Origin of the sequence: Nocardia salmonicida (genome assembly GCF_036142455.1) — a bacterium.
GTDB lineage: Bacteria > Actinomycetota > Actinomycetes > Mycobacteriales > Mycobacteriaceae > Nocardia > Nocardia salmonicida.
Map to the genome: position 1 here is coordinate 1 of NZ_CP108014.1, position 113,507 is coordinate 113,507.

Consider the following 113,507-nt stretch of genomic DNA (forward strand, 5'->3'; position numbering starts at 1 on the left):
CTTTATTCGAGTCAGAGCGACACGGACACCGACTCAGCCACTGGCTGGGACACGAGGTAGGACGTTGAGCGCCTGACTGATCATGTGTTCAGGGTTACATCAACCGGATTTGCTTCCGGTGAATGCCTTGAGCTAAGTTTGAACCCTTGCCTCACCGAAACCCCGACGACATGTTGTGGGTAGAAGTGTGTGCGTGTGTTCTTTGAGAACTCAATAGTGTGTCGATGAATGTCAGTGCCAATAGTTATTATTGGTTCCAATCTTTCATGTACCCCCCGGTCGTGGGAGGTTGGACATTGAACAACAGCGAATCTTTTTGCTGGTGTTCGCATTTGCTAGGTTTTCGGACTCTAGTTAGATAATTTTGATTCGCTCTCCTTTGGGAGGGTTGTTTCGAGAGTCTTCAACGGAGAGTTTGATTCTGGCTCAGGACGAACGCTAGCGGCGTGCTTAACACATGCAAGTCGAGCGGTAAGGCCCTTCGGGGTACACGAGCGGCGAACGGGTGAGTAACACGTGGGTGATCTGCCTTGCACTTCGGGATAAGCCTGGGAAACCGGGTCTAATACCGGATATGACCACTGAATGCATGTTCGGTGGTGGAAAGATTTATCGGTGCGAGATGGGCCCGCGGCCTATCAGCTTGTTGGTGAGGTAACGGCTCACCAAGGCGACGACGGGTAGCCGACCTGAGAGGGTGACCGGCCACACTGGGACTGAGACACGGCCCAGACTCCTACGGGAGGCAGCAGTGGGGAATATTGCACAATGGGCGAAAGCCTGATGCAGCGACGCCGCGTGCGGGATGACGGCCTTCGGGTTGTAAACCGCTTTTGACAGGGACGAAGCGCAAGTGACTGTACCTGTAGAATAAGGACCGGCCAACTACGTGCCAGCAGCCGCGGTAATACGTAGGGTCCGAGCGTTGTCCGGAATTACTGGGCGTAAAGAGCTTGTAGGCGGTTCGTCGCGTCGTTTGTGAAAACTTGGGGCTCAACCTTAAGCTTGCAGGCGATACGGGCGGACTAGAGTACTTCAGGGGAGACTGGAATTCCTGGTGTAGCGGTGAAATGCGCAGATATCAGGAGGAACACCGGTGGCGAAGGCGGGTCTCTGGGAAGTAACTGACGCTGAGAAGCGAAAGCATGGGTAGCAAACAGGATTAGATACCCTGGTAGTCCATGCCGTAAACGGTGGGTACTAGGTGTGGGGCTCCTTCCACGGACTCCGTGCCGTAGCTAACGCATTAAGTACCCCGCCTGGGGAGTACGGCCGCAAGGCTAAAACTCAAAGAAATTGACGGGGGCCCGCACAAGCGGCGGAGCATGTGGATTAATTCGATGCAACGCGAAGAACCTTACCTGGGTTTGACATACACCGGAAACCTGCAGAGATGTAGGCCCCCTTGTGGTCGGTGTACAGGTGGTGCATGGCTGTCGTCAGCTCGTGTCGTGAGATGTTGGGTTAAGTCCCGCAACGAGCGCAACCCTTATCTTATGTTGCCAGCGCGTAATGGCGGGGACTCGTGAGAGACTGCCGGGGTCAACTCGGAGGAAGGTGGGGACGACGTCAAGTCATCATGCCCCTTATGTCCAGGGCTTCACACATGCTACAATGGCCGGTACAGAGGGCTGCGATACCGCGAGGTGGAGCGAATCCCTTAAAGCCGGTCTCAGTTCGGATCGGGGTCTGCAACTCGACCCCGTGAAGTTGGAGTCGCTAGTAATCGCAGATCAGCAACGCTGCGGTGAATACGTTCCCGGGCCTTGTACACACCGCCCGTCACGTCATGAAAGTCGGTAACACCCGAAGCCGGTGGCCTAACCCCTTGTGGGAGGGAGCCGTCGAAGGTGGGATCGGCGATTGGGACGAAGTCGTAACAAGGTAGCCGTACCGGAAGGTGCGGCTGGATCACCTCCTTTCTAAGGAGCAATTCTCCAGTGAGTGTCTCGAAGAGTCGAGATCGCTGCTGGCAGAGACAGTTTCGGACCCATTCGTGGTCCGGCTGGAGCTCATGGGTGGAACGCTGACAACTTTCATCGCATACGGTCGAAGCAATGTCTTCGACCGCGATGGGTATACCGACACACTATTGGGTCCTGAAAGAACACGCGAGTGTTTTTTCTGGCAAAACAAACGATCCGATGAGATCTTCCTCGAAACCGCCGGCGGGTAATTCTGCTGAGTAGGTCTGGGTATGAGGTCACAACGGGTGTGTTGTTTGAGAACTGCACAGTGGACGCGAGCATCTTTGTTAGTAAGTGTTTAAGAGCGTACGGTGGATGCCTTGGCACCAGGAGCCGATGAAGGACGTAGGAGGCTGCGATAAGCCTCGGGGAGCTGTCAACCGAGCTGAGATCCGAGGATTTCCGAATGGGGAAACCCAGCACGAGTGATGTCGTGTTACCCGCATCTGAATATATAGGGTGTGTGGAGGGAACGTGGGGAAGTGAAACATCTCAGTACCCACAGGAAGAGAAAACAACAGTGATTCCGTGAGTAGTGGCGAGCGAAAGCGGATGAGGCTAAACCAGTTAGATGTGATAGACGGCAGTTGTTGTCTAGCTGGGGTAGTGGGAACATTCTTCTCAACTCTGCCGAGTTGAGCAACAGTAAGAAACCAAGTGGTTAGTTGAAGTGGTCTGGAACGGCCTGCCATAGACGGTGATAGTCCGGTAAACGAAAACTTCTTGGCTGTTGTGGATGTCTCCCGAGTAGCAGCGGGCCCGTGAAATCTGCTGTGAATCTGCCGGGACCACCCGGTAAGCCTGAATACTCCCTGGTGACCGATAGCGGACTAGTACCGTGAGGGAAAGGTGAAAAGTACCCCGGGAGGGGAGTGAAATAGTACCTGAAACCGTGCGCTTACAATCCGTCAAAGCCTTCGCACTCTTGAGTGTGTGGGGTGATGGCGTGCCTTTTGAAGAATGAGCCTGCGAGTCATCGGTGTGTGGCGAGGTTAACCCGTCGAGGGGTAGCCGTAGCGAAAGCGAGTCTGAATAGGGCGAAACTTTAGTCGCACATTATGGACCCGAAGCGGAGTGATCTACCCATGGCCAGGGTGAAGCGACGGTAAGACGTCGTGGAGGCCCGAACCCACTTAGGTTGAAAACTGAGGGGATGAGCTGTGGGTAGGGGTGAAAGGCCAATCAAACTCCGTGATAGCTGGTTCTCCCCGAAATGCATTTAGGTGCAGCGTCACGTGTTTCACACCGGAGGTAGAGCTACTGGATGGCCTAGGGGGCCTACAAGCTTACCGAAGTCAGCCAAACTCCGAATGCCGGTGTGTGAGAGCGTGGCAGTGAGACTGCGGGGGATAAGCTTCGTAGTCGAGAGGGAAACAGCCCAGATCGCCGGCTAAGGCCCCTAAGCGTGTACTAAGTGGAAAAGGATGTGGGGTCGCTTAGACAACCAGGAGGTTGGCTTAGAAGCAGCCACCCTTGAAAGAGTGCGTAATAGCTCACTGGTCAAGTGATCCTGCGCCGACAATGTAGCGGGGCTCAAGTACACCGCCGAAGCCGCGGCATTCACACAATAGCCCGTCTCAACTGTAGTGGTTGGGGCCAGGTGTGTGGATGGGTAGGGGAGCGTCCTGTGGCCGTGGAAGCAGCAGTGTGAACTAGCTGTGGAGGCCACGGGAGTGAGAATGCAGGCATGAGTAGCGAAAGACGAGTGAGAAACTCGTCCGCCGAATGACCAAGGGTTCCTGGGCCAGGTTAATCCGCCCAGGGTGAGTCGGGACCTAAGGCGAGGCCGACAGGCGTAGTCGATGGACAACGGGTTGATATTCCCGTACCCGTGTATCCGCGCCCAATGCTGAATCAGTTGTGCTAAGTATCCAAATGTTGTTTTACTGAGCCTTCGGGCGAGGGGAGCAATTGCTGCATACGACCCTGGCTGTAGTAGGTAAGCGATGGGGTGACGCAGGAAGGTAGCTGGGCCAGGTGATGGAATACCTGGTGTAAGCCTGTAGGGCGAACGGTAGGCAAATCCGCCGTTCATATAGCCTGAGAGGTGATGCGTACCCGTTGAGGGGAATTCAGTGATCCTATGCTGCCGAGAAAAGCCTCTAGCGAGCTGGTACACGGCCCGTACCCCAAACCGACACAGGTGGTCAGGTAGAGAATACTAAGGCGATCGAGAGAACTGTGGTTAAGGAACTCGGCAAAATGCCCCCGTAACTTCGGGAGAAGGGGGACCACGCCCGGTGAAAACCCTTGCGGTTGGAGCTGGGTGGGGTCGCAGAGACCAGAGAGAAGCGACTGTTTACTAAAAACACAGGTCCGTGCGAAGTCGTAAGACGATGTATACGGACTGACGCCTGCCCGGTGCCGGAAGGTTAAGAGGACCGGTTAGCCTGTTATGGGCGAAGCTGAGAATTTAAGCCCCGGTAAACGGCGGTGGTAACTATAACCATCCTAAGGTAGCGAAATTCCTTGTCGGGTAAGTTCCGACCTGCACGAATGGCGTAACGACTTCTCTGCTGTCTCAACCACAGACTCGGCGAAATTGCATTACGAGTAAAGATGCTCGTTACGCGCGGCAGGACGAAAAGACCCCGGGACCTTCACTATAGCTTGGTATTGGTGTTCGGTACGGTTTGTGTAGGATAGGTGGGAGACTGTGAAGCTCGGACGCTAGTTCGGGTGGAGTCGTCGTTGAAATACCACTCTGATCGTATTGGACTTCTAACCTCGGACCATGATCTGGTTCAGGGACAGTGCCTGGTGGGTAGTTTAACTGGGGCGGTTGCCTCCCAAAATGTAACGGAGGCGCCCAAAGGTTCCCTCAGCCTGGTTGGCAATCAGGTGTTGAGTGCAAGTGCACAAGGGAGCTTGACTGTGAGACTGACAGGTCGAGCAGGGACGAAAGTCGGGACTAGTGATCCGGCACCGGCAAGTGGAAGCGGTGTCGCTCAACGGATAAAAGGTACCCCGGGGATAACAGGCTGATCTTCCCCAAGAGTCCATATCGACGGGATGGTTTGGCACCTCGATGTCGGCTCGTCGCATCCTGGGGCTGGAGTAGGTCCCAAGGGTTGGGCTGTTCGCCCATTAAAGCGGCACGCGAGCTGGGTTTAGAACGTCGTGAGACAGTTCGGTCTCTATCCGCCGCGCGCGTAAGAAACTTGAGGAAGGCTGTCCCTAGTACGAGAGGACCGGGACGGACGAACCTCTGGTGTGCCAGTTGTTCCGCCAGGAGCACTGCTGGTTGGCTACGTTCGGAAGGGATAACCGCTGAAAGCATCTAAGCGGGAAGCCTGTTCCAAGATGAGGTTTCTCTCCCACTTGATGGGTTAAGGCCCCCTACAGACCATGGGGTTGATAGGCCAGAATTGGAAGCCAGGTAACTGGTGTAGGTGACTGGTACTAATAGGCCGAGGGCTTACTTATGAAGGTGTTACGCGTCCACTGTGCGGTTTCTGAAACAACAGACACTGCAGCACACTCACACAGGACTCTTCTGAGTTGTTGTGTGGGGAGCGCTGTCTAGTTTCATAGAGTTACGGTAGTTATAGCGGTGGGGAAACGCCCGGTCCCATTCCGAACCCGGAAGCTAAGGCCACCTGCGCCGATGGTACTGCACTCGACAGGGTGTGGGAGAGTAGGACACTGCCGGAACATCATTGCGAAAGGCCCTCAACCATTGGTTGGGGGCCTTTTTGCGTTCCAGTATGACCCCTGCACCGGGCCGCGCAATCCGAATCATCAACATTTCAGAAAACCTCCATGCCTGAAGTCCCGGTGAGCGACGATGATGCGACGTCGCTTCGGGAGGTCACCATGGACTGGTTCAGCAATCATCGGACTCTGTGTCGTGGCGCGGCCGCGCTCGTGCTGCCCGCCGCGTTGATCGCGACGATCGTCGCCACCGCACCCTCCGGCGCCGCCGCGCCTGATCCGCTGACCGGTGTGGTCGATTCGATCGCCGGCATAGCGGGCATCGAGCTGCCTGCCACCTACGGGCCCGAGACGGCGATCGTGGTGCTCGGATACGGGCTGCTGCCCGACGGCACGATGCGGGCCGAATTGGGTAATCGCTTGCATGCGGCCCTGATTCAGGCCTACATGTCACCCGAGTCCCCGGTGATCGTCACCGGTGGAAACCCGCGCAACGGTGTCACCGAGGCTCAGGTGATGGCCGACTGGCTCAATGTTCGCGGCATCGCCGGGCACCGGCTGCACGCCGAGACCGAGGCAGGCACCACGGTGCAGAACGCGGAGTTCTCGGCGCGCATGATGGAAGCCCTCGGCGTGCACAAAGCCGTCCTCATCACCTCTGCCGACCACATGCGCCGAGCCCTGGACAATTTCCTGGCCGCCGGCATCCCGGTAGTCGCCACGATGACACCGGACGTAGCCCCCCTGTGGGCCCAGCCGTACGGCACAGAGAAGTAATGCATGTCCGGGTCCAGACGGTTTGTCGGGCCCAGCCGTACGGCACAGAGAAGTAATGCATGTCCGGGTCCAGACGGTTTGTCGGGCCCAGCCGTACGGCACGGAGAAGTAACGCATAGGGCACAGAGAGGTAGTAAGTGACCCCCGCTAACCGATAGCCGCGCCGATGTCGGTGACGCCGTTTACTATGCGACTGGCGTCATCGCGGGTTGCGATGGCGCTGTCGGTGTATGGCAGATAGGGGATTTCGATGGACAGGCCACTGTGGGCGCCGGAGGGTGTCGACATGCGGCATCCGAGCCCGGCTCGGATGTACGACGCCTTGCTCGGTGGTTCGCACAATTTCGCCGTCGACCGGGATGCCGCGGAGACAGCGATCAAGCTCGTCCCCGACCTGCCTCGGTTGGCGCTGAGTAATCGCGCGTTCCTGCGCCGTGCTGTCCGTTTCATGCTCGACTCGGGGATCCGGCAGTTCCTCGACATCGGGTCGGGTATCCCCACCGCGGGAAACGTGCACGAGATCGTGCACGAGCTCGACCCGGAGGCGCGGGTGCTCTACGTCGATATCGACCCGGTGGCGGTCGCCCATGCGCGAACCATCCTGCAGGGCAACGAACGTGCGGGCGCGATCGAAGCCGACTTGCGCAAGTCCGCCGACCTGGTCGACGCCGTGCGCGGGACCGGGCTCATCGACTTCGACGAGCCGGTGGGATTGCTGCTGATCGCGGTGTTGCATCTGGTGCCCGACGTCGACGATCCGGTCGGTAAGGTGACCGCGCTGCGGGAAGCTGTGGTACCGGGTAGTTTCATAGCCATTTCACATCTCACGTCCGAGCTTCGGCCTGATGACGCCGGTAAACTGGGTACGCACTCGGTGAACCAGTCCAAGGTCGGAATTCATTTCCGGTCCAAGGATCAGATCGTCGCACTGTTCGCGGGATGGGATTCGGTCGAGCCCGGCGTTGTCGAGCTGCCGCTGTGGCGGCCCGAGTCCGAGCGTGATCAGCACGAGAAGCCCGGCCGTTCACTAGGCCTGGGTGGAGTCGCGATCAAGAAGTAGACCGCCTGACATGGCGGTGCGATAGACGATGACAGGTGGATGAAGCAGTGGGGTCGTGGGAGCTGGCGCAGCGGTGGGCGGATGCCCTCGACGGCGTTGTAGCTCCAACCCTCAATCGCTCGCAGATCGAGGACATGCTGGCCGCCCTCTGTACCGGTCTGATCGACGCGGCGCGCGGCGGGGACGATCCCGATATCGCGCGCCGGGCCGCTCGGATGCTGGTCGCAGCCAACTACCGTGATCCGGCGGCGGTCAGCCGTTCGGTACCGGTGATGTGCGCCGATCTGGTCGAGATCGCCTCGGAGGGCCCCAGCGACCCCGCGCTGCCGCGGATTCGCGACCGGGCGATCCGGCTGGCCGCCGACTTCGCGGCAGGCTTCACCGCGGCGCTGCGGGCCGCCGCGCTGGCCGAGCAGGAGGCGACGCTGGCCGCCGTGCTCGCCGCGGCGCAGGAAGCCGAGAACCGCCGAGCGCTGTCGGAAGCCCGTTTCGAGGCGGTTTTCGACGGCGCTCTCGTCGGTATCGGCACCGTCGACATGTCCGGTCAGGTGGTGAACTGCAATGCCACCATGGCCCAGATGCTCGGCCGGACCCCGGAGACGATGCCGGGCCGGACCGTGGCCGATATCCTCGGCCCCCACAACCTGAACTTCGCGTTCGAACAACTCCAGCACATGGTCGCGGGCGAATCCGAGAGCTTCCGCACCGAGACCGAGCACCTGCACACCGACGGCCGGGTCACCGCGATCGACCTGTCGATGTCGGCGGTGCGCGGAACCGACGGCAGTATCGAGTTCCTGATCGGCGTCGCGGTCGATGTCACCGAGCGCAAGCAGCTCGCCGACCGCCTGTGGCACGACGCCAATCACGACGCGCTCACCGGCCTGCCGAACCGCCCGCACCTGTTCAACAGACTCGCCGACGCGACATCCCCGATCGGGGTCTGCTACCTCGATCTGGACGGCTTCAAGGAGATCAACGACCTGTGGGGCCACACGATCGGGGACCGTGTGCTGCAGGTCGTGGCCGACCGGTTGCGCGACGCGGTGCGCCCGGCCGACGCGTTCGCCGCCCGCATCGGCGGCGACGAGTTCCTCGTGCTGGTCGAGAACTGCTCCGGTGAAGCGCAATTGGCGAAGCTGGCCGACGAGCTGCTGACCGCCCTGACCGAGCCGCTGGCGGTGGACGGACACACGCTCGCCGTCGGCGCCAGTATCGGGGTCGCCTTCTTCGAGCAATTGCCCGGCGCCGTAGACGAATTGGTGCACGCGGCCGACGCGGCGATGTATCGCAACAAGAACGACGCGCGCCGCGATCCGGCCCGGTAGCGGCCGGGCCGGAATCGATCAGACCGTTTCGCGCCGGCGCTCCGCCGCCCGTGCGAGTGAGCGATCCCGCTGTTCCTCGAAGCGCGACACGTCCCCGCGCAGTCGCTCGAGGAATGCCGCCAGATCCTCGCGAGCCCGCTCGCCGCGCGCGCAGAAGTCGTTGCGCTCGAAGATTTCCCACTTACGCAACACCGGCATCAGGACTTCTTCCAGATGCTGGCGCAGGTCGTAGATACCGTGCTTGGCCATCAGCACGCCGTTGCGCCGCCACCCCGGCATGCCCGCGCCGGGCATCTGGAAGTTCTGCACGATGGTATTGATCGCCTCGATGGTCTGGTCGGGGGCCAGGTCGAGCGAGGCGGCGCACAGGTTGCGGTAGAAGATCATGTGCAGGTTCTCGTCGGCGGCGATGCGGGCGAGCATGCGGTCGGCGATCGGATCGTCGCAGACGCGACCGGTATTGCGGTGGCTGACCCTGGTGGCCAGTTCCTGGAAGGTCACATACGCGACGGAGAACAAGAATCCGGCACCGGTCGAGGTGTGGATGTCGAAGCCCGGCGCCTTGTCGTCCACGACGGCCATCGCCGAATATCCGTTGGTCATGTGGATCATTCGTGCCTGCTCGAGCGCGACCGGGTCGACCCCACGGGTCACCACGAGGTAGTCGCGCAGGACGATCCCGTGCCGGTTCTCCTCGGCGGTCCAGCGGCCTACCCAGGTGCCCCAGGCGCCGTCCTTGGAGAAGTTCTCGGCGATCTCACGGTGGTAGGAGGGCAGGTTGTCCTCGGTGAGCAGGTTGGTGACCATCGCCGCCTTGGCGAGTTCGCTGAGGGCGGATTGTTCTGGGTCCCAATCGATTCCGCCCATGGCCGCGAAGTTGCGGCCGTGGTCCCACGGCACATAATCGTGCGGGTGCCAGTCTTTGGCCATCGAAAGATGGCGGTTTACATTGCTCGCGGCGATGGGTTCCAGCTCGATCAGTAGTTCCAGTTGGGTCAGGTTCCTGGCCACGCTCGTTGCCCTTTCCGGTTAGTGAAAAGCGAGAGTTGCGTCGGTCCGGTAGTGTTGCCCGTCGTCACAATAGACCCGGCGCATCGCGCCTGGAAACGACACGGTGCTCTTCGGCACTGTTCGGAATTTGGGCGCGTCGCGTCGTGTGCATATACGCTCCACCAGTTCAGCTCCATCAGCGGTTCCCGTTCAGTCGTGGCATAGCTAGAGAGAGTGAGCGAAAAATTATGACGGACATCGTGGTCACGAGCCTGGCGGCGACCACGTCGATCGCGGGCGACGTCGACTCGACCTGGAAAGGTCTGCTCAACGGCGAGAGCGGAATCGACGTCTTGGAAGACTCCTTCATCGACGACTTCGAACTTCCGGTGCGGATCGGCGGCCACCTGAAAGTGTCGCCCACCCTCTCGCTCACCCGCGAAGAGGCGCGCAAACTGTCCTACGTCGAACAGATGGCGGTGGTCCTCGGCCGCGAGGTGTGGCGCAACGCGGGTAGTCCCGAAGTGGACCGCGACCGGCTCGGCGTCTCGATCGGCACCGGCCTCGGCGGCGCGGAATCGCTGATCTACGCCCGCGACCGGCTCCGCAACGGCGGCTACCGCAAGGTCTCCCCGCTTACCGTGCAGGCCATCATGCCCAACGGCCCCGCGGCCTGCGTCGGCATCGAATTGGGCGCGCGCGCAGGGGTTTCCACGCCCGTTTCGGCCTGCTCGTCGGGCTCGGAGGCCATCGCCAACGCGTGGCGGATGATCGTGATGGGCGATGCCGACATCGTGGTCACCGGTGGTGTCGAGGGTTCCATCCAGGCGGTGCCGATCGCGGCGTTCACGCAGATGCGGGCCATGAGCACCCGCAACGACGATCCCAAGGCGGCCTCGCGTCCCTTCGACGCGGACCGCGACGGGTTCGTCTTCGGCGAGGCCGGCGCGATGATGGTGATCGAGACCGAGGAACACGCCAAGGCGCGTGGCGCGACGATCCACGCGCGGCTACTCGGCGCGGGCGTCACCTCCGACGGATTCCACCTCGTGGCGCCGGATCCCGAGGGCACCGGCGCCGCGCGGGCGATGACGCGGGCGATGCAGACCGGCGGGATCAGCCGCACCGACGTCACTCACATCAATGCCCACGCCACCGCGACCCCGATCGGCGACACCGCCGAGGCCAATGCGATCGCCAAGGCCATCGGCTCGCACGCCTCGGTGTACGCGCCGAAATCGGCACTCGGGCATTCGATCGGCGCGGTCGGTGCGCTCGAATCGGTACTGACCGTGCTCAGCGTGCGCGACAGTATCGTTCCGCCGACCCTGAATCTGGACAATCAGGACCCCGCTATCGATTTGGACGTCGTATCGGGTCAGGCGCGGCGCGGTCGCATCGATTACGCGGTGAACAACTCCTTCGGTTTCGGCGGTCACAACGTGGCGATCTCGTTCGGGCGGTATTGACGATTCGCCTATCCGTGGCGGGTTCGGAGTCAATGTGCGTTGAAAAGGATTGGGAATGATCGGCGAGACTTTCGACGACTATGTAGACGAACTGGGGACTATCCGGATTCCCGGCGATCAGACCTTGATCGACTTCGTCGACAAACACAGCGAGGCCAACGGGGACGACCTGGCCTACCGCTTCATCGACTACTCAACCGAACGTGAGGGGGAATACCAGGAACTGACCTGGCGCGAATTCGGCGTGCGGCTGCGCGCGGTGGCCGCACGATTGCAGCAGGTGACAAAGCCCGGCGACCGGGTGGCGGTGCTGGCGCCCCAGGGACTGGACTACGTCGTCGCGCTGTTCGCGGCGGTGTACGCGGGGAATGTGGCTGTGCCACTGTTCGATCCGGAGGAGCAGGGACACAGCGACCGGCTGCACGCCGTCCTCGGCGACTGCGAACCCGCCGCGGTGCTCACCGTCGGCAGCGCGGCCGCGGGGGTGCGCAACTTCTTCCGTGAACAGCCCGCCGCGCAACGGCCGAGAATCATCGCGGTCGAGGCGATTCCCGACACCGTCGGCACACGGTGGCGCAGGCCCGACATCAATATCGACAGCGTGGCCTACCTGCAGTACACCTCGGGATCCACTCGGGTGCCCGCCGGTGTCGAGATCACCCACCGCTCGGTGGGGACCAACCTGCTGCAGATGATCGATGCCATCGGGATCACCGAGAACGCGCGCGGGGTCACCTGGCTGCCGCTGTTCCACGACATGGGGCTGCTCACGGTGATCCTGCCGACCATCGGCGGCAAGTTCATCACCATCATGTCGCCGAGCGCGTTCGTGCGCAGGCCCGCGCGCTGGATCAAGGAACTGGCCGCACAGGCCGACGGTGCCGAAATCTATTCGGCGGCACCGAACTTCGCCTTCGAACACGCGGCGATGCGCGGGTTGCCCAAGGGTGACGAGCGCCTCGACCTGTCGAATGTGATCGGCCTGATCAACGGCAGCGAGCCGGTGTCGGTGGCCTCGATGCGCAAGTTCAACGAGGCTTTCGCGCCGTACGGGCTGTCCAAGACCGCGATCAAGCCGTGCTACGGGATGGCCGAGGCAACGCTGTTCGTCTCGGCGACCAAGCGCGATGACGAGGCGCGCGTGGTCTACGTCGACCGTGGCCAGCTGAACGACGGCCTGATGGTGGAGTGCGACGAGCATGCCGCGAACGCGGTGGCGCAGGTGTCGTGCGGACACGTCGCGCGGTCGCAGTGGGCGGTGATCGTCGATCCCGGTACCGGGATCGAGCGCCGCGACGGCGAGGTCGGCGAGATCTGGTTGCACGGTGAGAATATGGGCATCGGGTACTGGGGGCGGCCGGCGGAGACCGAGGAAACCTTCCACAACCGGGTGACCGCGCGTATGCCGGTCGGTAGTCGCGCCGAGGGTGCGCCCGATGACGCGAAGTGGATGCGGACCGGCGATTACGGTGCCTATCACGGCGGCGAGCTGTTCATCACCGGGCGCGTGAAGGATTTGGTGATCGTCGACGGGCGTAACCACTATCCACAGGATCTCGAGTACTCGGCGCAGGAAGCCAGTACCGCCCTGCGGCCCGGTTTCATCGCGGCCTTCTCGGTGCAGGCGGGCCAACTGCCCGCGCCGGTGCTCGAGGCCGGGACCGTGTCCGATCCGGCGGCGGAGCAATTGGTGATCGTCGCCGAAAGAGGTACGGGCGCGGCGAAACTCGAGCCGGGACCGATCACGGACACGGTGCGTGCGGCCATCGCGCGCAGGCACGGGGTGATGGTGCGGGACCTGCTGCTGGTGCCCGCGGGGTCTATTCCGCGGACGTCGAGCGGCAAGATCGCCCGACGAGCCTGCAAGGCCGCGTATCTGGACGGCACGCTGCGCGGTGGATACCGGCAGCAGGCGTATCCGGACGCTCCGGAGGAGTGAGGACCGTTCGGCCACTGGATATTCCGGTGGCCGAACGTGTCACCGGGCAGCTCAGTTGACGCAGGGGATGGTGCTGTCGATAGTGGTGGACAGCGGTTTCCCCGCGTCGGGCAGTGGTGCCGATCCGGACGTCGTGGTGGTCGGGGGTGTGGTCGTCGACGTGGTCGGGCTCAGCTCGGTGGGCAGGGTGAAGTCGGCGCCGAGGGCGATCCGGACCCGTCCGTCCTCCACCGACGGCGACGCGGCCACCGGTAGTCCACCGAGGAGTTCCGCCACTGCGCGCGCGTCGTCTTCGGCGCCGAGGCCGTACGTGATGGTCGAATACTGACCGTCGCTCGAGTCACCGTTGCCGATCACGCCCGCACCGTAGCCGCGCGTTGTCAGCGCGGCCGAGAGCGCCGCGGCCTGACCGCTCGCCGAGCCCACATTGTGCACATCCACCACGCTCGTCGGAATCGGGGCCGTGGTAGAGGTTTTCGGGACTTCCTGGCCGAAAGCCGCCCGGACCTCCCGTTTGATCGCGGCCGGGTCGACGATGTTCACGTCCTGACCGTCGATCACGTCGTAGCGCAGCACCGGCAGCGTGTGGAACTCCACCGGCACCGACCCGGCGGCGCCGAGGTCGCGGGCGAAGTCGAACAGATTCCAGCCGTCGGAGAGCACCACATCGCGGTGCGCCACATCCATCAGCGCCGACAGCTTGCTCAGGTTGGTGAGCGTTCCGGAGTCTTTGAGCGACTTGGCGACCGAGGTGAGAAACGCCTGCTGGCGGTGGGTGCGATCGAGGTCGCCGTTGAGCAGGCCGTGGCGTTGGCGAACGAACGCGAGGGCCTGCGAACCGTTGAGATGCTGCCTGCCCGCGGGGAAGACCGCACCGGAGAACTCGCTGTCGTCGACGGCGTGGTTGAGGCAGACGTCGACGCCGTTCAGCGCGGTGGCCAGGTCGTAGAAGCCCGCCAGGGAGATCTCGGCGAAGCGGTCGATCGGCACGCCGACGAGATTGCGGACGGTGGTGACGATGGACGCGCGTCCGGCCTCACGGCCGCGGCGCTCCAGCACCACCGGATCCTTCTCGCCCTGCTCGATCAACTTCGCTTGCACCGCGGCCTTCTTCAGGCCGTATGCCTCTTTGATCTTGATCTGCTGGTACCCGGGAATGCCGGTCACCGGAACGTAGTCGTCACGCGGGATGGAGAAGGCAACGACCTTGCTCACGTCGGCCGGAATGTGCAGCAGGATCAGCGAATTCGCGTTGTAGCCGCCCTCGGTGCCGTCACCGGCGTGCAACTGGTCGAGAATCTCCTTCGGCAGGTCGTTGCCGTTGAGGTCTTTGCGGGTGTCCAAGCCGATCAGCAGGATGTTGACGGCGCCGCCGCCCGAACGCGGCGCGTCCTCACCGATCGCGGTGGAATGGGTGAAGCCGGAATCGAAGTCCTGCTTGGCCGACCAGGCGAGGCCGGTGCCCGCGAGTACCGCCAGCGCGGTCGTCGCCACGAGCATCCTGGCCATGATCAATCCGGCGCGGCGGGCGCGTCCACGCGGGGGCGCGCGGTGGTCGACGATGTGACTGCCGACGCGCTGTGGCCCCCGCCGTGTCGTTTCCCGGGGCGCCCCCACCGGAAATTCGTTGTCCCCGTTCACCGCAGTGCGCTACCTGCCTGCCACTGTTCCCACGGCACACTCCAGTCGCCGTTCTGCCACACCTCGAGCGGGGCGCCGCCGGTATTCCTGATGTCGACCACGTCGCCGGGTTGGGAGAAATCGTAAAACCAGCGCGCGTTCTCGCCGCTGAGATTGAGACAGCCATGTGAGACGTTGGTGTTGCCCTGCGCCCAGATCGTGTCGTCGAGTTGGTGCAGATAGATGCCGTCGGTGCTGATCCTGGTCGCCCAGCCGATGGATTCCTTGTAGCCGAGCCGCGAGTTCACCGGCAGGCCGTAGGTGGAGGAATCCATGATCACCGGGTTCGCCTTGTCCATCACGGTATACACCCCCGGCTGGGTCCAGAAGGTGATGGTCTTGCCCGCGACGGTCTGGCTGCCGCCCATGCCCAGTGAGGTCGGCATCGTCTTGATCAGTGTGCCGTTCTCGTACACCTGCACCTGCTTGTCGTTGTCGTCGACGATCGAGACGTGCGAGGGGCCGATGGTGAAGCTGGTCCTGGTGTCTTCCTGACCGTAGAGGCCGCCACCGAGGTCTTTGCCGTAGATGTCGGCGGCGAGCGTGACTTTCGTCCCCGGCGCGTAGTAGTTCGCGGGGCGCCAATGGGCGTTGCGATTGTCGAGCCAGTACCAGGAGCCGGCGACGGGCGGGTCTGTGGTAACCGACAGGTGCTTCTCGGCCGTCGCTCGATCCGGCATGTCTTCGTCGAAGTGCGCGACGACGACGGTGCCGACGCCGAAGGTACTCGACGGGGAGAGTGCCGTACCGCCGGTGGTTCGGAAATAGACCTTGGTCTGGTTGTTTGGCGCCAGGGTGGTGAACGACGAGGTGATCGGCCCGACCCGGCCGGTGACGGTGACCGCCTCGGCCGTGACCGTGTAGGTGTGGCCGTAGCCGAGCGGTTCCGACGGCTTCCACGCCGACTGGTCGGGGGTGAGAATGCCCTCGACCGTGCCGCCCTGCTCGTTGGTCATCGTGACCGCGGTGAGTTGCCCGTCGCCGGTGCTGACCCGGACCGGAGCGAGCGGATCGAACTCGGTCGCGCCGTCGACCGGTGCGACCGAGATCGCCGGTGCCGGTGGGGCGGCGGATTCGGGCTCGGAGTCGGTGGGCGAGCTACCGCAGGCCGCGACCAGCACCATGAGCGCGGCGGCGAGGCCTGCGCGAAAACGTCGTCCTGACATGCGCTCTCCTGTGCTCGGCGCCGCTCAGCTCCGCAGCTGACCTCGACCCCGGTCTCTCCTCACTGGGCGACCCGGCCGTGTGTGGGCGGCGGGCGTGAAGCGATAGCGCCAACCAGCGTAGCGCCGTTCACCGCGGGCGGGTCAGTCCTCGCTGGTGGCGCGTTCGCCGAGAAACCGGAGCAGGGCCGGATCGGTGGAGGTGAAGCGGTCTACTTCCTGTCCGCCGGTGCATTCGTAGAGGGCGATGGTCACCGCGTCCGGTCGGCGCCCGACGACCCGCCAGATCGCGCCGGAATCCTGCCAGCGGAGGAGGGTTTCGACAGGGTCGGCGCTCACCCGATCCACCGTAATGCGCCGCGGAGGCGGAAGGGTTGTCGCTCAGCTTCGTTCGCGGTAATTCGCGGCCACGAGCGCGAGACAACACGCGGCGATCGCGGCGGTGACCAGGTACATGGCCGGGTAGCCGAAACCGAGGCTGCTGTGCAGGGCCGACAGGACCGCGGGCACGCCGAAGCCGAGGTAGCTCACCGAGTAGAAGACGGCGTTCAGGCCGGCCAGATCGCCGGGGCCCGCGATGCGTTCGATCTGTTGCAGGCCGGCGACGAGGCCGATGCCATAGCCGCTGCCGAGCACGACGGCGGTCAGTAGCGTCACCCAGATGCTCAGGGTGGCCGCTGTCCACGCCGCCAGGACCATGCCCGTGGTGAGCAGCACCAGCGCGATCACCCCGGCGCGTGCGGTGCCGGGGCGGTCGATGCGTCGCGCCGCCGATTGGATGGTGAATCCGCAGCCGAGCGTCACCATGGTGACCAGGGCGGAGAAGGCGATCGGGGCCTGCTGCACGCGTGGCAACATCAGGGTCGGCAGGACGGCGTAGGCCGTGGCGTTCGCGGTGAACAACCACAGCGCGATCGGCACCGCCACGCGCAGGAATCGTCGGTGCCCGGCGGCGGGGATCTTCAGGTCGTCGAGCAGTCTGCCCGGGCTCGCTCGGCGGGTCACGGTTTCCGGTGTTCGAGCCACCCAGAACGCGGTCGCGACGCAGAGCACCGCATTGACGAGATAGGCGGTCGAATCCGGCAGTGGACCCCACTGCGCGAGGGTTCCCGCCACACCCGCGCCGAGGGCGAAGCCCGCGGTGAGGCTCATCGCGGATCGGCGGGCCCCTTTGCCTGTGGCGGCCGCGGCGAACGGCGGTTGCGACAGTTCCTTGAGCCAACTGCCACCGACCGCCATCGCCAGTCCGAGCGCGACGCCGCACAGCATCCGCCCGGCAGCCAGCATCGGCACCGAGGCCGCGCCCGCCGCGAGCAGCAGCGAACCGGCCGCGGCGATCAGCGGTGCGGGCAGCATCAGCGGGCGGCGGCCGAACCTGTCCGAGAGCGGGCCGCCGATGAGCAGGGCGGGCACGATGCCCAGGACGTAGTAGAACAGCAGCAGGTCGACCGCGGTCAGCGCGAGACCGTGGGCCTTGTACATCACCAGCAGCGGCGTGAACTCGTTGCCGCCCCACGCGATCGCCACCATGGCGGCGGACACGCCGAGCCAGGCGCGGCTGACGGAGACAGCACTGGGCCGCTCGGTGGTGAGAATCGCCATCACAGGCCCTTTCCGTACTCCCGCCACCCCTACATGGGCGAAATGGTGGCAACCGGTCTCATTTTAAGGGCGGCCGGTCACTGTATTACCGTCGGCCTGTGCGTGAGCTGCGGATGGGGTGTGCGATGTGGACCCACCCCCAGTGGCAGCAGCGGATGCCCGCGTCGGGGGAGCGGCTGCGCGCATACGCCGGGCATTGCGGTGCGGTCGAGGGCAACACCACGTTCTACGCGACGCCGTCCGCGTCCACCGTCGAGTCGTGGGCCAGGCAGACCGCACCCGATTTCCGGTTCGTGCTCAAACCGCCGAGGGCGGTGACGCACGAGCGCAGGCTCGTCGACGCCGGTGCCGAACTCGGCGCGTTTCTCGACGTGATGGCGCCGCTCGGGCCGCGGGTACACGCGCTGTGGATCCAATTGCCCGCGTCGTTCGGGCCGACCGATCTGGGCGCGCTCGCCCGCTTCCAGCGGGAGCTGCCCGGTGGGCTGCGGTGCGCTGTGGAGGTGCGTCATCCGGCGTTCTTCGACGACGAACGGGCCGCGGTGCAGCTGGAACGGGTGCTCGGACGGATCGGGGCCGAATGGGTGCCGTTCGATACGACGGTCCTGTTCGACGGTCCACCCGGCGACCCGTCGGAATACGAGGCGAGGGCGAAGAAGCCGCGGGTGCCGCGCCGGATGCGGGCGCTGACCGAGTTCCCGATCGTGCGATACCACGGCCGAGCCGACGCCGAACGCACCGTAGCGGGCTGGCAGCCGTGGATCGAGACCGTCGCCGAGTGGCTGCGCGAAGGTCGCTCGCCCACGGTCTTCGTGCACACCCCCGACAACGCCGCCGCCCGTGGATTGGCCCGCCGCTTCCACGACGAGGTCCGCGCGATCGTCCCCGAGTTGCCCGCACAACCCGTCCCCGAGCCCGATGAACCGATGACCCTCTTCTGAGGACGGGCCGGACAACGTGAGGTGACCTGCACCGATTTCGCGAACACTTGTCGTACCCCCGTGTAATGCTGTGCGACACCGCTGGGGAGTGGGTGGGCGAACTCGAAGGGGACGAGTATGTCGACGGATGGAGTGTTGTTGTCGCCCGCGCCGCACTGCGAGCCGCAGCTGGAGGGCGGGGCCGTGGTACATCGGTCAGCGGCTGTGAATGTTGTCGGGTCCCAACCAGTCAGGGGATCGATTCGGCGCAGGACGACCGGTGGCGCGCCGGCCGGTATCCGCAGGGCAGTGCGGGCGTCGTGCCCGCAGGCCGCGCCGCTCGCCGCCGGACCGTCCACGAGTGCGAAGCGATTCACCGAGCAGGTCTTGCGGCTCCTGCTCGAGGTCGTCGATCGGCGCAGATCGTCCACGCATCTACGCGCGTTCACCGACGCGAAGGCGCTGGCGGCCGTCAACACGATGCTCGCGCAGGATTCGGCTCCCGACCGAAATCTCGGGACCGCCACCTTGACTCGCTTCCACCTGACCCCGGTGGAGGGCGATGCCGCCGAAGTCTTCGCCACGTACCAACGCGGCCCTCGAACATTGGCGATCGCGGGTCGCATCGAATCTTCCAAGGACAGTTGGCGATTGGTCGCAGTGCGAATGTTCTGACTGGGCTACTCGGATCGTGGTTTGTTCCGGCTCGGTTGTGCCCCACCGCTTTCCGGGGTGTCGCCGTCGAGTCCGTCTGGCAGCCGCCGAGCGCCGCTGGCCACCTCGGCGATGAGATCGTCGTAGCCGCAGGACAATTCGTGCAGGCGTAGCTGCGCGGAATGGAGTTCGGCTTCGGCGCCGTAGGCCAGCGCGCGGTAGGTGAGCGCGGCGAAATGGGCCATGCGGTCGACGACGGCGCCGATGCTCTCGGTGTGCATCGGCGCCGACGTCGCCGGAGTGGGGGAGCGCAGGACGACCCAGCGGTCGATCTCGCAGACCAGACGCGCACGCGCCCAATCGATGTCGCTGGTATCACCGGGTATCTGTTGTTCGCGGCGTTCGTGGAGGGTGGCGAGTTCGTGTGCGGCGGCTAGGACTGGATCACCGACACCGGCGACCCCGCAGACCGCCTGCATCATCTGTGTTCGGTCCGGCAGTACCGGTTCCGGTCCGGGTCGTCCCGTCGAACCGCTGCCGTCCGTGTCCACTGTTGCCGCACCGTCCTCGCCGTCGGATCTGCACCGCTTGTCGAAGGACATTCGTCTCGGCGGGGAGGACGGATAGGTCACGAAATGACCCCTCAACAGCGAAAACCGGCCGCGAACAACGGTTCGCGGCCGGTCGGGATCATCTACCGAGCTGGCGTATCACAGGCTCCGGGCGATGATTTCCTTCATGATCTCGTTGGTGCCCGCGTAGATGAGCTGGACGCGGTTGTCGACCCACATGCGTGCGATCGGGTACTCGTTCATGTAGCCGTAGCCACCGAACAGCTGCAGACAGGTGTCGGCGATCTGCATCGCCTTGTCGGTGGTCCACCACTTCGCCATGGCGACGGTCGGGATGTCGAGCTCGCCGCGCAGGTGCTTCTCGACGCAGTCGTCGATGAACACGCGCGCGATCCGCGCCTCGGTGGCGACCTCGGCCAGCTTGAACTTGGTGTTCTGGAATCCGAACACCGCACGGCCGAACGCCTCGCGCTCCTTGGTGTAGCGCAGCGTGTGATCGAGGGCCACCTCCATGCCCGCGACCGCGCCCATCGACACGATCAGGCGCTCCTGGGGCAGCTGCTGCATCAGCTGGATGAAGCCCTGACCCTCCTGGGTGCCGAGCAGGTTGGTGACCGGGACGCGCACGTCCTCGAAGAACAGCTCGGAGGTGTCCTGGCCCTTCTGGCCGATCTTGTCGAGCACGCGGCCGCGACGGAAACCCTCGCGGTCGGCCTCGACCAGCACCAGCGAGACGCCTGCCGCGCCCTGGGTGGGGTCGGTCTTGGCGACCAGGATGATCAGGTCGGCCTGCGCGCCGTTGGTGATGAAGGTCTTGGAGCCGTTGATGACGTACTCGTCGCCGTCGCGGATCGCCTTGGCCTTGACCGCCTGCAGGTCGGATCCGGTGCCGGGTTCGGTCATCGCGATGGCGCCGACGACCTCGCCGCTGGCCATCTTGGGCAGCCAGTGCTTCTTCTGCTCCTCGGTGCCGTAGGCGAGGACGTAGTGGGCCACGATGCCGTTGTGCAGGCTGATGCCCCAGGAGGTGTCCACCGCGCGGGCCTGCTCCTCCATGAGCACGGCCTCGTGCGCGAAGGTGCCGCCACCGCCGCCGTACTCCTCGGGGATCGAGATGCACAGCAGGCCCACTTCGCCTGCCTTGTTCCACAGGTCGCGGTCGACGTGGTGCTGCTCGCGGTACTTGTCGATATTGGGGACCAGTTCCTTGGCCATGAACGCACGGGTCATGTCACGCAGGGCGTCCAGGTCCTCGTTCATCCAGCTGGACCGATTGGCGGCCATCGAGTCTCCTTGTTCGGCTCGGTACAGCACCGGTCCAGGCGTGACCGGTGGTTACGGACACCAGTGTGCCGCAGTATTGGCGTAGTGACAATAGTACCGCCGAAATGGCCTCTCACCAGCGGATCATGGGCAGCGGTGAGAGGGGATGGATGAGCGCGCGCCGTACCGTGAGCTCCACCAGCTTGAAGTGGAACCCGCTGTCGGGGTAGCGCCGCATCAGCGCGGAGTAGTCCGCGTAGGGCAGGCCGTAGCGGCGCGCGCCGAACGTCACGTCGATCAGATCGGCCCGCCGGAACAGCTCGACCGGGTCGGTGGCGTTGCCGGCCGAGCGCACGCGATGGTGGTCGCGGATCATCGCGGCGACCAGCTCGGCGATGTCCTCGCGGTTGTGCGCGATCAGCCAGTCGCCCGCCAGCGCGCACGACGGTTCGAGATAGTCGAACGTGGCGGCTGCCCAGATGCCGAGATCGTGGAAGGTCGCCGCGGTGCGGAACTCCTCGCGCGCGCTCGGCGGCGGCCCTGGCTCGCCGCTGCGGGCGAACAGCAGGTCGGCCGAGCGGAGTACCCGAAGTACGTGATGGAAGTAGGCCTTGCGGTCGGCGCCGAGCCGTGCGGTCCACGGTTCGAGCCGTTCGGCGATCGCTCGGTCGAGTTCGCTTGTGTGCTGGGTCAATTCGCTTCTCCGGAGTCGATCTCACGGGCGTGCACGAACCCCCCGGCACCCCACCCAACCCTAGGTGGCCGTGGTTCGGGACGTCCGAGGAAACAAAGTTTCACCCGGGCGGTCGACGATCCGAGCGCGCGTGGCCGCGACGGCACCGGGGCGCTGATCCGGTCGGGTCGGGTTGTCGGCGCGCGGTGTTCGGCAACGGTCGGGCACCGAACCGCTGGAAACTCCGGCTCCGGCGGCGGCGGGGGATTATCTTCGCAGATCCGGTCGCCGCCCGAAATTGTTGGGCGTGTCGCGCGCGGCGCGCCGTGTACGGGCAGCCGTGTGGGAGCATCGGTTTCGCGCTCGAGGGTATATCGACTAAGAATGGCCTGTGCCGTTCACACCTGTGGTCACCTGCCTGCCTTCGCGCGCCCGGGGCGGTGGTCTGGCATGACGATCGAGTCCGGTCTCGAGGACGACGTCAGCCAGCTCGCCCAGCGAGTCGAACGTGCCCGGGGTCGCCTCGCCTACCAATTCGATCCAGCTCTCACCGACGCGCTCTCCGAAGACGAGCTGCGCGCCGAACGTGAACTCGCCGAACGCATCCGTGAACAGGATCGCGAGCAGCGCTGGAAGCACACCCAGGCGATGGCGTCCGCATCGGACCGCAGCCGTCAGACCACCGAAGCGATCGAGAAGGCCGACATGCGAGATCTGCTGCTCGCCAGGAAGGCGATGGCGTCCCAGCGTCGCGAATCGAGCCCCCACGCGAAGCTCGCCTCGCTGTATCGGCACCGGTCGTGGTCGCTGAAGGCATTGGCCGGCGTGGTGGGCGCCGGCATGCTGTGGTCGGCGGTGAACGTGCAGCAGAACATCGCGCCCGGTGGGCCGAGTGATCCGCTGTTCTGGTTCAGCTACCTGCTCGAGGCGATGATCAGTGTGTGTCTGATCATCATCATGGTCGGCACGAACAAGGTCGCCGAGTGGGGTGTGATCGACAACCGGCGCCAGGTCGCCCTCGCCGAGCTTTCGCTGCTCGGCCTCACCGTCACCCTCAACACCTATCCCTACGTGCGTGACGGGCGGTGGTACGACGTGGCCGTGCACGCGGTGGCGCCGGTGATGATCGGTGTCGCGCTCCTGATCCACGACGCGGTCAGCGCCCGCTACGGCTTGGCCATCACTCGGGCGACCAGCCAGGTCAGGGACCTGCCCGACCCGGCCGACAACCTCCTCGGCCGCCAGGCCACCGAAGGCGTCCGCCTCACCTACACCCCGCCGATGACGGGTATGGCTCGGGCGGAAGCGGTCGCCGCCGCGGAAACGGCCGCCACCACCCCTGTCACCCGCGAACCCGCGTGGACGCCCACCGAGCCGATCACCAACGGCAACGGCCGCCCGCCGGAGAAGCGCAAGCGCTTCGGCATCGGCAAGCCGTCCTCCGCCGACAAGGCCACCGCCAAGAAATCCGCTCCCGCGCCCGTCGTGGCACCGGAGCCACCCAAGGAACCGGTCAAGCCGGAGCCGGCCACCGACTCGGTCCCCGCCGCCCGCAAGAGCGCGATCTCCGATATCGAGGCCCGCGTCGAAAAGGCGTTCGCCGAAGCCAATTTCGGCTACGAGGCGATCGAGCCGACCAGCATCTACGACACCGGCCAGTTCCGGATCGCGGAGAGCCTGGAACAGGAACTCAACGACATGCGTGAAGCCCGTCGCCAAGCCCGCAAGGAGCGCGCGAACTAGCAGACAAGACACAAAGGCCGATACCCGCGAGTGAGCGGGTATCGGCCTTTGCTGTGTTCGGGGTCAGCCGAAGATGCTGCCGCCGGTGCCTGCCTGCTGGCCGCCGCCGGTGCCGCCGATGAGACCGCCCGGAGGCAGTTCGGAGGGTTGGACGATGACGAAGCCGCGGCCGGAGAAGGCCAGGGTGCTCGCCTCGCCGGTGCTGCGGCCCATCAGACGGCCGAGGCCGAAGGAGTCGTTGCGCTTGATGCCGGTTTGGAGGCTGGACGACCACGCCACGGCGGCGTTGGGGTCGGCGTAGGTGGCCTGGTCGACGGTGAGGACGACGGGGCTGCCGTGGGTGGTGATGGCGATGCGGCCGCGCCCGGTGAAGACACAGTTGAACAGGCCCGAGTTGGAGGCGTAGCCCGCCGCGCCCTGGACCCGGCCGATGTCGTAGCGCAGCGTGGAGTCGAAGGCGAGCACGTTCGCGCCGTTGATGGTGAGGCCATCGGTGCCGTCGAGGTCGATGATGTGCACGTCGGCGGAACTGTTGGCCAGGAACAGATCGCCTCGGCCGCTCACCTTCATCAGCGGCACGCCCTCGCCGGTGAGGTGCTGACGGATGGCGCGGCCGATGCCGCCGGAGCCGAGCGCTTCGAATTTCAGGTCACCCTGGTAGGCCACCATCGATCCGGACCGCGCCATCACCTCCCCGTTCATGCCGACTTTCACCATCTTGCCGCCCTGCTTCTGGATACCGAGGCCGTTGACCTCGGCATGCGAGGGGTCGAACAGATCGCTGTGCACGGGCTGTGCTCCTTGCTGAGAAGAGAACGAGGGTTGCGGCTGGTGCGCGGGCGGCGGGGCGAACTGGCCCGGAGCGCCGTGACCGGGGTAGCCGGGTGGCTGACTCGGCGGTACCGGCGCACTCTGCGCGGCGGGAACTTCGGGCTCGTCGTCGAGATTGACGCCGAAAGCCGAAGCGATACCGGCCAATCCGTCGTCATAGCCCTGCCCGATCGCCCGAACCTTCCACGCCCCGTTGCGCCGGTAGATCTCCACGCACACCACACCGCTCTCGGTGGTGAGCCCCGAAATCGGGAAAGTCAGTGCGGTGGAGCCGGATTCGATGGTGGCGGTCAGGGCGCCGACCGAGGCGAAGGTCGTGGGCCCACGACCATCGAGACTCGCGGTGACCACCACCTTGTCCACATCGGCGGGCAATGCCGAGGTCTGCACGCCCACCACGTCGGGCCCACCATTGCCGTGCCGGTACACCACACCGGGTCCGGTGGGCTGATTGAAGAAGACGAAGTCGGCGTCGGAACGAACTCTGCCCGCGCTGTTCACCAGCAGCGCCGACACATCGACCGACGCCGAACTCGCCACAGTGATGGTCAATTGATCACCGGGCGCGGGCCGGTTCTCGCCGGGAGCGAGTACGGTCACGACACGATGCCCGAAGATCGGGTGGTTTGTCCGATTCCCATGAGATCCACGATCTCGATAGTGCCGTGTATGCCGCCGCTTCGCCAGCGTCGACGCGCAAGGGGCCGATGCGTAGTGGATTGCCGGATTCGCGCGCCCTGCCTGTCGCGATCCAGAGACCGGGTCGATCGTTACTGCTGCGAATGGCCGTCGGCGGCGATACGCTGCGGCCATGAGCTCCGCGGTCCATGGATTCACCGATGACGCACTCGGCACACACGACGCGGTCGGTGTCGCCGCGGCGTTGCGGGAGGGGGAGGTGAGTCGGGCGGAGGTGATCGACGCCGCGATCGCCAGGACCCGGCGGGTCGATCCGAGTCTGGACGCCGTGCAGATGACCTGTTTCGAGCGTGCGGCGTCGACCCCGGAAACCGCGGGTGTGTTCGCGGGCGTGCCCGCGTTCGTCAAGGACAACACCGATATCGCGGGCCTGCCGAGTTGCCACGGCTCGGCCGCGTTCACCCCGCACCCGGCCACGGTGACCAGCGGTCCCGGAGCGCAGTTCCTGCATTCGGGCGTGATCGTGCTCGGTAAGTCGACGCTGCCGGAGTTCGGCCTCACCGCGAGTACCGAGTTCACCCATCGCGCGCCGACCCGCAATCCGTGGAATCCGGAGTACTCGGCGGGTGCGTCCTCGGGCGGCTCGGCGGCGCTCGTCGCGGCGGGGGTGGTGCCGATCGCGCATGCCAACGACGGTGGCGGCTCTATCCGCATCCCCGCCGCGGCCAACGGTCTCGTCGGCCTGAAGACCACCCGCAATCGCCTGCTCGACCAGCCGGGCGCCCGCAAACTGCCGGTGCACCTGGTTGCCGAGGGCGTGCTCACCCGCTCGGTCCGCGACACCGCGCACTACCTGGCCGCCGTCGAACGATTCGACCCGACGTCGAACCTGACGCCGGTCGGGCTGGTCGAGGGGCCGAGTACGCGACGGTTGCGGATCGGTCTGATCACCGCCGATATCCTCGGCCGCCCGGTGCACGCCGACAACGGCGTCATCCTGGCATCCGCGGCCAAGGTGCTCGAAGGTCTCGGCCACGAGATCGTCGAGATGCGCCTCGACGTGGATCCGCGCTTCGTCGAGGACTTCAAGCAGTACTGGGCGGTGATGGCCGCGGCGATGGCGCTGTCGTTCCGGCTCGGGCATCGCGGGCACTTCGATCCGCGCAAGCTCGACCCGTTCACCACCGGTCTGATCGGGCTGGCCAAGCGCAATCCGCTCGGTGTGGTCGCGTCGACGTGGCGGTTGCGCGGGGGCGTCGCGGCCTACGACAAGCATTTCGCCGACATCGACGTGATGCTCACCCCGGTGCTGTCCCATCCCGCGCCGCGCATCGGCGAACTCGCACCCGGCCAGCCGTTCGACGCGCTGTTCACCAAACTCGCCGACTACGTGGGCTTCACCCCGCTCAACAATGTCGGTGGGGGACCTGGCATTTCGTTGCCGCACGGGCTACTGCCGAGCGGTCTGCCCGGCTCGATCCAGTTCGCCGCTCGTCGTGGCGACGAGCGGACCCTGCTGGACCTTGCTTACCAACTGGAGGCGGCGAGCCCGTTCCCACGGATCGTCGATCGGGCCGCCGCCGCGGGTGCCGCCTGATCAGTTGTTGCGTACCGCGACATTGATCGGGCGCAGCCGTCCCGGGCTGTCGGTGCCCGCGTCGAATGCCCAGTGCTCGCCGTCCCAGCCGGGGTAATCGGCACGCCAACGATCGACGAGACGCGCGTCCTCCAGCGAGGCGACGACACCGGCCGAGCCGGTGTACTGCAGCCGCTCGTATTTGTGCCGGGTGACAGTGTCGACGGTGGATGAAGCGGTGGCTAGGACTGACATTGACCCTCCGGGATCGGGGCGAACGATGACGTGACGAGTGCGCTACCCGAGCCGTCGGCCCGGGTGCTGCGGTGGCGCGTCACCGCTCGATCCGAGAGTATGCCGCTCGCCGTGACACCGCGCAGGTTTTGAAAATCCAGTTCTTCGGATTAATTGAGTACCCGATATGAAATCGTCGGGACGCGTCGATTGGTTACGGGGGTGGTGACTGTTCACCAGCTCGGGCGAACCCGTCCCGGGACGACGACACGGCGCAGTGCGGTGCCGACCTGGGTGAGAGTCGCGGCGCCGAGGGTGTCCGACCAGGTCTGGGTGAATTCGGCCAGCGCGGCGTCGGCGGCCCGGGTGCACGCCCAGCCGCGGTCGGTGAGGGTGATCAGGCGGGCGCGCGCGTCGCGTGGGTGTGGGTTGCGGTCGGCATAGCCCTTGCTGACCAATTCGTCGACCAGCTGGCTGGCCGCCTGTTTGGTGACGCCGAGGTGCTCGGCGATCTCGCCGACCGTCGCGCCGTCGGGCGCCATGCGTACGAAGGCGAAGCCGTGCGTCGGCCGGATATCGGTGAACCCCGCGGCGGTGACCCCGGCGTGCACCGCCTGGGTTATCTCGGCCGCTGCCGCGAGCAGCAGGAGGGGGAGGTCTGCGTTCGCGGGCACGACAGTCATTCTGGCACTTGACACAATGGTCAATCTACTTGACTATATAGACAAGTTACTTGACCTTATGGAGGTTCGAATGCCGGTAATCCGTTCCGCCGACGCGCAGGTGCACGAGGTGCACAACGCTCGGTTCACGTCTCTGGTCCGTCCCGGCACCGGCAGTGCCGAGCTGTGCGTCTGGCAGACCGAGGTCGCCGCCGATTCGGTCGGCGTGCCGCACCGCATCCTGGGGGAGGAGGCCTTCGTGCTGCTGTCGGGCGAGGTGACCATGACCATCGACGGTGAATCCGCGCCGATGAAACCAGGTGACGCGGCGGTCGCGCCCGCGGGCTCGATGATCGCCCTCGCGAACTCGACCGGCGAGCCGGCCACGCTGCTGGTGACTGTGCGCGTCGGCTTCGCGGCGGAACTCCCCGATGGCTCGACCTTCACCCCGCCCTGGGCATCCTGAGCCGTCTTCGCGACTGTTTCAAGACCAGAACTTGAAAGTTTGGCTACCCGAACAATATAATTCTGGAATGAGGGTTGGGTTCTACCGTTCGCCGGTGCGACGCCGGGTGCTCGCGGCATGTGTTCTGAGTGCCATGGCGTTCGCGCTCACCGCCTGCGGTGGGATCACTTCCGATGACGACGAGCGGAAGGTGGTCCTCACCACGTTCACGGTGCTCGCCGATATGGCCCGCAATGTGGCGGGCGAGCACCTGCGGGTGGAGTCGATCACCAAGGTCGGGGCCGAGATTCATGGTTACGAGCCGACCCCGGGCGACATCAAGAAGGCGGCCAAGGCCGACCTGATCCTGGACAACGGGCTCAATCTCGAGGCCTGGTTCAACCAGTTCGTCGCCGATCTCGAGGTGCCGCACGCGGTGGTCAGCGAGGGGGTGGCGCCGATGGACATCAGCGAGGACGCCTACCGGGGCAAGCCCAATCCGCACGCCTGGATGTCGCCGGTGAACGCGCAGATCTACGTGGACAACATGGTTCGCGCGTTCACCGATCTCGACCCCGAACACGCCGACGCCTACCGTGCCAACGGTGACGCCTACAAAACGCAGCTCGGCGCGGTGCGCGACGAGCTCGTCGCGGCGGTCAACACCCTGCCCGCCGATCAGCGCGCCCTGGTCACCTGCGAGGGCGCGTTCTCCTACCTCGCTCGTGACGCGGGGCTGACCGAGAAGTACATCTGGCCGGTCAACGCCGAACAGCAGGCCACCCCGCAGCAGATCGGCTCGACCATCGACTTCGTCCGCCAGCGCCGTGTGCCCGCGGTGTTCTGTGAATCGACCGTGTCCGACGCGCCGATGCAACGCGTGGTCGAAGCCTCCGGCTCGCGGTTCGGCGGCGTCCTCTACGTCGACTCGCTCTCCGAAGCCGACGGCCCGGTGCCGACCTATCTGCAGCTGATCCGCCACGACGCCGACACCATCGCGGCCGCACTCGCCGGAGCGTCCAAATGACCGCACCGGTTGTCGAAATCCAGGACGTAACAGTCCATTACGGTGATGTGCTCGCGCTCGACACTGTTGAACTCACCTTGAAATCGGGCCGGGTCTGCGGGCTGATCGGCATGAACGGCTCGGGTAAATCGACGCTGTTCAAGACCGTGATGGGTCTGGTGACGCCCGACCGAGGCCGGGTGCTGATCAACGGTCGCGCCCCGGCGGCCGCGCGCAAGGCGGGCAGTCTCGGATACGTGCCGCAGTCCGAGGACGTGGACTGGAGTTTTCCGCTGTCGGTGCGCGATGTGGTGATGACCGGGCGCTACGGGAAAATGGGGTTCACCCGCCGGGCGAGCAAGGCCGACCGCGCCGCCGTCGACGCGGCGCTGGCCCGCGTCGAGCTCACCGACCTGGCCGACCGGCAGATCGGTCAGCTCTCCGGTGGTCAGAAGAAGCGCACGTTCGTCGCCCGCGGCATCGCCCAGGAAGCCACGATCCTGCTGCTCGACGAGCCGTTCGCCGGTGTCGACAAGCGTTCCGAGGCGACCATCACCGCGCTGTTGCGTGAGCTGGCCGCGGACGGGGCCACGATTCTGGTCTCCACCCACGATCTGCACGCGTTGCCCCAATTGGCCGACGAGGCAGTGCTGTTGAACCGCCGGGTGCTCGAACACGGCGACCCCGATGTGGTGTTGCGTCCGGAGAACCTGGCCAAGGCCTTCGGCCTGGATGTGGACGGAGACCGATGAGCCTCGAGGAATTCTTCATCGACCCGCTGCGCTACGAATTCATGGTGCGCGCGCTGGCCACCACCGTCACGGCGGCGGTGGTGTGCGCGGTGCTGTCGTGCTGGTTGGTGCTGATCGGCTGGTCGCTGATGGGTGACGCGGTGTCGCACGCGGTGCTGCCCGGGGTGGTGCTGGCCTATATCGTCGGCTGGCCGTTCGCCGTCGGCGCGGTGATCTTCGGGTTCCTCGCTGTCGCGTTGATCGGGGTCGTTCGCGATACGAGTCGCGTGAAAGAAGACGCCGCGATCGGCATCGTGTTCACCACCTTGTTCGCGTTCGGCTTGGTGCTGGTGTCGGTGACGCCGAGTCAAACCGACTTGAACCACATCGTTTTCGGCAACCTGCTCGGCGTGAGCCGCGGTGAGATGGTCCAGATCATGATTCTGGCCGCCATCGTCCTGGTCGCCCTTGTCCTCAAACGGCGCGACTTCACCCTCTACGCCTTCGACGCCACCCACGCCCACGCCATCGGCCTCAACCCCCGCGTCCTCGGTACCGCTCTACTCGCCCTGTTGGCGCTGACCTCGGTGGTCGCGCTGCAGGCTGTCGGCGTGGTCCTGGTGGTGGCCATGCTGATCATCCCCGGCGCCACCGCCTACCTGCTCACCGACCGTTTCTCCCGCATGCTCGTGATCGCCCCCACCGTGTCGGTGCTGTGCGCGGTGACCGGCCTCTACATCAGCTACCACCTCGATACCGCTGCGGGCGGCATGGTCGTGGTGACCCAAGGCGTAGCGTTCACCTTCGTCTACCTCTTCGCACCCCGCCACGGCGTGATCGGCCGCCGGATCACCGCCTCGCGCGCCCGCAAGTCGGTGACCACCATCGGGGTGGTCGACTAGGGTCCCGACGGCATCCGATCGGTGTCGGTGTGTGCTGTCAGGATGTAGATCATGAAGGTCACCGGGGACGACGTCCGCGCCTACGTCCTGTCGCTACCTCAGACGACAGAGCAATTCGCCTGGGGCATGCCGATTTTCAAGGTCGCGGGCAAGCTGTTCCTCACCCTCCCCGAGGACGAGACCTCGATGGCGGTCCGCTGCCCGATCCTCGACCGCGACGAACTGGTCCTGGCCGAACCCGACAAATTCTGGATCGCCTCGCACGAGTCCGGTAACCCCTGGGTCCGCGTCCGCCTGGCCTCACTCGACGATCGCGAGGAACTGGAAGCCATAGTCACCGACTCCTGGCGCCAGGCCGCCCCACGGGCCTTGCTGGAGGCGGACCAGTGAGCGCGTGACAGTCCACCGGTCCGCGAGATCGACTACAGCACCGGCGTGATCGTGGCCTCGATCGTCTGGATGGAGTCCACCGGGATGACGAAGGTCTCGGTGATCTCCACGGTGGTCAGGCGGATGTCGCCCACTCCGGTGTCGAGGAGGTAGTGGGTGGTGACCGTGTCGCCGGATTCGGACATGGTGAGGTCGCGAATGCCTCGGATCACGCGGTACTGGAGGCCGTTCTCCAAGTCGGCGCTCAGCTGCGGGCCCGAGTAGCCGGTTTGGAAGCCGACCTCGACGCGGGTGGCGTCGGGGGCGAAGGGGACCGCGCTCGCGTCGTGGGAAACCAGGGCGTCGAGGTAGGCGCGGGCAATGGCCTGACGGGGTGAGTCGGCCGCATTCGGTTCTGCCGCAGCGGTTGCCGTGCCGAGTGCGAGGAAAACGGCGGCCAGAGCCGAAACGTGAGTGATTCTCATGTACAGATGCTGGCGGTCCGGACCGGTAAGTGCAACCGGGAGTGCGCGAGTAGTCGACGTGGCGGCCCGGTAGGGTCGGAACTCCTATGGCACTCAGCGCAACACTGCACAATTTCGCCGTTCAGCTCGCCGATGTGGACCGGGGGGTGTACGAGGATCTCGAATTGCGGGTGGCTCGGCATCCGTCGGAGACGCTGGAATACATGATCACGCGGATCCTCGCGTACTGCCTGCAGTACGAGGAGGGGATCGTCTTCAGCGACGGTGGGATCTCGGCGACCGATGAGCCCGCGGTGCAGGTTCGGGATATGACCGGGCAGACTACCGCGTGGATCGAAGTGGGCGCGCCCGACGCCGATCGTATTCATCGTGGAAGCAAACTCGCAGGTCGTGCGGTGGTTTATACCCATCGTGACCCGGCGAAGGTACTCGCGCAATACGCGGGCAAGAAGATCCACAACGCCGCGCGGATTCCGCTTGTCAGTTTCGATCGCGCGTTCATCGACGAGGCGGCGGCGCTGGTCGATCGTCGTAATACCGCCACCCTCTCGGTCACCGAGGGTGTGCTCTATCTGGACCTCAACGGCACCAGCTTGCGTACCGATGTCACCGAGCAGCCCCTCGGCTGACGCCGGTACGGGGTAGCTTGGCGGGCACCGGCGACGCTCGGCCCGAGCGCTTCGACTGTGCCGGTCTCGTCGTCGAGTGGAGGTCGCGGTGCCCGGTGTGATGAGTCGGTTCGTGATTCCGGGATTCCTGCGGGTCACCCGGCGCAACCGGAACTACATCGATGCCGAGATGGCCACGGCACACGTGCGTGAGCGCGGGCTGCGGCCCGTGGCCTACGGTCCGCCGCGCAAACTCCGTGGTGTGGAGATCTCGGTGGTGCACGAGGGCGGCTGGCCGATCTACACCTTGACCCCGTCGGACGGCATCTCGCGCGGCGGCCTCGTATACGCGCACGGCGGCGGCTGGGTGGGCGAAATCGCTTCGCAACATTGGCAACTCGCGGCCCGCATCGCCGCGCAGACACACCTCGTCGTGACGGTCCCGATCTATCCGCTGATCCCCTTCGGCACCGCGGCGCAGGTGATTCCCCGCTTCGCCGAACTGGTCACGGCGGCCGACAAGCGCTACGGCCCGACTTTCCTCGCGGGCGACTCCGCGGGCGGTCAGATCGCGCTGTCCACCGCGCTGCATCTGCGCGACGCGGGCCATACCGTTCCCCGCACGATTCTGATCTCGCCCGCCCTCGACCTCACCCTCGAAAATCCCGAGATCGACGAGGTGCTCCGGCGTGACCCGTGGCTCGGTCGCGACGGCGGTCTGGTGTTCGGCAGGTTGTGGAGCGGCGAACTATCGATGAAAGATCCCCTGGTCAGCCCGCTGTTCGGCGACCTCGTCGGGCTGGGTCCGCTCACCCTGTTCACCGGAACCGACGACATCCTGAACCCCGATGCCCGCCTGCTGGAGGCGAAGGCGCGCTCGGCGGGCGTCGACCTCGACTACCACGAAGAACCCGGACTCGTGCACGTCTACCCGCTCACGCCCAGCGCCGAAGGTGCGACGGCCCGCCGCCGGATCATCACCATCCTGCGCGCCGAACTGGATGCGGCGCACAGCATCTCGTGAGGGATCTCAACGCTCGGACAGGTGCACCTTGAACAGGATCGTCAGCTGAGTGACCGCCTGGTCGAACGGGTGTGACGACTTGAGCGCGCGGCTGTGCACGATCGTGCCCTCGATGGTGGTGAGCAGGAAACCGGCCAGCGACACCGCGGTGGAGCGTTCGATCCCGGTGGCCACGATCCCGTCGGCCAACCGGGCGGTCCATTCGGCGAAGGCTTGGCCCGCGATCGACTGGACGGCGGGGTCCAGCTCGTCGAGAGCGGCCGCCATCATGAACGAGCCCGCGGCGTAGTCGGACTTTTCCAGCGGAATTCGCCAGAAGGCGAGCAGGTCGGTGAGCCACTGCTGGGCCGAGGGCGCGGTCTGGAGGGCATCGGCCATCGAGCTCACGTGCGAGTACACCAGGCGGGCCACGATCCGTGCCGCTGTCTGCACCAATTCGCCCTTGCCGGAAGGGAAGTGCTGGTACAGCGAGTTGCGCGAGGTCCTGCTGCGCTCGAGCAGCTCACTGAGGGAGGACGCGTGCACACCGTGTTCCTGGACGGTGCTGATCGTGTGCTCGATCAGTCGGGCGCGTGGTCCGGCAGCCATCCGATCTTCTCCTACCCCTTGATTGAACCGATCGGTTCATGTTAGACCTATTTGTACGTGAACCGATCGGTTCATATGGAGAGGATGCCATGCCCACCCCCATTGCCACCGCGGTTCCGGTCACCCACGCGGGAATTCTCGGCCTCGGCGTGTACCGCCCGCGCCGTGTCGTGCCCAATGCCGAGATCGTCGATGCGATCGAGTCGTCGGACGAATGGATCAAGACCCGTTCCGGGATCGCCGCCCGGCATTGGGCCGAGCCCGACGAGACGATCGTCTCGATGAGCGTCGCGGCCGCGCGTGACGCGCTCGCGGCGGCGGGGGTGAGCGCCGAGCAGGTCGATGCGGTGGTGCTCGCGACGTCGTCGCAGATGGTGCTCGGCCCCTCGGCGGGCGCGGTGGTGGCGACCGAACTCGGCATGCACGACACCGCCGCCTTCGACATTTCCGCCGGCTGCGCCGGCTTCTGTTACGCGTTGGCCGATGCGGCGAATCTGGTGCGCTCTGGTCAGGCGCGGCAGGTGCTGGTGATCGGGGTGGAGCGGCTGTCGGATCTGCTCGACACCACCGATCGCGGGTGCGCGTTCATCTTCGCCGACGGCGCCGGTGCGGTCGTCGTCGGCGCGGCCGAACAGGAGGGGATCGGCCCGGTCGCGTGGGGTTCGGACGGCTCGCGGACCTCGGCGATCAAGCAGGACAAGGACTTTCTCGAGTATTTCGCCGAAGTCGCCGCGGCCGAGGCCAGCGGCGGTACTTCGCAACGTCCCTATATTCGGATGAACGGCACCGAGGTATTCCGATGGGCTGTCACGTTCTTGGAGAAAGCCTGTCGTGACGCGCTCGATCACGCGGGGCTCACGGCCGCCGACCTCGACGCTTTCGTCCCGCATCAGGCCAATATCCGCATCACCGACGCGCTGGTCCGCACCCTCGGCCTGCCCGAGAAAGTCGCCGTCGCTCGCGACATCATCGAAACCGGTAATACGAGCGCCGCGTCCATTCCGATGGCCATGGAACAACTCGTGCGCTCCGGCGCCGCCGACCCCGGCGACACGGCGCTACTGCTCGGCTTCGGCGCCGGTCTGGCGTACGCGGGCCAGGTCGTTCATCTGCCCCCGATCGCCTAGTTCACCAGCGCGCGCAGATATCGGCGACGGTAGAAGCGTTGCGCGACAAGAAGTATCGGAAAAGCGAAGCGCCATGGTCCGGTCGGTGCCGGTCTCGTCAGCGAGCGAAGGGTGAGCGAGACGGTGCCGGCTGAATCCCGATGCACGACAAAGGCCTCCTCGCCGCTGACCGGATGGCCGGGCAAGGTGCCGTAGGCGAAGCCGCACCGGTTCTCGGTATCGACCACCGCGACTACGCGAACCGGCTCGTGGACGGAGACAGGTCCCCAGCCCGCGCTGATCCGGTACTTCGCGTCCGTCGACACCGCGACATCGGGAGCGATGCGAAAGCCGCTGCGGCGCTTGATGCCCCACGTTATGACGGCCTCGGACGCGGCGGCCCACGTCGGCTCGCCGTAGCCGATCACCACCGTGGCGTCGAACCGGCGGAATCCGGAGAATTCGCCGGTCCAGATTTCGTCGGCCGGGCTGGTCGCGCCGGCCGGGGCGTAGGTGAGTTCCTCGTGCATGAGGTGACGATAGGTGCCGTCAGGTCGTCATGCGTTCGCCTTCTCGCGCAGCGACCGCTGGGTCACCGGGACCGCGTAGGCCGCGCCGTCGCGGATGCCGAATTCGAAGCGGCAGGGGAACAGTGAGGGTAGGCCGGTCGCGCGTAGGTCGAAGTTCGCGGCGAGGGTTTGCATGGCCCAGTTCTGTAGCGAATCCGGGAGCTGCAGGGTGGTGCCGTCGACGCAGCACACGTAGGCGTGGGTCTGTTCTCCGTCGACGGGCAATGGGTTGCGCAGACCGATCGCGCCGATTTCCAGAATTCGTCCGGCGTTGCGGGAAGTAGCGACGCTCGGCAAATCCAACTCGATGTCGTCCATGCGGAAAACCGTATCGCAGCAACTATTCAGGGAACACCGAAATCGCGTGGTCTTGACGAACTTCGCTGATGTCGCAAATGCGGGAAAGGGCGAGGTCGTCGCGGCGGAGCTCGGCGCGGTGCGCGCCGGGCCCTGCCGCCGCCGTGTCAGCCGATGGCGAAGCGCAGCAACGCCTGACGATCGCCCTGCTTGATCTTGCCCTTGCGGTCGAGGACCTCCAGCTGCCACACCGGACCGTTGCGGAAGGTCCGCGCGATCGCGTTGGCGTTCTCCGCGCCGAGCAGTGACGGCCAGATGTCGGCGACGGGCTGGGAATCGCCGCCGGTGGCGTCGTAGATCTTGAACGAGACGTTGTTGGCCTTCTCGAAAGAGCTGCCCTTCTTGAAGGCGACGGCGACGAAAACGATGGAGTCGATGGCGGGGGGAACATTGCTGAACGTGACGTGCACGGTCTCGTCGTCGCCCGTGGCCGCACCGGTCTGCTCGTCGCCGGTGTGCAGCACCGATCCGTTGGCGAGCGGGTCGAGCGAATCCAGACCGGCGAACCGCACCGGTTCACCACCTTGGAACAGCACGGCGATCAGATCCAGGTCGACACCGCGCTTGCGCCGGGCCATTCCGAGAATTCCACCGCTGGAACCCGCCGACGGATCCCAGCTCACCCCCACGCTCATCTTGGTGATACCGGCGAGATCGGCTGCGCCGTCTTCTTTCTTGAGAGTAATCACGATTTTCAGGCTACGGACTTCGGTCGTCACGTGCAGGGCCGCGAAATCGGTCAGCCGGAATGGGTCGCGAGGTAGACGAGGGCGGTCACCGCCAGGGCTAGCGCGCCGAGGATCCCGCCCGCGATCGTGTCGGCGCGGTTGGTGGCCACCCCGCTCTCGATCCGGTCCCAGCCGACGAACGCGGCGGCCACGGCCCCGATGCCGGCGGGGGCGGCGACGAACTCGCTGACCACGGGAATGAACGAGACCGCGCAGGCGATGATGCCGAGCACCAACGCCGCGAGGCCGGCGCCGTTGCGTGGCGGCGGCAGGGTCTCGGGACCGGGCATGGGATGAGCGTAGCCCTCGGTCACAGCTTCGTCATGGTTGGTCGCGCGGGGGTCGGGTACTCCATGGAAATGACAGCCCTGCGGGGATTCACTCAGAGTCCCGGGTTTCCGGGCTGTGTAGTTCGAAAGGGGATAAGGTTTGTCGATTTCAGGTGACGAATCGAAAAGTCGAAACCCGGACAAAGGTTATGTAGCCCTATTGGGTTGGAGTTTGAACGCGGTCGAGGCGATCGACCGGTTCGACCGACGCTATATCGTAGTCGCGCCCGAATGGGCGGAAAGTTATTGTACCGAGCACGACATTCCATATATCCCCTGGGATTTCGAGCGGCTCAACGACCGTTCGATGGAGATCGCGGAGACCCTGAAGAAAAAGGGGGTCGACGTCGCCATTCCGATCTTCGAGGAGACGGTGGAGTGGGCGGGTGCGATCAATTCCGTACTGCTCGATAATCCTCGGCTGCTCGGGCAGTCCATGCTCCTGCGCGACAAGTCGTTGATGAAACGGCGCGCGCAGCTCGGTGGTATCCGGGTCGGCATCTTCGAAGAGGCGCACGAGCGCGACGATGTGATCCGCTTCCTGAAGCGGGTCAATCAGACCCTGCTGAAGCTCGATGGTGATCCCAACGATCCGATTCACCTCAAGGCCTTCGACAAGGCGGGCTGCCTCGGCCATCGGATCATCCGGACCCCCGACGAGGTCGACACCATCCCCGACGACGAGTTCCCGATGCTGATGGAATCGCATCTGGACGGTTGGGAGTTCGCGGTCGAGGCCTGGGTCCACAACGGCCGCATCTGCTTCCTGAACATCTCGGAGTACGTGACGCTCGGATACTCGGTGTTCGTGCCCGCGACGCCCGAGCTGGAGAAATACCGGCCCGAGATCACTCGGCAGGTCGAAAAGCTGATCAAGACCTTCGACATCGAGTTCGGCTTCATCCATCCGGAGTACTTCGTCACCAGCGACGGGGAAATGTATTTCGGCGAAGTCGCCTACCGGCCGCCGGGTTTCAAGGTGTTCGAGCTGCTGGAACGGACATACGGGTTCAACGCCTATCATGCGCTGGTGCTGGCTTTCGACCCGAAATCCACCGACGAGGAGATCGAAGCGTTCTTCCCGAAGGAAGTGGTCGATGCCACCGGCCACGCGGGATGCTTCGGCGTGTATCCGCGTCGGCGTGTGGTCAGCCGACTGTCGGTGCCGCCCGAGACCGAGGATCACGATTACTTCGAGACGCACGAGCTCACGGCGCCACAAGCCGAAAAGGTCACCAAACGTACCGCATTCGGTAATCACTGGGGTCTGCTCTATTTCTTCGGCGAGGACCCGTACACTCTGCGGGATCTGTTGAAGCGACAAGAAGAGCTCGACTTCTACATTTGATCCGTTGCCAGGGGCAACGGTGTGCGAAGGGATCGGCGATTGAGTCCGGATGGCCACGACGGGACGAGCCTGGACCGGCGCCTCGCCACGATGGACCACGCCACACAGTCCCTCGCGGACGCAGGCGATTTCGGTAAGCAGGTCAAACTGCCCAGGGTGATGGACTCCCTGCGGCGGGTGTTGCTGCTGCCCGGCGGTTGCGCCGCGGTGCGCGAACGTGCCGAGAAATTGGAGACCGCCGGCCTGTTCCTCGGTACGGATTGGGCACAGCCGCAGATCCTCATCCCTGCGCTGAGCACCGGCTCGTTGCGCAGCGCCAATACCGACACCATGGTGTTGGAGGCGGTGAGTGATCTGCGGCTGCTCGCGGTCGCCAAGGGTGATTACCAGCATGCGCTGGTTTCGGCCGAACAGGCCAATGATCATCTGTCGCAGGTGCTCGCGGTGAATCTGTCGCTGCTGTTCTCCCCGCCCAGCGAGGCCGAGCGGGAACAGCAGGGGCGGATGGCGCAGGTCTCGCGCGAGCTGCTGCACTACCTCGTGGCCGAGGTCGGGTACGAGAAGGTGCTCGAGAATCTGGTCGACGAGATCTGGCGCATCCTGCGGCAGCGGCCCATCCAGGTCGACGGGGTGAAGCGGATGATCACCCAGATCGCTGTCGCCCGTGCGAATCCCGATGTCGACCTCGGTGCCAGTGGTCTCGGTGCCGATCGGCTGATCAGCAGCCTCTACGGAACCACCGAGGGGTGCAGGGAAGACCCGGGCGTCGAGATCTACCGCACGCGTCTGGAATCGATGGACGACAGCGCGTTGCAGTACGAGGCAACGGGATTCGCGCGGTCCATGCACGACACCGGACTGGTCTCGCCGTATCACGCTGTGCTGCTGCGGTTTCTGCTCACCAAGGGTGCGTACCTGCTCGGTGAGGCAATGGGCCTGTCCAGCACCGGCCGCGACAGCCTGCTCTGCTATCACGAACTGGTGCACAGCCTCATCGAGCAGGCGGTGCACGCCGAAACCGCGCAGTGCATCTACGGACTCACCTTGATGCTCGAACGCGGCATCCTCTATCAGCCTCCGGTCGCGCCCGCGCTGTGGCGCCAACTGGCGCTACGGCTTTCACCGCACTCGTGCGCACGGCTGACCGCGGTGTTCGGGCCGACACCTGATCCGCGGGCGTGGTTGTTGTCGGGGATGCTGTCGGTGCTGGGTCTGCCGCTGGGGATCGGGCAGGGCGACAACCCGACCTGTCAATCGGCGCGGGCGCTGTCGATGTGGGCCTACAACGATCCGGACTATCTGTTGCAGACGCTGGTGTGGGCCGCGCGCGACGACGAGATCGTCATGCACTTCGAGGGGCAGCCGATTTCCTCGCGCCCGGCCGTCGATGCGGAATCGAGCGCGCTGCAACTGGATCTGGACCCGGTATCGCTGCTGGTGGTTCCGCACCTGGACCGGATCTACGCGGAGATGGGACAGCGCTGTATCGGTCGCGAAGGCGATCCGCATCGCTGGATCAATCCGGAGTTCCACGGCTGGTGGTCCGGGCGCGGCTTCCGGATCAATGTCGACGTGGCCACCGGCCACCTGACCGACCTCGACGAATTCCTGCGCCACTTCTACGCCGGCTACCACCCCTTCTACAACGGCAACCAGCCGGTGATCCATCCGCAGCCCGCCGGTATCGCCGTGACCGACAGCGCGGCCCGCTTCGTCGGGTGGCACGCGATCACCGTGCTCCGGGTCAGTCTCGATCCGCAGGACACGATGCGGGTGTATTTCTACAACCCGAACAACGACAGCGGCCAGGACTGGGGCGACGGGGTGGTCGTCGGAACAGCCGGGCACGGTGAGCGTTTCGGCGAAGCGTCGCTGCCCTTCGAGCAATTCGCCTCGCGCCTCTACATCTTCCATTTCGATCCGCTCGAGCCGGGTGAACTGGCCGCCGTCGAGCGCGCGGAACTGGACCGGGTGATCGGCTACATCCACCGCAGTTGGGGCGCCGACCGCATGCCCGTGGAATCGGGTGCGGCCGAAGAGGATTGATCACAGCCAACGTTCAGAGTCGAACGCTAGGGTGTGGGCGTCGGCGCGCTTCGTGCCGCGATGATCAAGGGGAGATTTCGATATGGGTGTCAGCTTGTCCAAGGGCGGCAATGTCTCACTGACCAAGGCGGCGCCGAATCTCACCGCCGTCGCGGTCGGCCTGGGCTGGGATCTGCGGACCACCACCGGCACGGACTTCGACCTCGATGCCAGCGCCATCGGCCTCGGCGCCGACAAGAAGGTGGTGTCGAGCGGGCACTTCGTCTTCTTCAACAACCTGAAGTCGCCCGAGGGCGCGATCGAGCACGCGGGCGACAACACCACCGGTGCCGGCGACGGTGACGACGAGACGATCAACGTCGACCTGGCCAACACTCCGGCCACGATCGACTCCATCGTGTTCCCGGTCTCGATCTACGACGCGGCCGCCCGCAGCCAATCCTTCGGCCAGGTGCGCAACGCCTACATCCGCGTCCTCGACCGCAGCAACGGCGAGGAACTGGCGCGCTACGACCTCTCCGAGGACGCGTCCACCGAAACCGCCATGGTCTTCGGCGAGCTGTACCGCAACGGCGCCGAGTGGAAGTTCCGCGCCACCGGCCAGGGCTACGCCTCCGGTCTGGAAGGCATCGCCCGCGATTTCGGCGTCAACCTCTGACGCGCTAGCACTGCCGGTCAGCTGCGTAAACCCCGGATGGCCGGGGCGATCACGCAGCTGACCAGCATGTCGGTCGACGTCTGGCTGCGATGCCCTCCTCAGCGGGCATCCCCGTCGGTCGACCTCACCGGCGCCGAGTTCACCCGTGTGGGGTGATGCGGAGGGCGCCGTGGGTGCCGAGCATCGAGTGGACGCGTCGACCGAGCTGAGGAGCGGATGCACGATGGCATTGGATTATGACGATCGCACCGATTTCGAGAATGCCGATCGCGGGTTCATCAAGACCCTGACGCCCATGCGGATCAGCAAGGCCGACGGCACGGTCGTCTTCGATACCAGTGGGTACGGTTTCCTCGACGGGTCGTGTCCGGAGACGGTCGACCCGAGTTTGTTCCGGCAGGCCCAGCTCTGCGTGAAGAACGGGCTGTTCGAGGTCGTCGAGGGCATCTACCAGATCCGCGGCTTCGACATCTCCAACATGACCCTCGTCGAGGGCGATACCGGCGTGATCGTGATCGATCCGCTCATCTCGGCCGAGTGCGCGGCAGCCGGGCTGGCGTTGTATCGCCAGGAGCGCGGTGACCGGCCGGTGACCGGCGTCATCTACACCCACTCCCACGCCGACCACTTCGGTGGCGTCGACGGCGTGCTGCCCGACGGTCGTGGCGAGGTCCCGGTTCTCGCTCCCGCCGGTTTCATGGCGGAGGCCGTCTCGGAGAACGTCTACGCGGGCGTCGCGATGACGCGGCGCGGCACCTACATGTACGGCCTCGGGATGACGCCCGGACCCGAGGGCCAGTGCGGCACCGGGCTGGGTATCCAAACCTCCCACGGCACCGTCGGTCTGATCCCGCCCACCGTCGACATCACCCATACCGGACAGCAGGAGACCGTCGACGGCGTCCCGATCGTCTTCCAGATGACGCCGGGCACCGAGGCGCCCGCGGAGATGAACTTCTATTTCCCCCGCCACCGCGCGCTCTGCCTCGCCGAGAACGCGACCCACAACCTGCACAACCTGCTGACCCTGCGCGGCGCCCAGGTGCGTGATCCGCGGATCTGGTCGCGCTACATCGACGAGGCGATGGAGATGTTCGCCGTCGACGCCGATGTCGCGTTCGCCTCGCACCACTGGCCTACCTGGGGCGCCGACAACATCATGGGATTCCTGTCGCTGCAGCGCGATCTGTACATGTACCTGCACGACCAGACCTTGCGGATGATGAACGTGGGACTCAACGGCCCCGAGATCGCCGAACAGTTCGAATTGTCACCGGCCCTGGCCGACGCGTGGAGCGCCCGTGGCTATTACGGGTCGGTGAGCCACAACGTCAAGGCGGTCTACCAGCGCTATCTCGGCTGGTTCGACGGGAACCCGACCTCGCTCTGGGAGCACCCGCGCACGGCCAAGGCGGTCCGCTATGTCGAGACCATCGGCGGCATCGATGCGGTGATCGAGAAGGGCACGGCCTACGCCGACGCCGGCGACCTGCGCTTCGCCGCCGAACTTCTCACCCACGCCGTTTTCGCCGAACCGGACAACAAGGCCGCGAAAGACGCACTCGCCCAGACCTATCAACAGCTCGGATTCGGTGCGGAGAATGCCACCTGGCGCTGCTTCTACCTCACCGGCCACAACGAATTGCGCCACGGTGTCCAGCGGACCGAGCTCGACCTCGGCGGCGGGATGGCGGCGGCACTGTCGGTGGAGCAGCTGTTCGACTCGATCGCCATCCGGGTGAACGGTCCGCGCGCGGCGAAGGATTCGTTCCGGATCGAATGGCACTTCACCGACCAGGACTCCGTCGTGCGTCTCACCCTGTCCAATGGCGTCCTGATCCAGACTCCCGATCCGCGGTCGAAGGCCGACATCGATCTCACGCTGACGCTCACCAAGGCGCAACTGCTCGGAATCCTCGCGGGTAAGGGCCTGGACGGGATCGACCACAGCGGCGACCCCGGCGTCCTGCAGCGACTGTTCGGCCTGCTCGATACCCCCGACCCGAACTTCGCGGTCGTCACCCCGTGACCTGCGGCGATGCGGCCGCGCCGAAACTGGCGCTGCCGCATCGCCTGGCCGGTAGTTCGTTCCATTCGTCCAAGACCGACGACGGCGGTCGGTCATAGCGTTGTCTTATGACAACTTCTCCTGGATACGCGGTAGACGACGAACTCCTGGCTGTGCTCGACGAGTGGCAGGTGGCGATCGTCGCCAACGACGCGGACCGGATCGGTTCGTATATGGCCGACGAGTGGATCATGGTCTCCGAGAACGGCATCACCACCGCCGAACAGTTCCTGGCGTTCGTCCGATCGGGCGATCTCACGCATTCGGCGATGCAGCGCGTCGGCGAGCCGAGGATCCGCTGCCACGGCGAACTCGTCCTGCTGACGACCCGAGTCACCAATACCGCCCACTACCAAGGCATTCGATTCGACGCCGACGAATGGACCACCGACGCCTTCCTGCACACCGACGGCCGATGGCGCTGCCTGCTGACCCAGATCACCGCCACGAAGAAGTAGCGAGGTCGGCTGCTGGCATCGACTCGACACTCAGACTTCGGTCGGGGTTCCAGGTTGCGACGGCCCAGATGACGGTGAGGTCGATGGCGATGATGATCACCGACCACCACGGGTAGTACGGCAGCGACAAGAAATTGGCGATGATCGAGAGGGCGGCCAGGCCGTAGGCGAAGATTCGGGCCCAGGTCGCGGTCAGCATCATCCCGATGGCGACGGCCACGAGGAGTATGCCGAGCGACAGGTGGATCCAGCCCCAGTTGCTGACGTCGAGTTGGTAGCTGTACTCGCTCGGTATCAGGAATATTTCGTCCTTGGTGACGCCGGCGATGCCGCGCACGATGCTCAGAATGCCCGCCACCAGGAGCAAGATCACCGCGAGCATGGTGATGCCGGCCGCGAGAACTTGGCGGACGGGATACGAGGTGATGGTCATGGTGTCGACGTTAGGGGCCGTCGACGGCGATCCGAATCCCCCGTTCCGGGTGAACCCGCGCGGCGGCCAGGACGGATTCACCCGAATCGGATGATGTGTGCGACCGGGGTTCTTCGCGACGATGGCGGCATGGATGGAACCGTGACCACCGGCCGGTGGTCACGCTCACAGAAGTGAGGGTCGAATATGTCGTCGGTGTGGGACGTTATCTGGGTCATCATTGTCAGCTTCTGCTTTGTCGCCTACCTGATGTTGTTCTTTTACATCCTCACCGATCTTTTCCGTGATCGGTCGACCTCGGGCTGGCTGAAGGCGGTGTGGGTGGTGTGTTTGATCCTGCTCCCGCTGATCACCGGACTGCTGTATCTGATCTTCCGTGGCGGCGGCATGGCGGAACGGACCGCCGAGGCGCACAAGCAGGCCCGCACGGAGGCCGACGAATACATCAGGCAGACCGCGGGCACCAATTCCGCCGCTCAGATCGCCGACGGGAAGAAGTTGCTCGACGCCGGCGCCATCACCGAGGCGGAATTCCAGCAACTCAAGGCCAAGGCCCTCGGCTGAAATCCGCAGCGCCGCAGCTGATGAACGATCCCGAACCCACTTGCTCACGACAGAGCGCATGACGAAAGCCGATGTGGTCGCCGTGATTGCGGGCGCGATCGGCGGCCCTCACATCGAATTCTCCCCGGCGACAAGCGTTCTCGGCGAGTCGGTACTGGCCGCCTAGCCGGAAAGGACCGCCATGCTGAGTTTTCTGGTCCCCCAGGAGCAACGCCGATCGTTGGCGGAGCTGACCGACAAGCTGGATCTGTCGGTGGGCCAGGTCGACTCGAAGCGGTCGGCGTTCTGGATCATGCTGGTGATGTCGGCGGTGATCGCGATCTCGGGCGTGATCGGCAATTCCACCGCGACCGTGATCGGCGCGATGATCGTCGCGCCGCTGTCGATACCGATCCTCGGGGTCGCGTTGGGGGTGGTGACCGGCCGTGCGTCGTTGCTCGGCCGGAGCCTGCTGCTGGTCGTGTCGGGGATCGTCGTTGTGGTCGCGCTCGGTTTCCTGTTCGCGCAGTTTCTGCCCAATCCCGTCAATGTTCTGTCCAACCCGCAGGTGGTCGGCCGGACCTCGCCGACGCTGATGGATCTGACCGCCGCGATAGCGACCGGCCTCGTGGCGGCTATCGCGATCGCTCGTCGTGACGTGGGCGACGTGCTGCCCGGCGTGGCGATCGCGATTTCGCTGGTCCCGCCCCTCGGGGTGGTCGGCGTATGTCTGGGTTCGCACGCGCCCGCACTCGCCGGTGGTGCGTTCGTGCTGTTCGCGTCCAACGTGGTCGCGATGATCATCACCTCGACGATCGTGCTTCTCATCGCCGGGTACGCCGATGACGCGGATCCGGCGACTGTGCGCCGCGGCAAGGCGTATCTGGCTCTCGGCGTGGCCCTTGTGCTGGTGGCGATTCCGATGGTGCTCAATTCGCTGTCCTCCTTGTGGGCCGGTCAGATCGCCGACGCGGCCGTGCTCTGGCTGGGCGACGCACCGGACGCGCAGGTCACCGACGTCACCCTGCAAGGTGGCACCGCGACGGTCTCGGTGCTCGGACCTCAGCAGTTGCCGCCGCGCGCGGAGTTGCAGCAGGCGGTGAACAACCTCGTTCCGTGGGATCCGAGGGTTGTCATCATCCACACGGTCGGTGGTCGGGTGCAGTAACCGAGTGCACACGACGATGCCCCCACCGGTCGGTGGGGGCATCGTCGGTTGGGCGCTCAGCTGAGCAGTTTGGCCTTCGCGGCGGAGAATTCGGCATCCGACAGCGCCCCGGAGGAGTGCAGTTCGGCCAATTGTCCGAGCTGGGCGACGGTGTCCTGGCCCGCGCTCGCGGCAGCGGGCGGTGGGGGAGCCTGTTGCGGTGGTGGCGGTGCCTGTTGCTCGGAGTAGCCCTGCTGTTCGCCGGCGCGCCGCGCGCCCCGGCGGTTCACCGCGTTCGAGGTCGCCGTGGCGGTACCCGCGACAACGGCCGTCCTCGCGACGGTGCCGAGTAGTCCTGGTCGCCCGACGCGACCTCTCCGAAGTGGCATAGCGGTTCCTTCCTAGGTGAGGGCGAGCACGGCGTCGACGGCATCGCGCGGTACCTGTACATGCAGCGCGACCTCGCCGTCGGCCGCGCGGACCGCGCCGGCCAGGCGCCGCGCCCACGTCTCCTCGAAAACCACGACGACAGCTGTCGTTCCCGGTTCCATCGATGCGCGGACGACGTCGAGGTCGTCGTCGCTGACGAGGTCGATGTCGGCTGCGGTCAGACCCGTCAGACCCACCTCGGAGATGTTGTCGTCGATCTCGCGTTCGGTGACGGTGCCCGCGGCGTCCATGGACAGCACGACCAGGTCGAGCAGGGTGACCGTGCCCTTCGTGACGACCTCGGCCAGTGCCGCCGAGACGGATTCGTCGATCGCGGTGCCGGGAAAGGTGAGCACAAGGAATTCGACCGGTCCGAGCGTTGCTGGTGATCCCATGGGCCGAATCATGCCGTCGGCGGGTCCCCGGCTGCTTCACCCGATTCGGATGAAAACAGGGGTGCGCAGTTCACCCGGAAGGTGTGAGGCGTGTCGGGAACGGCGGGCTTAGCGTCGTGGCATGGGCTCAGTAATCGGCGGTCTGTTGCCACTGGCGGTGGGTGTCGCGGTCTCGCCGATCCCGATCATCGCGGCCATCCTGATGATCCTGTCGAAGAACGCGGGCGGTGCCGCGAAGGGCTTCGCCGTGGGGTGGGTGGCCGGAATCCTCGTCGTGACCGGCGTGATGACCTTGCTCGCCGGAACGTTGGGCGGCTCGGACAGCGAACCGTCGACCGGGGCCTCGATCGTGAAGATCATTCTCGGCGTCGCGCTGGTGGTCCTGGCGGTGATCCAGTGGCAGGAACGGTCGCAGACCGAGGTACCCGGCTGGATGAAGGCGATCGACACGCTCACACCGGTGAAGGCGCTGGGGCTGGGAGCGCTGCTGTCGGGCGTGAATCCGAAGAATCTGCTGTTGTGTGTATCGGCGGGCGTCGCGATCGGGGCAGGCGGGCTGAGCGCGGGGGCCGACCTGGTCGTGATCGTGGTGTTCACCTTGCTCGCCTCGGTCACCGTCTTGGCGGTGGTCCTCGGGTACATGCTCGCGGCCGACAAACTCGGTCCGATGCTCGACAGTCTGCGGGAGTGGTTGCAGCTCAACAACCATGCGGTGATGGCGATCGTGCTGCTGATCATGGGCGCGGTGGTCCTCGGTAAGGGCATCGGCGGGCTGTAGCGAGGAGGAACCGTGGCGCTGTCGATACCGGCGTTCGAGTCACTGCACGGCTACCGGCGGGCTTGGCTGCGTCCCGATGTGATCGCCGGTCTCACCGTGTGGGCGGTTCTTGTTCCCGAGGCCTTGGCCTACGCCTCGATCGCCGGGGTGCCGCCTGTGGTCGGCTTGTACGCGGCGGTGCCGTCGCTGGTGCTCTACGCGCTGGCAGGCAGTTCGCGGCACCTGGTCGTCGGCCCGATGTCGGCGACCGCGGCACTGTCGGCCGCCGTCATCACGCCGCTCGCGGGCGCCGACAGCGGCCGCTACATCGCGCTGACGGCCGCGCTGGCCATCGCGACGGGCATCGTCGGTCTGCTCGCCGGTCTCGTCCGGCTCGGCTTCATCGCCGCGTTCATCTCCGAACCGGTGCTCAAGGGCTTCATCGTCGGGCTCGCCCTTGTCATCATCATCGGGCAGGTGCCGAAGTTGCTCGGCGTCCCCGAACACGACGGCAACTTCTTCACGCAGGCGTGGGGCGTCGTCACCGAGCTGGGTCACCTCCAGTGGCGCACCGTGACGGTCGGCCTGATCAGCCTCGCGCTGGTTTTCGCGCTGCGCCGGTGGCTGCCGTTCGTCCCCGGTGCGCTGGTGGCGGTGCTGGTCGGCATCGTCGCCGTGGCGGTGTTCGGACTCGAAGACAAGGGTGTCGCGATCGTCGGCCATATCGATGCGGGACTGCCCACGCTCGGCATGCCGTCCGGGGTGTCCTTCGGCGACTGCCTCGACCTGCTCGGACCAGCCGTCGGGGTGTTGTTGATCGGCTTCGCCGAGGGCCTCGGCGCCGCGAAAACCTATGCGGCCAAAGCCGGTTACCCCATCGACGCGAATCGGGAGCTGCTCGGGCTGGGTCTCGCCAATCTCGGTTCGGGGTTCAGTTCCGGGATGGTCGTCAACGGCAGCTTGTCCAAGACGGCGGTCAACGGTGGCGCCGGGGCGAGGACTCAGCTCAGCGGGCTCGTCGTGGCCGGGCTCACCGTTGTCACCCTGCTGTTTCTGACCGGGCTTTTCGAGAACCTGCCGGAGGCCACGTTGGCGGCGGTCGTGATCGCGGCCGTCATCGAGCTGGTCGACATCGCCGCCCTGCGCCGCCTCTATCGGGTCTGGACCCACATGCTCGCCAGCATCTACGGCACAGCGGCGCGCGCCGACTTCCTCGCCGCGATGGCCGCGATGCTGGGTGTGCTGGTCTTCGATACGCTGCCGGGCCTACTCATCGGCATCGGCGCGGCGATCGTGCTGCTGGTGTATCGGGCCTCGCAACCGCATGTGGTCGAGCTCGGCAAGGAAGGGTCATTGTGGGTCGCCGCCGACCGGCACCCGGACGCGGCGACGCGCCCCGATGTGCTGGTCGTTCGGGTCGAGTCCGGCTTGTTCTTCGCCAACTCCGACTATGTGAAGGACCGGATCGAAGGGCTGTGCACCGACCGTACGCGCATGGTCGTCCTCGATGCCGAGACCTCGCCGTCGGTCGACGTGACCGCCGCGACGATGCTGCTCGCCTTGCGGGACACGCTGGCCTCCCGGCGCATCAGGTTCGCCATCGCGCGACCGATCGCCCAATTCGGTGACGCACTCGGCTCGGCCGAGCACGGTGACGTGCCGGTCCCGATCTATCCCACTGTCGCCGCCGCGACCGCCGCACTGGCCGGGTCGTGATCGTGCTCGCCCGTCGAAAGGAACGCAGATGAACGGCATTCTGGTCGCCCTCGTCGGAGCGCTGTTGTGCTTCTACGGGATTCGCTCGGTCCACCTGGGCCTGCTCGCGATCGGGTTCGGTCTCGGCTGGCTGATCGCCGACCTGTTCAACGCGAACTTCTGGTGGCTGTTACTGGCCGGACTGATCGGCGCGGTGTCGGTCTGGGCGGTCACCTCGTTGGTGTTCCATTTCGCCGCCTATTTCATCGGCGGTCTCACCGGCGTGATGATCGGCACCAAGCTGGCGACGGTGTTGCAGCCCGGCGACAAGAACGTCGCCTTGAGCATGATCGTCGCGCTCGCGGTGGGCGTGTCGGGCGCGTTCCTGGCGCAGAAGTTCCGGGCTCGCGCACTGCTGTGGTTGACCTCGATCGGCGGCGCGAGCATGGTGTGCACCGGTGTCGCGCAGTTCAGCGAGTCGCTGTCGTTCCTGCGCGACCCCGAGCCGGGCTGGCAGCAGGTCACCGCCACCCTGGCCTGGGTGGGTCTGTCGATCCTCGGCTGGATCACCCAGCGCCACCTGTTCGCCGAGCAGCTCGGCATCCAGCACCTGGTCGGTGGCGACGACGAGCCGGACATGAGTGACCGCAACGGCGGCTGGCCCACGAAGTGACCAGCCGGCGGTCGACACCGCCGGCTGGTCGGTTCCGGGTCAGTGGGCGGTGCCGCCCGTGGCCGGGGTGCGGCCGTGCTTCATCACCAGGGCGAAGGTGAGGGCGACGGCCGAGGCCGCCGCGCAGACCCAGAAGCCCAGTTGGTAGCCGCGGTCACCGAACAGGTCGGGCAGCGGAGTGGGCGGTTGGGCCTGGCCACCGACGCTCACCAGAGCGGTCATGCCGTTGCTGTGCAGGAACGCGGTGACGATCGCGAGGCCGATCGCGACGCCCATGGACTGCATCACGCCGAGCATGCCCATGCTGACGCCCTGCTGTTCCTGCGGAACCGCCTCCACCAACAGGATCGGCATACAGGCGTAGTACATGCCGAAGCCGATGCTGAAGATCGAGTTCACGATCAGGAAGTTGGTGGCGGTCAGCGGCAGGACCGCGAACGCGACGGCCGCGGCCGCGAAGATGACAAGGGCAACGACGAGCGGCAATCGGGCACCGATTCGTCGGGCCAGCAGACCCGCGACCGCGCCGAAGAGCATCGTGATCACCGAACCGAGCAGCGCGATGCGGACCGCGAACTCGAGCAAGGTGTAGCCACTGCCGTAGGTGTAGCCGGGGTCGAGGGTCACCTGCACGGCCTCGGGCGGTAGCGCCTGACCCGTCAGCTGCTGGATCTGGGCCAGCGTGCCCTGCTGAACTCCGGCGACGACGGTCGACTCCGGTGGGGTCTGCGACATATAGGCGATGGCGTAGGACACGATGCCGATCTGCAGGGACGCGAAGAGCGCACCGGCGAGCACCAGCGCGACGCGCGGATGGAACAGCAGCTTCATGTCCATGATCGGTGTGGTGGCCCGCTTTTCGACGAGGACGAACAGCACCAGCAGCACGAGGCCCGCGATCAGCCAGGCCAGCGTGGTCGGCTTCGACCAACCCCAGTCGTGGCCCTTGTCGATGTAGATCAGGGTGAGCGCGGCGCCACCGGCGAGCAGCGCGGCGCCGACGATGTCGATGCGCTCGGTGACCCGCAGCTTGGATTCGGGCACGATGATCCACACCAGCGGCAACATCACCACAGTGAACGCCCCCAGTACCCAGAAGATGGCACGCCAGCTGTGGTTGTCGACCAGGTAGCCGCCGAGCAGCGGGCCCGCGATGGAGGCGACGCCGAAGCCGGTCGCGGTGAGACCGAGAGCGAGCGGAACCATCTTGCGCGGCATCAGATCTCGGATGAGACCGTAGGCGATCACCGCGGTCGCGATGGCGGTGGCCTGCAGGCAGCGACCGAACAGGAACACACCCCAGTTGGAGGTGGTCGCGTCGAGTACGCAGCCGATGACGAACAGGGCGCCGCAGATGAGGAACATCCGCTTCTTGCCCCAGACATCACTCATCTTGCCGATCAACGGAGACGCGGCCGCGCCGATCAAACCGAAAACGATGATGGCCCAGTTGATGTTGGCCCCGACGCCGGGGAAGCTCGGCGCGATCTTCTGTAGTGCCGCCGCGACGATCGTGTACTGCATCGGGGCGATCTCGGAGAAGAGCACGATCACGGCTAGGACCGTGAAGATCCGCGCGCGCGAAGCGCCTTCGAGTCTTCCGGTGTCGTTGCTCTCCGGGGTGTCGTTGCTATCCGGTTTGATGGTACTGGTGGACATGGCCACGCTCCGTTGTTCGGGAACTGCGTTCGAGATGGTGGATCAGGACGGTCAGGAGATGTAGGCGGTGTGGGGAAGGTCGGTGACGGAAGTGCCTGCCCGGACGATGAATTCGCCCGGTTCGCTCGCCCAGCCGTGCTCGCCCCAGTGCTGGAAGGCGCGAGCGGGCACTGTGACAGCGACCGTGCGGGTTTCGCCGGGCGCGAGGCTGACGGCGGTGAAGCCGGCGAGCCATCGGACGGGACGATCGATGCTGCTGTCGGGACGCGAGAGATACACCTGCACAACCTGTTTGCCTGGTCGGTCGCCGGTGTTGGTCACCGTCAAGGTGACGTTTCGGCCCTGGACCGTGAGGTCGCTGGTCTCCCAGGTCGTGTAGCCGAGACCGTGGCCGAACGGGTAGGCCGGTTCGATGCCCGCTTTCAACCAGGCGCGGTAGCCGATGTGAATGCCCTCGGTGTAGTCGAGCACGCCGTCGACGGGGGTGGTGTCGAGCACGGGGACATCGGCCATGGTCTTCGGCCACGTGGTCGGCAGGCGGCCGCCGGGTTCGACGGTGCCGGTGAGAACATCGGCCAGCGCCGCGCCGAACTCCTGGCCGGGGAACCAGGCGAGCAGCACGGCGGCCACATCGTCGCGCCACGGCATCTCCACCGGCGCGCCGGAATTCACCACGACCACCGTGCGAGGGTTCGCGGCGGCGATCGCCGAGACCAACTCGTCCTGGCGGCCGGGCAACCGCAGGGAGGTGCGGTCGACGCCCTCGCTCTCGATCTGCTCGGTGGTGCCGACCACGACAACGGCCACGTCGGCCGCCGCGGCCTGGGCGAGGGCGGCCGCGAACTCCTCGTCGTCGGCACGCTGGGGACGGCGGATACCGAGCGTCGCGCCGAGAATGATGCCGAGGCCCGGCATCGCTTCCTCGATGCTGGTCACCACGCGGACATCGACCTCGTCGCCGACGGCGAATGTGCGCGTGACGTGGCGCTGGGGCGGGTTGAGCAGTGCGGCGGCCGGGTCGCCACCGTCGAGCACCATGTTCTCGTCGAGCACGGTCTCGCCGTCGAGGTCGAGCCGGATGTGGCCGACCCCGCCGAAACCGATCTGCCATTCCCCGGCCATGTCGGCGCGCAGGCGCGTGTGCAGTTCGATCGTGTTCGACTGTGCCGCGAGCTCGTCGCCGAGCAGTACCAGTCGGCTCGTGGTGCGGTGCTGGGTGCCGAGCTCGGTCTCGTCCTTGAAATAGCGGGCAGACAAGCCGGACTCGCCGGTTACGGGGTCGGTCATGATGGCGAGCGGGGCGGGGATCAGCGCTTCGGACAGGTGCACGCCCGCGGTGTGCGTCAGCGGAAGTCGGCCGGTGAGACCTTCGACCGGCGTCGTGGTGTGGCCCGGAATGACGGTGGCGCTGCCGCCACCGAGGAACCGGGGTTCGCCCGCCGACGGGCCGAGCAGGGCGACGGTGGTCTCCGGCGCGAGCGGCAGGATTCCGTCGTTGCGCACCAGGACCATCGCCTCGGCGGCGACCCGGCGAACCAGCTCCTGTGCTTCTGCGTCACTGAAAGCCTGTGTGGGCTCAGGTGTTGCGTCGAGCGCGCCGACGCGGTGCGCGAAACGCAGGATGCGACGGACTTTGTCGTCGATCACGGATTCGGCGATCTCGCCGGACCGGACCTTCTCGGCCAGCGGGTCGCCCCACAGGTGCCACGGTCCCGGCATGCACAGGTCGGTGCCGTTGGCCGCGCTCTCGGTGCTGCGGATGGCGGTCCAGTCCGAGACGACGACACCGTCGAATCCCCATGTGCCTTTGAGTGGTTCGTCGAGCAGGGGGTTCTCGGTCATGGTGGTGCCGTTGACCGAGTTGTAGGCGTCCATGAGCATCCACGCGCCCGCTTCGACGGTGCGCTCGAACGGGTAGAGGTACAGCTCGCGCAGTGCGCGGTCGCCGACCCGCACGTCGACGGTGAAGCGGTCGGTCTCGGAGTCGTTGGCCACGTAGTGCTTCGGACATGCGCTGACCCCGTGCGCCTGCACCGATCGCACGTAGGCCGCGGCCATCTCGGCGGTGAGCAGCGGATCCTCGGAGAAGCACTCGAAGTGCCTGCCGCCCAGCGGCGAACGATGCAGGTTCATCGTCGGGCCGAGGACCGCGTAGACGTCCTTGCGGCGCGCTTCCGCGGCGATGAGGGCGCCGATCTCGGTGAGTAGCTCGGGATCCCAGGTCGCGGCGACCGCGGTGCCGGAAGGCAGGCTGACCGAGGGATCGCGCTCGTCCCAGTTCTCGCCGCGCACCCCGGACGGACCATCGGACAGCGGCATCTCGGCGAGTCCGATCGCCGGATCACCGGCCATCCGGAACAGCCCTGCGCCTGAGATCAGGCGCAGCTTGCCCTCCAGGTCCAGCTCGGCGAGTAGTTCCTTGATGCGGTCTTCCATGAAAAACGCAGCCTTTCGTCGATCAGTGAGTGAGGGTGCTGGCTTGCTCTGACCAGTGCGGGTTGTGCAGGAATTCGCCGGTACCTGCGAGGAATGCGTCATGGGCGGCCGGATCGTCGCGCAATTGGCCACGGAACCACGCTGCCGAATAGCCGAGGTAGCGGTAGACGCCTTCGGTGCAGCTGTAATTGGTGCAGTCGGGCTGGCCCTGGATGTCGTTGTGCTGGGCGCCGACCAATGCGGCGCGGGCCTTGGGCACGTTCGCGGGCAGGGCGTCGTAGTACGCCTGCATCGATTGCAGGCCGATCAGCTCGGGTGGCAGTGGTTGGGTCCCCGGCGAGATGCCGTCGGCCGAACCGTTGACCAGCAGCACCGAGCCCGAGGTGATCGCGCTGGTGTCGACGCAGGTGCTCTGGCCGTCGACCGGCGGCAGCGACGAACAGACCGCGGCCAGAGGCATCTCGAGGGTCACGGCGGTGTCGACCACTCCCGCGCCGCGGGCGAGCGCGTTCAGCGCGCCGAGCCCACCTTGCGAATGACCCATCGCACCGACCGAGTCGGTGGCGACCTTGCCGTGGAAGATGCTGCTCGGGTCACTGTTCTGCGCGGCGAGGTAGCGCACGGCGTCGAGCATCTGCACGCCGGTTCCGGTGTCGGTGCGGTCGGCGGCGATGACGATGAAGCCCCACGACGCGAGGTGTGACAGCAGATAGGCGTACTCACGGGGGTGAGCCATGGTGCCGTTGCCCCAGGTGATGACCGGGTGGGCGACGCCAGGGCGGAGGTCGGCCGGGTACCAGATGTCGTAGCTGTCGCCGGTCGACGTGCAGCAGTCGACACCGGTCCGCTCGGCCACTGCCCAAGGGCCCGGCGCGTAATAGGTGGCTTCGACCTGCGCGGCGGGTTGATAGGACGGCGCCGCCTGCGCTGGTGTCACCGCCGTCGCCGCGAGAACGAGCAGTGCGATGGAGATCAGCGCGGCCCGGGCGCCATCGCGCGGGCGCCGACCGGACAGGACAGTTTTATTGCTCACGATCTCGGACGATAGGGAGACCGGCCGCGGTGCACGGCATGCCGCGCCGTCTTGCAGACTGTTTGCAGACACCCCACGCGGGGAATAACGGCAACGTATTCTCGAAATGATGAACGAGTCGATCCGCATCGTCGCGGACCTCGCATGAGCGAGGTCGGCTCGGCGCTGCGTGTCGCACGAACGGCTGCGGGGATCAGCCTGCAGGGCATGGCCGCGCGCACGAATTATTCGAAGCCGTATCTGGGCCAGCTGGAGACCGGGGCCCGGGTCGTGCGCGCCGAGCACGTGGTCGCCTACGAATCGGCGCTGGCCACTCCGCTCGATCACCTGCTCGACCGGCTCACCGTCGAATCGGTCAACGAACTCGACGATCTGCCCAGACAACTGTCTTCGCTGCTGCTGCCGCCGGTCGCGCACCCGAGGACCGATCACCCGACCTTCGCGGCGACAGAGCTGGCCGACGCCGAGCAGTTGGCGATCTGGGCCCGTGGCAGGCAATGGGCCGACGGGCAGGCGCCGCGCCAGGTCGTCACGGCCTGGTTGGCCGCGAATCTACCCAGGTTGCAGCAGCTTTCGGACCCGAGCAGGCACGGACGTGCCCTGCGAGTCGGCGCGGAGCTGGCCGATATCGCGGCCGCCATGAGTTGGGACGTGGAGGACATCACCGCCGCGCGCCGTTACTCGGTCGCCGCCGCGCGACTGGCCCACGCGGCGCGCGACACGGTGCTGACCGCTGCGATCCTCACCGAGTCGACCTGGCAGTTGCTCGACAGCGGGAGGCCCGCGGAAGCACTGGAAGTGGCCCAGCTCGCCCAGTACGTGGCACGCCGGACGGCGACGCCACTGCTGCGGGTCGCCCTCGCCGAGTTGGAGGCCTACGCGCACGGCATCCTGGGCGAACATGCCGCGTTCCAGCGCGCGATCGTCGTCGCGGTGGAATGCCGTTGTGAAGCGGCGGAGACTGTCGCCGGTGACAGTGTCGCCGACCGGAGCCTCACCGCGGCCACCGTCGGCATGATCCTCGGACCGCGCCGGGACTGGCCAGGGCCGGGGCAGCAGTGGCGGCTGCTCGGCAACAGCTACCGTCACCTCATCGCTACCCGCCCCGACCTGGCTCGTCTGGCCTTCGGCGAGATGCACACGCCACTGTCGCAGGATTTCGTGACACCGGCGACGGCCGCGATCTCCTCGGCACGCCTACAGCTGATGCTCGGCGAGCCCGAACTCGCTGTCGACCAGGTCGGTCTCGCCTTGTCGCTGTGCGGTCGACGACCGGTGGGCCGCACGGCCGCACGGCTGTTGGATTTTCGGCACGAGTCGACCGAATTCGCCGCGGTCTCGGCGGTCGGCGAGGTCCGCACCGCCATTCGTGAGCTGGTCGCGCATTCCGAGTTCGCCCACGACAGTCGGCAGATGCTCAGCCCGTAGCGGTCACGCCGCGCTGGGAGATCAGCATCCCGATGATCCCGGATTCCTGACTCTGTGTGCTGATCATGTCGCGGGCCGCCTGTTCGACCGGCCCACCGGTGGACAGCTCGTCGAACGACTGGGCCATGGCGACGCCGCCCTGGTGGTGGCGATACATCAAGCGCAGAAACATCGCTTCGGCCTCGGCGCCGCGAGCCACAGCCAGGGCGTCGAGGTCGGCGCGAGTGGCCATACCGGGCATGGTCGTGGCTGCGGCGCCGTGGTGACCGGTGGGCATCCACGACATCGGGTGCGGGTTGGTCGGGGTCGCCGCGGCCAACCGGAGCCAGCCCAGCATCATGCCGATCTCGAGGCGCTGGGCATCGGCGATCTGGTCGGCCAGCCGCCGCACGGTGGGATCGACGTCGGCGGCAAGGCGCTCGACCAGGACGAGCGCCTGCTGATGGTGGCCGGCCATGTCCTGCACGAAGCCGATCTCGGTGGGCGTCAATACCGGTGTGACAGTGGCAGTTTCGGAGAAGAAGAGCGGTCGGATGGCCGCCCCGACCACCAGCAGCAGCAATACCGTCGCCGCACCCGCGACGCCGAGCAGCACCCGCCGGCTCATGAGCCGACCGTCGACCGCTGATCGGCGGGCGGGGTGTACACCTCGGGGGACAACTCCAAGGTCAGCAACCCGTTGTCGGCGCAGGTGGTCCACAGCTGATTGCCGCGCCACTCGGGTGCGGAGAAGCACCAGTCGGTGGAGAGGTCGCCGAAGGCCACGTCGCCGGTGCGCGAACTCAGTGCCTGCTCGGGATCGAGGACGCCCGCCTCGACGGCCTGCATCACCGACGGCGCGCTGAGCAGCGGCAGGCCGATGATCGAGGCGAGCGCGTGCGGGGAGTTCCACAGTTCGGCGTTCTGGCCGGTGCGCGCCGGTGGGTTGTAGTAGGCGATCTCGCGCACCTTCAACGGGTCGCGCACGTCGAAGATCCGGACGCCGGAGGAGATCCAGCCGCACGCCAGCGCGGTGGGGTTCACCGCGCGGTCGGCGGAGCAGTAGTGGGCGTCGTAGGCGAACAGCGACCCGCCCATCCCGGAGGCGAGCGCGGTGTCGCGGTGCTGCTGCAGGTTGATCTCCAGCTTGATCGAGTTCACCACGCGCGGATGGGTGTCGTCGGAGATGTCGATCAGTTTGACGCCGCCCGAACCTGCCTCGTCGGTGGTGAACAGATGGGGCACGCCGTTGTAGGTGACGGGGACGTTCTGCTGGGTCGCCCAGCCGTCGGTCCAGGTCAGCTGGGAGATGATCGGCACCTGCGGATCGGGGTCGCGGCGCTGTACCGCGGAGGTGTCGAGGATGGTCAACCCGCCCATATTGTTGGCCAGGTACATCCGGTTGCCGTCGGCGCGCAAACCCATCCCGTGCATGGACTGGCCGGGCATGCCCTGCCAGATCACGCGGGGGTCGGCCGGGTCGGTCAGGTCGACGGCGCTGACGATGCCGGGGATGACGCCCGATGCCCAGTAGGTGCGGCCGTCAGGGGAGAAGCCGCCTTCGTGGGCGGTGATCGGGACCGGCAGGCTCACGTCGGTGCCGGGTCCCGGGTTGAGCAGGCGTGGGTGCGCGCAGTCGGAGATGTCATAGATCGAGATCAGCCCGGCGCCGGTGAACGCGGGAGCTCCGGTGCCGACCAGCAGCTTTCGCGCGGCGTTGACCTTCAGGCTCTCCCAGGTACCCGCCAGCATCGCGGGTTCGGTGAGGGTGGCGGTGAGCACCGGGTTCGCCGGATCGGCGACATCGATCACCTGCACGCCCTGTGCCGGACCGAGCAGGTTGCCGGGGAAGAAGCTGCCGAGGTAGACGCAGTGATCGAACTGCGTCGAGGTGATTCCCGCGCCGCGGCCCGCGTAGCCGCCGATGCGGTTGATGTTGCAGCGGTAACCCTGGGTGCTGCGGCCGCTGTCACGATCGGCGGCGGGCACATCGCCCTGGAGGCCGGGTTCGGGTAGCGAGCCGTCCGCGCAGCTCGCGCGGGCGACGGCGGTATCGGCGAGGGCGAGGTCTTCCAGGACGACTCCCACGGAGTCGGACTGGGCGAGGCCGATCGCGGAGGGCACCAGCAGCACCGCCGCGGTAGCGATCAACAGGTGGCGGAACGGAGTTCTCATTTCGCACTTTCGTGGTGAGTGGCCAGGGTGACCAGGGCCGCGGCGGTCTGGCGGCAGAACTGCTCGCCGTCCTCGTCGCCGCGCGTGAGGGCGCGCAGCAGCGTCGTGCCGCGCAGGAATTCGAAGATCAGGTCGGGATCGCAGTCGGGGGAGGCCTGTCCGGACTCGATCGCCGCGTCGATGGTGGCGCGCAGCCCGACCCGGGCCAAGCCCTCACCGCGTTCGCGCAGCCTGCGGTAGCTCGCCTCGTCGTCGTGGTAGGCCGAGAGCAGGCCGGGGATGCCCGACCGAGCCGCTGGATGGGTGGCCGCGGCGAAGAAGAGCTTGGTCCACCCGAGCAGATCCGCGCCGATATCGCCCGTCGGCTGCGGGACGACGCCGGTCTCGAGGGCGAAGATCGCGTCCTCGACGAGGTGGATCTTGTTGGGCCACCGGCGGTAGATCGAGGTGGCGACCACCCCGGCCCGCCGCGCGACTCCCTGGATGGTCGTGGCCTGGAAACCTTGCTCCACCAGCAATTCCTGGGTGGCGCGCAGCACCTGATCATCCAGGTTCGGGTCACGAGGGCGGCCCGGTCCCGGTCGGGTCTCGCGACGTTCACTCACCGTTCACTCCTCTGTAGGCGTCGGCAGAGCGTAGCCGAGAATCGGATCTTATTAAAAACGCTTCATGGTGTATTCGAATTAGCTAACTTGAAACGTGTTCTACCCCCACTCTCGAAGGAATGGCCCATGTTGACTCCCCAGGACGAGCTGCTCTGCCACCAATTGCCGACGACGTTCGACCACGTCGTCCAGAGCGATCTGCGCTGGACCGAGCGCATCGTGCTCTACGGCTTCGACACCACCGGCCGGGTCAGCGTGATGACCGGCATGGCGCGTTACCCCAACCGCAATGTGATGGATGCCTACGCGATGGTCACCATCGACGGCACCGCGCATGTGGCTCGGCTCTCGCGCGAGATCAGCGGCAAGTACGACGACCTGGGCGCCTGGCAGATCGGCCCCTACCGCTACGAGATCACCGAGCCGCTGCGCGGTGTGCGCGCGACCCTCGGCGACAACGATCACGGCCTGCGCCTCGAACTGAACTTCGCCGGCCAGTTCCCCGCCTACGAGCAGGAACCCGCCTTCTTCCGCACCCGTGGCCGGGTCCGTGAGGACGCCCGCCGCTACTACCAGAACGGCGAGATCTCCGGGTGGCTCGAGGTCGACGGCGAACGCATCGAGATCGATCCGAGCACGTGGTGGTTCGGGCGTGATCACTCGTGGGGCACCCGCCACGGCGGCGGTGGCGGCAGCCTCGGCGAGGGCGGCGGCCTGCAGCCCTCGGAGATCCCCGACGGCGTGCTGTACTTCATGGGCATCTTCCAGTTCGACGACGAGTTGGTCCACTTCGCCCAGCGTGAGACCGCCGACGGGCAGCGCTGGCACTTCGAGGGGTCGATCCAGCGCCCGATCGAGGCGGACGTACCGACCGTGCCGATCGTCAGCGTGACCCACGATCTGAAGTTCCGCGACGACTTCCGGATCGTGTCGGAGGGCTCGTTCACCGCACACGCCGCCGACGGCAGCGAGCGCACTTACTCGGTCACCGCACTGCACGATTTCTGGCCCGGCCTGGCCGGATACGACATGTATCGCGGCTACGCGTCGGGGATCTGGAAGGGCGAGTCCTTCAGCGACGGCTTCACCGTCGATCTCTCCGACGCCGCCGAACTGCGCCCGGTGAGCATGCTCACCGAGACCTTCGTCAAGGTCGAGTCCGGCGACGGCAAGGTCGGCTACGGCCTGGTCGAGATGGTGTTCATGGGCCGCAATGCCCGCTACGGGTACGAGGGGTACTGATGACCACTCGCCCCTCCGCAGAAGATCTGCCGAACGCTGTCGTCCCCATGCTGCGCAGTGGTTTTCCCGACGCCGAGTCCGCGCGGGTGACGAACTGGTCGGCCAGCCCGCGCGGTCTCGCCACCGAGACCTTCCTGTTCGACCTCGAACGCGCCGACGCCGAGCCGGTCTCGCTGGTGCTGCGTCGCCCGCCCGAGGTGGCGCTGTTCCCCGACTACGACCTGCTGCGACAGGTCCTGGTCATGCGCCGCCTGGCCGAGACCCCGATCGCCGTTCCCTCGGTGCGCTGGCTCGACCGCGACGACGCGAAGCTCGGTAGTCCGTATTTCGTGATGGACCGCATCGACGGCTCGGCGCCCGGTGACCTGCCCTCCTATCACTCGGCCGGTCTGTACTTCGACGCCGATCCCGCCGATCGCGCCAAGATGTGGTGGGGCTGCGTCGACACGATCGCCGAGATCCACCAACTCGACTGGCGCAACCTGAACCTGGACTTCCTGTCCTTCCCGAAGTTCGGCGCGGCACCGCTGGAGCAGATGATCGGTTACGTCGATTCGGCGTTGGCCTGGGCCACCACCACGCAGCCGCCCGCGCTGCGCCGGGCCGTCGAATGGTTGCGCGCCAACCTCTACGAACCCGAACACGTCACCCTCTGCTGGGGCGACGCCCGGATGTCGAACATCCTCTACGACACAGAGTTCCGCGTATCAGGCGTGCTCGACTGGGAGATCGCCTACATCGGCGACCACGAGGCGGACCTCGCCTGGATGTTGTTCCTGGACTGGGCGTGCTCGGAATTCCAGGGAACCGAACGACTCGCGGGTACTCCCACCCGCGAGGAGTCGATCGCCCGGTACGAGGAACGCAGCGGCATGAAGATCCGCAACCTGCGCTACAACGAGGTCCTGGCCGCGGTGCTGCTCAGTATTCCGTTGCTGCGCATGGCCCATCGTTTGAACCTGCCGTCGGAGATCGACATCACCGCATTCTGCACACAGCGGGTCGAGCAGTTGCTCGGCGACGAATAGGACAGGCGCCGACTCGAATACGGATCGGTGCGATCCGTATTCGAGCGGCTGGTCAGGTGAGCTCGCGCTGGTGACGATCTGGGTCGAAGGTGGGTAGGGGAGCGCCGGTGCGCAGGATGCGGGCGATCGCGGGCTCGGCGAGATGCAGGCGACCGATCGCGACCAGGTCGAATTCGGCGTCGGCCAGCCGTCGGTAGAGACCGTCGAGTGCGGCCGGTTCGGGAATGTCTCGCTCGTGCAAGGACGTGCTCAGTCCGACGCTGCCGACGGCCATGCTGTGCGCGCCGGTCAGCTTCTTCGCCCAGCCAGCCAAGGTCAGTTCGCTCCCCGCGAAGGCCGGTCGGTCGAAATACCTGCTGCTGGCGTCGAATACATCGACGCCGGCGTCTCGCAGCGCCGTGAGGATCACGCCGAGTTCGTCGGGGTTCTCGGCGATGCGTGCGCCGTAGTCCTGCTGTTTGTGTTGGGAGAAGCGGTAGAAGATCGGCAGTCGCGGGCCTATTTCCCGGCGGATCGCGCGCACGACCTCGACCGGGAAGTTGACGCGTCTGCCCAGGTCGCCGCCCCAGTGGTCGGTGCGATGATTGGTGGCCTCCCAGACGAACGCGTCGAGCAGATAGCCGTGGCCCGCGTGGATGGCGATGCCGTCGAAACCGACCGCGACCGCGTTGCGGGCCGAGCGCACATAGGCGGCGATCACGTCCTCGATGTCGTGTTCGGTCATGGGGGCGGTCGGTGTGGTCACGGTCGACAGGTAGCGCTGCGAGTACGTCGTGCGCCCGACCCGACCCCACAGACCCGACGGGCGTAGGGGTGTGAGCGCCGGGTCGACGCGGGCCATCGCGCCCCACAGCGGGCCGACGTGCCACAGCTGCGGCACGATCCTGCCGCCCGCTTCGTGCACGCCGTCGACCACGCGGCGCCACCCGGACAGGGCTGATTCGCCGTGTAGCCGAGGCACTTTCGTGCTGTCGACCGCCATCGGATGATCTATCGCGACGCCTTCGGTGATGATCAGGCCCGTGCCGCCTTCGGCACGCCTGCGGTAGTACGCGGCGACCTCCTCACCCGGTGTGCCGCCGGGGGAGTGCTGCCGGGTCATCGGCGACATGACGATGCGGTTCGGCAATGCCAACGGCCCGACGCGCAAGGGATCGAACAGGACGTCGGCGGTGGTCATGCGCCCACGCTCCCAGCGTTGTCGGTTACGGGCAACCGGCAGGCCCGTTCAGCGGCCTCTCGGTGAATTATGTAACAGGTTATTATGTAATGATGCCCTCGGAAACTTCGCCGCGCCCCGGCAGGCCCCGCGACGCCGACAAGGACCTCGCGGTACTCATCGCCGCCAGGCAGTTGCTCGCCGAAGTCGGTTACCCGGCGGCGACGGTAGTTGCGATCGCCAAGCGTGCCGGGGTCAACACCCCCGCCATCTATCGCCGGTGGCCGACGCGTCAAGCGCTGCTCGAAGAGGCCATTCACGGCCCCGGTGGGCACGCGCTGCCCGAGCCGACCGGCGACCTCAGGGCCGATCTGGCGACCTGGGTGCGCATCTTCCTCGCTCGCGCCGAAAGCCCGGCTGCCCGCGCGGGGGTGCCCGGCCTGCTCGCCGATTCGCAGACCGAGGAAGCGCGCGGCCGGTTGCTCGCGATCGGCGCTCCCGTGCGCAAGGCCTTCGCGGAGTTGCTCAATAGTGCGGTCGATGACGGTCGGATCGCACCCGGCGCCGATGCGGACCTGATCTTCGAGATCCTCTCGGGCGCCACGACATTCCACGCCCTGCTCCGTGGCGGCGAGGAGGGTGATGCCTTCGTCGCCCGACTGGCCGACGCGCTGTATGTCTTGGCGTCCACGGGGCGCTGAGACGGCCGATCGTCGTGACTCAGACCACATCTCAATAACGTTACATGCTAGTATGTAATTGTGAGTCGAGAGTCCCATGGAGCGTGCGAATGAAGGTCGACCTGCAATTGGGCGCGCGCCCGGAACGGGTGATCGCGCGATCCGCCGAGCTGATCGCCTGCGGGGTGGACGGCCTGTTCACCTTCGAAGGCGCCCATGACGTCTTCCTCCCGTTGACCCTGGCCGCCGCCGGTCCTGAACCGGTCGACCTGATGACCAACGTCGCCATCGCCCTCCCGCGCAGCCCGGTCCACCTGGCGCACACCGCCTACGACCTGCACCTGCTCAGCGGCGGCCGGTTCCGTCTCGGGCTCGGCTCGCAGACCCGCGCGCACATCGAAAAGCGTTACGGCGGTGAGTGGTCGCGCCCGGCCGCGCGCATGCGGGACATGGTGCTCGCGATCAAAGCCGTGCTCGGCTCCTGGCAGGAGGGCACCCCGCTGCGCTTCGAAGGCGAGTTCACCCGGCACACCCTGATGCCGTCGACGTTCGATCCGGGCCCGAATCCCTATGGGCTGCCGCAGATCTGTCTCGGCGCACTGGGTCCGATCATGACCAGGACGGCGGCCGAAGTCGCCGACGGGCTGCTGGTCATGCCGTTCAACAGCGCCCGGCACTTCACCGAACACACCATGCCCGCCATCGAGGAGGGTCTCGACCGCGCCGGGCGCGAGGCCGCCGACCTGGATGTCTATCCCCAGGTGATCGTCGCGATGGGCCGCACGCCGAGCGAGCTGGCGGCCGCGGCCGTCGGCGCGCGCCGACTGCTCGGCTTCTACGGGTCGACGCCCGCGTACCGCCCGGTCCTCGACGCCGAGGGCTGGGGTGAGCTGCAACCGGAATTGAACGCGCTGTCCAAGCGCGGCGCGGTCGATGCGATGACCGACCTCATCGATCAGACGATGCTCGACACCTTGGCTGTGCACGGGACACCGGAGCAGTGCGCGGCGGCGATCATCGCGCGCTTCGGTGCCTACGCCGACCGGATCTGCTGCTATTTCCCGGGTTACGACGTCTCCGACGAACACATCAAAGACCTGATCACCGCATTGCAGGCGCCATGAGCGTGCGGATCGATGTCACCGACGGCGTCGCGGTGGTGACCTTGGATCGGCCGGAACGACGGAATGCGTTCACGGGTGCGATGGGTCGGGCGCTCGGCGAGGCCTATCGCGAATTGGATGCCGACGATGCAGTGCGGGTCCTTGTGCTCACCGGTGCACCCCCGGCCTTCTGCGCGGGCGCGGACGTCGGTGGTGGCGACACAACTTTCGACAAGCCAGACAGCGCAACGTTTTCCGCATCCCCCGTCGACCCACCCGCCTTCGCTCTGCGTAAACCGGTGATCGCCGCGGTGAACGGGCACGCGATCGGCATCGGCCTGACCATCGCCATGCAGGCCGACATCCGCATCGTCGCCGAGGACGCGCGCTACGCCATTCCGCAAGTGCGGCTGGGTGTTCTGCCCGACGCGATGGCGCATTGGACAGTGGCCAAGGTCGCCGGAATGTCGGTCGCGGCCGACATCCTGCTGTCGGGTCGTGCTTTCGACGGCAACGAAGCGGTCCGTCTCGGGCTCGCCTGCCGCTGTCTCCCCGCCACCGACGTGCTGCCCTCGGCCCTCGCGATGGCGTGCGACATGGCGGTCAACGTCGCGCCGATGTCGGCGGCCCTCAGCAAAAGGCTGTTGTGGGACACCGCGATCCACGGCTACGAACCCGCCCGGGTGGCCGAGTTGGAAACCGAACTGCACCTGCGGCTCATGGGCGGACCCGATGCTCGCGAAGGCATGCGGGCTCGCGTCGACCGGCGCGCTCCGGTCTGGTCGGCGCGGTTGTCGCGCGATTGGCGCGACCTGCCGGAGTTCTGAGAACCCGGCCCCACATGTTGATTCACCATCAGGAGTACACAGATGTCTCTCGCAGTAGACGCCGACCAGCATGCGCTGGCGCACTCGGTTGCCGCGTTCGCCCGCAAGATCGCTCCACTGTCGCAGACGCGCGAACACCTGTCCGACTACGCCGCCGGGGTGATGCCGACCGGAGTGTGGACTGCGTTGTGCGAGCCGGGGTTACACGCACTGCACCTCCCCGTCGCGTACGGCGGTGACGACTGCGGGCTCGACACGCTCGCGGTGGTGGTCGAGCAGTTGAGTGCTGCCCTGTTTCCCGGCCCCTACCTGTCGACAGTGACGGCGAGCGCGCTCGTGATGGCTGCTACCGACGCCGGTGCGCTGCTAGCGGACTTCGGGGCCGGCGTGACGGGCGCGGTCGTCACCGGGCCCGACCTGCGGGCGACGCGCGATGGCGAGGGCTGGGTCGTGTCGGGCGTGTCCGATCCGGCGCTCGGGCTGACCGGTGCCGAACGAGTTGTGGTGCGCGCCGCCGTCGACGGGGATCCCGAAGCGAGCCTGTGGTTCTGGCTCGGCCCCGCCGATCTGGTTGCACCGGCGGGCGCGGTCTCGTCGATCCAATTCACGCCCGCGGAGGCTGTCGACCTGACTCGAGCACTGGCTCGCGCCGAATTCGATGCCTACCCGATCGATGCGGGGCGGGTGCTCGATGGCATCGACCCCGCCGTCGCGGAGCTGTGGACGACCACCCTGGCGGCGGCGGAGGCGACCGGGATCTGTCGCTGGTGCCTGGACACCACCGTCGAATACATCCGGGTGCGACACCAATTCGGCCGCCCGATCGGCAGTTTCCAGGCCGTGCAGCACAAAGCGGCGCTCATGCTGGTTCGCGCCGAAGTGGCGAGCGCGGTGACCTGGGACGCCGCCCGCGCCGAGACCCAGCCGACCGAGCAGCGACTGCTCGCCGCCGCGAATGCGGCGCTGACCGTGCTGCCCGCCGCGATCGATCAGGCGGTGGACTGTGTCAGCCTGCTCGGCGGCATCGGATTCACCTGGGAGCACGACGCCCACCTGTACTGGCGTCGCGCGATCGCGCTGGCCGCTGTCGTCGGCGGCGAGGACGCGGCGGCCAGGGCGCTGGGGGAGCGTGCGCTGCTCGCCGAACGCGACTTCGCGTTCGTCGACGCCGACACACTGCCCGAACTGCGTGCCACGGTCGGCGGCGTGCTCGACGCGGTCACCGCTCTCGCGGATGACGAAATCCCCTCCGAGGGTTGGTCACCCGCGCGCGGAGGTGCCCGCCGGGCGGTGCTCGCCGATGCCGGGCTGGTCGCTCCGCATTGGCCACGCCCGTACGGACTCGGCGCCGGACCCGCCGAACAAGCGGTGATCGCCGAGGAATTCGCCCGCCGTGGGCTGGAGCGAATCGAACTCGGAATCGGCGCCTGGGTACTGCCCACGCTGATCGAACACGGCGACGACGAGCAGCGCGAACAGTTCGTCACCGCCACCATGCTCGGCGACATCATCTGGTGCCAGCTGTTCTCCGAACCCGGTGCAGGCTCCGATCTCGCCGGATTGTCCACCGCCGCGCGCAAAGTCGACGGCGGCTGGATCATCAACGGCCAGAAGGTGTGGAATTCCCAAGCGCAGGACGCGGATTGGGCCGTGTGCCTGGCGCGCACCGACACCGAAGTCCCACGACACGCCGGCCTGACCTACTTCCTGATCCCGATGAACGCAGACGGGGTCGAGGTCCGTCCGCTGCGTCAGGTCACCGGCATCTGGGAGTTCAACGAAGTCTTCCTCGACGAGGTCTTCGTCCCCGACAGCCAGGTCGTCGCGAAGCCCGGTGACGGCTGGCGGATCGCGGTTACCACGTTGTCGAACGAGCGGGTCGCCATGGGCTCGGCCACCTTCGGCCACGGCTCGAGCACCCTGGTCCGCCGCCTGCTCGAATCCGGCGACCACACCGGCACCCGCGACGACGCGGTCCGTGTCCTCGGCCGCAACACCGCGCTCGAGCTGTCCGTCGCCGCGCTGAACCTGCGCGACGTCGTGGCCAGGATGAACGACAGGACCGACGGCAACGGTTCCAGCAACAGCATTCGCAAAGTCTGGAACGCCATCGCCCAACGCGACGCCACCCGCGCTCTCGCCTCGATCCTCGGCCCACGCGCCGCCATCGGACACCCCGAGCAGCCCTACACCTTCGACTTCCTCGGCCTGCCCGCCATCCTCTTCGGCGGTGGCACCATCGAAATCCAGCTCAATATCATCGCTCGACGCGTGTTGCGTCTGCCGCAATAGGGGCTACCACGTCGGTCAGTGGCGCGCGGCCTCCTGCTGCCGCCACTGCCGGGGGCTCACCCCATACCTCGCGCTGAACCATCGCGAGAAGTTGCTCACCGAGGAGAAGCCGAGCAGATCGCCGACCTCGGTGAGGGAGTGCCGGCGGTTGGCCACCATCCGTTCGGCCAAAGCGCCGCGGATGTCGTCGACCAACGTGGTGAATGTCGTGCCGTCCTGCGCGAGCTTGCGGTGCACCGTGCGCCGGTCGACCCCGAGGCTGCGAGCCACCTGCTCGACGGTGCAGCGGCCCGTCGGCAACAGTAATTCGACGAGTTCGCGGACTCGGTCGGTGACCGTGGCCTCCCGCGACGGCGCCATGGCGAGCAACTGCTGCGCGTAGGCGCGTAGGAGCGGGTCGGCCATCGCGTTCTCGGCGTCGAGATCGCCGCTGTAGGTAAGGATTCCGTTGAAATCCTGATCGAACTCGACGTGCGGGCCGAACATCTTGTGATAGGTGGTCCGGTCACGCGGGGCGGGGTAGGAGAAGCACACCTGCGTCGGGCGCCAGGTCGGTCCGGCGAATCCGCGAAGCAGCCCGTACAGCACTCCGGTGGTGAGCTCGACGGCCTGCCGGACCGGGACCGCTCGACCGACGTCCACGTTCACCCGAATGGTGGCCATGCCGTTCGCCTCGATGACCTCGGTGTGCAGCGCCTCGTTGTACATGTGCTCGTGGCGCGACAGCAGCCGCAGCGCGCTGCGCACGTCCGGCTCCTCGCGGATGACCAGGCTCAGCGGGCCGAGATTGGAGAACCGCCGCAGCTGCGCCAACCGCAGGCCGAAGTCCTCCCTGCCCGATGCGACGGCCGAGCGTTCCAGCAGGTCGGCGACGGCCTCGGCGGGAATCCACCGGTCCTGCGTGCCGAAACCGGCCGGATCGAGTCCGCAGTCACGGATCAATCGCGCCGGTTCCAGGCCGAGTGACCCGGCCAGTTCGACGTAATCGTTCAATGACGCGTACCGGGACAGCGGCTTCATCCAGTGCCTCCAAGTGTCCCGAGGGGAATAGTTTTCTGTCCCGACAGGATAAGCGTTGATGCGTGATCGAGCCTACTGTTATGTCCATCACATAGAAGGAGAAGCTGTGGCACACGCAATTCGATTCGCTGAAACCGGTGGTCCCGACGTGATGCGGTGGGAGTCCACCGAGGTCGGCGCGCCGGGGCCCGGCGAGGTCCGTATCCGGCACGAGGCGGTCGGGCTCAACTTCGCCGACACCTATTTCCGCACCGGTCTGTACCCGGCAGCGTTGCCGGCGGGACTCGGCGTGGAGGGGGCCGGCGTCATCGATGCCGTCGGCCCCGGCGTCGACTTCGCGGCCGGTGACCGCGTCACCTACACCGGTAGCCCGCTCGGCGCGTACAGCACCGAACGGATCATGCCCGCCGAGCACCTGATCGCGCTGCCCGACGGCATCGCGTTCGACACCGCGGCCGCGACCACCATGCGTGGACTGACCACCGCCTATCTGCTGCGCCGCATCCACCCGCTGCGCGCGGGCGACACGGTGCTGCTGCACGCGGCGGCGGGTGGGGTCGGGCAGCTGTTCACCCAGTGGGCGAAGCTGCTCGGCGTCAGCGTGATCGGCACCGTCTCCAGTGAGGAGAAGGCCGCGGTCGCTCGGGCCAACGGTTGCGACCACGTGGTGATCTACACCAGGGAGGACGTCGCGACCCGGGTTCGTGACATCACCGAGGGCGCGGGCGTTCCCGTGGTCTACGACAGCATCGGCAAAACGACCTACCAGTCGTCCCTGGATTCTCTCGCTCGGCGCGGCCTGCTCGTGTGCTTCGGCACCGCCTCGGGGCCCGTGCCGCCGATCGAGGCGATGCAACTGGCGGTGAAGGGTTCGCTGTTCGTCACCCGGCCCGCGCTCGCCGACTACATCGCCGACCCGGCCGAACGCGCCGAACTCGCCGGTGAACTGCACGACCACCTCACCGCGGGCCGGCTGCGGGTCGAGATCAACCAGCGCTACGAACTCGCCGATGCCGTGCAAGCCCATCGCGACCTCGAAGCGGGCCGCAGCGTCGGCGCGTCGGTCTTCGCGATCTGACGCGTCCACCGGAAAGGAACAAGCCAATGACCGTTCGAACCGCGATGCGCGCGGCGCCGCTGACCGCGACCATCGGCGCCGAACTACACGGGGTGAACCTCGCCGAGGTCGCCGCCGACGACGCCCTCTTCGCCGAACTGCGCACCTTGCTTTTGCGCCACAAGGTGCTCTTCGTCCGCGATCAGGACATCACCCGCGCCGAACATGTCGCGCTCGCTGAGCGTTTCGGCCCGCTCGAGGACCACCCGGCGCTCAGCAGCGATCCCGACCATCCCGGTCTGGTCCGCATCTACAAGGACCTCGACAGCGCGCCCGAGCATTACGAGAACGCCTATCACTGCGATGCCACCTGGCGGGTCAATCCCCCGATGGGAGCGGTCCTGCGCTGCGTGGAATCGCCGCCCGTCGGTGGCGACACCATCTGGGTGAACATGGTGGAGGCGTACAAGCGGCTGCCGCAGTCGGTGAAATCGCGGATCGCGCATCTGCGGGCCCGGCACAGCATCGAGGCGAGTTTCGGCGCCGCGCTCTCGGAGGAGAAACGACTCGCCCTGCACGAGCGTTTTCCCGATGCCGAACATCCGGTGGTGCGTATCCACCCGGACACCGGCGAGGACATTCTGTTCGTCAATTCATTCACCACGCATCTGGTCAATTACCACACGCCGGAGAATGTTCGATTCGGCGCCGACTACGCGCCGGGTGCGAGTGAACTCCTCAATTACCTGATGCGCCAAGCGAGTATCCCCGAATACCAGGTGCGCTGGCGCTGGACCGAGAACAGCTTCGCGATCTGGGACAACCGGTGCACCCAGCACTACGCGGTGCAGGACTACTGGCCCGCCGTCCGCAAGATGGAGCGCGCCGGGATCGTCGGCGACCGTCCCTTCTGAATTCCACTTTACGATCAGCCCCGCAATTCCGATCGGAGTATCCCCATGCATTTTCACGACGACGCACTGTTCCCCGAGAACCAGGAAAAGCTGGTCATTACCGCCGCGCCGTACGGCCCGGAATGGGAACTCGACGATTTCCGCGACGATCTCCCGCTCACCATGGACGAGCATGTCCAGGCCGCCGTCGACTGCTACGAAGCCGGCGCCACCGTGCTGCACATCCACGTGCGTGAACTCGACGGCAAGGGCTCCAAGCGCCTGTCGAAGTTCAACGAATTGCTCGCCCGCCTGCGCGAGGCGGTGCCGGACATGATCCTGCAGGTCGGCGGCTCGATCTCCTTCTCGCCCGAAGGTGAAGGCGCCGAAGCGAAGTGGCTCACCGACGACGCGCGGCACATGCTCGCCGAACTCGATCCCAAACCCGACCAGGTCACCATCGCGATCAACACCAGCCAGATGAACATCGTCGAGTTGATGACCGAGGACGACATCGCGGGCACCTCCTTCGAACGGCCCGAGGTGTACGAGGCGTACCGGGAGATGTATGTCCCGGCGGGCCCGACCTGGGTTGCCGAGCACTTGAAGCGCTTGCAGGCCAACGGCATTCAGCCGCACTTCCAGCTGTCGAGCATTCCGCAGCTCGAGACCGTCGAGCGGCTGATCCGCCGCGGCGTGTACACCGGCCCGCTCATGCTGACCTGGGTCGGCATCGGCGGCGGCTTCGACGGCCCGAACCCCTACAACATGATGGAGTTCATCCGCCGCACTCCCGACGGCGCGGTGCTCACCCTGGAGACGCTGATGCGCAGCGTGCTGCCGGTGAACACGATGGCCATCGCGATGGGTCTGCACGCGCGCTGCGGCAACGAGGACACCCTGTGGGGTCGCAAGGGCGAGAAGATGACCTCGGTCCAGCAGATCCAGCAGTTGGTCCGGATCGCGGGCGAACTCGGCCGCGAGGTCGCCACCGGTAAGGAAGCGCGCGAGATCTACAAGCTCGACGAGCGCTACGCCGACGCCGACGAGACGCTCGCCAAGATCGGGTTCGCCCCGAACCGTCAGCCGGGCCAGGTCGGGTTCACCCACCACGCCTGACCCTCGGCGGGGATCACCTTCCCCTGTCACGACAACCCGGTGGACGTCAGCGACGACGTCCACCGGTTCGCAGGAGCACCCATGGACCACACCACGACCGTCGTGCCCGTCGCGTCGGCGCCGAACCGTTCCTCGTCTGTCACCCGCAACTATCCGTGGCTGGTATTCGCCCTCGCCTTCGGTCTGCTACTGGCCGACTACATGTCCCGCCAAGTGCTGAGTGCGGTGTTCCCGTTCCTGAAAACCGAATGGACACTGTCGGATTCGCAGCTGGCCTCGCTCAGCAGCGTGGTAGCGCTGATGGTGGGTCTGCTCACGTTGCCGCTGTCGGTGCTGGCCGACCGGTGGGGTCGGGTCAGGAGCCTGGTGGTGATGGCGGTGGTGTGGAGCATCGCGACCCTGGTGTGCGCCCTGGCCGACAACTACCCGCAGATGCTCGTCGCCCGATTCTTCGTCGGCGTCGGTGAGGCCGCCTACGGCAGCGTGGGGGTCGCGCTGGTACTCAGCGTGTTCGCGGCCCGTCGGCACGCGGCACTGAGCGGTGCGTTCATGGCCGGTGGTTCGTTCGGTTCGGTGCTCGGTGTCGCCGCGGGCGGTGTGATCGCCGTACACCTGGGGTGGCGATGGTCGTTCGCCACCATGGCGGTCTTCGGTCTGGTGCTGGCCATCGCGTTCCGTGCGGTGGTCACCGAGGAGCGCAATGCCGCCCACGCCACCGAGCCAACCCCCGAAATCGCTTTCCGCGCACCGATTTCGACGCTGTTCACCAATCCGGCCGTGCTCTGCGCCTATGTGGGTAGCGGACTGCAGATGTTCACCGCCGCGGTGTTGCTGTCGTGGATGCCCAGCTTCTTCAACCGCTACTACGGGCTGGCGCCCGACCGGGCCGCAGGTCTGGCGGCGGTGATCGTGACTCTCGTCGGCGCCGGCATGGTGGTGTGCGGTGTGATCACCGACCGGGTCGGTCGCGCCGACATGGCGCGCAAGTGGACGACCGCGATCGTGTTCTGCCTGATCTCGCTCGTCACCCTCGGCCTCGGTTTCAGCCTGAATACCGGTGCGCCGCAACTGGTTCTGCTCGGCATCGGCGCCTTCTTCTCCGGCGGTTCGGCCGGTCCGACCGTGGCGATGGTCGCCAATCTCACCCACCCCTCGGTCCGCGCGTCGGCGTTCGGCACCCTCACTCTCGCCAACAGCCTGCTCGGGCTGGCACTTGGCCCGTTCGTTGTCGGTGTCCTCGCCGACCATCTCGGTCTGCAGAACGCGCTGCGGGTGACGCCGGTGGTGTCGGTCCTCGCGATCGCCGCCCTGCTGCTCGGCCGCCGGGTCTACCCGCTCGGGCTGCGCAAGCTCGCCACCGTGCACGCCTCGCACTGATTCCGTCGAAAAGGATTGCCGCACCTCATGAATGCTCTTCCCGAACCCACCGTTGTCATCGTTCCCGGCCTGCGCGATCACGTCGCCGACCACTGGCAGAGCCTGCTCGCCGACACGCTCTGGAAGGTGGCGATCGTGCCGCCGCTGGAACGTGACGGGCTGAGCCTGACCGCACGGGTCGCCGCACTCGACGCGGCGCTCGCCGACATCGACGGACCCGTCGTCCTGGTCGCGCACAGCGCGGGCGTGCTGATCACGGTCCACTGGGCGCAACAGTCCGACCGGCCGGTGCGCGGCGCGCTGCTCGCCACGCCGCCCGATTTCGAAACTCCACTGCCGCAGGGCTATCCGACCGCCGAGGAACTCACGGCCAACGGCTGGACGCCGATCCCGCGCAGGCGGTTGCCCTTCCCCAGCATCGTGGCCGCGAGCAGCACCGACCCCTTGGCCACGGCTCGCCGCGTCGCAGGCATGGCCGAGGTGTGGGGGAGCAGACTGGTCGACCTCGGCGACGTCGGCCATCTGAATCCGGCATCAGGCTACGGACCGTGGCCGCGTGCCCAGGAGTTGCTCGACGAACTGCTGGACGCGCCGCTATCTGTCCGGCGAACATGCGCCCCGAGCAGCAGCGAGGAACCCGTCACCGCGGCACCACTCACGCGGGGCCGATGACCTTCTGGCCGCTGCGCTCAGCGGAGGTCGTCGGGGTGTGGCCTGACCAGGCCGAGGTCGACCCGCACGTCAGTGACCGGGCGCGTCTACCGACTAGCCGGATAGCCCCATTCTCGGCACGCCGACTTCAGCGCGTCCGGGACGGCCGGGTCGGCGGGCAGCGGGCGCGCCGGCTGGATGACGCCGGAGCGGATGGTCTCGCTCCAGTCGCCGATACCCCGGACATAGCTTCCGTGGTCAATCGGCCGTAGTCCAGCATCGAGGGCTGCCACTCCACGTCGAGGAAGCGGCACAACCCGCGCACGGTTTCCTCGGGGCGGTGGGTCAGGTCCTCGTAGCGGACCTCGTGGCCGTCGAGCGCCGCACGGGCCTCGTTCATCGCCGCGACGAACTCCAAAGTTCTTCGCACCGGATCGATTTCACGGCGATCCGCCCAGGCACGGCCCAAGGAGTCGGCGATCTGCGTGGGGTGGCGCAGGAGGAACACGTAGCGGGCATCGGGCCAACACGCGGCGATCCGTCGCCAGGTCAGCACGCTGCTCGTCGTCTTGTTGACCATCCGGTCCTTACCGCTGCGTTCCAGCTCGTGGTGCAGGAGGCGGTCCCAGAGCAGATGTTCCAGCTCACGGATCGTCAGGCCGAGCGCGTCCAGCGAGATACTCGCGTAGCGCTCGGTGATGTCGTCGGCGGTCCACTCGAGTTCCTGGACGGTCAGCAGATTCAGGTGCAGTTCGTGCGGGGCGTGGATGCGTGAATGGCTGTTCAACACCGAACGCAGCAGGGTGGAACCGGATCGGGGCGCGGACAGGATGAAGATCGGCGCCGGCACGAGACGGGTTGCCTGCTTCACGGTGGTCGGCTCGGTACGGGGGCGGCGAACAGACCTCGTCGGATCAGGAGTTCGAGCACGCGATCGGTCGACTCGGCGACCGTCTCGGCAGCGGTGTCTATCCGCAGCTGGGGGAGCAGCGGTTCCTCGTAGGCGGCATCGACCCCGGTGAGCTGGGTCAGCTCGCCCCGTGCCCGGCGCGCGTACAGCCCTTTGACATCGCGCTGCTCGCAGTCCGAGAGCGCGGTGGCGACGTGGACCTCGGCGAAGTCGAGGCCGACGTCATCGTGGCGGGCCCGCATCAGCGCACGATCGGCGGCGTACGGCGCGATGGCCGCCACGAGAACGAGCACGCCGTGGCCGGCCAGCATCACCGCGAGGGTGGTGATCCTGCCGAGGTTGCGCTTGCGGTCGTCGGGGGTCAGGCCGAGTTCGGGCCACAGCCGCCCGCGCACGTCATCGCCATCGAGTACCTCGACCGGATACCCGGCGTCTGCCACGCGCTGCCGGGTGGCGGTGGCGAGGGTGGTCTTTCCCGAACTGGGCAGCCCGGTCAGCAGAACTGTCCCGCCCGGTCCGCAGGGCCCGTCATTCATCAGACATTTCTGACAGGGCGAAATTATGCGGGGGTATCGATTGCGGGATCGACACGTAAACGACTGCTGCCCAAAGGAATTCGTCCTGGGACGATAACGGATACGGTGCCACTGATAATGAATCAGCGCAGCTCGAGCCTAATTTCCGAAGACGAAGCTGCGCAGAACCAGGAATCGCAGCCCGCCCACCACGGCCATGACAGCGAGCACGGCGCCCGCCTGCGCGGTCTCGCCGAGGCTCGGCGCCAGGAAATCCAGTCCGGCCAGCGCCGCCGTGCTGATGCCGAGGCCGAGCAGCGCCAACCCGCCGCCCTCCCACTGCGCGGTGAACCCGCCGACCCTGCTCCCCGCCCGGAAGGTGAGTTGCCGGTGCAATTCGTTGGCGATCACCGTGCTCACCATCGATCCGGCGACATTGGCGACCAGTGGGCCGCTGCCGTGCATGGTCACGAACAACAGCACATAGGCGATGTTGCTGGCCCCGCCGACCAGGGCGAAGCGGATCAGCTGGGCGAAGGTGTGATCGCCGCGCAGGTATCGCAGGACGAGATCGATGCGTGGCCGAGGACCTGTCCAACCGGTGTAGACGCTGGTGGGGAGCATTCCCGGACGGGTGATCTGCGGTGCGGTCATGTTCGTTCCGATCAAGCGTGTGGATGTCGTCGGTGTGCCTGGCAACGCTTGTGACTATACGTAGATGTATACGTATATACAAGAGGCGCGACTGGTGAGTGCGTTTCCAGACCGCGTCGTAATCGGCATGGCACCCGCAGCGCGGTCGGCGGACACTGGAGTGATGGTTGACAGGGAGCAACGCACGCCCTTCTACGGAGTGGTGCTGATTCTGGTAGCGCTGGGAGCGGCGATGGCGGTCAGTTATTACGGGCCGACCTGGGTCCGTGTCACCGTCTACATCCTGGCGGTGATGGGTATCCTGGTCGGCGGCGTCATGACATTCCGGGACTACTCGCACTGACGCTGCGATGCGATGCGCGCCCCGGTTCGGCGGGGCGCGAGGTTCGACGATGTCGATGCTGCCGGTGACGTGATGGACCCTCTGAGGAGTTCGCTGTGGCCTATATCGTGGATTTCGCAACCGTGTCGACCCAGGGACTGGAGTCGTCGCCCGTCGTGGACGCGCTCGCCGGATTGCGGGCGAACGAGGCTCGGTACTTCAAGAACAAATACGATCATGTCTTCACGGTGGAGCCCGCGAGCGAGGCGACATCGGCCGTCGACTGGGTGAGCCGGATACTCGCGGACGAACGTGACATCGTGATCTCTTCTCGTCCGCTGGAGGCCACGGCTTTCCAGGTCGAGAACCTTCGGATCGCCTACGTCTTCTACGAGAGCGGTCTGTCGATCAATGTCATGTACTCGATCGACGATGCGAAGAAGCGGGCGGTCGGGTTCAAGCTCAGCGAGGGTATGGAAGTGCCCGCCGAGCTCGACTCGTTCAAGTTCGCGCGGCAGAAGTCGAAGCTGGCGGGCACCATTCGCGGCTCCTACTTCGTCATCAAGCACGAGTACTGACTGAACTCACCCTGCGGCAAACCCTGTTGGGAAGGCGGCTGCGACGAGGACCCTGTGGTGGTCCGAGTATTCCCGCCCGTTGTCGCAAGGAGACTCCCATGACCGTCGACGCCAGCACCCGCCTCAACGACGTGAACATCGAGGCCGTAGGTGGTCTCGTGGCGGCAGTTCGAGCCGAGCCGACCAAGGCGCAGACCACCTGGGCGGCGCATATCGCGTGGGACGGCGGGTTCTCCTCCGAGGCGCGTATCCGCAAGTTCGCGGCCATCCCTTCCGACGAACCGGCGGCCCTCGGCGGCGGCGACACCGCCCCCAACCCGGTCGAACAACTCCTCGCCGCTCTCGGCAACTGCCTCGCGGTCGGCTACGCGGCCAACGCCACCGTCGCCGGTATTCGCATCGACAACTTGCGCGTCGATGTGAAGGGCGACCTCGACCTGCACGTATTCCTCGGACTCGCCCAGGGCCACGCAGGCTTCGAGTCGATCACCGCGACAGTGTCGATCGAAACGGACGCCTCCCGGGAGCAGCTCGAGGAACTGCACGCGAAAGTGCAGTCCAGCTCTCCGGTGGGGCATACGTTGCGCAACGCGGTGCCGCTCGACGTGACCCTCGCCTAGGTGTACTGACCCGGGTTGCTCGGCCGAGTCACGTTTCCGTCGGCCGGCTTGGTTCGCCACAGCTCGATCCCGATGTCCACCAGGTCGACTCGGTCGAGGTGGGTGACATCGTCGAGCGGGTGCCAGGCGGCGAGGTCGGTCGAGCCATTGGTTTCGTGACGGAGTTCCCCGGCGGTGATCCGACCTTCGTACACGATCCGTAGGCCGTGGAAGTCCGCGAATTCACCCCCGGCGCGCGGATATCGATGGTTGACCGAGTCGATGCCGAGAAGCTCGACGACCTCGACGAGGTATCCGGTCTCCTCGTCGACCTCTCGAACAGCGGTGGCGATCGGATCCTCGCCGTGGTGCATTCCACCGCCCGGCAACGTCCACTGTTTGGCGCCGTCGGGCGACACCCACCTGGCGAGCAGCAACTCGACGGCACCGGCGACTTCTCGCACGCAGATGGCGTAGGCGGCGACCCGCAACTCATCGCTCACTCCGAGAGGCTACTTCGTCCTGGTTCGCGGAGGTCGCGAATCCGGCGACGGCGAATCATGCGGCGGCAGCGGACTTCTCGGAGGCCGGGGCTACGGGGTCACGGCTGGAGCGGCCGGTTCGATGGCGTTCCGCCTGATCAGCAGGACGACGGCCAGGATCGGGTAGACCAGGATCGGGAGCATCGTTCCCAGGTAAACCTGCTGGTCGAGCAGGATGGCGGCTCCGCTGAGCAAGGAGAAGTCGAACAGGCCGTGGAGGATCGAGTTCACGGCGTTGCTGTGGCTGACCCGGCGGATGAGGTAGAAGAAGTAGCCGGCGAGGCTGACGATGATCGCCTGGGGGAGCGCGGACACCCCGTGCCCCACCACGTTCGTCAGGTGCACCGCGCCGAAGACGACACTCGACCACAACGCCACCTTGCCCTCGCTCAGGCCGTGCTCGCGCAGGACCGTCACCCCGATGCCGCGGAACATGCCTTCCTCGCCCCAGCCGACGAACTGGGTCGCGATCAGCAACACCACCACGAACAGCCAGCCCTTCTCGGCCAGCGCGGCGTAGTCGATTCCGGCCGCGATCGCGACGACGAACACGGCAGGCACGATCCACACCCAGGCGCGCGTCGGCCGATCGTCGTGCAGCACCGGCCGCAGCCACCCCAGATACGCGATGACGCCGTAGGTGAACGCCAGCGCCACTCCCAACGGGATGACCATGGTGAACACCAGTCCGCGGGTGGTGAAGAAGTCGTGTTCACCGCTGAGTCGGGCAAGGATCAATCCACCGCCCTGGATGATCACGAGGTAGGTGATGACGATGGCCGCGAACAGGGGGTAGGACAGGCTTCGCGGCGTCGAGGTGTCCGGAGCGTTCATCCGTCGAAATCTAGCGGATCAGTGTGTTCGATCCTGGCCGCTGCTGTGGCGCTGCGTTCGGCGAGTGCCCGATCACCAGACGACGGCACCGGCCTCGTCATCCGAGATCGCAGGCCGGTGGGAGGTGGACGTAGTGTGTTGGTCGCGTCCTGCCCTGTTCGAGTCCGATGGAGAGATCAACGTTGCCGAGACTCACTCGCGCCGAAAGCGTGCAACGGACCCGTGCCGCGCTACTGAGTGCGGCCGAGGATGTGTTCGCGGACAAGGGATTCGCCGATGCCGCACTGGACGACATCGCCGAACGCGCCGGATTCTCCCGCGGGGCGGTGTACGCGAACTTCGCGAACAAGACCGATCTGTTCCTGGCGCTGCTCGACAACTGGCTACAACGCGAAATCGACAACGGTACAAGGCTGACCGACCCCGACAACACCGCGCAGCAAGATATCGATGCACTCGATGGGCACGGCGGAAACCGGTTCGCCGACCGGAAACGGTTCCTTCTGCTGATCGAGTTCCGGCTCTACGCTCTGCGTCATCCCGAGGTAGCCGATCGCCTGCGCGACTACGACCGAGCCACGATGGACTGGTTCGGCTCCACCGTGGAACGGGTCGCCGAGGCGTCCGGAATTCGGCTGCCCGCGCCCACCGAACAGATCGCGCTCCTCGTACTCGCCGTGGAACACGGCATCGCCACCCTCGCCCACACCGACCCCGAGCGGATCCCGCACGACTCGTTCCTCGATGCGTTGACCCTGCTCAACCGCTCTCTCACCGCGATGGCCGCCGCCGAAAGCTGACGTCGCCCACCGGCATATCGAGCCCGCCTCGGCCTGCGGCTCGGGTCATCGTCGGGTCTTGACAACTCGGACCGACCTCCCCAAACTCATCAGCGATACGCGAGTGTATTCGGATGCCTTGGTGCATATATGCCTGTCTCGCACTCATCGACCATGAGGAGTCGTGCAGATGCGCACAGACCCGGCAACCATCGATCGCGGCAGGTTCCGTAGCGCTCGGTTGCTGCGTCGGCTCGGGCTCGTCTTGTTCGTGTTTCTGTTGCTCTCGACCGAGGCGCGCGTTGTCACCGCGGCTCCCGTGGACGCCGTGCCTCAACTCCGTCGCGACGGACGGTGGCTGGTCGATCACTACGGTCGGGTCGTCATCGTGCACGGGGTCAACCTGGTCTGGAAGCAGGCGCCGTATGTGCCGCCCGACACCGCCGAGGGCTTCACCGCGGCCGATGCCGCCTGGCTGGCCGAGCACGGTTTCAACGGCGCGCGGATCGGAACCCTGTGGGCGGGAGTCACTCCCACCGCGCCAGCAGTGGTCGACAACGACTACCTGGACAGCTGGGACCGCGTCGTCGGACAATTGGCCGCGAACCGGATCTGGACACAGTTCGACTTCCACCAGGACCAGTGGCACGAAAGCTACGGTGGTGAAGGCGTACCGCAGTGGGCGGTGCGACGGCCGGCTGCGTTCGGGCCCTTTCCGGTGACGACAGCCGAATTCCCCTGGGGTTACTGGTTGCCCGAGCAGTCCGCGCTCTGGGACGACTTCTGGGCCAACCGCAACGGTCTGCTCGACGGCTGGGCTCAGGCCTGGCAGGCGGTGGCCCAACGCTGGCGAGATCAGCCCTACTCCATGGGATATGACCTGCTGAACGAGCCGTGGGCCGGATCCGAGTTCGCCGAGTGCGCGATCACCGGATGCGCACAGCACTACCGCACCGAACTACAACCGGCGATGGACCGCGTCCGCGCCGCGATCAGGCAGGTCGATCCGTCCGGCATCGTCTGGTACGAACCCCAGCAGCTCGCGGGCGGACGTGATGTCGCGACCTTCTTCGAGCCGATCGCCGACGATCCGCAGATCGGCTACTCCTGGCACAACTATTGCCCCCAGATCTTCCTGCAATCGCAAGGTCTGCCCGGCGCCGACGCCGAGGGCTGCCTCGCCTACAGCGGTCAGGCGCAAGAACGCGCCCTGCATCAGGCCGACCGCATGGGCGCGGTAGGACTGATGACCGAATTCGGTGCGACAGACAATATCCGGGCGCTCGCCATCGACACCACCGCCGCCGACCAGGCCCTGACCGGCTGGATGCACTGGGCCTACAAACACTGGAATGACCCCACCACCGCCGACACCGCCCAGGGCCTGTTCACCGCGGACGGTGAGCTCTCCTCGACCAAGCCCGACAAGCTCCGCACCCTGGTCCGCACCTATCCCCAAGCCACCGCGGGGATTCCGCGCTCGCTGTCCTTCGACGCGGCAACCGGAGAATTCCACTACACCTACGACCCCGCCCCGATGCGAGCCCCGACCGAGATCTTCATCAGCCCCCTGCACTACCCGAACGGACCTGAGATCACCGTCGAGGGCGGGCGCGCGAGCGCAGTCGGCCCGGACCATCTGGTGCGCATCGAGTCCGACACCACGACGCCGATCTCGGTGACGATCCGCGATCGGGGCCAAGGCCCGCGCTGAGCCGACCAGCCGTTCTCGACGGTCCTAATCGAAGTGGCCGCAGCGGCCGGTGAAGACGGTCGAAATCACCGGTCGCAGAACGGTATCCAGCACACGGGGGTCGGCGGCGGCTGATTCGATCGACAGAATGTCGCCCAGTCCGCGGGTGGCGGAGGTGATCATCGTCGCGGCGGCGGCGCTGTCGACCTCGACATTCACCTCGCCGCATTCCTTGCCGTTCTGGATGGCGGTGGCGATCCTGCCGTGCAGTTCGTGATGGGCTCGCCGCGCGATCCGGGCCAACTCCGGGTTGTTCAGCGAAAGGGTCCACAGGCTGCGATCGACCCGGAACTCCACCTGCCGTTCGGCGTCGAGTGGCAGTAGTTCGGCCAAGCCTGCCAGCAGCATCGCCGAAATCGGCTGCCCGGCCGCTTCGCCTGCGCTGATGTGTTGCGCGACCCGGTCGGCGCTGCGACGCAGGCAGTCCTCGTACGAGAATCGCAGCAGCTCGTCCTTGTTGGCGAAGTAGTGCTGGATCAACCCGACCGAGATCCCCGCGTCGTTCGCCACTTTGCTGAACGTCACCCGAGATAGCCCCTCCTCGGCCAGCAGCCGCTGGAAGGCGTGCGTCATCAGCGTGCGTCGTTGGTCATGATCGGCAACTCGAGGCATGGACAACAATATACTCATATGGTTATCGTTCCAATATGGCGATATTGGAACGATGGCCGGTGCTGCTGTTCTCGATGCTGGTGCTCATCGGTTGCGCGCCCGCTCCGGATGCGGTCGTGGGCGGTTCCGGTCCGAGCGCCGGTTGGGACGAGTTCGTGCGCGCGCGGATGGCCGCGCTGCGGATTCCCGGGGCCGCGTACGCGGTGGTCGACCGGGCGGGGATACGGCATGCCGGAACTTTCGGCACCGATGGCTCGGGCGCGCAGGTCACCCAGGGGACCGCGTTCCTGTGGGGTTCTGTGGCCAAACCGGTGACAGCGCGCTTGATTTCGACGATGGTGGCGGCGGAGGAGTTGAGCCTCGACGAACCGGTGACCACCTACCTGCCGTCGTTCCGAACCGGCGACCCTGCGCTATCGGCGCGAATCACTGTGCGGCACTTACTGAACCAGACAAGCGGCTTGCCGACGTCGACAACCCATACCGATCGAACCGACGCGCACCGCAGGCCGGGTGACGTGGTCGACGAGCTCGCACACGAGTCGCTGACCGGTGAACCCGGTGTCGCACAGCGCTATTCGAGTACAAATTATCTGTTGCTCGGTGCCGTGGTCGAGTCGGTCACCGGTCGACCTTTCACGGAGGTGCTCGCCGAGCGCGTGCTCGAACCACTCGGTATGCGCACCGCTGTCACGTCCGCGGAACAGGCAACCGCCGTGGTTCCCGACGGGCATCGCTTCGTCTTCGGCAGGCCGGTGCCGTTCGCCACGCCGTTCGACCCGGCCGGGGTGGCCTATGGCTATCTCGGCGGCACACTCGACGATCTCGCCGCTTTCGCACGGGCGAGTCTGGGTGATGGCACCGTGCTGGACGGAGCTGTCCCCACCGGTGAGGGGAGGAGCTATGGCCTCGGCTGGCGTCACTGGACAGTCGACGGCACCGACATCCCGATGGTCTGGCATGGCGGTGCCGCGCCCGGCTATGCGGCCCACGTCATCCTGCTGCCGGACCACGCCGTCGTCGTCACCGCGAACGCCTATGGAAAGTTCCAGGAGGCCGCACTGCTCGATATCGGATTCGGGATCGCGGCGCGCACGCTCGGGCATGAGTCTGCGGTGGCCCCGGTCGAACGCTCCTACCAGGCGATTCTCATCGGCCTCGGCGCATCGGTGGCTATCGGCATCGCCGCGGTGGTTCGCGGTATCCAGCTGCTCGTCCACCCGAAAGCGGTGTCGCGACAGCGGGCGGCCGCGAACTTCACCCTCTGGCTGCTCGTGATCGGTGGGGTCCTGGCGGGTCTCGGCATCGCACTGCCTACCGCCGCGGGGGTCGAACTGACCCAACTCGTTCTGTGGGCTCCGGATATCGCAGGCTTGGTGTTCACGATCCTTGCGATCGGCGCACTGGTGCTGCCGCTGCGACTTGCTGTCGCATTGTCGTCCGCCGGGCTGATCGGCCCCACACAGAACAGTCCCCGGTAGTCTCCATCGAAACCATGAGCTCAGTCGTCGCTGATACTCCGGTATTCGATTGGCTTGCCGGGGGCTTAGCCAGATCCTGAAAACGACGTCACTACGGTCGGCAAACGTCTCCGTCGGCAGTGTGGCTCATTTCCGGTGTTCCGGTATCCCTCCAGTCTTCTCCTGATTCGCTCGATGTCAATACCTCGGCACTACTGAATACGGCCGAAATTATCGGCGCAAAGGAGACCGTCCATCGCATTGTGCGGATCGTCGCTTCGGAGGACAGTAGATATGTCCGGTGGCGCCCACCGGGGCGCCACCCTTCCTGAAAGTAGGAGGTGGCCCCGTGTACGCACGTTCCAGCACATTTGCGGCCCAGCGGTCGTCGATCGACCGCGGAATCGCATACCTCCATAATTCGATGATGCCGAATATGCCCGACCTCCACGGGTGGGTGGGTATGTCGCTGATGGTGGACAGGGCGACAGGCCGATGCATCGCCACCACCGCGTGGGAGTCCGAGACCGCGATGCACGACAGCAGTATGCGCATCCGATCACTGCGTGATGGTCTGGCCGAGGCATTGAACGGCTCGGTCGACAGTATCGAGGAATGGGAAGTCGCGGTCATGCACCGCGATCACCTGGCCGGCGCGAGTGCCTGCACCCGCTGCACCTGGATCCAGGTCGATCCGGCTGGAGTCGACTTGGCGATCCAGACGTTCAAGTCCGGCCTCCTGCCGGAGCTGGAGAAGATCGAAGGATTCCGCAGCGCCAGCCTTTTCGTCGACCGAGCAACCGGGCGCGGAGTGGGATCGACCGTCTGGTCGAGCCGAGAGGAATTGGACAACAGTCGCCCCCACGTGGATCGACTGCGGGACGCGGCGACCCGCGTGATGAGAGCCGAAGTTCTCGAGGTGGCCGAGTTCAGGCTCGGCTTCGCGCACCTGCGAGTTCCCGAGCTGGTGTAAACCGCCAGACATCCGGCCGGGCAGCGGCAACTCCCGGCCGGCCTTCGGGCAATAGATCCGAATCCGATCGACTCGGCGGCCGTGGTCGATTTCAGGAGTACGTCACGACTACCGGGACGGCGGGCTTCGATGAGCGATGGATCGCTGAACAACGATTCGGCTGGGCAGGCGCGCACTCAACGTCTGCTGGCGGCGCTGCTGGCGATGGCGATGTTCGTGCTCGTTGTCGATACCTCGCTGATGAACGTGTCGATCTCGGCGGTGGTTCACGATCTCGACACCACTGTCAGCGGGGTCCAAGCGGCGATCGCGTTGGAAGCGCTGGTTTCGGCCGCGTTCATCCTGATCGGCGGCAAAGTAGGCGATCTGATCGGACGCAAGCGGGCCTATGCGCTGGGTCTGATCGGCTACGCGATCGGGGCATCGGCGATGGCGTTCGCGCAGAGCCTGGTCGCGATCGTCATCTTCTGGGCCGTGCTCGGCGGGATCGGCGCGTCGCTGCTGTTGCCCGCCATGCAATCGTTGATCCACGGCAACTTCCAAGGAGCGGCGCAGAAGAAGGTCTATGCCCTCGTCGGCGCGGCGGCTGCGATCGCGGCCGCGATCGGCCCACTGCTCGGAGGTTTCATCACCACCTACCTGTCGTGGCGGGTCGGGTTCGTGCTGGAGGTCGTCGTGATCGCGATCGTGCTGTCCGGGATGGGAATCGTCCGCGATGTGTCCTACACCGGCCCCCGCGGCGTCGACAAGGTCGGGGCGGTGCTGTCGGTTCTCGGCATGGGCGGGATCGTGCTGGGAATCCTGGTGTGGCAGGAGGGCGGCGAATCAGTCGGTGTGCTCTTGGCTGTCGGCGCGCTGGCGCTGGCCGGCCTCGCCTATTGGCTGGTCCGGCGTAAGCGCGCGGGAAAGCCGACATTGCTCGACCCGGACTTGTTCCGATCCAAGATCTTCCGACTGGGCATCTCGGGGCAGATGCTCCAGCAGATCGCCCTCGGCGGCACGATGATCGCCCTGCCGATCTACTTGCAGATGGTGCTCGAGTACAACGCGATGCAAGCCGGCCTGTCCATCGCACCCCTGTCGTTGAGCATGTTCGCCGTTGCGGTGCTCACCGGCAGATACGCGGGCGATCGGCCGGCCCGCAACATCATCCGGTGGGGATTCGTGCTCCTCACGGTCGGGATAGTGGTGCTCATCCCGATCGTTCCACGAGCGGAATTCGGCTGGGGGCTCATAATCCCGCTCATCATCGCGGGGTCGGGGTTGGGTCTGCTTGTGTCCCAGCTCAACAACTACACACTGGCCCCGATCGAGGAGGAGCGGATCAGCGAAGCCGCCGGCGTCAATTCGGCGGCCGGGTCGTTCGGGCTGTCCTTCGGCCTGGCGTTCGCCGGTGCCATCATGCTGGCGACCTTGTCGATCACGTTCACGAGCATGGCGGAATCGAGCACGGTGCTCCCACCGGCACAGCAACAACAGGTGGCGCAGGCACTGGAGGACGACGCCGAGGTCATGAGCAATACCCAACTCGATCAGCTGCTCGTCGACGAACCTCCGGAGATCCGTGCCGAGGTCATTCGCATCAACACCGACGCTCGGCCCTTCGCTTTGCAAGTGGCACTGCTGGTTCCGCTCCTGGCCGGTCTCATCGGGTTGTTCAATTCGTTCCGTATGCGGCGCATTCCGGAAGGACTGCCGACGTCATCCTGATTCAGGTCGCGATATCTGCCGTCACGGCCGACGATGATCCCGAACTGGCTGCCAGGCGGTGACCGCCCAGATGACCACTACGCTCAGCCCGATGATCAAGAGGGACCACGCGGGATAGTAGGGCAGGGACAAGAAGTTCGCGATCATCACCAGCGCCGCGATACCCACTGCCGAGTATCGGGCCCACGCGGCGCCCGTCATCAAACCGATCGAGCAAATGATCGCGATCACACCGAGGACGACATGGATCCATCCCCACGTGGTCGCGTCGAATTCGTAGACGTAGCTGATACCGGCGACATAGAACTCGTCTTCGGCGATCGCGGCGATTCCCTCGAGGATGGAGGCGGCCGCCGTGAGGAACAGCATGATCGCGGCCAGGATGGCGATCCCCGCGGCGGCGGCTTGCCGCTCGAAAGGCTCATCCTCGGGAACGGGACGATTCACGGAAGAATTGCGCTCGGTCATAGCAATCCCCTTGCTGCAGCGAACTTCGGACATGGGCAATCGCGCGCTCTGGTAAGGGCGGCGCCTGACTAAAGGGTGGTGCTCGCGATCGGAGTCGATCGCCCACTATCCGTCGATCTCGACACGCCGCGAGTTTATCGGACACATTCCCGTCGATGCCGCGATGTTTCAGGTTCGCAACCGTCCCGGGTGGTCGATCAGACCGCGCGCGGATTCCAGGTCGTGACGGCCCAGATGACCACCACATCGAGCACGATGATCAGGATCGACCACGCCGGATAGTAGGGCAGCCACAGAAAATTCGCGATGAGCGACAGCGACGCGATGACGACCGCGACAATCCGCGCCCAGGTGGCGCCGCTCATCAGCCCCACCGCGCTCAGCGCGAGGACGATCCCGCCGACGATGTGGATCCAGCCCCATGTCGTGGTGTCGAATTCATAGAGGTAGTCGATGCCGACGACGAACAGGTCGTCCTCGGCCACTGCTGAGATGCCCTGCAGAACGGACAACACGCCGACGACCAGAAGCAGGATCGCGGCGCCGATGGAAGTGCCCGCGGCGAACCCCTGCTGGACCGGATGCTCGGTTTCCGATGCGTGAGCCATCATGAATCCTTCCGTAGAAGACCGACGTCCACCGTTTCTCACTGGGATCTGTGATGGCCTCACCCGAAACGGATGAACCGGATCGCCATAGACCGGTCCGACGACTGGTTTCGCGATCTCATCCCTTGCGGGTGACGACCGGCCGGCATCGGCGGGGAAGCCTTGCTGTGTGGTCGACCGACCGCGTACGCCGGAAACGGAGGATCCTATGGCAAAGACAGACGACGAAACATTCATCTATCTCGCGACCTATCCGAATGAGGCCGCCGCTCGCGCGGACTACCAGGTCGTCAAGGATCTGCACAGCGAAGGCCTGGTCGGCTCCTACGACGCGGCCGTAATCACCAAAGACGCCAACGGCAAGGTGCACGAGAACAAGGACGAGACAGCCACCCGCCACGGTGCCTGGGGAGGTATCGCGGCGGGCGCGGTGCTCGGTGTGATCTTCCCGCCCGCGATCCTCGCATCGGCAGCTGTCGGCGGCGTCATCGGGGCCGTCGGCGGGCATCTTGCCAAGGGCATATCGCGCTCGAAGGTCAAAGAACTCGGCGACTTCATCGATCCCGGCCAGGCGGGCCTCGTCGTCATCGGGGAGCTCAAGGTCAAAGAAGCAATCGAGAAAGCTGTGACCAGGGCAGAGAAGGAAGTCGCCGAAGAGCTCGGTGTCGCGCCCGCCGATATCGATCGGGTGCTGCAGGAGGCTGTGAAGGGGCTGTAGCTACCGGGTCGGTCGCCGCGCGACCGCCCAGGCGGCGTTCACTCGGGCGTCGATGTCGTGGTTGACCCTGCCCCTGGATAACGCGGAGTCGACCGACGGCATCGTCGCGCGCGAGCTGTGATTGCGATCTACGCCACACTCGTGTCATAGTTGCCAGCGTTGAGACGATGTAGTCTCAACATGTGTGAGGGTTGTGTGCGGCACCTTCGCGTGGGATGGCGCAGACGTAGATCGAAAGACATCACATGAGCAATTCATCATTGATCACCACCGGTCTGCCGATCGCGCTGGCGATCATCGTGTGTCTACTCGGTGCTCATGCACGTCCTGGCCACCGCCTTCGGCTTCCTGATCACCAAGTGGCCCACGCGAACCAGCACCCCAGAGACACTGCCCGTTCGCTAGGGCCGCCCAGCGATTTCGCGATTGTGGCCCCAGAGATTCTGTCGAGCGCATGCCCGAGCAGTCTCAGGAAAATGTAAAGGAAGTCGATTCTCGATGATGAGAAAGCTGATCACTCGTCCGCTCTGCCGCGCCGCCGTCGGCGCGGCCGTACTCGCGCTGATCGCCGTGCCCACCGCGGGTGCTCAGCCGTCACCGGCGAGTGGGGCCCGCTACGTCGCCTTGGGCGATTCGGGTGCGGCGACTACGGGTGTGCTGAACATCGACTCGACAGCACCGCTGCTGTGCGCGCGCTCGACAGCGAACGCCCCGGCCCTGATCGCCGACGCACTGGGGATCAGCTACGAGGATCGCACCTGCAGCTCGGCGAAGATCCGCGACTTGGCCGGGCGCCAGTCGGGGGTCGTTCCGCCGCAGTTCGAGGCACTCGGCCCCGCTACCGAAATCGTCACACTGCATATCGGCGCCAACGACGCCGAGATGACCAAGTTCATCGGCAGCTGCCACGCCGCCGCGGTCACCGGAAGTTGCGCGACGGCGGCCGATCCTGCCTGGGACGCCGCCATCGATGCCATCGCCCCCACCTACACTTCCGCGCTGGACGAGATCAGCCGCCGCGCGCCGAAGGCCAAGATCTTCGTCGACGGCTGGCCCACTTACTTCGACCCGGGAACTTGCCCGGCGATGGTGGGGCTGCGCGCCGACGACGCGGCCTACATCCAGTCGAAGTTCGACCGCCTCAACGCCGTGGTCAGTCGCGAGGCCACCGCCCACGGCGCGATCTACATCGACACACGCCAGGCTTCGACAGGTCACGGTATGTGCTCGGCAGCAGATACCCGCTGGTTCGATCCAGTGGTCGGTGGAGACACGATGCTGCCCTACCACCCGACCCTCGTCGGGCACCGGGGAGTTGCCGAACTGATCGTGGCCACCATCCGGTCCTCCGACGCCGTCCCCCGCTGACAAGCTGTCGGCCACGGAAGCGTCGCTGCGGTGGTTTCGGTAGGCACGGGCGAGCAACGACAGGATTCGAGCAGTGCACAGTCCGAACCAGATCGCTGCGTTCGTGAGTGGATCGAGCCTCGAGCAGTCGAGTGATTTCGACGAGCTGCGTGCGTTGTTGACCGACTATGTGACCGGTATCGACGAGCGGGTTGATCGGCTGGTCGCCCAGCTGCGCGTGCAAGTGCCGGAGTACACGGTCTTGGCATCGTCCGACATCGCCTTTTTCACCGCGCCTATCGTCCGGTCGGTCTTGGAGCACGTGTCGGCGACTTTCACCGCGCCCGCCGCCGGCAGCATCAGCGCGGTGGGCGAGCTGGCCCGTCGACGGATGCGGCAGGGCTTCCCGCTGGAAACCCTTACTCGCAGCATCCAACTCGTCGCCCGGTTCGTGCTCGCGGCCCTCGACGAGGAAGCCTCCCGACGCGGGCTGCCGCCGAGGGTGGTGCTCCGGGCTCACGACGCGGCGTGGGAGTTCGCCAACGACGCCGCCGGAGTCATCGCCGAAATCCAGCACGACATGATCGCGGAGGGCCCGCGCCGGAACGCCGGACAGCGCGTGCAGTTCCTCCGCGCACTGTTGGGTGGACATCTGTCCGCCCGACGTCTGGCCACCGATGCCGGTGTGTTCGGGATCGACCTGGTCGCGCACTATCAACCGTTGCGCGCACGACCGGATGAGGTCGATGACCTGCCTGCGCTGATGGCCGTAGTGGCCCGCACGAGCGCTACCCGCGAGCAGCGACCGGTCCTCGCGGTCGCCGAGGGGGAGTTGTTCGGCGTGGTGCCGCGGCCGCCGGTGGTCGACGATCGGTGGTTGGTCGCCCTCGCCGAACCCGCACCGCTCACCGCCATGGCTAGCTCCTTCGACGAGGCCACAACGACTCTGCGACTGGCCCAGGTATTCGGTCGCAGGGGAGTGGTGACACCCGCCGATCTCGGGCCGTATCCGCTGGCGATGCTGGGGACCGGCGATGTCGAAAGGCTCGAGCGCCGACACTGCACAGTGCTCGACGACGGACGGGCCGGGCGCCGCGACATGGAAGACACCGTCTGGGCTTTCCTCGAACACGACAGGAACACCGACGCGACCGCCGCCGCGCTGATCGTCCATCGCAACACGGTGCGCTATCGGCTTTCGCGGTTCCAGGAACTGACGCACCTCGATCTCGCACACACCCACGACCTGATGACGGTGTGGTGGGTGCTGGCCCATCGACGCCTTCGACGCTCGTCACCGATGGGTTCGGCATGCCACTGACACGCTAGCGGTGTTGGCGCCGACATGGCCTCGGTCTGGGGGTGGTCGACCTACGCCACCCCGGCCGATATCGACCGGATAGAGGAGAAGCCGCTCGGCGAACGCGGTCGGCGACACGTCCGGACTCTCCGACTACAGCTATCCCGTGGACAAGGTTTTTTGTCAGCGGATCGGGGAACGGCGATCATCGCCGAAATGTGGCAGAGCTGCCATCGCGGAAACATGTTTTGCGCAGGTCGCCGTCATACCCGGGTGCTCTTCTGAGGGTGCGAGCGCACTCGAACACGCGGAGGCCCTGATCTGGCCCAAGAGCCAGGAATCTGTGCGCGAGAGGGGACTTGAACCCCTACGTCCGTGGACACCAGAACCTAAATCTGGCGCGTCTGCCAATTTCGCCACTCGCGCTTGGATGTGTACGACCGTCCAAACTCTACCGGGCGAATCCGGCTGTGCGAAGCGTAGGGGCGGCGTGGCGTACTCGTGGGTAACACGACCTGGGGTTATAACGATTCGGTAAACCTCAATGTGAGGGCCACTCATGTTTGAGAACTCGAGTAACAGGCCGGACCTGCGCGTTCAAACATGAGGCCGCGTCATGTTTCGCAATATTCTGGTACGGACGTACGAAAATACTGGGCAGTAGCTCGCTACCGGGCCAGAAACGTGAGGCTTTCCTCATGATTTTGTGCGATCGTGGCTTTCAACAGGCCCAAAGGGCTGCCGGATACGTGTGCGTGCCGTCGGTGGGCGACACGCCAGGAGAAGGAAGTCGAGCGTCTTGACGATCAACGAGAGCACCGAAATCGGCACGGAAGCGACCACGAAAGCGAATGGTCGCGGCCAGGCCAGGGGTGTCCGCGCGGCGCTGCTGGAGCAGCTGCGCACCGGAGCGGGATACGCGTTGGCGTTCGGCGGACAGGGTGCACAGTGGCTGCGCGAGCTCGAGGAGATCGGGCGCGACAGCGCGTTGGAGCCCGAGCTGGCCGCGCTGGTCAATGACGCTGCCGCGCTGATCGAGCCGGTTGCGACGCAGTTGCTGGTGGTGCGCCCCGGTGGATTCGATCCGATGGGCTGGGTGCTCGAGAGCGAGCTCGACGAGCCGGAGGAGCCGTCCTCGGCGCCCGCCGACTCGGTGCTGCGGTCGGTGCCCGTTTCCATGCCGGGTGTGCTGCTGACCCAGCTCGCCGCGACCAGGGCGTTGCGGTTGCAGGGTCTCGACCCGGCCGAGCACGCGCCGGTCGCGATCGTCGGACACTCGCAGGGGCTGTTCGCCGCCGCCGCGGTCGAAGCGGGCGGCACGCGTGACGCGGAGCTGCTGGCCATCTCGCAGCTCGTGGGTGCGGCCGCCGGGCTCGTCGCGCGCAGGCGTGGACTGATGCCGGTGGGCGAGCGCTCGCCGATGGTGGCCGTGTCGAATGTGGATCCGGAGCAGCTGCGGACGATCGTCGCCGAGGTCGCCGAGGGAGTCGATCCCGCGATCGCCGCCGTGGTGTCGATCCGCAACGGACGCAGGCGCGTCGTGATCTCGGGTGCGCCCGCGCAGATCGATCGAGTGCGCATTCGTTGCGCGCAGCTGCACGACGAGCAGACCCGTGAGCGCGAGAGCAAGGCCCGCGGTGGCGCGGTATTCGCGCCCGTGTTCGAAGACATCTCCGTCGACGTCGCCTTCCACCACCCGGCGCTGGCCGAGACCGTCGAACTGGTCGCAGGCTGGGCCCGCCAGTGCGAGATCGACGCCGACCTCGCCGCCGCCCTGACCCAGCAGGTGCTCGTCGACCCGATCGACTGGGTCGCCACCGTCGACGCCGTGGTCGAAGCGGGCGCGCAGTGGATCCTCGACCTCGGCCCCGGCGACCTGCTCTCGCGGGTGACCGGCGGTTCGCTCAAGGGCACCGGTGTCGGTGTGATCGCCGCCGCTACCCGCGCGGGTCAGCGCAGCCTGCTCACCCCGGGCGCCGCGCCGGAGCCGTCGACGCCGTGGTCGGCGTTCGCGCCGAAGCCGGTGCGTCTGCCCAACGGCCGCATCGTCGTCGAGACCGCGTTCACCAAGCTCACCGGCCGTTCGCCGATCCTCCTCGCGGGCATGACCCCGACGACCGTCGACGCGAAAATCGTCGCGGCCGCGGCCAACGCGGGCCACTGGGCCGAGCTGGCCGGTGGCGGACAGGTCACCGAGCAGATTTTCGCCGACCGGGTCACCGAGTTGCGTCAGCTGCTGCAGCCGGGTCGCGCCGTGCAGTTCAACTCGTTGTTCCTCGACCCTTACCTGTGGAAGCTGCAGCTGGGCGGCAAGCGCCTGGTGCAGAAGGCGCGGGCGGCGGGTGCGCCGATCGACGGCGTGATCGTCACCGCGGGCATCCCCGAACTCGACGAGGCCGTGGCGCTGATCGGTGAGCTGTCCGAGGCGGGCATCAGCCACGTCGCGTTCAAGCCGGGCACCGTCGCCCAGATCAAGGCCGTCCTGCGCATCGCCGACGCCGTTCCGGACTACCCGGTGATCATGCACATCGAAGGCGGCAAGGCCGGCGGGCACCACTCCTGGGAAGACCTCGACGACCTGCTGCTGGCCACCTACGCCGAGCTGCGCGGCCACGCCAACGTGGTGATCTGCGTCGGCGGCGGCATCGGGACTCCCGAACGCGCCACCGACTACCTCACCGGCGCCTGGTCCACCGGCCACGGCTACCCGCTCATGCCCCTGGACGGCGTGCTGGTCGGCACCGCGGCCATGGCTACCCTCGAGGCGACCACCGCCCCCGCGGTGAAGCAGCTGCTCGTCGACACCCCCGGCACCCCCGACTGGGTCGGTGCGGGCACCGCCAGCGGTGGAATGGCCTCCGGGCGCAGCCAATTGGGCGCCGATATCCATGAGATCGATAATGCCGCCTCGCGGACCGGCCGCCTGCTCGACGAGGTCGCGGGCGATGCCGACGCCGTGGCGAGCCGTCGCGCCGAGATCATCGCGGCGCTCGACGCCACCGCCAAGCCCTACTTCGGCGATGTCGCCACCATGACCTACCAGCAGTGGCTGGAACGCTATGTCTCCCTGGCCGTGACGAGCGAGGTGCCGATCTCGTTCGATTGCGGCAGCGATATCGGTGAAGCGATCCGCGACGCCACCCGCTCGGACTGGCTCGACATCAGCTGGCGCGACCGGTTCGCGGAGATGATGCGCCGCACCGAGTCCCGGCTCAACCCGGCCGACAGCGGTGAGATCGAAACCCTGTTCGCCGACGACGAAGCCTTCGAGCACCCGGTGCAGGCGCTGTGCGCGCTGCAGAAGCAGTACCCGACGATCGCCGACACCGTGCTGCACCCGGCCGACGTGCCGTTCTTCGTCTCGCTGTGCAAGACGCCGGGCAAGCCGGTGAACTTCGTGCCCGTCGTCGACGCCGATGTGCGTCGCTGGTGGCGTTCGGATTCGCTGTGGCAGGCCCACGATCCGCGTTACTCGGCCGATCAGGTGTGCGTCATCCCCGGCACCGTCGCCGTCGCCGGTATCACCCGCGTGGACGAGCCCGTCGGTGAGCTGCTCGACCGCTTCGAACAGGACACCGCGTACAGCCTGGTCAGGGCCGGTGTCGTCCCCGAGCCGGTGGACGCGCGCCGCGTCGCCGGTGTGGTGGCGGGACCGATCGACACCGTGCTCGCCGCCCCCGACGTGCAGTGGGCCGGTCGCACCACCGTCAACCCGGTGCATCGCCTCGGTGACGTCTCGGAGTGGATCGTCGAGCAGGGGAGTGCGGTGCATCGCGCCACCGGCGCCACCCTGACCGAAACCACCGGTCCCGAAGCCGAATTCGGCTACGTGGAGCTGACGGTGCCGCTGGTCCGTGATTCCGTGCGGATCCGCATCACTGTGCCCGCGAGCGTGTATTCCGGCGGCGCGCCGGTGATCACCGACGCCGATGCCGAGACCGCGATGTCGGCCCTGCTCGGCGTCGCCGCCGGGAAGTCGCTGCCCGAGGTGAAAGCCGGTGTGGCGCACCTCAACCTGGCATGGATGCCGGATCTGATCGCCGACCACGCCGGTGTCACGGGCTCGGGCCTGCCCGACACCCTCAGCACTCTCGGCCGTACCGCCCCCGATGTGCTCGTCGGCGCCTGCTGGCCCGCGGTCTTCGCGGTGCTCGGCGCGGCCCGTACCCCGGCCGGCGGCTCTGTCATCGAGGGCATGCTGGACCTGGTACACCTGGATCACCAGATCGACCTGCTGAGCGAATTGCCCTCGGAGACAAGCATTCTTGTCGTCCGTGCCGAAGGCGGCGCGGTGGTCGACACCGACATGGGCCGAGTGGTCGAGGTCGAGGTGAACATCGGCCTGATCCTGGATCAGGGACTCGACGCCACCCCGCTGGCCCGGCTCGTCGAACGCTTCGCCATCCGTGGCCGCAACGGCGCGGGCGAGCTCACCGATCCGCCGCGCGCGGCCGGTGCGGTCTCCGACGACGCCACCGACACCCCGCGCCGCCGTCGCCGCGATGTGAGCATGGCCGCCCCGCGCGCCATGCACGCGTTCGCCGCGGTCTCCGGCGACCACAATCCGATCCACACCTCCGATGCCGCCGCCAAGCTGGCCGGTCTGGGCAGCCCGATCGTGCACGGCATGTGGCTCTCGGCCGCCGCCCAGCACGCGGTGGTGGCGGTGGATCCCGAAAGCTCCGTTCCCGCACGTACTCTCACGGCATGGACCACCCGGTTCCTCGGCATGGTGCGCCCCGGCGCGACCGTGGACGTGCGGGTGGAGCGGATCGCGGTGGACGCGGGCGCCGAGATCGTCGAGGTCTCCTGCCGCGTCGACGGTGACCTGGTCATGACCGCGACCGGGCGCACCGCCGCCCCGAAGACCGTGTACGCCTTCCCGGGCCAGGGCATCCAGCGCAAGGGGATGGGCCTGGACGCGCTGACCCGCTCGAAGGCGGCCAAGCGGGTATGGGAGCGTGCCGACGCGCACACCCGCGAAGCCCTCGGTTTCTCGATCCTGGCGGTGGTGCGCGACAACCCGACCTACCTCAAGGCGCGCGGTGTCGAACACCGGCACCCGGACGGCGTGCTGCACCTGACCCAGTTCACCCAGGTCGCGATGGCCACCCTCGGCGTCGCCCAGGTCGCCGAGCTGCGGGAATCGGGCGCGTTCGTCGAAGGCGCGATGCTGGCCGGTCACTCGGTCGGTGAGTACAACGCACTCGCCGCCGTCGCCGGTGTGCTGCCGCTGGAAGCCGTGCTCGAGGTCGTGTTCCAGCGTGGCTCGGCCATGCACGAACTGGTGCCGCGTGACGCGCAGGGCCGCAGCGACTACCGGATGGCCGCCATCCGCCCGTCGCAGATCGGACTGCCCGACCCCGAGGTGATCGACTTCGTCAACGGGATCGGCGCCGAGACCGGCGAGTTCCTCGAGGTGGTGAACCTCAACCTGCGCGGCTCCCAGTACGCCATCGCGGGCACGGTCGCCGGGCTCGAGGCCCTCGAAACCGAGATCGACCGCCGCCGTGCCGAATTCGGCGGCAAGCGGGCCTTCATCCTGGTGCCCGGCATCGACGTGCCGTTCCACTCCTCGGTGCTGCGCGACGGTGTGCCGGAGTTCCGGCACAAGCTCGAGCAGCTGCTGCCCGCCGAGGTGCACCCGGAGGTTCTGGTCGGACGCTACATTCCGAACCTGGTGCCCCGTCCGTTCTCCCTGGACCGCGCCTTCCTCACCGAGATCGCCGAACTCGTGCCGTCGGAGCCCCTCGTGGCCGTCCTGGCCGACTTCGACAGCTGGGCCACGCGCGATGCAGAGCTGTGCCGCGTAGTGCTGATCGAGCTGCTGGCCTGGCAGTTCGCCAGCCCGGTGCGCTGGATCGAGACCCAGGACCTGCTGTTCACCGACACCGCCCACGGCGGTCTCGGCGTGGAACGGTTCGTCGAGATCGGCCTCGGCGCCACCCCGACCGTGGCGAACCTGGCCTCGCAGACGCTGAAGCTGCCCGCGTTCGGTGGGGTGACCGTGGAGGTCGTCAACGTCGAACGTGACGCGACGGTCGTCTACTCCACCGACACCGATCCGGCCCCGGTCGACGACATCGACGACGCCCCGGTCGAAACCGCGGCCGCGCCGACCGCTGCTGCGGCCCCCGTCGCCGCTGCTCCAGTGGCGACCGGCGGCCCGCGCCCCGACGACATCACCTTCAGTGCCGCCGACGCCACCCGCGTGCTCATCGCGCTGTGGACCAAGCTGCGGATGGACCAGATCGGCCCGGTCGACACCATCGAGGGCCTCTGCGACGGTGTCTCCTCGCGGCGTAACCAGCTGCTCGTCGACCTCGGCGCCGAACTCTCCCTCGGTGCCATCGACGGCGCCGCCGACGCCGACATGGGCGCACTGGCCGCCACCGTCGAACGTCTTGCCCGCACCTACAAGCCCTTCGGCACCGTGCTCACCGATGCCATCGGCGACCACCTGCGCAAGGTCTTCGGCCCCTCCGGCAAGCGGCCCGCCGCCATCGCCGACCGGGTCAAGAAGGTCTGGGAACTCGGCGACGGCTGGGCCAGCCACGTCACCGCCGAGGTCTCCCTCGGCACCCGCGAAGGCGCGAGCGTGCGCGGCGGTGACCTCGGCGGTCTCGCCGGCGGCGCGCTCAGCGATGCGGCTTCGGTCGACGCCGCCATCGACGCCGCAGTGCAGGCTGTGGCGGCACGGCGCGGTGTCGCGGTCTCGATGCCCTCGGCGGGTGGCGCCACCGGCGGCACCGTCGACGCTGCCGCGCTCGGCGAGTTCACCGAGCAGATCACCGGACGCGACGGCGTGCTCGCCACCGCAGCCAGGGTCGTGCTCGAACAGCTCGGCCTCAGCGAGAAGATCAGCGCACCCGAGGCGACTCCCGATACGCTCGCCGACCTCGTCTCGGCCGAATTGGGTTCGGATTGGCCGCGTCTGGTCGCCCCCGCGTTCGACGCCCGCAAGGCCGTGCTCATCGACGACCGCTGGGCCACCGCTCGGGAAGACCTCGCGAAGATGTGGCTCGGCGACGATGCCGCCACCGCGGAGCAGTCGATCGACGGTTTCGTCGGTGCCGGTGAAGCTGTTGCCGCCCAGGCGAGCTGGTGGCGTCAGCGGGCCATGCACGAGGCCCGTTCGGTGCTGGCCGGGGTGTACGCGCAGATCGCCAAGGCCGCGCTCGACACCACCGAGCCGGGTCTGTGGTCCGACGACCTCGCCGTGATCACCGGCGCCAGCAAGGGTTCCATCGCGGCAGCCGTCACCGGCAAGCTCCTCTCCGGCGGCGCGACCGTGGTGGTCACCACTTCCGGCCTCAACGACGAACGGCTGCGGTTCTACCGCTCGCTCTACCGCGACAACGCCCGCCACGGTGCGGCGCTGTGGGTGGTCCCGGCCAATATGGCCTCCTACCAGGACCTCGACGCGCTGATCGAGTGGGTCGGTACCGAGCAGGTCGACAACGCGGGTGGCGCCAAGGTCAAGGTCAAGGACGCCATGACCCCGACGATGCTGCTGCCGTTCGCGGCACCGCGCGTCGCCGGTGACCTCGCCGACGCGGGCGCCCGCGCCGAAATGGAGATGCGGGTCCTGCTCTGGTCGGTGGAACGGCTGATCGGCGGCCTGTCCGCCCTCAACGCCGACCACGACGTCGACGCGAAACTGCATGTGGTGCTGCCGGGTTCGCCCAACCGTGGCCTCTTCGGCGGCGACGGCGCCTACGGCGAAGCCAAGGCCGCGCTCGACGCGGTCGTCACCAAGTGGAAGGCCGAGAAGTCCTGGGCTACCCGGGTGACGCTGGTGCACGCGCTGATCGGCTGGGTGCGCGGCACCGGGCTGATGGGTCACAACGACCCCATGGTCGAGGCCGTGGAGAAGGCGGGCGTGCAGACCTGGTCGACCACCGAGATGGCCGACGAACTGCTCAAGTGGTGCACCTCGCGTGCTCGTCAGGTGACGCTCACCGGCCCGCAGCAGATCGACCTCACCGGTGGTCTGGCGCGCGCCAAGCTGGACCTGCCCGCGCTCGCCAAGCAGGCGCAGGAGGCCGCGGCCGAGCAGATCGAAGAAGCCGCCACCGCCGCGACCATCGCCGCGCTGCCCGCACCGCCCACCCTGAGTTCGGCGCTGCCCGTGCCTGATTGGGCTCCGGTCACCGCGGAACTGAGCGACATGGTCGTCATCGTCGGCGCCGGTGAACTCGGCCCGTACGGCTCCTCGCGCACCCGCTTCGAGATGGAGGTCGAAGACCAGCTCTCGGCCGCCGGCGTGCTCGAACTGGCCTGGACCACCGGTCTGATCCGCTGGGAGAACGAGCCGAAGCCCGGCTGGTACGACACCGAATCCGGTGACTTCGTACCCGAGGCCGACGTCGCGGAGCGCTACCACGACACCGTCGTCGAACGCTGCGGTGTGCGCCGCTACGAAGACGACGGCGCCATGCTCGACAACGCGGCCCCGCTGCTCACCTCGGTGTTCCTCGATCAGGACCTGACGTTCACGGTCGCAGGCGAAGCCGAGGCACGGGCGTTCGCCACCGCCGATCCCGAGCACACGGTGATCAGCCCGGTCGAGGGCTCGGGCGACTGGACCGTCACCCGTCAGGCGGGCACCGAGATCCGGGTGCCGCGCAAGGCGAAGCTCTCCCGCGTGGTCGGCGGCCAGATCCCGACCGGCTGGGACCCCACCATCTGGGGCGTCTCGGCCGACATGGCGGCTTCGATCGACCGGGTCGCGCTGTGGAACATCGTCTGCACCGTCGACGCGTTCGTCGGCGCGGGCTTCAGCCCCGACGAGCTGATGAGCTGGGTGCACCCGAGCCTGGTGGCCAACACCCAGGGCACCGGCATGGGCGGCATGTCCTCGATGCGCTCGCTCTACGTCGACAACCTGCTCGGCGAACCGCGGCCGAACGACATCCTGCAGGAAGCACTGCCCAACGTCGCCCTGGCGCACGTGGTGCAGTCCTACGTGGGCAGCTACGGCGCCATGGTGCACCCGGTCGCGGCGTGCGCCACGGCGGCGGTCTCGGTCGAGGAAGGCGTCGACAAGATCCGGCTCGGCAAGGCCGAGGTCGTGGTCGCCGGTGGTTTCGACGACCTGGGTATCGAAGGCATCGTCGGCTTCGGCGACATGTCGGCCACCGCCGACTCGGCGAGCATGCGCGCCAAGGGAATCAGCGACCGCTACTTCTCTCGCGCCAACGATCGCCGTCGCGGCGGGTTCGTGGAATCGCAGGGCGGCGGCACCGTGCTGCTGGCCCGCGGTGACGTGGCCGTGGAGATGGGTCTGCCGGTGCTCGGCGTCGTCGCCTTCGCCCAGTCCTTCGCCGACGGCGTGCACACCTCCATCCCGGCGCCGGGTCTCGGTGCGCTGGGTGCGGGGCGTGGCGGCAGCGAGTCGCGACTGGCGGCCGAACTGCGCAAGCTCGGCGTGACCCCCGACGACATCGCGGTGATCTCCAAGCACGACACCTCCACCGCGGCCAACGACCCCAACGAGTCGGAGCTGCACGAGCGCCTCGCCGGCGCGCTGGGTCGTACCAGCGGCGCACCGCTGTTCGTTGTCTCGCAGAAGAGCCTCACCGGCCATGCCAAGGGCGGCGCGGCGGCATTCCAGCTCATCGGCCTGTGCCAGGTGCTGGAGAACGGTGTGGTGCCGCCGAACCGCAGCCTGGACTGCGTCGACGAGAAGATGGCCGGCTACCCGCACCTGGTGTGGGCGCGCGAGCCACTGCGGTTCGGCGAGAAGTTCGCGCTCAAGGCGGGCCTGGTGACCTCGCTCGGCTTCGGTCACGTGTCCGGTCTGCTCGCGGTGGTCCATCCGCAGGCGTTCCTGGCCGCGATCGACCCGGCCGCGCGGGCGGAGTACCAGGAGCGGGCGCAGACGCGTCAGCTCGCGGGCAGGCAGCGCTTCGCCGAGGCCATGTGCGGCGGGTCGGCACTGTACGAGAAGCCCGCCGATCGTCGCCTCGGCGCCGACGGCACGCCGGCCAAGCAGATCCGTCAGCTCGAGGCCGACATGCTGCTCTCGCCGCAGGCCCGTCTCGACAGCGACGGCGTCTACAGCGCGAACGGATGGGGCTGCGGCACCGGGCAAATCACCCCGCAGTCGACCGAAGCGCCGTAGGCTGCCGCTTCGTGACGATTCTCGGTATCGGCTTGGACTTGGTGACCATCTCCGAGTTCTCCGAACAGCTGCAACGGCCCGGGTCGACCATGCTCAGGGAGACATTCACCGCTGGTGAACGTCGCTACTGCCAGAGCAAGCAAACCGACCCGGCCCGCAGTTTCGCCGCACGCTGGGCCGCGAAGGAGGCGGTGCTCAAAGCCTGGGCATCGTCTCGCTTCGCCCGCAGTCCACAGATCGGCGACAATCCGTACCCGCTCATCGAAGTCGTCAATGACGCCTGGGGCAGGCCCAGCATCAAACTCCACGGCCTCGCCGCGGAATTCCTGCCCCGGGTGCGGGTACACCTGTCCCTGACCCACGACGGCGACACCGCCGCGGCAATGGTGGTGCTGGAGGACCCGGGCGAGTTGGCCGATTTGATCGAAGGCCGAAACTAGAAGTCGCGAACCGTCATTTTTCTTCGGCGGTTCGCGATTCTTTTTCCGCGACAAGCAGATACGCCACCATCAGGCGCTTGAGTTCGGCGACGGCATCGGTGTTCGATTGATCTTCCTGCACCGAGAAATTCAGCATCGAATACACGACGTGCACCAGCACTTCGGCCATCATCGTGCGCCGGGCGCGCGGTGTGCGCGGCGTCAGCGGCCGCAGCATCTGCGAGACGACCGCGGCGAATTCCTTCTCGTGCAGCGCGCCCGTAGCCCGCGTGGAGGGGGTCGACTGCATCGCCAACCACACCTCGCGCCGCGACGGGTCGGTGGTCCACAGGTTCGCCATGTGGTCGACGAACTGGTTCATGTGTCGCAGCCAGTCCAGCGAGGGCACTTCACCGTGGAAGTCGGCCAGCTCGCGGGAAACCGCAACCAGGTCTTGTCGATTGAGTTCGCAGACGATCACGTACTTGTTGGCGAAGAACTGGTACAGGGTGCCGATCGGCACCTCGGCGCGCTGCGCGACCTCTTCACAGGTGAACGATTCGAACCCCACCTCGACCAGCAGCTCGCGCGAAGACGCCAGCAGCGCGTCGAATTTGCGCTTGCTGCGCTCCTGCGTCGGCCGCTTGCGCGGCATCAACTCTTGCGGGTCGTCCTGCAATTCCAGCGCAGGGTCCGGACGGCTCTGCGGTGACCGGGCCTGCGCGTGTACTTCCACCCATCCAGGCTAGCGGTATCCGCACATCCGCGACACGCCTCTACCGACAGCGTGTCAACAACTGGCAGAAATCCCGACCCATCCATGCCCTGACCGGTGACGAATCATCAGATAAGTGTGCGTCTATCTGCACGCTTGTTCGCGGCTAGCCAGCTCACGCCGCACCAGACCTACCGCGAAGTGACGGACCCCGCGTGGTCTCGTCCCGCACCGTTTCGCACAGGGGAAGGCAAGACTTGTGGCAACAGGATCTGTGGTAACCCTCGGCGTCAGCACCGAGCGTGGAGCCGTGCACGCGGTCGCGTTCGCCGAATCGGGCGTCACTCTCACGGATCGGATGCTGCTGCGGCGCACCGTCCGTGCCGGTGGTGATGGTAAGGCCGAAGTAGCGGCGGCGGTGCACACCGCACTCGACGCGATCGCGGCCGAACTCGACGACGAGCACGAGATCGCCGGGGTGGCAGTGAGTTACCGCGACGCGAACGAGCGGCGCGCGATCGTCACCCGTCTGGCAGAGACCGAATGGCGCACCGCCTCGCTGGTTTCGGCGAAGTCGGCGCATCTGTTCGTCGCGGGCGCGATGACCTGGCTGGACGAGTTCGACAATCTGCTCATCGTCGAGGCCGTTCCCGGGTATCAGGCGATGACACTGGTCGACCCGGGTCGCCATCGCGTGCTCGCCGCCTACTCGCAGACCGGCGCGCCGACGCCCGACGCCTTGCGGGCGGGCGTATCGGCAGCGTGGGATCAGTTCGAGGCTGCGTCGGTGAAGCCCGGCGCGGTGGTGCTGGTCGGTTCGTCGTCGGACGCGCCCGCGGTGCGCGACGCGGTCGCCGGGTTCGGTGTGCCGGTGCTGCCCTGTCGGTTGGCGCCGTTCGCGCCCGCCGCCGGTGCCGCGCTGGTCGCGCTCGGTGACACGGTCGTGGTGCCGATATCCACCGGCTCGCGCTCCAAGCGGGGGACGGCGATGGTCGCGGCGGCGGCGAGTGTGCTGGCCGGCGGGCTCGTCGCGGGTGGTTCGTATGCGGTGATCAACAGCGGTCGGCCGGTGGTCGACAACACCGCCGTGTCGTCGGAGCCCGGCGCCGCGTCGGCGCCGGTTATTCCGCAAGCCCCCCAGACACACGAGGCCGCCTCGGTCGAGACCGGGGGTGTGACGGAAGAGTCGACCACCTCGCCGTACGAGACGGTGTCGCCGAATCCGCAACTGGTGAACCCGGGCGAATTCCCCCTCGACTACCCGACCCAGCTGTACGGAGACGCGCCGCAGGAGGATCCGCTGCCGCTCGAGCCTGTCGCGCCTGTGGTGCCGCAGATTCCCGCCGCGGCCCCGACCCTGCCGGGAACGGGCATTCCGCTCAGCATGCAGCCTGCGCAGGCTGTCACGCCGGAAGGTCCGCGCACGGCATCCGCCGACTGACCGTCTCCACACTGAAGGGGCAGCGCGTGCGCTGCCCCTTCAGTGGTTTCAGACGCTGGTACGACGCCGGAACAGAATTCCCGCCGCGAGGTACCCGACCAGCGCGATTCCCGCGCACCACAGCACCGCGAGCAGCCCGCTGTTGCCGATCGGCGTGCCCATCAGCAAACCGCGCGTCGTCTCGATCACCGGCGTCACCGGCTGATTCTCCGCGAACCGGTGCAGCCATACCGGCATCGACGAGGTCGGTACGAAAGCGGAGCTCACGTACGGCAGGAACATGAACACGAAGGTGAAACCGTTGGCCGCCTCCGGGTTTCGCGCGAGCAGGCCCAGCGCGGCGGCCAACCACGACAGGGCGAACACGAACATCGCGAGCACACCGAAGACGCCGAGCCAGCGCAGCGGATCGGTGGTCGGCCGGAAGCCGAGCGCCACCGCCACCCCGATGACGATCGCCGAGGTGATCAGGTTGCGGATCACGCTCTCGGCGACGTGCCCGGTGAGTACCGCCGAGCGGGCGATGGCCATGGTGCGGAACCGGTCGATGATGCCCTCGGCCACGTCCGTCGACAGCGCGACCGCGGTGGTCGACGCGCCGAAACCCGCGCACAGCAGGATGATTCCGGGCACCACGTAGTCGATGTAGTCGCCCGCGCCCACGTCCATCGCGCCGCCGAACACGTAGACGAACATCAGCAGGATCATCACCGGCAGGGCGATCGTCATGATCATCGTGTCAGGGCTGCGCAGGGTGTGGCGGATATTGCGATCCAGCATGGTGGCCGAATCCTGGAGCGTGTGGGTGGTGCTCATGCGGCTACCTCGGTTCGTCCGGTCAGTGCGAAGAAGACATCATCGAGGTCGGGGGTGTGCACGGTGAGCTGGTCGATCGTGATGTCGAGTTCGGCGAATCGGTCGAGAAGCTGTTTGATCTCGGTGGCGCTGCCCTCCGAGGGCACCTGCAGGGTCAGCTGTTCGGGATCGGCATGTCCACCGGAGTCGCTGTCGAGCGCGCGGGCGGCGGCGTCGAGTAGTGCGCGATCGGCGAAGCGGAATCGGATGTGTCCGCCCGGCACCAGGCGTTTGAGTTCCTCGGGAGTGCCGTCGGCGACGATGCGGCCGCCGTCGAGCACGGCGATCCGGTCGGCGAGCTGATCGGCTTCCTCCAGGTACTGCGTGGTGAGCAGGATGGTCGTTCCCTCGGCGGCCAATTCTTTGATGGCAGTCCACAGGTCGCGTCGGCTGCGTGGGTCGAGGCCGGTGGTCGGCTCGTCCAGGAAGACGATGCGCGGCTTGCCCATCAGGCTCATCGCGAGGTCGAGCCTGCGACGCATGCCGCCGGAGTAGGAGGCGACCGGCTTGTCGGCGGCGTCGACCAGGTCGAAACGCTCGAGGAGTTCGGTACCGCGACGCAGCGTCTCGGCCTTGCCCAGGTGCAGCAACCGGCCGGTGAGCCGCAGGTTCTCGGTGCCGGTGAGTACCCCGTCGACGGAGGCGTTCTGGCCGGTGACGCCGATCAGTCGCCGGATCGTATCGGGGGCTTGCCGCAGATCGTGCTCGAAGACCTCGACATCGCCGCGATCGGGCAGGCTCAGGGTCGCCAGGATGCGGACCAGTGTGGTCTTGCCCGCGCCGTTAGGGCCGAGAAGGGCGAAGACGGTGCCCGCGCTGATGTCGAGGTCGAGGTCGTCCAGGACAACGTGGGCGCCGAAGGCTTTGCGAAGCTGCCGGATCGAGAGGGCGGGCGGTCGTTCGGGTGCCATGAGTTCGCTCCGATCAAAAACTGTTTATGTGGTATACCCAGTTTATAGGCTAAACAGTTCTTGAGCGCAAGAGTGGGCAGGTTAGAGTCGAGGCGAGCAGAGGAGGCAGATGACGACGTCCGGCGACACGGCGCTCCCGAGATCGGTCGAGCTGATGTGGGGCCTCGGGCAACCCGGCGGTCGCGGCCCCAAACGGGCACTGACCCTCGATCAGATCCTCGACGCCGCCACCGAAGTGGCTGATGCGGAGGGGTTCGCGGCGTTGTCGATGAACCGGGTCGCCAAGCAGCTCGGCTACACCGCGATGTCGCTGTACCGGTATGTCGACAGCAAGAACACGCTGGTCGACCTGCTGATGGACCGGGTCGTCGGGGTGCCGCCCGTGATCGCGCCGCAGACGCCGTGGCGGTCAGGGCTCGAGCAGTGGGCGCGGGCCGAATTCGCGCGGCTGGGTCGTCATCCCTGGTGGATGGATATTCCACTGAGTCGCCCGCCGATGGGCCCGAACAATATGGCGTGGCTCGAGACGGCGTTGGGGGTGCTCGCCGAAGCGGCGGTGCCGGATCCGGTCAAGCTGCAACTGGTGATGAACGTGTCGATGTTCGTGGTGGGAAAACGGCGGTTCCTGCGGGACCTGGAGGAGGAAGAGGGCGGAGACTTTCCCTCGGTGATGACCAGGGTCCTCGACCCGCAGCGCTTCCCCTGGGTGTCGGCCGCCCTGTCCGCCGCCGCGTTCGATGATGGCGATATCGAGTGGGAGCAGGCCGATTTCGAATTCGGCCTGGCCCGGTTGCTCGACGGTTACGAGGTGTTCATCGCCACTTTCGGCGACTGACTACACCGACAGATCGCGGCGCAACTTAGCGACGTGGCCAGTGGCGCGGACGTTGTACTGGGCGAGTTCGATCGTGCCCTTCTCGTCGACCAGGAAGGTCGAGCGGATCACGCCAGTCACGGTCTTGCCGTACATCATCTTCTCACCGAAAGCGCCCCATTCTTTGAGTACCTCGCGCTCGGGATCCGACAGCAGCGGGAAGGTCAGGCCCTCGTTGTCGCGGAATTTCGCCAGCTTGGCGGGCTTGTCGGGCGAGATCCCGATGACCTCGAGGCCCGCGCCACCGAGGTCGGCCAGGTTGTCGCGGAAGTCGCACGCCTGCTTGGTGCAGCCGGGGGTGCTGGCGGCCGGGTAGAAATAGACGATCACCTTGCGGCCGCGATAGTCCGACAGCGATACGTCCTTGCCGTCGGCGTCGGGCAGCGTGAACTCGGGGGCGGTGTCTCCGGGGGAGAGGCGATGGTTGTCGGTCACCACCGCACGGTAACCGACCGGGTCGGCGAGGCGCATGGATAGACTCGGTGACGAGCAGCAGACATTTACCTGGAGGTGACGGTGGCCAAGGACGACACCGACCGGATAGAACGCGAGATCGAGATCGCGCGTACCCGGTTGGCGACCACGCTCGACGAACTGGCGGTGCGCGCGGATCCGCAACGGATCGCGGACGACACCAAGAATATGGTGGTCGCCAAGTTGAACGAGCCGAAGGTCAAATACACGCTGATCGGAGCGGGCGCCCTCGTGGCCGGCCTGGTCCTGATCAAGATCTTCCGCAGCTGAATCAGCTGGCCGGACAACAAAAAACACCCGATGTGCCAACGAGTCACATCGGGTGTTTTTTGTGTTTCTACTGCGTGGGGCAGGCCAGGCCGTCGCCGTCCGGGTCGAGGTGCGGGGAGTAGCCCGCCTCGCCGCGGAACAACGGCGCGCGGCCGGCGGCCATCGCATCGTCGCAGCTGCGGAACGCGCCACCGGCCGAACCGGACTGGACCAGGTTGGCCGAGCCGGTCGCTCCGAGAATGGAGTCGAAGCTGGACGAACCGGTGCCCGCCGAGCCCGACACCGGGTCGGCGTGGGAGGCGGGAGCGGCGATCAGGGCGAGCCCTACGGCGGCAAGGCTGACGGTGAGCCGGCGAACGTTCATGAATTCCTCTATGTCTGCTGCGGTTCGGGAGTGGTGACGGCCACGATGTGGCCGGTAGCCCCGTCCACCTTTGTGACGGGGCGACCGATTGTCAACCGCACGCGACCCGAGGATTCGCCGCGAGTAGCGGTCGGTTATTCACCCAGTCTGCGCCCGGTCAGGTGTTCGGCCGGGATAGTGCCCATGCGACCCGCGTTGAAATCCTCCATCGCCTCGATGATTTCCTGGCGAGTGTTCATCACGAACGGCCCGTATTGAATCACCGGTTCGCGCAAGGGAGTTCCGCCGAGTAGCAGGACCTCGAGATCGCCGGTGGTGCTGTGCTGGGTGAGGTCGGCGGTCAGGGTGAGGGCGTCGCCCTTGCCGAAGACCACCAGTTGCCCGGCGCTGATCGGCCTGCGATCGACGCCGACCGTGCCGCTGCCCGACAGCACGTAGGCCATCGCGGTGAAGTTCTCGGGCCACGGTGTTTCCAGTTGGGCGCCGGGCACGAGCGAGGCGTGGGCGTAGGCGATCGGGGTGTAGGTGGACCCGGGGCCGGCGAAACCGGCGACCTCACCGGCGATGACGCGCACGAGGGCTCCGCCGTCGTGCGAGCTGACCAGGGTCAGTTCGCTCGCGCGCAGATCCTGGTAACGCGGGGCGGCGAACTTGTTCGCCCGCGGCAGGTTCACCCACAGCTGGATTCCGTGAAATGTGCCGCCGGAGATCACGAGCTTCTCCTCGGGCAGTTCGTCGTGCAGCATGCCGGAGCCCGCGGTCATCCACTGCGTGTCGCCCTCGCCGATGACACCGCCACCGCCCTGGGAATCGTGGTGGACCATGGTGCCGTCGAGCATGTACGTGACGGTCTCGAAGCCGCGATGCGGATGCCAGGGCGCGCCCTTGGCCGCATACGGCTCGTAGGCCACCGGCCCCATCTGGTCGAGCAGGATGAACGGGTCGGCCGAGCGCAGGTCGACGCTGGGGAACGGCCGGGTCACCTCGAATCCGGCGCCTTCCTGCTGGCGCGCGGCGGTGACGATCTGGCGAACCGGACGCTGGGTCTCGGTGACATCGGGGCGGGGCAGCCGGGGCAGCACCATGATGTCGTCGACGGTGATAGCTGGCATGGGGTGCCTCCTGGGAGCTTCGGAAGTCAGTTGGTTTCCATGTCAACCAACATGGCCCTAGAATCATTCCCGTGCCCCGATGGTTGTCCGAAGAAGAGCAGAAGACCTGGCGGTCCTACATCCTCATGCGTCAGCGTCTCGACGCCGTCCTAGCCGCGGGCCTGGGCGAACACGGGCTATCGATGGCCGACTACGAGCTGTTGGTGCCGCTGTCGGCGGCGCCCGGCGGATGCCTGCGAGCCAAGGACCTGGCCGCCGAGGTCTGCTGGGACAAGTCCAGGTTGTCCAAGCAACTGGCCCGGATGGCGACGCGCGGACTCGTCGATCGAGTACCCGCCGAGGACGACGCGCGCGGAATCGTGGTGTCGCTGACCGAGGCCGGACACAAGATCTTGCGCGAGGCCGCGCCCGAGCACGTCGAACTGGTGCGGGAGTTGTTCATCGACCGGATGACCGACGCGGAAAGCACGGCGGTCCGCTCGCTGGCCGAGAAGGTGATAGCGGCCGGCGAGGCCCGAAACGATTCAGCCGGTTAACGATTCGTGCCCGCGGCCCGATGCGTTGTAGACAGAGCTCGAACTTCGCACAGGGGTGGTGTGGCATGAAGGCAGCCGGGTTCATCGTTTCAGTGGGCATGCTGTGCGCAGTGTCGGTCGCGGGATGCTCGACGGACAGCGGCACCGCGCAACCGGCGACGACCACCGCTCGCGGTGGCTCGTGGGGTTCCGGCACACCCGTCACCGAACTGCCCGGCGCCGGCGGTCCGACGATCGCGCCGGATCAGCCGCCACCGGTCATCATCGCCCCGACGACGCCGGGCCCTCGCCCGACCGGTTCGGGCGCACCGAGCGGCGCGCCTGCCTCCACCGTGCCCCGACCGCCGGTCGCGACCGATGTCGTCTCGCTGGTCGCCGTCGACGCCGCAGGTCAACCGGCCAACGGTTTTGCCCTGACCAGTCCGACCCCGGTCGGCACCCTCGACTGCTCCTACATGTCGCCCAGTCGTTCGGCGACCACCGCGGGGATCTACGAATGCGGTGCTTCCGCCGACTCGGCCAATGTGTGCTGGGCGGCTCCCGACAGGGCCTCGCTGCTGTGCGCGAATGATCCGTGGCAGCGCGGGCTGCGCCTGTATACCGTCAGCCCACCGGTCGCCGACATCGGCAAAACCGCGTCGCCCGAGCCGTGGGCACTCGAACTCGCCGACGGCCGCCACTGCCGCATCCGCGTCGGCGGCGCCTGGGGTGGCCGCTCCGACGGTCTGGTCGGTGCCTACTCCTGCGACGGCGGGAACGACGTGGTCTTGCAGCCGTCCACCGCCCGCACCGCTATCGATACCTCCACCAGTACCTGGGTGGTCGAGGTCGGTCCGCTGGGCTCCGGCGCACCCGACTTCCCGCCCCCCGCGACTGTCGCTGTTCGCACCGCTTACTTCGCTGCAGCGGGCTGAGTTGCCGACCGGGTCAGTCGCAGATGGGCGCCCATCGCCTAGCTGATCGGTCGTCGGGTGGTCGGGATGAACTGGCGGGAGTACGCGATAGCGGCGCCGGTGTCGGTGAATATGGTGTCCTTGCCGCCGGCCGGGAGGGCGCCGATGGTGGACAGGCGATGGAGATGGTCGGCGCGTAGACCGGACAGCAGAACGGTGATGTGGCGGTGTTCCAGTTTGCGAATGGCGTCCTTGAGCACCAGCGCGCCGGTGGTGTCGAGGGCGGTGATGCGGGACATGCGCAGGATCACGACCTTGACGTCGGCGACGTCGGTCAGTTCGAGGAGAAAGCGGTGGGCGGCGGCGAAGAACAATGGGCCGTCGATGCGGTAGGCGACTATGTGGTCGCGCAGCAGATCGTGTTCTTCGCCTAGGTGGTCGCTCTCGTCGAGGGGGACCTGGTCGAGAGTGGCTTCGCGGGCGATGGCGCGGACCGCGAGGACGAGGGCGAAGCCGATGCCGATCACCACGGCGGTCACCAGGTCGAAGGCGACGGTGACGACAAAGGTCAGTGCCATGACGACGGCGTCGCCGCGCGAGGCACGTGCGATCGCGGCCAATGATGCGGCCTCGACCATGCGCACCGTGGTCGCCAGGAGTACACCGGCCAGTGCCGCGATCGGAATATCGGAGACCAGCCCGGACGCGAAATAGACGATGCCGGCCAGGACCACGGCGTGGGTGAGGGCGGCGAGTCGAGTGCGCGCGCCCGAGCGGACGTTCACCGCGGTTCTGGCGATCGCGCCGGTCGCCGGCACACCACCGAACATCGGCGCCGCGATATTGGCCAATCCCTGCCCCAACAATTCGCGGTCGGGGTCGTTGCGGGTACCGACCGCCATCGCGTCGGCGGCGGTGGCCGACAGCAGGGATTCGAGGGCGGCCAGCGCGGCGACGGCGAGGGCGGGCAACAGCAGAGTAGTCACTTCGTCGAGGTGGAGAAACGACAGCGACGGCGCGGGTAGCCCGGCCGGAATCGCGCCGACTCGCGCCAGATCGAGCCCGGCAACGCTCGCGACCACCGTCGCCAGCACCACGGTGACGAGTGCGAACGGCAGCTTCGGCAGGAAACGTCCGCCGACCAGGATCACCGCGGCCACCACGAGCGCTGTCACGAGCGCGGTCCAGTGCGGCTCGTCGACGAATCGGCACACCGCGTCGAACGCCGACTGCCAGACCTTCTCGCCGTCGGCTCCGGACACCCCCAGCGCGCCCGGAAATTGTTGCAGGGCAATCACTACCGCGATCCCTGCGGTGAACCCTTCGATCACCGGGGCGGGCATGAACCGCACCGCTCGGCCGACGCCGGCAAACGCCAGCCCGACCAGCATGATTCCGGCCATCAACCCGACGGTCAACACCCCGGACGCACCGTGTTCGGCCACGATCGGCACGAGCACCACCGTCATTGCGCCGGTCGGTCCCGACACCTGGAAACGCGAGCCACCGAACACCGCGGCCAGCGCGCCCGCCACGATCGCCGTCGCCAGGCCTGCGGCGGCACCGAGCCCGGAACTGATGCCGAATCCCAGCGCCAAGGGCAACGCCACCAGCGCCACGACCAGCCCCGACATCAGATCCGTGCCCGGCGCCCGGAAAGCGGGCGTCCACTCCGACCACGCCGGCAGCAGCGACCGCATGGTCAGCGGTTACCGAGCAGGCGCAACTTCAGCGCGGCGAGCTGCTCGCGCAGCTCCTCCGGTAGCCGGTTGCCGCCGATGCGGGCGAACCATTCGTCGATGGACCGGATTTCGGTGACCCACTCCGCGGTGTCGACGGCCAGCGCCTGTTCGACCAGTGCGCGGTCGGCATCGTCGAGGCCGGTCAGGTCGATGGCGTCGGCAGTGGGGACGTAGCCGACCGGCGTCCACTCGGCGTCGGCAGTGCCATCGAGGCGTTGCAGCGCCCACTTCAGCACGCGTACGTTATCGCCGAACCCGGGCCACAGGAACGTGCCATCGGCACCGCGGCGGAACCAGTTGACCTGGAAGATCTTCGGCAGCTTGGTGGCATCGGCCTGCTCGCCCAGCTTCAACCAGTGCGCGAAGTAATCGCCGACGTGGTAGCCGAGGAACGGCAGCATCGCCATCGGATCGCGACGCACCACGCCGACCGCACCCGCGGCCGCGGCGGTGGTCTCCGAGGACAGCGCCGAGGCGGTGAACACGCCGTGCGCCCAGTCGAAAGTCTCGGTCACCAGTGGCACCGTGCTCGCCCGTCGGCCACCGAAGAAGATCGCCGAGATCGGTACGCCGGTTGGATCGTTCCACTCCGGCGCGACCGAGGGGCACTGCTCGATCGGTGTGCAGTACCGCGAATTCGGGTGTGCGGCAGGGGTTCCTGACGCAGGCGTCCAGTCGTTGCCGCGCCAGTCGGTGAGGTGGGCGGGTGGCTCTTTCGTGAGGCCCTCCCACCACACATCACCGTTGTCGGTGAAAGCGGTGTTGGTGAAGATCGAGTTGCCTCGGTCGATGGTGGCGATCGCGTTGGGGTTGGTGCGCGCGCCGGTTCCGGGCGCGACACCGAAGAACCCGGCCTCCGGGTTCACCGCGTAGAGCCTGCCGTCGGCGCCGAAACGCATCCAGGCGATGTCGTCGCCGATGGTCTCGGCCTGCCAGCCGGGTAGCGCGGGCTCGAGCATCGCCAGGTTGGTCTTGCCGCACGAGGACGGGAACGCGGCCGCCACGTAGTGCGTCTTGCCCTTCGGCGAGGTGAGTTTGAGGATGAGCATGTGCTCGGCCAGCCAGCCCTCGTCGCGCCCGACGACCGAGGCGATCCGCAGCGCGAAGCACTTCTTGCCGAGCAAGGCATTGCCGCCGTAGCCCGAGCCGTAGCTCCAGATCGTGCGTGACTCGGGGAAGTGCGCGATGTACTTGGTGTGGTCGCACGGCCACGCCACGTCGGTCCGGCCGACGCGCAGCGGTGCGCCGACCGAATGCAGGCAGCGCACGAATTCGGTGTCGCCGGTGAGTTTTTCCCATACGGGTGCACCGGAACGGGTCATGATCTGCATCGACACCGCCACATACGGCGAATCGGTGATCTGTACTCCGAAGCTGGGCTCAGCGGAATCGAGTGGGCCCATGCAGAAGGCGATCACGTACATCGTGCGGCCCGCCATCGCGCCGCGGTAGTGCTCGGTGAGCACGGTGCGCATATCGACCGGGTCGACCCAGTTGTTGGTCGGGCCCGCGTCCGTGGGGTCCTCGGAGCAGATGAATGTGCGGTCTTCGACCCTGGCGACGTCGTCGGGGTCGGAGACACACCAGAAGGAGTTCGGTTTGCCGGTGAGCCGGACGAAAGTGCCCTTCTCGACGAGCTCGTCGGTGAGTCGATCCCATTCCGAGGGGGACCCGTCGCACCAGACGACGCGGTCGGGGGCGGTGAGTTCCGCGATCTCGTCGACCCAGGCCAGGATGGCCGGGTGGTCGGTGGAAAGCGTCGTCGGCGCGGAGTTCGCGGTCACGGGTGTTCTCCTTCTTGACTTGCTAGGTATCCAATTTAGAAATTATGCAATCAAACGGCGTGGGAAGCATGATGCTGCTCGGTTGGATCAGGCGGGGTCTAGTAGCTCGGCTTGTCCGGCGACGACGCCGGTCAGGATCGCGCGAGCCACGATCAGCAGCTCTTTCACTCGTGGCGAGGTGAGTTCGTAGGTCACCGAGAGGCCCTCTCGCCGGGCCGTCACCAGCCCTGCTCGACGCAGGATAGCCAACTGCTGAGACAGGTTCGCCGCCTCGACGCCGACTTCGGGGAGCATCTCCGATACCGCGTATTCGCGTTCGCTGAGCAGCTCCAGAACCCGGATACGAATCGGGTGGCCGAGCGTTTTGAAGAAGTCGGCCTTCATCTGGTACAGCGGTCTGCTCAATCCTGGCACCGTCGCGAACCCCGTCCTGGTGTGGCGGTATAGTATTGCTTACTTTAGCAAACAGGCTAACAGGAGAGATATGCCCCTCGCCTCGCTCAACGGCATCCAGCTCAACTACGACGTCACCGGATCGGGGCCGTTGGTCCTGCTCGTGATGGGTAGTGGCAGCCCCGGTCGGGTCTGGCGTACCTATCAGGTGCCCGCGCTCGTCAAGGCGGGGTTCACCGTCGCCACTGTCGACAACCGGGGGATCGCGCCGTCGTCGGAGTCGGCTTCCGGGATCACCATGGCGCAACTGGTCGGCGATACCGCCGCGCTGATCGAGCACCTCGGGGCCCCGGCGCATGTGGTCGGTACCTCGATGGGGTCGCGGATCGTCGCCGAACTCGCGCTGGTTCGACCCGAGCTGCTGCGCACGGCAGTGATGTTCGCCGCTACCGCGCGTCCGCATCCGGTGACGAGCACGCTCAGCAAGGGCGAGCAGGCGTTGTTCGACAAGGGAATTCAGTTGCCGCCGGAGTACGCGGCGGCGGTCAAGGCGATGGTGAATCTGTCGCCGCACACCCTGGCCGATCCGGCCAAGGCTCAGGAGTGGCTCGACATCTTCGAATTCACCTCGGGGAAGGGAACTCCCGGCACTCGGGCGCAAGCGGGGATGGATCGGTCGCAGGATCGGCGGGCGGCCTATCGGGGGATCTCGGTGCCCAGCTTGGTTGTCGGGTTCGCCGATGACCAGATGGTGCCGCCGCGGTTCTGCCGGGAGGTCGCCGAGGCGATCCCGACGGCCGGCTATACCGAGATCGAGCGGTGCGGGCACTACGGGTATCTGGAGCGGCCCGATGAGGTCA

The 113,507-nt window shown here is 66.5% G+C and carries 103 protein-coding genes, 1 tRNA gene and 3 rRNA genes (1 of these 107 running past the window's edge); 61 read left to right on the forward strand and 46 right to left on the reverse strand.

Annotated elements, in window-relative coordinates; all coding sequences use genetic code 11:
* The first annotated feature begins 403 nt into the window (after window positions 1–403).
* From OHS03_RS00005 to OHS03_RS00030, 6 genes are all read left to right on the forward strand, one after another.
* A 16S ribosomal RNA gene (locus tag OHS03_RS00005) occupies window positions 404–1,922 on the forward strand.
* A gap of 333 nt (window positions 1,923–2,255) precedes the next feature.
* A 23S ribosomal RNA gene (locus tag OHS03_RS00010) occupies window positions 2,256–5,393 on the forward strand.
* Window positions 5,394–5,504: 111 nt separating this feature from the next.
* Window positions 5,505–5,621 (forward strand): 5S ribosomal RNA (rrf, locus tag OHS03_RS00015).
* Together the 16S, 23S and 5S rRNA genes form the textbook arrangement of a ribosomal RNA operon.
* Before the next feature lie 108 nt (window positions 5,622–5,729).
* Window positions 5,730–6,398: a YdcF family protein gene (locus OHS03_RS00020; protein WP_328659750.1), complete on the forward strand. Its 669-nt coding sequence runs from the start codon at window positions 5,730–5,732 to the stop codon at window positions 6,396–6,398.
* Between the two features lie 250 nt (window positions 6,399–6,648).
* Entirely contained in the window at window positions 6,649–7,458 is an 810-nt protein-coding gene (locus OHS03_RS00025; protein ID WP_328659752.1) for an SAM-dependent methyltransferase, read from the forward strand.
* Window positions 7,459–7,493: 35 nt separating this feature from the next.
* A complete protein-coding gene (locus OHS03_RS00030) occupies window positions 7,494–8,786 on the forward strand; it encodes a diguanylate cyclase domain-containing protein (RefSeq protein WP_328659754.1) in 1,293 nt (430 codons plus the stop codon).
* A gap of 18 nt (window positions 8,787–8,804) precedes the next feature.
* Here the strand turns inward: OHS03_RS00030 and OHS03_RS00035 are convergent, their stop codons facing one another.
* Complete coding sequence (locus OHS03_RS00035; RefSeq protein WP_328659756.1) at window positions 8,805–9,797, reverse strand: acyl-ACP desaturase; 993 nt, start codon at window positions 9,795–9,797, stop codon at window positions 8,805–8,807.
* Between the two features lie 200 nt (window positions 9,798–9,997).
* On the opposite strand from OHS03_RS00035, the gene OHS03_RS00040 reads away from it, so the two are divergent.
* Both OHS03_RS00040 and fadD32 read left to right on the forward strand, forming a co-directional pair.
* Entirely contained in the window at window positions 9,998–11,245 is a 1,248-nt protein-coding gene (locus OHS03_RS00040) for a KasA/KasB family beta-ketoacyl-ACP synthase (RefSeq protein ID WP_255284545.1), read from the forward strand.
* A 58-nt stretch (window positions 11,246–11,303) separates the two neighbouring features.
* On the forward strand, window positions 11,304–13,184 hold the full coding sequence (gene fadD32, locus OHS03_RS00045; RefSeq protein WP_328664024.1) for a long-chain-fatty-acid--AMP ligase FadD32: 1,881 nt from the start codon (window positions 11,304–11,306) through the stop codon (window positions 13,182–13,184).
* Window positions 13,185–13,235: 51 nt separating this feature from the next.
* Here fadD32 and OHS03_RS00050 read toward each other — a convergent pair whose 3' ends face one another.
* The 4 genes from OHS03_RS00050 to OHS03_RS00065 all read right to left on the reverse strand — a co-directional run bounded on the left by OHS03_RS00050 (window position 13,236) and on the right by OHS03_RS00065 (window position 17,629).
* Window positions 13,236–14,747, reverse strand: a complete 1,512-nt coding sequence (locus OHS03_RS00050; protein ID WP_328664026.1) for an LCP family protein — start codon at window positions 14,745–14,747, stop codon at window positions 13,236–13,238.
* Window positions 14,748–14,821: 74 nt separating this feature from the next.
* A complete protein-coding gene (locus OHS03_RS00055; protein WP_328659758.1) occupies window positions 14,822–16,030 on the reverse strand; it encodes a L,D-transpeptidase in 1,209 nt (402 codons plus the stop codon).
* 141 nt (window positions 16,031–16,171) lie between these two features.
* On the reverse strand, window positions 16,172–16,366 hold the full coding sequence (locus OHS03_RS00060; protein ID WP_174551936.1) for a hypothetical protein: 195 nt from the start codon (window positions 16,364–16,366) through the stop codon (window positions 16,172–16,174).
* 42 nt (window positions 16,367–16,408) lie between these two features.
* Window positions 16,409–17,629, reverse strand: coding sequence for an MFS transporter (locus tag OHS03_RS00065; protein WP_328659760.1), 1,221 nt, complete (start codon window positions 17,627–17,629; stop codon window positions 16,409–16,411).
* A 98-nt stretch (window positions 17,630–17,727) separates the two neighbouring features.
* Between OHS03_RS00065 and OHS03_RS00070 the strand changes: the two genes are divergently transcribed.
* Together OHS03_RS00070 and OHS03_RS00075 are read left to right on the forward strand one after the other, a co-directional pair.
* The gene (locus OHS03_RS00070) at window positions 17,728–18,570 is read left to right on the forward strand and encodes a DUF72 domain-containing protein (protein WP_328659762.1); all 843 of its coding nucleotides are present in this window, start codon (window positions 17,728–17,730) and stop codon (window positions 18,568–18,570) included.
* 288 nt (window positions 18,571–18,858) lie between these two features.
* Window positions 18,859–19,224 carry an Rv3235 family protein gene (locus tag OHS03_RS00075; protein WP_328659764.1) on the forward strand — a complete coding sequence of 122 codons (366 nt, stop codon included), beginning with the start codon at window positions 18,859–18,861 and terminating at the stop codon, window positions 19,222–19,224.
* Between the two features lie 5 nt (window positions 19,225–19,229).
* Here OHS03_RS00075 and OHS03_RS00080 read toward each other — a convergent pair whose 3' ends face one another.
* From OHS03_RS00080 to OHS03_RS00090, 3 genes are all read right to left on the reverse strand, one after another.
* Entirely contained in the window at window positions 19,230–19,835 is a 606-nt protein-coding gene (locus tag OHS03_RS00080) for a DUF4254 domain-containing protein (RefSeq protein ID WP_328659766.1), read from the reverse strand.
* Window positions 19,836–19,913: 78 nt separating this feature from the next.
* Complete coding sequence (locus tag OHS03_RS00085) at window positions 19,914–21,059, reverse strand: acyl-CoA dehydrogenase family protein (RefSeq protein ID WP_056821759.1); 1,146 nt, start codon at window positions 21,057–21,059, stop codon at window positions 19,914–19,916.
* Window positions 21,060–21,171: 112 nt separating this feature from the next.
* Window positions 21,172–21,732 (reverse strand): hypothetical protein, encoded by a 561-nt coding sequence (locus OHS03_RS00090; RefSeq protein WP_328659767.1) that lies wholly within the window; start codon window positions 21,730–21,732, stop codon window positions 21,172–21,174.
* Window positions 21,733–22,161: 429 nt separating this feature from the next.
* On the opposite strand from OHS03_RS00090, the gene OHS03_RS00095 reads away from it, so the two are divergent.
* Window positions 22,162–23,454, forward strand: a complete 1,293-nt coding sequence (locus OHS03_RS00095) for a hypothetical protein (protein ID WP_056821755.1) — start codon at window positions 22,162–22,164, stop codon at window positions 23,452–23,454.
* 63 nt (window positions 23,455–23,517) lie between these two features.
* On the opposite strand, the gene OHS03_RS00100 is transcribed toward OHS03_RS00095, so the two are convergent.
* Window positions 23,518–24,885 (reverse strand): AIM24 family protein, encoded by a 1,368-nt coding sequence (locus tag OHS03_RS00100; RefSeq protein ID WP_328659769.1) that lies wholly within the window; start codon window positions 24,883–24,885, stop codon window positions 23,518–23,520.
* A gap of 211 nt (window positions 24,886–25,096) precedes the next feature.
* Here OHS03_RS00100 and OHS03_RS00105 point away from each other — a divergent pair, with 211 nt between their 5' ends.
* Window positions 25,097–26,521 (forward strand): amidase, encoded by a 1,425-nt coding sequence (locus OHS03_RS00105; protein ID WP_062985023.1) that lies wholly within the window; start codon window positions 25,097–25,099, stop codon window positions 26,519–26,521.
* Here OHS03_RS00105 and OHS03_RS00110 read toward each other — a convergent pair whose 3' ends face one another.
* Window positions 26,522–26,755 (reverse strand): hypothetical protein, encoded by a 234-nt coding sequence (locus OHS03_RS00110; protein WP_056821736.1) that lies wholly within the window; start codon window positions 26,753–26,755, stop codon window positions 26,522–26,524.
* Between the two features lie 212 nt (window positions 26,756–26,967).
* Window positions 26,968–27,408 (reverse strand): MarR family winged helix-turn-helix transcriptional regulator, encoded by a 441-nt coding sequence (locus tag OHS03_RS00115; RefSeq protein ID WP_245661379.1) that lies wholly within the window; start codon window positions 27,406–27,408, stop codon window positions 26,968–26,970.
* 79 nt (window positions 27,409–27,487) lie between these two features.
* Here OHS03_RS00115 and OHS03_RS00120 point away from each other — a divergent pair, with 79 nt between their 5' ends.
* From OHS03_RS00120 to OHS03_RS00140, 5 genes are all read left to right on the forward strand, one after another.
* Complete coding sequence (locus tag OHS03_RS00120; protein WP_063056013.1) at window positions 27,488–27,862, forward strand: cupin domain-containing protein; 375 nt, start codon at window positions 27,488–27,490, stop codon at window positions 27,860–27,862.
* Window positions 27,863–27,929: 67 nt separating this feature from the next.
* A complete protein-coding gene (locus tag OHS03_RS00125; RefSeq protein ID WP_328659770.1) occupies window positions 27,930–28,868 on the forward strand; it encodes a metal ABC transporter substrate-binding protein in 939 nt (312 codons plus the stop codon).
* Complete coding sequence (locus tag OHS03_RS00130) at window positions 28,865–29,599, forward strand: metal ABC transporter ATP-binding protein (RefSeq protein WP_328659772.1); 735 nt, start codon at window positions 28,865–28,867, stop codon at window positions 29,597–29,599. Before OHS03_RS00125 ends, OHS03_RS00130 begins: the two co-directional genes overlap by 4 nt.
* The gene (locus OHS03_RS00135; protein WP_062985031.1) at window positions 29,596–30,480 is read left to right on the forward strand and encodes a metal ABC transporter permease; all 885 of its coding nucleotides are present in this window, start codon (window positions 29,596–29,598) and stop codon (window positions 30,478–30,480) included. The genes OHS03_RS00130 and OHS03_RS00135 overlap by 4 nt, the downstream gene beginning before the upstream one ends.
* Before the next feature lie 51 nt (window positions 30,481–30,531).
* Complete coding sequence (locus OHS03_RS00140) at window positions 30,532–30,870, forward strand: MmcQ/YjbR family DNA-binding protein (RefSeq protein ID WP_062985033.1); 339 nt, start codon at window positions 30,532–30,534, stop codon at window positions 30,868–30,870.
* 32 nt (window positions 30,871–30,902) lie between these two features.
* Here the strand turns inward: OHS03_RS00140 and OHS03_RS00145 are convergent, their stop codons facing one another.
* Entirely contained in the window at window positions 30,903–31,334 is a 432-nt protein-coding gene (locus tag OHS03_RS00145) for a DUF8021 domain-containing protein (protein WP_056821727.1), read from the reverse strand.
* Window positions 31,335–31,420: 86 nt separating this feature from the next.
* Between OHS03_RS00145 and OHS03_RS00150 the strand changes: the two genes are divergently transcribed.
* Both OHS03_RS00150 and OHS03_RS00155 read left to right on the forward strand, forming a co-directional pair.
* On the forward strand, window positions 31,421–31,963 hold the full coding sequence (locus OHS03_RS00150) for a YaeQ family protein (protein WP_062985035.1): 543 nt from the start codon (window positions 31,421–31,423) through the stop codon (window positions 31,961–31,963).
* Between the two features lie 100 nt (window positions 31,964–32,063).
* Entirely contained in the window at window positions 32,064–32,966 is a 903-nt protein-coding gene (locus OHS03_RS00155) for an alpha/beta hydrolase fold domain-containing protein (protein ID WP_328659774.1), read from the forward strand.
* 6 nt (window positions 32,967–32,972) lie between these two features.
* Here the strand turns inward: OHS03_RS00155 and OHS03_RS00160 are convergent, their stop codons facing one another.
* On the reverse strand, window positions 32,973–33,554 hold the full coding sequence (locus OHS03_RS00160) for a TetR/AcrR family transcriptional regulator (protein WP_328659776.1): 582 nt from the start codon (window positions 33,552–33,554) through the stop codon (window positions 32,973–32,975).
* An 89-nt stretch (window positions 33,555–33,643) separates the two neighbouring features.
* Between OHS03_RS00160 and OHS03_RS00165 the strand changes: the two genes are divergently transcribed.
* The gene (locus tag OHS03_RS00165) at window positions 33,644–34,681 is read left to right on the forward strand and encodes a beta-ketoacyl-ACP synthase 3 (RefSeq protein ID WP_063003600.1); all 1,038 of its coding nucleotides are present in this window, start codon (window positions 33,644–33,646) and stop codon (window positions 34,679–34,681) included.
* Here OHS03_RS00165 and OHS03_RS00170 read toward each other — a convergent pair.
* From OHS03_RS00170 to OHS03_RS00185, 4 genes are all read right to left on the reverse strand, one after another.
* Window positions 34,678–35,190: a DUF1990 domain-containing protein gene (locus tag OHS03_RS00170; protein WP_328659778.1), complete on the reverse strand. Its 513-nt coding sequence runs from the start codon at window positions 35,188–35,190 to the stop codon at window positions 34,678–34,680. The two genes, OHS03_RS00165 and OHS03_RS00170, sit on opposite strands and share 4 nt — an antisense overlap.
* Window positions 35,191–35,217: 27 nt before the next feature.
* Window positions 35,218–35,547: a hypothetical protein gene (locus OHS03_RS00175; RefSeq protein WP_328659780.1), complete on the reverse strand. Its 330-nt coding sequence runs from the start codon at window positions 35,545–35,547 to the stop codon at window positions 35,218–35,220.
* A gap of 146 nt (window positions 35,548–35,693) precedes the next feature.
* Window positions 35,694–36,275: a TerD family protein gene (locus OHS03_RS00180; RefSeq protein ID WP_328659781.1), complete on the reverse strand. Its 582-nt coding sequence runs from the start codon at window positions 36,273–36,275 to the stop codon at window positions 35,694–35,696.
* Window positions 36,276–36,325: 50 nt separating this feature from the next.
* A complete protein-coding gene (locus OHS03_RS00185) occupies window positions 36,326–36,604 on the reverse strand; it encodes a hypothetical protein (RefSeq protein ID WP_328659783.1) in 279 nt (92 codons plus the stop codon).
* Window positions 36,605–36,950: 346 nt separating this feature from the next.
* On the opposite strand from OHS03_RS00185, the gene OHS03_RS00190 reads away from it, so the two are divergent.
* The 5 genes from OHS03_RS00190 (at window position 36,951) to OHS03_RS00210 (ending at window position 43,221) form a co-directional block, all read left to right on the forward strand.
* The gene (locus tag OHS03_RS00190) at window positions 36,951–37,991 is read left to right on the forward strand and encodes an ATP-grasp domain-containing protein (RefSeq protein ID WP_255284546.1); all 1,041 of its coding nucleotides are present in this window, start codon (window positions 36,951–36,953) and stop codon (window positions 37,989–37,991) included.
* A 90-nt stretch (window positions 37,992–38,081) separates the two neighbouring features.
* Entirely contained in the window at window positions 38,082–40,037 is a 1,956-nt protein-coding gene (locus tag OHS03_RS00195) for a hypothetical protein (RefSeq protein WP_200950525.1), read from the forward strand.
* A gap of 82 nt (window positions 40,038–40,119) precedes the next feature.
* A complete protein-coding gene (locus OHS03_RS00200) occupies window positions 40,120–40,695 on the forward strand; it encodes a TerD family protein (protein WP_056821714.1) in 576 nt (191 codons plus the stop codon).
* A gap of 223 nt (window positions 40,696–40,918) precedes the next feature.
* Window positions 40,919–42,724 carry an alkyl/aryl-sulfatase gene (locus OHS03_RS00205; RefSeq protein ID WP_328659785.1) on the forward strand — a complete coding sequence of 602 codons (1,806 nt, stop codon included), beginning with the start codon at window positions 40,919–40,921 and terminating at the stop codon, window positions 42,722–42,724.
* A gap of 107 nt (window positions 42,725–42,831) precedes the next feature.
* Window positions 42,832–43,221, forward strand: a complete 390-nt coding sequence (locus tag OHS03_RS00210; RefSeq protein ID WP_328659787.1) for a nuclear transport factor 2 family protein — start codon at window positions 42,832–42,834, stop codon at window positions 43,219–43,221.
* Here OHS03_RS00210 and OHS03_RS00215 read toward each other — a convergent pair.
* Window positions 43,202–43,654 carry a DUF7144 family membrane protein gene (locus tag OHS03_RS00215; RefSeq protein WP_328659789.1) on the reverse strand — a complete coding sequence of 151 codons (453 nt, stop codon included), beginning with the start codon at window positions 43,652–43,654 and terminating at the stop codon, window positions 43,202–43,204. The genes OHS03_RS00210 and OHS03_RS00215 overlap by 20 nt on opposite strands.
* 186 nt (window positions 43,655–43,840) lie before the next feature.
* Between OHS03_RS00215 and OHS03_RS00220 the strand changes: the two genes are divergently transcribed.
* Both OHS03_RS00220 and OHS03_RS00225 read left to right on the forward strand, forming a co-directional pair.
* Window positions 43,841–44,218, forward strand: a complete 378-nt coding sequence (locus OHS03_RS00220; protein WP_062985049.1) for an SHOCT domain-containing protein — start codon at window positions 43,841–43,843, stop codon at window positions 44,216–44,218.
* A gap of 181 nt (window positions 44,219–44,399) precedes the next feature.
* Window positions 44,400–45,365, forward strand: a complete 966-nt coding sequence (locus OHS03_RS00225; RefSeq protein ID WP_328659791.1) for a DUF389 domain-containing protein — start codon at window positions 44,400–44,402, stop codon at window positions 45,363–45,365.
* A 56-nt stretch (window positions 45,366–45,421) separates the two neighbouring features.
* On the opposite strand, the gene OHS03_RS00230 is transcribed toward OHS03_RS00225, so the two are convergent.
* On the reverse strand, window positions 45,422–45,733 hold the full coding sequence (locus OHS03_RS00230) for an SHOCT domain-containing protein (RefSeq protein WP_328659793.1): 312 nt from the start codon (window positions 45,731–45,733) through the stop codon (window positions 45,422–45,424).
* A 12-nt stretch (window positions 45,734–45,745) separates the two neighbouring features.
* Window positions 45,746–46,168 (reverse strand): DUF6325 family protein, encoded by a 423-nt coding sequence (locus OHS03_RS00235; RefSeq protein WP_328659795.1) that lies wholly within the window; start codon window positions 46,166–46,168, stop codon window positions 45,746–45,748.
* A 121-nt stretch (window positions 46,169–46,289) separates the two neighbouring features.
* Between OHS03_RS00235 and OHS03_RS00240 the strand changes: the two genes are divergently transcribed.
* Genes OHS03_RS00240 through OHS03_RS00250 form a run of 3 tightly spaced genes read left to right on the forward strand, consistent with a single transcriptional unit; the run spans window position 46,290 to window position 49,293 of the window.
* Window positions 46,290–46,946, forward strand: a complete 657-nt coding sequence (locus OHS03_RS00240; RefSeq protein WP_328659797.1) for a GAP family protein — start codon at window positions 46,290–46,292, stop codon at window positions 46,944–46,946.
* A gap of 12 nt (window positions 46,947–46,958) precedes the next feature.
* Window positions 46,959–48,641: a SulP family inorganic anion transporter gene (locus OHS03_RS00245; protein ID WP_328659799.1), complete on the forward strand. Its 1,683-nt coding sequence runs from the start codon at window positions 46,959–46,961 to the stop codon at window positions 48,639–48,641.
* A 28-nt stretch (window positions 48,642–48,669) separates the two neighbouring features.
* Complete coding sequence (locus tag OHS03_RS00250) at window positions 48,670–49,293, forward strand: DUF4203 domain-containing protein (RefSeq protein ID WP_328659802.1); 624 nt, start codon at window positions 48,670–48,672, stop codon at window positions 49,291–49,293.
* A 39-nt stretch (window positions 49,294–49,332) separates the two neighbouring features.
* Here the strand turns inward: OHS03_RS00250 and OHS03_RS00255 are convergent, their stop codons facing one another.
* The 3 genes from OHS03_RS00255 to OHS03_RS00265 are packed head-to-tail and all read right to left on the reverse strand — an operon-like array spanning window position 49,333 to window position 54,421.
* On the reverse strand, window positions 49,333–50,952 hold the full coding sequence (locus OHS03_RS00255) for an MFS transporter (protein ID WP_328659804.1): 1,620 nt from the start codon (window positions 50,950–50,952) through the stop codon (window positions 49,333–49,335).
* 51 nt (window positions 50,953–51,003) lie between these two features.
* A complete protein-coding gene (locus OHS03_RS00260; protein ID WP_328659806.1) occupies window positions 51,004–53,388 on the reverse strand; it encodes a beta-glucosidase H in 2,385 nt (794 codons plus the stop codon).
* 22 nt (window positions 53,389–53,410) lie between these two features.
* Window positions 53,411–54,421 (reverse strand): poly(ethylene terephthalate) hydrolase family protein, encoded by a 1,011-nt coding sequence (locus OHS03_RS00265; protein ID WP_328659808.1) that lies wholly within the window; start codon window positions 54,419–54,421, stop codon window positions 53,411–53,413.
* Between the two features lie 144 nt (window positions 54,422–54,565).
* On the opposite strand from OHS03_RS00265, the gene OHS03_RS00270 reads away from it, so the two are divergent.
* Entirely contained in the window at window positions 54,566–55,849 is a 1,284-nt protein-coding gene (locus OHS03_RS00270) for a helix-turn-helix domain-containing protein (protein WP_328659810.1), read from the forward strand.
* Here the strand turns inward: OHS03_RS00270 and OHS03_RS00275 are convergent.
* The 3 genes from OHS03_RS00275 to OHS03_RS00285 are packed head-to-tail and all read right to left on the reverse strand — an operon-like array spanning window position 55,839 to window position 58,608.
* Entirely contained in the window at window positions 55,839–56,456 is a 618-nt protein-coding gene (locus OHS03_RS00275; RefSeq protein WP_328659813.1) for a DUF305 domain-containing protein, read from the reverse strand. The two genes, OHS03_RS00270 and OHS03_RS00275, sit on opposite strands and share 11 nt — an antisense overlap.
* Window positions 56,453–58,003, reverse strand: a complete 1,551-nt coding sequence (locus OHS03_RS00280) for an LVIVD repeat-containing protein (protein ID WP_328659814.1) — start codon at window positions 58,001–58,003, stop codon at window positions 56,453–56,455. Before OHS03_RS00280 ends, OHS03_RS00275 begins: the two co-directional genes overlap by 4 nt.
* Window positions 58,000–58,608, reverse strand: coding sequence for a TetR/AcrR family transcriptional regulator (locus tag OHS03_RS00285; protein WP_056821683.1), 609 nt, complete (start codon window positions 58,606–58,608; stop codon window positions 58,000–58,002). Before OHS03_RS00285 ends, OHS03_RS00280 begins: the two co-directional genes overlap by 4 nt.
* Before the next feature lie 126 nt (window positions 58,609–58,734).
* Between OHS03_RS00285 and OHS03_RS00290 the strand changes: the two genes are divergently transcribed.
* Window positions 58,735–59,850: an Rv3169 family protein gene (locus tag OHS03_RS00290; protein ID WP_328659816.1), complete on the forward strand. Its 1,116-nt coding sequence runs from the start codon at window positions 58,735–58,737 to the stop codon at window positions 59,848–59,850.
* The gene (locus OHS03_RS00295) at window positions 59,850–60,878 is read left to right on the forward strand and encodes a phosphotransferase family protein (RefSeq protein WP_328659818.1); all 1,029 of its coding nucleotides are present in this window, start codon (window positions 59,850–59,852) and stop codon (window positions 60,876–60,878) included. The genes OHS03_RS00290 and OHS03_RS00295 overlap by 1 nt, the downstream gene beginning before the upstream one ends.
* Before the next feature lie 52 nt (window positions 60,879–60,930).
* On the opposite strand, the gene OHS03_RS00300 is transcribed toward OHS03_RS00295, so the two are convergent.
* A complete protein-coding gene (locus OHS03_RS00300; RefSeq protein WP_405151529.1) occupies window positions 60,931–61,989 on the reverse strand; it encodes an oxidoreductase in 1,059 nt (352 codons plus the stop codon).
* 161 nt (window positions 61,990–62,150) lie between these two features.
* Between OHS03_RS00300 and OHS03_RS00305 the strand changes: the two genes are divergently transcribed.
* From OHS03_RS00305 to OHS03_RS00320, 4 genes are all read left to right on the forward strand, one after another.
* Window positions 62,151–62,738: a TetR/AcrR family transcriptional regulator gene (locus OHS03_RS00305; protein WP_328659822.1), complete on the forward strand. Its 588-nt coding sequence runs from the start codon at window positions 62,151–62,153 to the stop codon at window positions 62,736–62,738.
* 89 nt (window positions 62,739–62,827) lie between these two features.
* Complete coding sequence (locus OHS03_RS00310) at window positions 62,828–63,841, forward strand: TIGR03617 family F420-dependent LLM class oxidoreductase (RefSeq protein ID WP_328659824.1); 1,014 nt, start codon at window positions 62,828–62,830, stop codon at window positions 63,839–63,841.
* The gene (locus OHS03_RS00315) at window positions 63,838–64,647 is read left to right on the forward strand and encodes an enoyl-CoA hydratase/isomerase family protein (protein WP_328659826.1); all 810 of its coding nucleotides are present in this window, start codon (window positions 63,838–63,840) and stop codon (window positions 64,645–64,647) included. The genes OHS03_RS00310 and OHS03_RS00315 overlap by 4 nt, the downstream gene beginning before the upstream one ends.
* 42 nt (window positions 64,648–64,689) lie before the next feature.
* Entirely contained in the window at window positions 64,690–66,939 is a 2,250-nt protein-coding gene (locus tag OHS03_RS00320) for an acyl-CoA dehydrogenase family protein (RefSeq protein ID WP_328659829.1), read from the forward strand.
* A 15-nt stretch (window positions 66,940–66,954) separates the two neighbouring features.
* On the opposite strand, the gene OHS03_RS00325 is transcribed toward OHS03_RS00320, so the two are convergent.
* On the reverse strand, window positions 66,955–67,959 hold the full coding sequence (locus OHS03_RS00325; RefSeq protein WP_328659831.1) for an AraC family transcriptional regulator: 1,005 nt from the start codon (window positions 67,957–67,959) through the stop codon (window positions 66,955–66,957).
* Between the two features lie 106 nt (window positions 67,960–68,065).
* Between OHS03_RS00325 and OHS03_RS00330 the strand changes: the two genes are divergently transcribed.
* From OHS03_RS00330 to OHS03_RS00350, 5 genes are all read left to right on the forward strand, one after another.
* On the forward strand, window positions 68,066–69,037 hold the full coding sequence (locus OHS03_RS00330) for a quinone oxidoreductase family protein (RefSeq protein ID WP_328659833.1): 972 nt from the start codon (window positions 68,066–68,068) through the stop codon (window positions 69,035–69,037).
* A 26-nt stretch (window positions 69,038–69,063) separates the two neighbouring features.
* Window positions 69,064–69,930: a TauD/TfdA dioxygenase family protein gene (locus OHS03_RS00335; protein ID WP_062985087.1), complete on the forward strand. Its 867-nt coding sequence runs from the start codon at window positions 69,064–69,066 to the stop codon at window positions 69,928–69,930.
* A 45-nt stretch (window positions 69,931–69,975) separates the two neighbouring features.
* A complete protein-coding gene (locus OHS03_RS00340) occupies window positions 69,976–71,028 on the forward strand; it encodes a beta-keto acid cleavage family enzyme (protein WP_328659834.1) in 1,053 nt (350 codons plus the stop codon).
* Window positions 71,029–71,109: 81 nt separating this feature from the next.
* On the forward strand, window positions 71,110–72,405 hold the full coding sequence (locus tag OHS03_RS00345; RefSeq protein WP_328659835.1) for an MFS transporter: 1,296 nt from the start codon (window positions 71,110–71,112) through the stop codon (window positions 72,403–72,405).
* Between the two features lie 27 nt (window positions 72,406–72,432).
* Window positions 72,433–73,077 (forward strand): RBBP9/YdeN family alpha/beta hydrolase, encoded by a 645-nt coding sequence (locus tag OHS03_RS00350; RefSeq protein WP_328659837.1) that lies wholly within the window; start codon window positions 72,433–72,435, stop codon window positions 73,075–73,077.
* A 127-nt stretch (window positions 73,078–73,204) separates the two neighbouring features.
* On the opposite strand, the gene OHS03_RS00355 is transcribed toward OHS03_RS00350, so the two are convergent.
* The 3 genes from OHS03_RS00355 to OHS03_RS00365 all read right to left on the reverse strand — a co-directional run bounded on the left by OHS03_RS00355 (window position 73,205) and on the right by OHS03_RS00365 (window position 75,135).
* Complete coding sequence (locus OHS03_RS00355; protein ID WP_328659839.1) at window positions 73,205–73,927, reverse strand: sulfotransferase family protein; 723 nt, start codon at window positions 73,925–73,927, stop codon at window positions 73,205–73,207.
* Entirely contained in the window at window positions 73,924–74,502 is a 579-nt protein-coding gene (gene cysC / locus OHS03_RS00360; RefSeq protein WP_328659841.1) for an adenylyl-sulfate kinase, read from the reverse strand. The genes OHS03_RS00355 and cysC overlap by 4 nt, the downstream gene beginning before the upstream one ends.
* Before the next feature lie 138 nt (window positions 74,503–74,640).
* The gene (locus OHS03_RS00365) at window positions 74,641–75,135 is read right to left on the reverse strand and encodes a GtrA family protein (protein ID WP_405150122.1); all 495 of its coding nucleotides are present in this window, start codon (window positions 75,133–75,135) and stop codon (window positions 74,641–74,643) included.
* A 163-nt stretch (window positions 75,136–75,298) separates the two neighbouring features.
* Here OHS03_RS00365 and OHS03_RS00370 point away from each other — a divergent pair, with 163 nt between their 5' ends.
* The 3 genes from OHS03_RS00370 (at window position 75,299) to OHS03_RS00380 (ending at window position 76,655) form a co-directional block, all read left to right on the forward strand.
* Window positions 75,299–75,478 (forward strand): hypothetical protein, encoded by a 180-nt coding sequence (locus OHS03_RS00370; protein WP_056821658.1) that lies wholly within the window; start codon window positions 75,299–75,301, stop codon window positions 75,476–75,478.
* A gap of 95 nt (window positions 75,479–75,573) precedes the next feature.
* Window positions 75,574–76,035, forward strand: a complete 462-nt coding sequence (locus tag OHS03_RS00375; protein WP_063055980.1) for a DUF8821 family protein — start codon at window positions 75,574–75,576, stop codon at window positions 76,033–76,035.
* Between the two features lie 98 nt (window positions 76,036–76,133).
* Window positions 76,134–76,655, forward strand: coding sequence for an OsmC family protein (locus OHS03_RS00380; RefSeq protein WP_328659843.1), 522 nt, complete (start codon window positions 76,134–76,136; stop codon window positions 76,653–76,655).
* On the opposite strand, the gene OHS03_RS00385 is transcribed toward OHS03_RS00380, so the two are convergent.
* Together OHS03_RS00385 and OHS03_RS00390 are read right to left on the reverse strand one after the other, a co-directional pair.
* Window positions 76,652–77,137 (reverse strand): NUDIX hydrolase, encoded by a 486-nt coding sequence (locus OHS03_RS00385; protein WP_328659845.1) that lies wholly within the window; start codon window positions 77,135–77,137, stop codon window positions 76,652–76,654. The genes OHS03_RS00380 and OHS03_RS00385 overlap by 4 nt on opposite strands.
* A gap of 90 nt (window positions 77,138–77,227) precedes the next feature.
* A complete protein-coding gene (locus OHS03_RS00390; protein WP_328659847.1) occupies window positions 77,228–78,010 on the reverse strand; it encodes a CPBP family intramembrane glutamic endopeptidase in 783 nt (260 codons plus the stop codon).
* Window positions 78,011–78,192: 182 nt separating this feature from the next.
* On the opposite strand from OHS03_RS00390, the gene OHS03_RS00395 reads away from it, so the two are divergent.
* Both OHS03_RS00395 and OHS03_RS00400 read left to right on the forward strand, forming a co-directional pair.
* Complete coding sequence (locus OHS03_RS00395) at window positions 78,193–78,810, forward strand: TetR/AcrR family transcriptional regulator (RefSeq protein ID WP_328659849.1); 618 nt, start codon at window positions 78,193–78,195, stop codon at window positions 78,808–78,810.
* A 169-nt stretch (window positions 78,811–78,979) separates the two neighbouring features.
* Window positions 78,980–80,503 (forward strand): cellulase family glycosylhydrolase, encoded by a 1,524-nt coding sequence (locus tag OHS03_RS00400; RefSeq protein WP_328659851.1) that lies wholly within the window; start codon window positions 78,980–78,982, stop codon window positions 80,501–80,503.
* A gap of 24 nt (window positions 80,504–80,527) precedes the next feature.
* Here the strand turns inward: OHS03_RS00400 and OHS03_RS00405 are convergent, their stop codons facing one another.
* Window positions 80,528–81,154, reverse strand: a complete 627-nt coding sequence (locus OHS03_RS00405) for a TetR/AcrR family transcriptional regulator (RefSeq protein ID WP_328659853.1) — start codon at window positions 81,152–81,154, stop codon at window positions 80,528–80,530.
* Window positions 81,155–81,189: 35 nt separating this feature from the next.
* Here OHS03_RS00405 and OHS03_RS00410 point away from each other — a divergent pair, with 35 nt between their 5' ends.
* From OHS03_RS00410 to OHS03_RS00420, 3 genes are all read left to right on the forward strand, one after another.
* Window positions 81,190–82,635 (forward strand): serine hydrolase domain-containing protein, encoded by a 1,446-nt coding sequence (locus OHS03_RS00410; protein ID WP_328659855.1) that lies wholly within the window; start codon window positions 81,190–81,192, stop codon window positions 82,633–82,635.
* Between the two features lie 415 nt (window positions 82,636–83,050).
* The gene (locus OHS03_RS00415; protein WP_235569840.1) at window positions 83,051–83,587 is read left to right on the forward strand and encodes a hypothetical protein; all 537 of its coding nucleotides are present in this window, start codon (window positions 83,051–83,053) and stop codon (window positions 83,585–83,587) included.
* Window positions 83,588–83,716: 129 nt separating this feature from the next.
* Window positions 83,717–85,297, forward strand: coding sequence for an MFS transporter (locus OHS03_RS00420; RefSeq protein WP_328659857.1), 1,581 nt, complete (start codon window positions 83,717–83,719; stop codon window positions 85,295–85,297).
* 21 nt (window positions 85,298–85,318) lie between these two features.
* On the opposite strand, the gene OHS03_RS00425 is transcribed toward OHS03_RS00420, so the two are convergent.
* The gene (locus OHS03_RS00425; protein ID WP_328659860.1) at window positions 85,319–85,765 is read right to left on the reverse strand and encodes a DUF7144 family membrane protein; all 447 of its coding nucleotides are present in this window, start codon (window positions 85,763–85,765) and stop codon (window positions 85,319–85,321) included.
* 197 nt (window positions 85,766–85,962) lie between these two features.
* Window positions 85,963–86,373 (reverse strand): DUF7144 family membrane protein, encoded by a 411-nt coding sequence (locus OHS03_RS00430; protein ID WP_328659862.1) that lies wholly within the window; start codon window positions 86,371–86,373, stop codon window positions 85,963–85,965.
* Between the two features lie 208 nt (window positions 86,374–86,581).
* Between OHS03_RS00430 and OHS03_RS00435 the strand changes: the two genes are divergently transcribed.
* From OHS03_RS00435 to OHS03_RS00445, 3 genes are all read left to right on the forward strand, one after another.
* Complete coding sequence (locus tag OHS03_RS00435; protein WP_328659863.1) at window positions 86,582–87,091, forward strand: DUF1269 domain-containing protein; 510 nt, start codon at window positions 86,582–86,584, stop codon at window positions 87,089–87,091.
* Window positions 87,092–87,589: 498 nt separating this feature from the next.
* Window positions 87,590–88,459, forward strand: coding sequence for an SGNH/GDSL hydrolase family protein (locus OHS03_RS00440; RefSeq protein ID WP_328659865.1), 870 nt, complete (start codon window positions 87,590–87,592; stop codon window positions 88,457–88,459).
* Window positions 88,460–88,562: 103 nt separating this feature from the next.
* Entirely contained in the window at window positions 88,563–89,759 is a 1,197-nt protein-coding gene (locus OHS03_RS00445) for a PucR family transcriptional regulator (RefSeq protein ID WP_328659867.1), read from the forward strand.
* 323 nt (window positions 89,760–90,082) lie between these two features.
* Here OHS03_RS00445 and OHS03_RS00450 read toward each other — a convergent pair.
* Window positions 90,083–90,164, reverse strand: a tRNA-Leu gene (locus OHS03_RS00450).
* A 373-nt stretch (window positions 90,165–90,537) separates the two neighbouring features.
* On the opposite strand from OHS03_RS00450, the gene OHS03_RS00455 reads away from it, so the two are divergent.
* Both OHS03_RS00455 and acpS read left to right on the forward strand, forming a co-directional pair.
* Window positions 90,538–99,864, forward strand: a complete 9,327-nt coding sequence (locus OHS03_RS00455; RefSeq protein WP_407942441.1) for a fatty acid synthase subunit beta domain-containing protein — start codon at window positions 90,538–90,540, stop codon at window positions 99,862–99,864.
* A gap of 11 nt (window positions 99,865–99,875) precedes the next feature.
* Window positions 99,876–100,304: a holo-ACP synthase AcpS gene (acpS, locus tag OHS03_RS00460; protein WP_056821637.1), complete on the forward strand. Its 429-nt coding sequence runs from the start codon at window positions 99,876–99,878 to the stop codon at window positions 100,302–100,304.
* Window positions 100,305–100,317: 13 nt separating this feature from the next.
* Here acpS and OHS03_RS00465 read toward each other — a convergent pair whose 3' ends face one another.
* Window positions 100,318–100,938, reverse strand: a complete 621-nt coding sequence (locus OHS03_RS00465; RefSeq protein WP_082844012.1) for a TetR/AcrR family transcriptional regulator — start codon at window positions 100,936–100,938, stop codon at window positions 100,318–100,320.
* A gap of 319 nt (window positions 100,939–101,257) precedes the next feature.
* Here OHS03_RS00465 and OHS03_RS00470 point away from each other — a divergent pair, with 319 nt between their 5' ends.
* Window positions 101,258–102,439: a hypothetical protein gene (locus tag OHS03_RS00470; RefSeq protein WP_131817155.1), complete on the forward strand. Its 1,182-nt coding sequence runs from the start codon at window positions 101,258–101,260 to the stop codon at window positions 102,437–102,439.
* A gap of 48 nt (window positions 102,440–102,487) precedes the next feature.
* On the opposite strand, the gene OHS03_RS00475 is transcribed toward OHS03_RS00470, so the two are convergent.
* Window positions 102,488–103,255 (reverse strand): ABC transporter permease, encoded by a 768-nt coding sequence (locus OHS03_RS00475; RefSeq protein WP_328659869.1) that lies wholly within the window; start codon window positions 103,253–103,255, stop codon window positions 102,488–102,490.
* Window positions 103,252–104,205 (reverse strand): ABC transporter ATP-binding protein, encoded by a 954-nt coding sequence (locus tag OHS03_RS00480; RefSeq protein WP_328659871.1) that lies wholly within the window; start codon window positions 104,203–104,205, stop codon window positions 103,252–103,254. The genes OHS03_RS00475 and OHS03_RS00480 overlap by 4 nt, the downstream gene beginning before the upstream one ends.
* Before the next feature lie 109 nt (window positions 104,206–104,314).
* Here OHS03_RS00480 and OHS03_RS00485 point away from each other — a divergent pair, with 109 nt between their 5' ends.
* Window positions 104,315–105,040 (forward strand): TetR/AcrR family transcriptional regulator, encoded by a 726-nt coding sequence (locus tag OHS03_RS00485; protein WP_062985126.1) that lies wholly within the window; start codon window positions 104,315–104,317, stop codon window positions 105,038–105,040.
* Here the strand turns inward: OHS03_RS00485 and bcp are convergent, their stop codons facing one another.
* Window positions 105,041–105,514, reverse strand: coding sequence for a thioredoxin-dependent thiol peroxidase (gene bcp, locus OHS03_RS00490; RefSeq protein ID WP_328659872.1), 474 nt, complete (start codon window positions 105,512–105,514; stop codon window positions 105,041–105,043). It lies immediately after the preceding gene.
* 75 nt (window positions 105,515–105,589) lie between these two features.
* On the opposite strand from bcp, the gene OHS03_RS00495 reads away from it, so the two are divergent.
* Window positions 105,590–105,823, forward strand: coding sequence for a DUF3618 domain-containing protein (locus OHS03_RS00495; RefSeq protein WP_082844000.1), 234 nt, complete (start codon window positions 105,590–105,592; stop codon window positions 105,821–105,823).
* Between the two features lie 67 nt (window positions 105,824–105,890).
* Here OHS03_RS00495 and OHS03_RS00500 read toward each other — a convergent pair whose 3' ends face one another.
* Together OHS03_RS00500 and OHS03_RS00505 are read right to left on the reverse strand one after the other, a co-directional pair.
* Complete coding sequence (locus OHS03_RS00500; protein ID WP_328659874.1) at window positions 105,891–106,187, reverse strand: excalibur calcium-binding domain-containing protein; 297 nt, start codon at window positions 106,185–106,187, stop codon at window positions 105,891–105,893.
* Between the two features lie 134 nt (window positions 106,188–106,321).
* Entirely contained in the window at window positions 106,322–107,299 is a 978-nt protein-coding gene (locus OHS03_RS00505; protein ID WP_328659876.1) for a pirin family protein, read from the reverse strand.
* A 71-nt stretch (window positions 107,300–107,370) separates the two neighbouring features.
* On the opposite strand from OHS03_RS00505, the gene OHS03_RS00510 reads away from it, so the two are divergent.
* Window positions 107,371–107,835 (forward strand): MarR family winged helix-turn-helix transcriptional regulator, encoded by a 465-nt coding sequence (locus OHS03_RS00510; protein WP_056821620.1) that lies wholly within the window; start codon window positions 107,371–107,373, stop codon window positions 107,833–107,835.
* Window positions 107,836–107,900: 65 nt separating this feature from the next.
* The gene (locus tag OHS03_RS00515; protein ID WP_328659878.1) at window positions 107,901–108,749 is read left to right on the forward strand and encodes a hypothetical protein; all 849 of its coding nucleotides are present in this window, start codon (window positions 107,901–107,903) and stop codon (window positions 108,747–108,749) included.
* A 38-nt stretch (window positions 108,750–108,787) separates the two neighbouring features.
* On the opposite strand, the gene OHS03_RS00520 is transcribed toward OHS03_RS00515, so the two are convergent.
* The 3 genes from OHS03_RS00520 to OHS03_RS00530 form a co-directional block, all read right to left on the reverse strand.
* Window positions 108,788–110,428, reverse strand: coding sequence for a SulP family inorganic anion transporter (locus OHS03_RS00520; protein WP_407942442.1), 1,641 nt, complete (start codon window positions 110,426–110,428; stop codon window positions 108,788–108,790).
* A 2-nt stretch (window positions 110,429–110,430) separates the two neighbouring features.
* On the reverse strand, window positions 110,431–112,254 hold the full coding sequence (locus tag OHS03_RS00525) for a phosphoenolpyruvate carboxykinase (GTP) (RefSeq protein WP_328659880.1): 1,824 nt from the start codon (window positions 112,252–112,254) through the stop codon (window positions 110,431–110,433).
* Between the two features lie 87 nt (window positions 112,255–112,341).
* On the reverse strand, window positions 112,342–112,638 hold the full coding sequence (locus tag OHS03_RS00530) for an ArsR/SmtB family transcription factor (RefSeq protein WP_056821611.1): 297 nt from the start codon (window positions 112,636–112,638) through the stop codon (window positions 112,342–112,344).
* A gap of 100 nt (window positions 112,639–112,738) precedes the next feature.
* On the opposite strand from OHS03_RS00530, the gene OHS03_RS00535 reads away from it, so the two are divergent.
* On the forward strand, window positions 112,739–113,507 hold the 5' portion of the coding sequence (locus OHS03_RS00535) for an alpha/beta fold hydrolase (protein WP_328659882.1). The gene runs 38 nt beyond the window's last position; the window shows 769 of its 807 coding nt (coding positions 1–769); it begins with the start codon at window positions 112,739–112,741; its stop codon lies off the right edge, out of view.

Excerpts from the sequence above, each read along its gene's own strand:
- OHS03_RS00020 (WP_328659750.1), top strand. The coding sequence starts at position 5,730 with ATGCCTGAAGTCCCGGTGAGCGACGATGATGCGACGTCGCTTCGGGAG.
- OHS03_RS00025 (WP_328659752.1), top strand. The coding sequence starts at position 6,649 with ATGGACAGGCCACTGTGGGCGCCGGAGGGTGTCGACATGCGGCATCCG.
- OHS03_RS00055 (WP_328659758.1), bottom strand. The coding sequence starts at position 16,030 with ATGTCAGGACGACGTTTTCGCGCAGGCCTCGCCGCCGCGCTCATGGTG.
- OHS03_RS00065 (WP_328659760.1), bottom strand. The coding sequence starts at position 17,629 with ATGGCGATTCTCACCACCGAGCGGCCCAGTGCTGTCTCCGTCAGCCGC.
- OHS03_RS00085 (WP_056821759.1), bottom strand. The coding sequence starts at position 21,059 with ATGGCCGCCAATCGGTCCAGCTGGATGAACGAGGACCTGGACGCCCTG.
- OHS03_RS00095 (WP_056821755.1), top strand. The coding sequence starts at position 22,162 with ATGACGATCGAGTCCGGTCTCGAGGACGACGTCAGCCAGCTCGCCCAG.
- OHS03_RS00105 (WP_062985023.1), top strand. The coding sequence starts at position 25,097 with ATGAGCTCCGCGGTCCATGGATTCACCGATGACGCACTCGGCACACAC.
- OHS03_RS00110 (WP_056821736.1), bottom strand. The coding sequence starts at position 26,755 with ATGTCAGTCCTAGCCACCGCTTCATCCACCGTCGACACTGTCACCCGG.
- OHS03_RS00120 (WP_063056013.1), top strand. The coding sequence starts at position 27,488 with ATGCCGGTAATCCGTTCCGCCGACGCGCAGGTGCACGAGGTGCACAAC.
- OHS03_RS00125 (WP_328659770.1), top strand. The coding sequence starts at position 27,930 with ATGAGGGTTGGGTTCTACCGTTCGCCGGTGCGACGCCGGGTGCTCGCG.
- OHS03_RS00130 (WP_328659772.1), top strand. The coding sequence starts at position 28,865 with ATGACCGCACCGGTTGTCGAAATCCAGGACGTAACAGTCCATTACGGT.
- OHS03_RS00135 (WP_062985031.1), top strand. The coding sequence starts at position 29,596 with ATGAGCCTCGAGGAATTCTTCATCGACCCGCTGCGCTACGAATTCATG.
- OHS03_RS00140 (WP_062985033.1), top strand. The coding sequence starts at position 30,532 with ATGAAGGTCACCGGGGACGACGTCCGCGCCTACGTCCTGTCGCTACCT.
- OHS03_RS00145 (WP_056821727.1), bottom strand. The coding sequence starts at position 31,334 with ATGAGAATCACTCACGTTTCGGCTCTGGCCGCCGTTTTCCTCGCACTC.
- OHS03_RS00150 (WP_062985035.1), top strand. The coding sequence starts at position 31,421 with ATGGCACTCAGCGCAACACTGCACAATTTCGCCGTTCAGCTCGCCGAT.
- OHS03_RS00155 (WP_328659774.1), top strand. The coding sequence starts at position 32,064 with ATGAGTCGGTTCGTGATTCCGGGATTCCTGCGGGTCACCCGGCGCAAC.
- OHS03_RS00160 (WP_328659776.1), bottom strand. The coding sequence starts at position 33,554 with ATGGCTGCCGGACCACGCGCCCGACTGATCGAGCACACGATCAGCACC.
- OHS03_RS00165 (WP_063003600.1), top strand. The coding sequence starts at position 33,644 with ATGCCCACCCCCATTGCCACCGCGGTTCCGGTCACCCACGCGGGAATT.
- OHS03_RS00170 (WP_328659778.1), bottom strand. The coding sequence starts at position 35,190 with ATGCACGAGGAACTCACCTACGCCCCGGCCGGCGCGACCAGCCCGGCC.
- OHS03_RS00175 (WP_328659780.1), bottom strand. The coding sequence starts at position 35,547 with ATGGACGACATCGAGTTGGATTTGCCGAGCGTCGCTACTTCCCGCAAC.
- OHS03_RS00185 (WP_328659783.1), bottom strand. The coding sequence starts at position 36,604 with ATGCCCGGTCCCGAGACCCTGCCGCCGCCACGCAACGGCGCCGGCCTC.
- OHS03_RS00190 (WP_255284546.1), top strand. The coding sequence starts at position 36,951 with ATGGAGATCGCGGAGACCCTGAAGAAAAAGGGGGTCGACGTCGCCATT.
- OHS03_RS00195 (WP_200950525.1), top strand. The coding sequence starts at position 38,082 with ATGGACCACGCCACACAGTCCCTCGCGGACGCAGGCGATTTCGGTAAG.
- OHS03_RS00200 (WP_056821714.1), top strand. The coding sequence starts at position 40,120 with ATGGGTGTCAGCTTGTCCAAGGGCGGCAATGTCTCACTGACCAAGGCG.
- OHS03_RS00205 (WP_328659785.1), top strand. The coding sequence starts at position 40,919 with ATGGCATTGGATTATGACGATCGCACCGATTTCGAGAATGCCGATCGC.
- OHS03_RS00210 (WP_328659787.1), top strand. The coding sequence starts at position 42,832 with ATGACAACTTCTCCTGGATACGCGGTAGACGACGAACTCCTGGCTGTG.
- OHS03_RS00215 (WP_328659789.1), bottom strand. The coding sequence starts at position 43,654 with ATGACCATCACCTCGTATCCCGTCCGCCAAGTTCTCGCGGCCGGCATC.
- OHS03_RS00220 (WP_062985049.1), top strand. The coding sequence starts at position 43,841 with ATGTCGTCGGTGTGGGACGTTATCTGGGTCATCATTGTCAGCTTCTGC.
- OHS03_RS00225 (WP_328659791.1), top strand. The coding sequence starts at position 44,400 with ATGCTGAGTTTTCTGGTCCCCCAGGAGCAACGCCGATCGTTGGCGGAG.
- OHS03_RS00230 (WP_328659793.1), bottom strand. The coding sequence starts at position 45,733 with ATGCCACTTCGGAGAGGTCGCGTCGGGCGACCAGGACTACTCGGCACC.
- OHS03_RS00235 (WP_328659795.1), bottom strand. The coding sequence starts at position 46,168 with ATGGGATCACCAGCAACGCTCGGACCGGTCGAATTCCTTGTGCTCACC.
- OHS03_RS00240 (WP_328659797.1), top strand. The coding sequence starts at position 46,290 with ATGGGCTCAGTAATCGGCGGTCTGTTGCCACTGGCGGTGGGTGTCGCG.
- OHS03_RS00250 (WP_328659802.1), top strand. The coding sequence starts at position 48,670 with ATGAACGGCATTCTGGTCGCCCTCGTCGGAGCGCTGTTGTGCTTCTAC.
- OHS03_RS00255 (WP_328659804.1), bottom strand. The coding sequence starts at position 50,952 with ATGTCCACCAGTACCATCAAACCGGATAGCAACGACACCCCGGAGAGC.
- OHS03_RS00260 (WP_328659806.1), bottom strand. The coding sequence starts at position 53,388 with ATGGAAGACCGCATCAAGGAACTACTCGCCGAGCTGGACCTGGAGGGC.
- OHS03_RS00270 (WP_328659810.1), top strand. The coding sequence starts at position 54,566 with ATGAGCGAGGTCGGCTCGGCGCTGCGTGTCGCACGAACGGCTGCGGGG.
- OHS03_RS00275 (WP_328659813.1), bottom strand. The coding sequence starts at position 56,456 with ATGAGCCGGCGGGTGCTGCTCGGCGTCGCGGGTGCGGCGACGGTATTG.
- OHS03_RS00280 (WP_328659814.1), bottom strand. The coding sequence starts at position 58,003 with ATGAGAACTCCGTTCCGCCACCTGTTGATCGCTACCGCGGCGGTGCTG.
- OHS03_RS00290 (WP_328659816.1), top strand. The coding sequence starts at position 58,735 with ATGTTGACTCCCCAGGACGAGCTGCTCTGCCACCAATTGCCGACGACG.
- OHS03_RS00295 (WP_328659818.1), top strand. The coding sequence starts at position 59,850 with ATGACCACTCGCCCCTCCGCAGAAGATCTGCCGAACGCTGTCGTCCCC.
- OHS03_RS00300 (WP_405151529.1), bottom strand. The coding sequence starts at position 61,989 with ATGTCGCCGATGACCCGGCAGCACTCCCCCGGCGGCACACCGGGTGAG.
- OHS03_RS00305 (WP_328659822.1), top strand. The coding sequence starts at position 62,151 with ATGCCCTCGGAAACTTCGCCGCGCCCCGGCAGGCCCCGCGACGCCGAC.
- OHS03_RS00310 (WP_328659824.1), top strand. The coding sequence starts at position 62,828 with ATGAAGGTCGACCTGCAATTGGGCGCGCGCCCGGAACGGGTGATCGCG.
- OHS03_RS00315 (WP_328659826.1), top strand. The coding sequence starts at position 63,838 with ATGAGCGTGCGGATCGATGTCACCGACGGCGTCGCGGTGGTGACCTTG.
- OHS03_RS00320 (WP_328659829.1), top strand. The coding sequence starts at position 64,690 with ATGTCTCTCGCAGTAGACGCCGACCAGCATGCGCTGGCGCACTCGGTT.
- OHS03_RS00325 (WP_328659831.1), bottom strand. The coding sequence starts at position 67,959 with ATGAAGCCGCTGTCCCGGTACGCGTCATTGAACGATTACGTCGAACTG.
- OHS03_RS00335 (WP_062985087.1), top strand. The coding sequence starts at position 69,064 with ATGACCGTTCGAACCGCGATGCGCGCGGCGCCGCTGACCGCGACCATC.
- OHS03_RS00340 (WP_328659834.1), top strand. The coding sequence starts at position 69,976 with ATGCATTTTCACGACGACGCACTGTTCCCCGAGAACCAGGAAAAGCTG.
- OHS03_RS00345 (WP_328659835.1), top strand. The coding sequence starts at position 71,110 with ATGGACCACACCACGACCGTCGTGCCCGTCGCGTCGGCGCCGAACCGT.
- OHS03_RS00350 (WP_328659837.1), top strand. The coding sequence starts at position 72,433 with ATGAATGCTCTTCCCGAACCCACCGTTGTCATCGTTCCCGGCCTGCGC.
- cysC (WP_328659841.1), bottom strand. The coding sequence starts at position 74,502 with ATGAATGACGGGCCCTGCGGACCGGGCGGGACAGTTCTGCTGACCGGG.
- OHS03_RS00365 (WP_405150122.1), bottom strand. The coding sequence starts at position 75,135 with ATGACCGCACCGCAGATCACCCGTCCGGGAATGCTCCCCACCAGCGTC.
- OHS03_RS00370 (WP_056821658.1), top strand. The coding sequence starts at position 75,299 with ATGGTTGACAGGGAGCAACGCACGCCCTTCTACGGAGTGGTGCTGATT.
- OHS03_RS00380 (WP_328659843.1), top strand. The coding sequence starts at position 76,134 with ATGACCGTCGACGCCAGCACCCGCCTCAACGACGTGAACATCGAGGCC.
- OHS03_RS00390 (WP_328659847.1), bottom strand. The coding sequence starts at position 78,010 with ATGAACGCTCCGGACACCTCGACGCCGCGAAGCCTGTCCTACCCCCTG.
- OHS03_RS00400 (WP_328659851.1), top strand. The coding sequence starts at position 78,980 with ATGCGCACAGACCCGGCAACCATCGATCGCGGCAGGTTCCGTAGCGCT.
- OHS03_RS00405 (WP_328659853.1), bottom strand. The coding sequence starts at position 81,154 with ATGCCTCGAGTTGCCGATCATGACCAACGACGCACGCTGATGACGCAC.
- OHS03_RS00410 (WP_328659855.1), top strand. The coding sequence starts at position 81,190 with ATGGCGATATTGGAACGATGGCCGGTGCTGCTGTTCTCGATGCTGGTG.
- OHS03_RS00415 (WP_235569840.1), top strand. The coding sequence starts at position 83,051 with ATGCCCGACCTCCACGGGTGGGTGGGTATGTCGCTGATGGTGGACAGG.
- OHS03_RS00420 (WP_328659857.1), top strand. The coding sequence starts at position 83,717 with ATGAGCGATGGATCGCTGAACAACGATTCGGCTGGGCAGGCGCGCACT.
- OHS03_RS00425 (WP_328659860.1), bottom strand. The coding sequence starts at position 85,765 with ATGACCGAGCGCAATTCTTCCGTGAATCGTCCCGTTCCCGAGGATGAG.
- OHS03_RS00430 (WP_328659862.1), bottom strand. The coding sequence starts at position 86,373 with ATGGCTCACGCATCGGAAACCGAGCATCCGGTCCAGCAGGGGTTCGCC.
- OHS03_RS00435 (WP_328659863.1), top strand. The coding sequence starts at position 86,582 with ATGGCAAAGACAGACGACGAAACATTCATCTATCTCGCGACCTATCCG.
- OHS03_RS00440 (WP_328659865.1), top strand. The coding sequence starts at position 87,590 with ATGATGAGAAAGCTGATCACTCGTCCGCTCTGCCGCGCCGCCGTCGGC.
- OHS03_RS00465 (WP_082844012.1), bottom strand. The coding sequence starts at position 100,938 with ATGCCGCGCAAGCGGCCGACGCAGGAGCGCAGCAAGCGCAAATTCGAC.
- OHS03_RS00475 (WP_328659869.1), bottom strand. The coding sequence starts at position 103,255 with ATGAGCACCACCCACACGCTCCAGGATTCGGCCACCATGCTGGATCGC.
- OHS03_RS00480 (WP_328659871.1), bottom strand. The coding sequence starts at position 104,205 with ATGGCACCCGAACGACCGCCCGCCCTCTCGATCCGGCAGCTTCGCAAA.
- OHS03_RS00485 (WP_062985126.1), top strand. The coding sequence starts at position 104,315 with ATGACGACGTCCGGCGACACGGCGCTCCCGAGATCGGTCGAGCTGATG.
- OHS03_RS00500 (WP_328659874.1), bottom strand. The coding sequence starts at position 106,187 with ATGAACGTTCGCCGGCTCACCGTCAGCCTTGCCGCCGTAGGGCTCGCC.
- OHS03_RS00505 (WP_328659876.1), bottom strand. The coding sequence starts at position 107,299 with ATGCCAGCTATCACCGTCGACGACATCATGGTGCTGCCCCGGCTGCCC.
- OHS03_RS00515 (WP_328659878.1), top strand. The coding sequence starts at position 107,901 with ATGAAGGCAGCCGGGTTCATCGTTTCAGTGGGCATGCTGTGCGCAGTG.
- OHS03_RS00520 (WP_407942442.1), bottom strand. The coding sequence starts at position 110,428 with ATGCGGTCGCTGCTGCCGGCGTGGTCGGAGTGGACGCCCGCTTTCCGG.
- OHS03_RS00530 (WP_056821611.1), bottom strand. The coding sequence starts at position 112,638 with ATGAAGGCCGACTTCTTCAAAACGCTCGGCCACCCGATTCGTATCCGG.